This window comes from Streptomyces sp. NPDC006624 (assembly GCF_040611555.1).
Classification (GTDB): domain Bacteria; phylum Actinomycetota; class Actinomycetes; order Streptomycetales; family Streptomycetaceae; genus Streptomyces.
Window position 1 is genome coordinate 66,826 of the sequence record NZ_JBEXOM010000013.1, and the last position, 113,124, is coordinate 179,949.

The following is a 113,124-nucleotide window of genomic DNA, read 5'->3' on the forward strand; positions in this document are numbered from 1 at the left end:
TTCCATGGCTCTCGGCCCCGGAACATACACGCCAGATGCACGACAACCGCACGCCGGGCGTCTAATAAGACCCTTTTGTAACCTTTTGCACCAAGCGAGAGAAGGCTCACGATGAGACGGCGTCCAGACAGCGGAGCGGGCGGGCGGCGCACAACACGCGCCGCCCGCCCGCACCTTGAGCCAGGGCCCGGAGGACCTCCCTACGAAACCACCGCCGGATCAGCCGACTTGGGCTCGGAACCGGCGTTGTCCTCGTCACCCATGGCGATTCCGCGCCGCTTTGACACGTACACCGCTCCGACGATCACCAGGAGCGCCAGGGCCGCGATCAGGATGCGCACCCCCACGCTCTTGTCCGGGCCGTAGGAGAACTTGATCACCGCGGGCGCGATCAGCAGCGACACCAGGTTCATGACCTTCAGCAGCGGGTTGATCGCGGGACCCGCGGTGTCCTTGAAGGGGTCGCCGACCGTGTCGCCGATCACGGTCGCCGCGTGCGCCTCGCTGCCCTTGCCGCCGTGGTGGCCGTCCTCGACGAGCTTCTTGGCGTTGTCCCAGGCGCCACCGGAGTTGGCCAGGAACACCGCCATCAGCGTGCCCGCGCCGATCGCGCCCGCCAGATACGCGCCGAGCGGTCCGACCCCGAGCGTGAACCCGATGAAGATGGGCGCCATCACGGCCAGCAGACCCGGCGTGGCCAGCTCGCGCAAGGCGTCCTTGGTGCAGATGTCGACGACCTTGCCGTACTCCGGCTTCTCGCTGTAGTCCATGATCCCGGGCTTCTCGCGGAACTGCCGCCGCACCTCGAAGACCACGGCACCCGCCGACCGCGACACGGCGTTGATCGCCAGCCCCGAGAAGAGGAAGACGACCGCCGCGCCCGCGATGAGCCCCACGAGGTTGTTGGGCTGCGAGATGTCCATCATCAGGCTCATCGGGGCGCCTTCGCCGCTGAGCTTCTCGCCCACGTCCTGTGCACCGGTGATGATCGCGTCCCGGTACGACCCGAACAGCGCCGCCGCCGCGAGCACGGCCGTGGCGATCGCGATGCCCTTGGTGATGGCCTTGGTGGTGTTGCCGACCGCGTCCAGGTTGGTGAGCACCTGCGCGCCCGCGCCCTCGACGTCACCGGACATCTCGGCGATGCCCTGCGCGTTGTCCGAGACCGGCCCGAAGGTGTCCATCGCGACGATCACACCGACCGTGGTGAGCAGGCCGGTGCCGGCCAGCGCCACCGCGAACAGCGCCAGCATGATCGACGTGCCGCCGAGCAGGAACGCCCCGTACACGCCGAGACCGATCAACAGGGCCGTGTAGACGGCGGATTCGAGACCGACGGAGATACCGGCGAGGACGACCGTGGCCGGGCCGGTGAGCGAGGTCTTGCCGATGTCCCGGACGGGCCGGCGGGTGGTCTCGGTGAAGTAGCCCGTCAGTTGCTGGATCACGGCCGCGAGCACGATGCCGATGGCCACCGCGACGAGCGCGAGGATCCGCGGATCGCCGTCCTTGCCCTGGATGGCCGCGTCGGTCACACCGTCCAGCTCGGAGTACTTCCCGGGCAGGTAGACGAAGACGGCGACCGCCACCAGTGCGAGCGAGATCACCGCGGAGATGAAGAACCCGCGGTTGATGGCGCTCATGCCGCTGCGGTCGGAGCGCCTCGGCGCCACCGCGAAGATGCCGATCATCGCCGTGATCACACCGATCGCCGGCACGAGCAGCGGGAAGCCGAGCCCCGCGTCGCCGAAGGCCGCCGAGCCCAGGATCAGCGCGGCGACCAGGGTCACGGCGTACGACTCGAAGAGGTCGGCCGCCATGCCCGCGCAGTCGCCGACGTTGTCGCCCACGTTGTCGGCGATGGTCGCGGCATTGCGCGGATCGTCCTCCGGAATGCCCTGTTCGACCTTGCCGACCAGGTCGGCGCCGACGTCGGCGGCCTTGGTGAAGATGCCGCCGCCGACTCGCATGAACATCGCGATCAGCGCGGCCCCGAGACCGAAACCCTCCAGCACCTTCGGCGCGTCGGCCGCGTAGACCAGCACGACGCAGGCGGCGCCGAGCAGGCCGAGACCGACGGTGAACATACCGACCACGCCGCCCGTGCGAAATGCGATCTTCATCGCCTTGTGGGAGACGCTGGTCAGATCCTTTTCCGGCTCGCCTTCCGCCGGGGTGGCCTCGCGCGCCGCCGCGGCGACGCGCACATTGCTGCGGACGGCGAGCCACATACCGATATAACCGGTGGCCGCCGAGAACGCCGCTCCGATCAGGAAGAACACCGACCGTCCGGCACGCTGATTCCAGTCGTCCGCGGGCAGCAGCATGAGCAGGAAGAACACGACCACGGCGAATACGCCGAGCGTGCGCAGCTGTCGTGCCAGATAGGCGTTCGCGCCTTCCTGGACCGCCGCCGCGATCTTCTTCATGCTGTCGGTGCCCTCGCCGGCCGCGAGTACCTGGCGCACCAGGACGCCCGCGACCGCCAGTGCCGCCAGCGCGACGACGGCGATGACCACGACGAGGACGCGGTTGCCATCGGTCAGTACGGCGGCTGCGAGGTCTGTGGGGTGGCCCGACTCTTGTGAGATGAAAAGCCCCGCCATTCGTCCTCCTTGACGCTTGGGCTGAGCTCAAGATGTGGACGGGATTGTAGGTACCGGAACCAGATCAAAACAGAGCGCGATAAACGGAATTAGCCTTCGGACGTAATGCTCTGAAAGCATTCCGGAGCCGTTGTGGATCGCGCGAATGATCGTGAACGAATTCACGCGATGAACGGCTCAGCAACCACTGTAGAGGCGAGCACTGACACCCGCACACGCCGAAGGGCCCCACGGGTGGGGCCCTTCGGTCGGTGGCGCTGTGCGCGGTGGCCTGTTCAGACCAGGATGGTCGGCGGCGGCGTGGTGGGCCAGGTCATCTTGATCGATCCGCCGTGCTCCCCCGCGCTGACTTCGACGTCGTCGACGAGGCCGCTGATGACGGCGAGGCCCATCTCGTCCTCCTCGGCTTCCCCGTCGGCGCCGGCGCCTGACGCGCGCTCGCCCGGGACCGCGTGCGGGGCTTCGTCGCCGACCTCGATGGAGAACTGCTTCTCCTCCTCGATCAGCAGCACCTTCACCGGTGCCGAGATCCCACCCGTCTGATGCAGTCCGACGGCCCGGGTGCACGCCTCGCCGACGGCGAGCCTGACCTCGTCGAGGACGGCCTCCTCCACTCCGGCCCTGCGCGCCACCGCTGCCGCCACCAGCCGGGCGGTTCTGACGTGCTCGGGCAGCGCGCTGAAGCGGAGCTCAACGGTCGCCATGCATCCCCCTCGCAACTTAGGGCGTGCGGTCGAGGGGCTCCGGGCCGCCGAAAGCCCAGGCCCCCTCGGTCTTCGCTTCTTCCGGACATCGGCCGGCCCGGGCATGGGGCCCGGGACCGGTGTCAGTCGGTGGCCGCAACCGCTTCCTCGACCGAGGTGTGAATCGGGAACACCTTGGTGAGGCCGGTGATGCGGAAGATCTTCAGAATGCGCTCCTGGTTGCAGACCAGGCGCAGGGAGCCCTCATGGGCTCGCACGCGCTTCAGGCCGCCGACCAGTACGCCGAGTCCGGTGGAGTCGAGGAAGTCCACGCCCTCCATGTCGACGACAAGGTGGAAACTGCCGTCGTTCACCAGCTCGACCAACTGCTCGCGCAGCTTGGGCGCGGTATATACGTCGATTTCGCCACCGACCCTGACGATCGTGCGATCGCCCATGGTCTCGGTCGACAGGGACAGGTCCACGGATCCTCCAGCACCTAGCTATCGAGCGGTCGCCCTCGGGGCATCTCGGCTTCAGCCCTAGGACGCTTCGCCAGCCGCGATGGCATTCAATCACTTACCGGCAGGCGTGCACGACGCCTTGGCTCCATTGTCCGTCACGCCAGTGACACACTCGGTGCCGATGGCCAAGAATCACCGATCCGATCGACCTCCGACGGACCCTGCCTCCCGACCCGCGCCGGGCGCGGTCCTGGACCGGCTCGCGTCCGGTCCGAGCAGGGCTTCGCGCATCACTCATACGGAGCACTTGCCCCCGCGCGAGGGTCGCCATGCCGTCTGGCCGGACCGGATCCGGACCGAGGTCGTCGCGGCCGTCCAGGCCGCGGGGATCGAGCATCCCTGGGCCCACCAGGCCCGCGCCGCCGAGCACGCCCTGGACGGCGACTCGGTCGTCGTCGCCACCGGCACCGCCTCCGGCAAGTCCCTCGCCTACCTGGCGCCCGTCCTGTCCACGCTCCTGGACGGCGCCGAGGCACCGAACGGCCGGGGCGCGACCGCCCTCTACCTGGCCCCCACGAAGGCCCTTGCGGCGGACCAGTGCCGCTCCGTGAAGGAACTTTCACATCCGTTGGGCCATTCGGTGCGCGCGGCCGTGTACGACGGCGACACTCCCTTCGAGGAACGCGAGTGGATCCGCCAGTACGCCAACTACGTGCTGGCCAATCCCGACATGCTCCACCGGGGCGTCCTGCCGTCCCACGCCCGCTGGTCCTCCTTCCTGAAGGCGCTGAAGTACGTCGTCATCGACGAGTGCCACACCTACCGCGGCGTCTTCGGCTCGCACGTCGCCCAGGTGCTGCGCCGCCTCCGCCGCCTGTGCGCCCGGTACGGCGCCTCGCCCGTGTTCCTGCTGGCCTCGGCGACCGCCGCCGAGCCCGCGGTGGCCGCCCGCCGCCTCACCGGCCTGCCGGTGGTGGAGGTCGCCGACGACGCCTCGCCGCGCGGAGAGCTGGTGTTCGCCCTGTGGGAGCCGCCGCTGACCGAACTGCAGGGCGAGAAGGGCGCCCCCGTCCGCCGCACGGCCACCGCCGAGGCCGCCGACCTGCTCACCGACCTCACCGTGCAGGGCGTGCGCTCGGTCGCCTTCATCCGGTCCCGGCGCGGCGCCGAACTGATCTCCGTGATCTCCCAGGAGCGGCTGGCCGAAATCGACCGGTCGCTGTCCCGGCGTGTCGCGGCCTACCGCGGCGGCTACCTCCCGGAAGAGCGCCGCGCCCTCGAACAAGCCATCCATTCGGGTGAACTCCTGGGACTCGCGGCGACGAACGCCCTCGAACTCGGCATCGACATCTCCGGCCTCGACGCGGTCGTCATCGCCGGCTACCCGGGCACACGCGCCTCCCTCTGGCAGCAGGCCGGCCGGGCAGGACGGGCCGGGCAGGGCGCCCTGGCCGTCCTGGTGGCCCGCGACGACCCCCTGGACACCTTCCTCGTCCACCACCCCGAGGCCCTGTTCGACCAGCCCGTCGAGTCCACCGTCCTCGACCCGGACAACCCCTACGTCCTCGCCCCGCACCTGTGCGCGGCGGCCGCGGAGCTGCCTTTGACGGACGAGGACTTCGCCCTGTTCGGACCGGCCAGCGAGGGCCTGCTGCCCCAGCTGGAGGCCGCCAAGCTGCTGCGCCGCCGCACCAGGGCCTGGCACTGGACCCGCCGCGAGCGGGCCGCCGACCTGACCGACATCCGCGGTGAGGGCGGGCGCCCGGTGCAGGTCGTCGAGTCCGGCACGGGCCGGCTGCTCGGCACGGTCGACGCGGGCGCCGCGCACTCCACGGTCCACGAGGGAGCCGTCCACCTCCACCAGGGCCGCACCTACCTGGTGCGGTCACTGAGCCTGGAGGACTCCGTCGCCCTCGTCGAGGAGGCCGCCCCGCCCTACTCCACCGTCGCCCGCGACACCACGTCCATCTCCCTCCTGGAGACCGACGTCGAGATCCCCTGGGGCGACGGCCGCCTCTGCTACGGCTCCGTCGAGGTCACCAACCAGGTCGTCTCCTTCCTGCGCCGCCGGCTCATCACCGGTGAGGTCCTGGGCGAGACGAAACTCGACCTCCCTCCTCGCGTGCTGCGCACCCGGGCCGTGTGGTGGACCGTCACCGAGGACCAGCTGGACCGGGCCCGGATCACCCCGGAGATCCTCGGCGGCTCCCTGCACGCGGCCGAGCACGCCTCGATCGGCCTGCTGCCGCTCTTCGCGACCTGCGACCGCTGGGACATCGGCGGCGTGTCGATCCCGCTCCACCCCGACACGCTCCTGCCCACGGTCTTCGTCTACGACGGCCACCCCGGGGGCGCGGGCTTCGCGGAGCGCGCCTTCCACACCGCCCGCACCTGGCTGACCGCCACCCGCGAGGCCATCGCCTCCTGCGAGTGCGACGCCGGCTGTCCGTCCTGCATCCAGTCACCCAAGTGCGGCAACGGCAACGACCCGCTGCACAAGAGGGGGGCGGTCCGGCTCCTCACGGTGCTGCTGGAGGGCGCCCCGGAGGAGAAGGAGGAGCAGGAGGAGCAGGCAGACCCGGAGGTGCCGGAGGGCCGGCCGTCGGTCTGACCTCCGCGGGCGGCACCTCGCCCGGCATCGCGGCGGAGGTGGCGATCGCGGTGGCGGTGGCAGGCCCTGTCCCAGTCACGGTCGCGTGCCCCGTCACGGTCGCGGGCCCCGTCACGGTCACGCTCGTCGGCGGTCCCGCCCGTGCCCTCACCTCCGCCGTGAACGGCCCCCGTCCCGACGCCGCCGTCACGTCCGAGATCTCCCCGTCGACCTCGCACCGCACGAGCCGCACGCCCTGGGCCCGGGCCACCCGGCCCGCCCGCGCACAGGCCGCCGTGGCGCCCTCGGCCCAGTGGTCCGCCGCCGCGAGCGCGGCGAGGTCCGCACCACCCGCCGCACGGTGCCGGACCACGACGGCCTGCCCGAGGGCGAGGACGACCCCGAACACCACGCACAACACGGCGATCGCCCCGACGCTCCAGACGGTGGCGGACCCGCGGTCGGAGAGGAGGCGGCGAGGCCCCCGGCACGAGTCCAGTGAAGGACCCCGCCGGCAGCCCCGCACGCCCGATCCCCGCAGCTGATCCCCGGCCGGTCCCGGGCCTCTCATCGCCCCACCGCCTCCTCCACCGACGCCACGGCCTCCTCACGAACGTCGAAGGACAGTCCCCGCAGCAGCGGAGGCCGGGCCACGACGGTCACCCGCACGAGCTCCGCGCCGCGGCTGACGGTGATCTCCGCTCCGGGAGGTGCCGCCTCACGGGCCAGCCGTACGACCGCGCCCGGCGGGTCCTGGCGGGCCGCCGCCCGGGCGCCCGTCCGCGCCGCGTCCACGCACTGGATCTGCGCGGCCACCACCAGCAACCCCCACACCAGGGCCATGGCGAACATCACCAGCACGGGCAGCACCACGGCCGACTCCGCCGTGACGAACCCCCGGTCCGCGCCCCTGTCACATCCGCGCATTGAGGGCGTCCTTCACGATGCTCTGCAGCTCCGCGCTGACCGGACCACTCGTGACGACCTTGTAGAGCACCACCGCGAACGCCACCGCCGCCACGATCCCCATCGCGTACTCGGAGGTGACCATGCCCGCGTCCCTCCGCGCCGCCCGCACCCCGCACACCAGGGCACGCAGCCGTGCCCGCACCACCTGATACATCTCGACCCCCGTGGGAAAAGTCCGAACTTCCGTCGTCCATCGCTCACTTGCCTGCACCGCTCATCTGCTCCCGCCCGTACGCCGCCTAGCCGCCACCCCCTCCCAGCACCCCACCCGCGAGCCCGATCACCACGGGCAGCACTCCGACCGCGATGAACGCGGGCAGGAAGCACAGCCCGACCGGCGCGCTGACCGTGACGCCCGCGCGGCGAGCCTTGGCCGTCGCGGCACGACCCCAGTCGGCGCGGGCTTCGGCGGCGAGCCGTGCGACCGGTACGGCGGCGGGTGCTCCGGACACATCCGTCCGTTCGAGGAGCCTGGCCAGGCCGTCGGCTCCCGGGACGGCGGCCAGCCTCCGCCAGGCCGACCCGGGTTCACCTCCCAGCCGCACCTCCGCCGCGCCCTGGGCCAGGGCGTCGCCCACCGGTCCGCCCAGCGCTTCGCCGACCGCCTGTGCCGCGACCACCGGGCCGGCACCCGCCGCGATGCAGGCCGCCAGCAGATCGGCGGCGAGGGGCAGTTGGCGTGCCGCCTCGGCGAGGTCAGGCGCCCCGGGTCCCGTGCCGGCCGCTGCCACCCGGCGGCGCTGCCACCGCCACATCCCGGCCGCGGCCGCCACGGCCACCACCACACCGGCGAGTCCGTCGACCAGCGCCCACCCGGCACACGCCACCGCCACGGGAGCCGTCCATGTCCGCGCGGCCCCGCGCAGGGCGAGGCGCGGGACAGGAGCGGTCGCCTGGCCGACCGGCAGCTCGGCCAGGCGGCGCGCCATCCTCCGGCGCCGCCGCGCCGCCTGCAGCCACCGCACCGACCAGCCGACGGCCGGCGCGACCCCCAGGACCACCCCCAGCCTGTGGACAACTTCTCCGCTCATGCCGCCGCCTCCGCGCCCCGCACGATCCTCAGCACCCACCACAGCCCCAGGCCCTCCAGCAGACCCCCGGCGGCGAGACAGCCCAGGCCGGCCGGGGTGTGCAGCAGAACGTGGAGAGGGTCGGCGCCGAGGGCGGTACCGATGAGGAGCCCCAGGGCCGGCAGCCCGGCGAGCATCACCGCCGTGGCCCGGGCGCCCGCCAACTGGGCGCGCAGATCCGACCGTTGATCCCGCTCGGAGCGCAGGGCCGCGGCCAGCCGGTCGAGTCCGTCGGCGAGTCCGGCGCCCTGGTCCACAGCCACCCGCCAGCACGCCGCGAGTCCCCGCAGCCCCTCGGCGCCGGGTTGCCGCGCGGCGGTGGCGAGCGCGCCCGGCACGTCGCCGCCGAACCGCGCCGCGGCCAGGACCGTCGCCTGTGCGTCGGCGAGCCCGCCACAGTCCCGCGCGGCCCGCAGCAGCGCCTCACCCGGCTGGCGGCCGGCCCGCACCTCCCCGGCGAGCACCGCGCACAGCGCGATCACGGTGTCGGCCCGTCGCTCCCGGTCCCGCCGCACCCGATCGGCGAGACGGACCCGCCGCAGCAACGGCACCCCGGCCGCCCCCAGCACGACCGGCAGCACCGACGCCCCGAGCACCGCCAGCACCAGCCCGCCCAGCAGCGCCAACCACTCGGCCCGCAACCGCCCCCGCGCACGCAGCAGTTCCGCGCTCAGCCGTCCCCACCCGGGCGGCCCGCTCCCGGCGGCCCCACCCCCGGCGAACAGCGCACGCGCCCGCCGAGCCGCCGAGTTGCGCTCCCCCAGCAGCCAGACGGCCGCCCCCGCGCACGACGCCAAAGCCACACTCGTCGCCATCTCCGCCACACCCCTTGCCACTTGGTCCACTGCCGTCACCACCGAGTGCACTGCTCGCCCCTCACCCCTGGGCTTCGCCGGCACCCATCACGCCGACTGCTCACCAGCCGGCCCCGTCATCACTCGCCCCGCTGCCCTCGCCACCTCCGGTGCCATCCGGCCCGCTCCCCTCCCCCCGGGGCGGCCCGTGAAGCGGCCCGCGCAGCAATCCCCGCATCCGCTCCCACCCCCGCTCCCGCACGAACGCCCGCGCTCCCCACCGCAACGCCGGCACCGTCCGCACCAGCCCTGTCCGATCACGCTCCAGCACGTGCACCTCGTCGATCCGCCGCCGCCCGGAGCGGTCGCGTACGAGGTGCAGCACGACCGAGAGAGCGGCCGCCAGCTGGCTGTGCAGCGCGGCCCGGTCGAGCCCCGCGGCCGTGCCGAGCGCCTCCAGGCGGGCCGGCACATCGGCGGCCGCATTGGCGTGCACCGTCCCGCAGCCGCCCTCATGGCCGGTGTTCAGCGCGGCCAGCAGATGCACCACTTCGGGTCCGCGCACCTCGCCCACGACGAGCCGGTCGGGCCGCATCCGCAGCGCCTGCCGCACCAGGTCCTCGAGGGTGACGAGGCCCGCGCCCTCCTGGTTGGCGGGTCTGGTCTCCAGTCGCACCACGTGCGGATGGTCGGGACGCAGTTCCGCCGAGTCCTCGGCGAGGACGATGCGTTCGTCGGGTGCCACCAGCCCCAGCAGGGCGCTCAGCAGCGTCGTCTTCCCGGTGCCGGTGCCGCCGCTGACGAGGAACGACAACCGGGCGTCGAGCAGCGCCCGCAGCACCCGGTCACCGCCCGGCGGCACCGTGCCCGCAGCGACCAGCTCGCCGAGCGTGAAGGCCCGGGGCCGTACGACGCGCAGCGACAGACAGGCACAGCCCACGGCCACCGGCGGCAGCACCGCGTGCAGCCGGGTCCCGTCGGGCAGCCGGGCGTCGGCCCAGGGGCGGGCGTCGTCCAGTCGGCGCCCGGCCACAGCGGCGAGGCGCTGGGCCAGCCGTCGTACGGCCGCCGCGTCGGCGAACCGCACGGACGTCAGCTCCAGCCCGCCGCCCCGGTCCACCCAGACCCGGTCGGGTGCGGACACCAGCACGTCGGTCACCGACGGGTCGGCGAGCAGCGGCTCCAGGGGCCCGCTGCCGACCAGCTCGGACCGCAACCGGGCTGCGGCTCCCAGCACTTCGGCGTCCCCGAGCACCCTCCCCTGCTCGCGCAGGGCCTGCGCCACGCGCGCGGGGGTCGGCTCGGCCCCGCTCTCGGCGAGCCACCGCCGCACCCCGTCGAGGAGCTCGGCGCCCTCGAGGCCGGCCAGGGGGCTCACGCGGCACCCGCCTCGACGAGCGCCCGCTCCCAGAACCCGGTGCAGAACCGGGCGAGGGGACCGCGCGGGGCGGATCCCGGCGGTGCGGCGTCCGCGTCCGGGCGCAGCAGCCCCGGCTCGACCGGCACCTCGCCCGCCAGGGGCAGTCCGAGCAGCCGGGCCACCTCCCGGTCGTCGAGACCGGGCGGGTACGGCCTGCGGACCGCCACCCGCAGGTCCCGCAGGACCATGCCCACCGCGGACGCCACCCGCCCGGCGGCCGCCACGGCCCGCAGCTCGGCGGGCACCACCAGCAGGCCGACGTCCAGCTGGCCGAGCACCTCGGCGACGCCGTCGTCGATCCGGCGCGGCAGGTCGACCACGACCGTGCCGCCCCGGCGCCGGGCCGCCGCCAGCACCGCGCGCACCGCCTGGGGCGGAACGGCGATCCGGTCGCCGCGGTCCCAGCTGAGCACGCGCAGCGAGTGCAGTTCGGGCAGCGACTCCTCCAGGGCGCCCCCGCCGACCCGTCCCCGTGAGGAGGCGAACGCGGGCCAGCGCAGGCCCTCGGCCGTCTCGCCGCCGAGGAGGACGTCGAGACCGCCGCCCAGCGGATCGGCGTCCACCAGGAGCGTGCGCAGCCCTTCGCGCGCCGAGGTGACGGCGAGGGCGCACGCGAGCGTGGAGGCCCCGGCCCCGCCCCGGCCGCCGATGACGCCCACCGTGAGCGCGGGCCGGCCGACGCCCTCGGCGACGTCGGCGATGCGATCGATCAGCCACTGCTCGCCGTCGGGCAGCATCAGCACGTGCTCGGCGCCGATCTCCACGGCCCGCCGCCACACCCCCGAGTCGTCCTGGTCCCGTCCGACGAGGACGACGCCCCTTCTGCGCCGGGCGCCGCGGACCCGCCGCGCGGCGTCGTCGCCCACCAGGACGAGGGGTGCGGCCTCCCAGCTGCCTCTGCGCTCGGGCACCCCGTGGTGCACCTCGGGTGTGGCGCCCGCCGCGGCGCACAGGCGCAGCAGGTCGTCGAGGAGCGCGGTGTCCTCGGTGACGATCAGCGGTCCGCCCTGGCGCCCTGCGGCGGGCGGCGGCTCGTGTGTGACGGCTCCGGCCACGGTGTCCATCCCCCTTCTGCTCGACTCGCGCGGCCCCGGCGGCCCGCGATTCCTGACGCGGGAAGAACCGGCAAGGCGGCCTCCCTTTGTCCGGCCGACGAAAACCGGCCAAACGCGCCCCGGCAATCGGATCCGGCCGTGAACTCGCCGCGAGCGGGGTGCGCTGGAATCACGGTGCAGCGATCTCGGAAATCGTGTGGATCTTGGTGGATAACTGTGGACGCGCCGGTGGTTGTGAATATCGCCGTCACTCAAACCGGTGATGCCGGCAGAGCCTCTGTGCGACTGCCGCAGAGCAGCCCGACAGATACGCAGAGTGACGATTCACGGGCATGGAAAAGGGCGGCCGCAGCCGCCCCGGAGCGGCGCCAAGGCCGCGCGAAGAAGGAGAAAACCCACCCGGACATGCGACGACCCCCGCCGGGGGGGAGAGCGGGGGTCGTCCCCACGGCCGACTCGGGGGGGGAGGAGTCGGGCCGGGTTAGCACGGTCGCGAACGATCCGTGACTTCCATGGTGTACCCGAGAGCCTTCTCAGGCAAACCCACACGCCCCACCTTACGCCGAATGGGCAGCCCCTATGCTCAAGGGCGTGGAAAACCACTCCTTGCCCCGCACAGCGGCCTTCTTTGACCTGGACAAGACGGTCATTGCGAAGTCGAGCACGCTGACCTTCAGCAAGTCGTTCTACCAAGGCGGCCTGATCAACCGCAGGGCGGTCCTGCGCACCGCGTACGCGCAGTTCGTCTTCCTGGCCGGCGGCGCCGATCACGACCAGATGGAGCGCATGCGCGCCTACCTGTCCGCGCTGTGCCGCGGCTGGAACGTGCAGCAGGTCAAGGAGCTCGTCGCCGAGACGCTGCACGACCTGATCGACCCGATCATCTACGACGAGGCCGCCTCCCTCATCGAGGAGCACCACACGGCCGGCCGCGACGTCGTCATCGTGTCCACGTCGGGCGCCGAGGTGGTCGAGCCGATCGGCGAGCTGCTCGGCGCGGACCGCGTGGTCGCGACCCGCATGGTCGTGGGCGACGACGGCTGCTTCACCGGCGAGGTGGAGTACTACGCGTACGGCCCCACGAAGGCCGAGGCGATCAGGGAGCTGGCCGCGTCCGAGGGGTACGACCTGAGCCGCTGCTACGCCTACAGCGACTCGGTGACCGACGTGCCCATGCTGGAGTCCGTCGGCCATCCCCACGCCGTGAACCCGGACCGCGCCCTGCGCCGCGAGGCACTCGCGCGCGGGTGGCCGATCCTGGACTTCCACCGCCCGGTCCGGCTCAAGCAGCGCCTGCCCGCGTTCTCGGTGCCGCCGCGCCCCGCGCTCGTCGCGGTCGCCGCGATAGGCGCCGCGGCAGCCACCGCGGGGCTCGTGTGGTACGCCAACAGGCGGCGGGCCACGGTGGCTTGACCCGGGATGCCCCCAAGTTCCCGGCCCGGCCCGGACCGGTCCGTTTTGAGGCCGAAAGTAAAGAAGTGCGGTCTGGGCTTCCGCTTACTGCGGGGCAGGAGTACAAAGGACTCAACGGCCCGCGAGACCAAGGGACATCCGAGAGGATCACCTTGCATACGCATTGGCCCCACGGACCGAGCATGAACACCGGGCACCCACGCGACGTCGACCCGTCGATTACGGGCCAGCCGCACCAGGCCACGGGCCAAGTTCCCGACCTGATGGGCAATATCTCGAGGACGCTTGGTAACCCGGTGCTCATGCCAGCGGCGGTACGAGAACTCGTACCGCCGCATTTCTTCGTCCCCGCCCGGTGCCGTCAGGCCGCCCCGCGCTGCAGCGCCTCGCACACCGCCGTCGACTCGCGTGCGCCCAGCTGCACCGCCCGGCCGCAGTGCGCGATCCAGGCGGCCATGCCCTCCGGGGTGCCCGAGACGTACCCGCCGAGGGCTTCCAGGTAGGCCTCGCGGCCCAGCTCCGCGTAGCCGACCTCGGCCGGGCAGACCGACTTCGGGTCCAGGCCGCTGCCGATCAGGACGATGCGTTCGGCCGTGCGCGCGACCAGGCCGTTGTGTGAGGTGAACGGACGCAGCGCGAGCAGCTCTCCGTGTACGACGGCCGCCGTGACCAGCGCCGGGGCGGAGCCTCCCGCGATGATCAGGCCGGCCAGCCCGTCCAGCCGGCCGTGCGCCTCGGCCGCGCTCGGCAGCGGCAGCTCCACCAGCGGCTCGTCGACCGGCTCGCCCTCCTGCCGGGGCCGCCCCACCTGGTCGGCCTGGTCCGCGGCCGCCACCAGGTGCAGCCGGGCCAGTACCCGCAGGGGCGACTGCCGCCAGATCGACAGCAGCTGACCGGCCTCCGCGGTGAGCCGCAGGGCCGCGCCCACGGTGCGGGCCTCGGCGTCACCGCTGAAGTCCGTACGCCGGCGCACCTCCTCCAGGGCCCAGTCCGCGCCGGAGAGGGCGGCGGAGCCACGGGCGCCGCGCAGAGCGGCCTCGGAGGTGATCGCGTTGCTGCGCCGCCGCATGATCCGGTGCCCGTAGACCCGGTCCACGGCCTTGCGCACGGACTCGACGGACTCGGCCACTCCGGGCAGCGCACCCAGGGCCGCGAGGGGATCGGCGGCCGCGCCTGCTGTACTCATGAGTAAGACCCTACGCATCCCGGCGGCCCGTCCAGCCGCGGAGTGGCCATCTTCACTCGCGACGCCCTCGCGGCCCGGGTCCCGCCGCGCGCCCCGGGCCCGGTCCGGCGTCTCCACGCGCGCGTGGAGACGCCGCGGTCCCACGTGAGGACCACCTACCCCTTGGCCGAGGGAGCCGCCGGGGCCCCGGGCACCCCCTTCGGGGCCGGAGCGGGCCGGCCCGACAGGAAGGCCTCCCAGCCCTCCTTCGGGGCCTGGCCGACCGGCAGCGTGCGCAGCTTGTCCAGCACCTTCGGGTCCTGCGCGTCCAGCCAGTCCGCGAGCTGGCGGAACGAGACGCAGCGCACCTCCTCCTTGGTGCACACCGTCTCGATGACCTCCTCGACGGCCCGCATGTAGGTGCCGCCGTTCCAGGACTCGAAGTGGTTGCCGATGATCAGGGGCGCGCGGTTGCCGTCGTAGGCCCGCTGGAAGCCCTTGAGCAGGCCGTCGCGCATCTGGTCGCCCCAGAACTCGTGCATGGCGGGGTTGCCCTGGGTGGCGGTGCCCGACTGGTTGACCATGAAGTTGTAGTCCATGGTCAGCTGCTCGAAGGAGTGGCCCGGGAACGGCACGAGCTGCATGGACAGGTCCCACAGGCCCTGCTTCCGCTTCGGCCAGACCTGGTCGTTGACGCCGCTGGTGTCGTAGCGGAAGCCCAGCTCGCGCGCCGCCCGCATGAAATTGCGCTGGCCTTCGAGGCAGGGCGTGCGGGCGCCGATGAGCTCCTTGTCGTAGTCGAAGGGCAGCGGCGAGGCGCTCTTCAGGCCCGCGTTGGTCTTCCAGGTCTTCACGAACTGCTTGGCCTGGCCGATCTCGTCCTTCCAGTCCTCCACCGACCACTCGCCGACACCGCCGCCGCTGCCGCAGAAGTGGCCGTTGAAGTGGGTGCCGATCTCGTTGCCCTCCAGCCACGCCAGCCGCAGCTGCTTGACGGTGTCGGCGATGCCGCGGCGGTCGTTGAAGCCGATGTCGGAGCGGCCCGGGGAGTGCTGCGGCGGCCGGTACAGGTCGCGCTTGTCCTCCGGCAGCATGTACACGCCGCTCAGGAAGTACGTCATGGTCGCGTTGTTCTCCCGGGCGACCTTGCGGAAGTGGGAGAACAGCTTCTGGCTGTCCTCGCCCGCGCCGTCCCAGGAGAAGACGACGAACTGCGGGGGTTTCTGGCCGGGCCGCAGCCGCTCGGGCCTGGGCAGGTGGGGCTGGGCGCCGGTGTAGGCGGTGGAACCGTCCCCGATCAGCCGGACCGTGCTCTTCGGTGCCTGGGCGGGCTTCGCCCTGGGCGGTTCGGGAGTGCTTTGCCTGGAGGTGCCGGTCGCGCAACCGGCGAGCGATGCGGCGCAGACCGCGGCGATCACGGAGCCCGCGGCGATCCTGTGGGTGGCGGCCATGTTCCGTCCACCTTCTTCCTTCTCTCGGGTGCCGACAGCGCCGCCAAACTCGCACGAGACCGAGAAGGAATTAGTACGACAAGCCGATCAAAGAGCCACTTCACCCTTCAGAGTGATCTATTCGCCCATTTGCCCGTAAAGTCTATGCTCGCCCTTTACTCTGCATTACGATCCGTTTACCGAGCGTTGTTGATTCATCCCGCCGTATGACGCCGTGACCCACGGCCGCGACCGATCCCCGCCCCGAGCGGGACCCACGTCACGCGACCGCGCAGCCCCGGAGGAGACGGGAAACCATGTCAGCCTGCGTCCCCACCCGCGCCGCCGACCCGAACCGGACCGAGCGCATTCATCCACCCCACAGCCCGCCGACCGGCCCCCGCCGCTTCCGCATCGCGGGCGCCGACGTGTCGGCCTCGATCGCGGTCTTCCTGATCGCCCTGCCCCTGTCCCTGGGCATCGCCCTCGCCACCGGCGCCCCGCTTCAGGCCGGCCTCGTCGCCGCGGCCGTGGGCGGACTGGTCGCCGGACGGCTCGGCGGCTCCCCGCTCCAGGTGAGCGGGCCCGCCGCCGGGCTCACCGTCGTCACCGCCGACCTCATCCAGCGCTACGGATGGCGGACCACCTGCGCCATCACCGTGCTCGCCGGCCTCGCCCAACTCGGCCTGGGCTGCCTGCGCGTGGCCCGCGGCGCCCTCGCCGTGAGCCCCGCCATCGTGCACGGCATGCTCGCCGGCATCGGCGTCACCATCGCCGTCGCGCAGCTGCACATCGTGCTCGGCGGCACCCCCCAGAGTTCCGTTCCCGACAACCTCCGGGCGCTGCCCGCCCAGTTGGCGGACATGCGGCTCGCGTCGGTGTCGGTGAGCGCGCTGACGCTGGCGCTGCTGCTGCTCTGGCCGAGACTGCCCGGCCGGGCCGGGCGCCTGCTGCGCACGGTCCCGGCCGCGCTCGTCGCCGTCGCCGGAGCCACCGCTGCCGCCGCCCTCGCCGGGCTGCGCCTGCCCAAGGTCGACCTGCCGTCCTGGAGCAACCACGCGCTGGCCGGGCTCCCCGAGGGCCCCGTGCTGGGCCTCGCCGCCGCCGTGCTCACCACCACACTGGTGTGCAGCGTGCAGTCGCTGCTCGGCGCGGTCGCCGTGGACAAGCTGGCGGCCGGCCGCCCGGGCCTGTCCGGCCGCGTCGGCCGCTCCGACCTCGACCGCGAACTGCTCGGGCAGGGCGCCGCCAACATCGTCTCCGGCTCGCTCGGAGGACTGCCCATCGCGGGCGTGGCCGTGCGCAGTTCGGCGAACGTGCACGCGGGAGCGGTGAGCCGGAACTCCACGATGCTGCACGGCGTTCTCGTAGTGATCGCCACGCTGCTGATGGTCCCGATCCTGGAGCTCATCCCGCTCGCCTCGCTCGCCGCCCTGGTGATGGCCGTCGGCATCCAGATGGTGTCGCTGAACCACATCCGCACGGTGACCCGCCACCGCGAAGTGTGGGTCTACGCCGTCACCACCCTGGGCGTGGTGTCCCTCGGCGTCCTGCAGGGCGTCGCGCTGGGCATCGCCATGGCCGTCGGCGTCGCCCTGCACCGCGTCACCCGCACCCGTATCACGCACGAGAAGAGGGAAGGAGTCCATCACGTCCACGTCAGAGGGCAGTTGACGTTCCTCGCGGTGCCGCGGCTCAGCCGGGCCCTGCATCTCGTACCCCACGGCGCCGACGCCGTCGTCGAGCTCGACGGCTCCTTCATGGACCACGCCGCGTACGAGACGCTGCAGGACTGGCAGCGGACCCACACCGCGCAGGGCGGCACGGTCGAGATCACCGGCCGGCATCCCGGCACGCGTGTCTCCGAGCCCCAGACCTTCACCGACTGCCGCTGCCGGCCCTGGACCCCCTGGCGCAACCACCACTGCGACCGCCCCCGGCCCGCGTCCCGCACCGACAAGGACCCCGGCGTACCGGACCACTCCCGACCGGACCCGTCCGGCACCGCCGGAGCCGGCGGAGCCAGCAGAGCCAGCGGGCATGAACTGGCGCGCGGTATCAGCGCGTTCCAGCGCAACACGGCACCGCTGGTCCGCGGCGAGCTGGCCCGGCTGGCGCGCGAAGGGCAGCAGCCCTCGCAGCTCTTCCTTACCTGCGCCGACTCCCGGCTGGTCACGTCCATGATCACCTCCAGTGGTCCGGGCGACCTGTTCGTCGTGCGCAACGTGGGCAACCTCGTGCCGCGCGCCGGTGAGGAGAGCGGCGACGACTCGGTCGCGGCCGCGATCGAGTACGCCGTGGACGTCCTGCGGGTGCGGTCCATCACGGTGTGCGGGCACTCGGGATGCGGCGCCATGCAGGCCCTGATGAAAGCCGGGCCCGGCGGCGCCCGCACCCCGCTCGAGCGGTGGCTGCGGCACGGTCAGCCGAGCCTGGAGCGCATGACCGACGACAGCCGCCCCTGGGGCAGCGTGGGCGGCCGCCCGCCCGCCGACGCGGTGGAGCAGCTCTGCCTGACCAACGTGGTGCAGCAGTTGGAGCATCTGCGCTCGCACGAGTCGGTGAGCCGGGCCCTCGAAGAAGGCAGGCTTGAGCTGCACGGGATGTACTTCCACGTGGGCGAGGCAGAGGCGTACCTGCTCACCGACGCGGACGGCCCCGGCGTGTTCGACCGTGTCCGGGAGGCGGACCTGACGGCGTGAGCCAGCCCGGCCAGGTGTGCGCCCCGATCCACGTCGGGGCGCACACCCGTGTCGTCCACCGGGCGCCCTCATCGGGGTGACGGGCATGACATCGGGTGAACTTTCCCTGGTCGGCGTCCGTGGGTACGGGTGACTCCGGCCGCCGACACCACCGCCAGACAGGTCTAAACCAATCGGCGGCCGACCCTTGTCATCGCACCCCCGGGTCTGATGAGCTGTGGCCTGGGACACAACGGACACCTTGGGAAAGGCGGATGCCGTGAGCAACGAAAGCCTGGCCACCCTTAAGCGGGAGGAGACGGGACGATGAGTGAGAATTCCTCCCTTTCCAACCTGCTGAAGGAAGAGCGCAGGTTCGCGCCCCCCGCCGACCTGGCCGCGCACGCCAACGTCACGGCGGAGGCGTACGAACAGGCCAAGGCTGACCGGCTCGGCTTCTGGGCCGAGCAGGCCCGCAGGCTGACCTGGGCCAAGGAGCCCACCGAGACGCTCGACTGGTCGAACCCGCCGTTCGCCAAGTGGTTCAAGGACGGCGAGCTCAACGTCGCCTACAACTGCGTCGACCGGCACGTCGAGGCCGGGCACGGCGACCGCGTGGCCATCCACTTCGAGGGCGAGCCCGGCGACAGCCGCGCCCTCACCTACGCCGAGCTCAAGGACGAGGTCTCCAAGGCCGCCAACGCCCTGCTGGAGCTGGGAGTTCAGGCCGGGGACCGGGTCGCCGTCTACATGCCGATGATCCCCGAGACGGCGATCGCGATGCTGGCCTGCGCCCGGATCGGCGCCGCCCACTCGGTCGTCTTCGGCGGCTTCTCCTCGGACGCCCTCGCCACCCGCATCCAGGACGCCGACGCCCGCGTCGTCATCACCTCCGACGGCGGCTACCGGCGCGGCAAGCCGTCCGCGCTCAAGCCGGCCGTGGACGAGGCCGTCGAGAAGGCGGGCAACGTCGAGCACGTGCTGGTGGTGCGCCGCACCGGCCAGGAGGTCGCCTTCACCGAGGGCCGCGACGTGTGGTGGCACGACCTGGTCGGCCGCCAGAGCGCGGAGCACACCCCGCAGGCCTTCGGCGCCGAGCACCCGCTGTTCATCCTCTACACCTCGGGCACCACCGGTAAGCCCAAGGGCATCCTGCACACCTCCGGCGGCTACCTCACCCAGACCGCCTACACGCACCACGCCGTCTTCGACCTCAAGCCGGAGACCGACGTCTACTGGTGTACCGCCGACGTCGGCTGGGTCACCGGGCACTCGTACATCGTGTACGGCCCGCTGGCCAACGGCGCGACGCAGGTCATGTACGAGGGCACCCCCGACACCCCGCACCAGGGCCGCTTCTGGGAGATCGTCCAGAAGTACGGCGTGACGATCCTCTACACCGCGCCGACCGCGATCCGCACGTTCATGAAGTGGGGCGACGACATCCCCGCCAAGTTCGACCTGTCCAGCCTGCGCGTGCTGGGCTCGGTCGGCGAGCCGATCAACCCCGAGGCCTGGATCTGGTACCGCAAGAACATCGGCGGCGACCGCACCCCGGTCGTGGACACCTGGTGGCAGACCGAGACCGGCGCGATGATGATCACCCCGCTGCCGGGCGTGACCGCGACCAAGCCCGGCTCCGCGCAGACCCCGCTGCCCGGCATCTCCGCCACGGTCGTCGACGACGAGGCCAACGAGGTGCCGAACGGCGGTGGCGGCTACCTGGTGCTGACCGAGCCGTGGCCGTCGATGCTGCGCACCATCTGGGGCGACGACCAGCGCTTCATCGACACGTACTGGTCGCGCTTCGAGGGCAAGTACTTCGCCGGTGACGGTGCCAAGAAGGACGACGACGGCGACATCTGGCTGCTCGGCCGGGTCGACGACGTCATGCTCGTCTCGGGGCACAACATCTCCACCACCGAGGTCGAGTCCGCGCTCGTCTCCCACCCGTCGGTCGCCGAGGCGGCCGTGGTCGGAGCGGCGGACGAGACGACCGGGCAGGCGATCGTCGCCTTCGTCATCCTGCGCGGGACGGCCGCGGAAACCGAGACGCTGGTCGCCGAGCTGCGCACCCACGTCGGCAACACCCTCGGCCCGATCGCCAAGCCCAAGCGGATCCTGCCGGTGGCCGAGCTGCCCAAGACCCGCTCCGGCAAGATCATGCGCCGTCTGCTGCGGGACGTCGCGGAGAACAGGGCCCTGGGCGACGTCACCACCCTGACCGACAGCAGCGTGATGCAGCTGATCCAGTCCAAGCTGCCGGCCGCGCCGAGCGAGGACTGAACGGCGCACAACGGGACATACGGGAGGGCACCCGGCACACGCGCCGGGTGCCCTCCGCGGCGGTCGCACGGACCCCCGTGTGCGGCCCGGCGTTCGCTTAGGTAATCTAAACAAACAAGTGTTTCACAGGGGCGCCGGGAAGTCTGGTCGGCAGGTGATTCGTCCTGCCCATCCACCGGAGGTCTCCTCGTGACCGCGCCCCGCCCCAGCACTCCCCGCAAGGTCTTCGGCAGGCTGTCCCTGCCCGAGCGGACCTATGTGACGGACGCGCTGCGCACCGAGACCGTCGGCGGTGTGCTGCTGCTCGCCGCCGCCGTCGCCGCCCTGCTGTGGGCGAACATCCCCGGTCTGCGCGACAGCTACGAGAGCGTCTCCGACTTCCATCTGGGCCCCTCCTCCCTCGGCCTCGACCTGTCGGTCGCGCACTGGGCCGCCGACGGCCTGCTGGCGATCTTCTTCTTCGTCGCCGGGATCGAACTCAAGCGCGAGCTCGTCGCGGGAGACCTGCGGGACCCGAAGGCCGCCGCGCTCCCCGTCGTCGCCGCCCTGTGCGGCATGGCCGCACCGGCGCTCGTCTACACCGTCACCAGCGCCACCGGGGGCGGCTCCCTGGCCGGCTGGGCCGTGCCGACCGCCACCGACATCGCCTTCGCGCTCGCCGTGCTCGCGGTCATCGGCACGTCCCTGCCCAGCGCGCTGCGCGCCTTCCTGCTCACGCTCGCCGTCGTCGACGACCTCTTCGCGATCCTGATCATCGCGGTGTTCTTCACGGCCGACCTGAACTTCGCCGCGCTCGGCGGCGCCGCGGCGGGCCTCCTGGTCTTCTGGCTGCTGCTGCGCAAGGGCGTCCGCGGCTGGTACGTGTACGTGCCGCTCGCGCTCGTCGTCTGGGCGCTGATGTACAACAGCGGCATCCACGCCACCATCGCCGGTGTCGCCATGGGCCTGATGCTGCGCTGCCACCGCGAGGAGGGCGAGGACCACTCCCCCGGGGAGCACATCGAGCACCTCGTGCGGCCCCTGTCGGCGGGCCTGGCCGTACCGCTGTTCGCGTTGTTCAGCGCGGGGGTCTCCGTCTCGGGCGGGGCGCTGGCCGACGTGTTCACCAAGCCCGAGACCCTCGGGGTCGTCCTCGGGCTGGTCGTCGGCAAGGCGCTCGGCATCTTCGGCGGGACCTGGCTGACGGCCCGCTTCACCCGCGCCTCGCTCAGCGACGACCTGGCCTGGCCGGACGTGTTCGCGGTGGCGAGCCTCGCCGGCATCGGCTTCACCGTCTCGCTGCTCATCGGGGAACTCGCCTTCTCCGGCGACCAGACGATGACGGACGAGGTCAAAGCCGCCGTCCTGCTGGGCTCGCTCATCGCCGCGACACTCGCGACCGTCCTGCTGAAGATCCGGAACGTGAAGTACCGCCGGCTGTACGAGCAGGAGAACCGCGACGAGGACGCCGACGGCATCCCGGACGTCTACGAGGAGGACGATCCGGCCTACCACCTGCGGCTCGCGGACCTCTACGACCGCAAGGCCGCCGAGCACCGCCGCATCGCCCGGGAGAAGGCGGCGGCGCGGCACGGGCTTGCCGAAGTGCCGGGCGGGGCAGGCGATGACCGCGACGGTCCGGCATGATCTGACGAGACGGTACAAAAGACGGGACCGTACGCAGTCAGGCCGTACGCAGTCGGACGACTGCGGCGGGTCAGGCACAGAACGCGGAAATCGGACCGTACGCAGAAGAGGGAGACCGCGATGAGCGCACCCGACGGCAGCCCGGTCGGCGCCGAACGCAGCATCGGCCAACTGTTCGCCTCGGCCACGGCGGACATGTCGGCGCTGGTGCACGACGAGATCGCGCTGGCGAAGGCGCAGCTCAAGCAGGACGTGAAGCGGGGCGCGACCAGTGGCGGCGCCTTCTCGGCGGCCGGCGCGGTGCTGATCTTCTCCCTGCCGATGCTGAACTTCGCACTGGCGTACGGCATTCGCACCTGGAGCGACTGGAACCTCGCGGTCTGCTTCCTGCTGTCGTTCGCGGCGAACGTGCTGGTCGCGGTCGTGCTCGCACTGATCGGCGTGGTGTTCGCGAAGAAGGCCAAGAAGAGCAAGGCCCCGCAGAAGGTCGCCGCGTCGATGAAGGAGTCCGCGGGCGTCCTGCAGAACGCCAAACCGCACCCCCGCCCGGAGCTCGCGCAGGACCGGGTCCCCGAGGCGATCGAGGCTGTGGCACGCTCGTCGTCATGACCGACCCCGCCACTCCTCCGGCACAGCCGGCCTCGGCCGTGCTCCTGGACGGCCCCTGGACCCACCGCGACGTCGCCGCCAACGGCGCCCGCTTCCACATCGCCGAGCTGGGTGACGGGCCGCTGGTGCTGCTGCTGCACGGCTTCCCGCAGTTCTGGTGGACCTGGCGGCACCAGCTGGTGGCGCTCGCCGACGCGGGTTTCCGGGCCGTCGCCATGGACCTGCGGGGCGTCGGCGGCAGCGACCGCACGCCACGCGGCTACGACCCCGCCAACCTCGCGCTCGACGTCACCGGGGTCATCCGCTCGCTCGGTGAGCCGGACGCCGCGCTCGTCGGCCACGACCTGGGCGGATACCTCGCCTGGACCGCGGCAGCGATGCGCCCCAAGCTGGTGCGGCGCCTCGCGGTCGCGTCCATGCCACACCCGCGGCGCTGGCGCTCGGCGATGCTGACCGATGTCAAGCAGAGCCGCGCCGGTTCACACATCTGGGGGTTCCAGCGCCCCTGGATTCCCGAGCGGCAGCTCACCGCCGACGACGGGGAGCTCGTGGCCCGGCTGATCCAGGACTGGTCGGGACCGCGCCCGCCGGAGGAGGAGGCGCTGGAGAACTACCGCCGCGCCATGTGCATCCCCTCCGCGGCGCACTGCGCCGTCGAGCCGTACCGCTGGATGGTGCGCTCGCTGGCCCGCCCCGACGGCATCCAGTTCAACCGCAGGATGAAGCGGCCCGTGCGCGTGCCGACGCTCCATCTGCACGGCTCGCTCGACCCGGTGATGCGCACGCGCAGCGCGGCCGGCTCCGGCGAGTACGTCGAAGCCCCTTACCGCTGGCGGCTGTTCGACGGCCTCGGCCACTTCCCGCACGAGGAGGACCCGGCGGCGTTCTCCTCCGAACTCATCAACTGGCTGCGGGATCCCGAGCCCGATCGGTGACCGGCCGGGCGCACCCGGTGGCCGGTCCGTGAACGCTTGTCCTACGAACGGCCACTTGCCCGGCGCATAGGCCAATTGGACGCCCCGGAGGCGGTTATCGACCATGGGGCGGGGGCACACGTCGGGGTATGGGCTGGACGCACGACTACAGTGACGCAAGCCGCAATCGCCGCTCGGCGGGCGGTGCGAACCCCCACCAGCGAAGCGGTGCACCGCAGATGGTGACCACCGACCCCAGGGTCGGTATTCCGCGTATCCTCCGCCGTCGGGCCCGCTGGGTCTCGGTCCGGCTGCGCCACACACGCGACTGAGGCCTCACCCTCGCGGGTGACACACCGACAGGCCCCGCTCCGGGCACCCTCCTAGAGGGCGCAGCTGTCGCTGTCCACCTGCTGGGTGGCGCTGCGCCCCTCGGTGATGTCCGGCTGGATCTCGTCCACGGTCAGCGCGTACCCGGTCTCGGCGTCGTCGAGTGACTTCGCGAAGACCACGCCGTACACCTTGCCGTCGGGCGTGAGCAGCGGGCCGCCGGAGTTGCCCTGGCGGACGGTCGCGTACAGGGAGTAGACGTCGCGGCGGACCGTGCCGCGGTGGTAGATGTCCGGGCCGTTGGCCGTGATGCGTCCGCGCACGCGCGCGGCCCGTACGTCGTACGCCCCGTTCTCCGGGAAGCCGGCGACGATCGCGTCGTCGCCGCTGCTCGCGTCCTCGGTGGTGAACCGCAGCACCGGCGCCTTGAGGTCGGGCACGTCGAGGACGGCGATGTCGCGCCGCCAGTCGTAGAGCACGACGGTGGCGTCGTACTTCCTGCCCTCGCCTCCTATCTGCACGGTGGGCTCGTCGACGCCGCCCACCACGTGCGCGTTGGTCATGACGCGGCGGTCGGCGAAGACGAAGCCGGTGCCCTCCAGGACCTTGCCGCAGCTGGGGGCCGTGCCCATCACCTTGACGATGGAGCGCTGGGCGCGGGTCGCCACCGAGCTGTCCGCCAGCTCCGGGTCGGGCGGCTGGACGTCGGTGATCGGCTCGTTGGAGAACGGGCTGAAGACCTGCGGGAAGCCGTTCTGCGCGAGGACGGTGGAGAAGTCGGCGAACCAGGTGTCGGCCTGGTCCGGCAGCGCCTGGGAGACGCCCTGCAGCACCTTGGAGTTGCGGACCTCCTTGCCGAGCGTCGGCAGCGTCGTGCCCGCGAGGGCCGAGCCGATCAGCCAGGCCACCAGGAGCATCGCCACGACGTTGACCAGGGCGCCGCCGGTGGCGTCGAGGGCCCGGGCCGGGGACCAGGTGATGTGCCGGCGCAGCTTGTTGCCGAGGTGGGTGGTGAGCGCCTGGCCGACGGAGGCGCAGACGATGACCACGACGACCGCGATCACGGCGGCGGTCGTGCTGACCTCGGCGTTGTCCGTGAGCGCGTCCCAGATGACGGGCAGCACGTAGACCGCGACGAGGCCACCGCCCAGGAAGCCGATCACCGACAGGATGCCGACGACGAACCCCTGGCGGTATCCCACGACCGCGAACCACACGGCGGCGACCAGCAACAAGATGTCCAGCACATTCACGGAGGCCACCCTGTCATGCGCGCCAGTCGAGCGGGACCTGCTTCTCCCGGTCCCAGGGCCGCTCCCAGCCCGCGTAGTGCAGCAACCGGTCGATGATTCCGGCCGTGAAACCCCAGACCAGGGCGGATTCGACCAGAAATGCCGGGCCGCGGTGCCCGCTGGGGTGGACCGTGGTGGCCCTGTTCGCCGGGTCCGTGAGATCTACCACGGGGACGGTGAAGACCCGGGCGGTCTCGTTCGGATCGACCACGCCGACCGGGCTCGGCTCGCGCCACCAGCCCAGCACCGGGGTCACCACGAAGCCGCTGACCGGGATGTACAGCCGGGGCAGCACGCCGAACAGCTGGACGCCGGAGGGGTCGAGCCCGGTCTCCTCCTCCGCCTCGCGCAGGGCGGCCCGCAGCGGGCCGTCACCGGACGGGTCGCCGTCCTCCGGGTCGAGGGCCCCGCCGGGGAACGAGGGCTGCCCGGCGTGCGAGCGCAGGGAGCTCGCACGCTCCATGAGCAGCAGCTCAGGCCCCCGGTCGCCTTCACCGAACAGGACCAGCACGGCTGACTGGCGCCCGGCGCCGTCCTCCGGGGGCAGGAAGCGGCTCAGCTGCGTCGGCCGGACCGTCTCCACGGCGTGCACCACCGGGTCCAGCCAGCCGGGCAGGCCCTCCTTGCTCACCGTCACCGGCCCGCCCTGTGTGTCGCTCGCCCGCGTCATCGCCACCCCCGTCGTCCTGCCGCATCCAACGCCCGGCGCCCCCGAGATCGTTCCGCGAACGGCCGCGATCCGTCGTTCGTGGGGCTCGTGAGGGGGCCTGGACGGCGCGCGGGAGGTGCAGGAGGGCTCGCGGGGCGGGACGTGCGCGCCGCACGACCGTCCGGGGCCGCCGCCCCGTGGCCCGGGCCGCTCATCCGGCCCCCAGCGGAGGGGCGGGCTTGCCACCCGCGTCCAGGTACGCCTGCGGGGGCCGCAGGCGCTGGCCCGGGAAGCCGCCCTTCTCGTACTTGAGCAGCTTCTTCGCCTTCTCCGGGTCGGTCTCGCCCTCGCCGTAGGCCGGGCAGAGCGCGGTGATCGGGCAGGCACCGCAGGCGGGCTTGCGGGCGTGGCAGATGCGGCGGCCGTGCCAGATCACGTGGTGCGAGAGGTCCGTCCAGTCGCTCTTCGGGAACAGCGCGCCGATCGCGGCCTCGATCTTGTCCGGGTCGGTCTCGGCCGTCCACCGCCAGCGGCGCACCAGGCGCTGGAAGTGCGTGTCCACGGTGATACCGGGGCGCCCGAAGGCGTTGCCGAGCACGACGAACGCCGTCTTGCGGCCGACGCCCGGCAGCTTGACCAGGTCCTCCAGCCGGCCGGGCACCTCCCCGCCGAAGTCCTCGACCAGGGCCTTCGACAGCCCCATGACCGACTTCGTCTTCGCCCGGAAGAAGCCGCACGGGCGGAGGATCTCCTCCACCTCCTCCGGGTTGGCGGCGGCCAGATCCTCGGGGGTGGGGTACTTGGCGAAGAGGGCGGGTGTCGTCTGGTTGACGCGCAGGTCGGTGGTCTGGGCGGACAGCACCGTGGCGACGACGAGCTGGAAGGGGTTGTCGAAGTCCAGCTCGGGGTGGGCGTACGGATAGACCTCGGCGAGCTCGCGGTTGATGCGGCGGGCCCGGCGGACCAGGGCCGTACGCGACTCGTCGCCCGGCGGGTGCACGACGGCCGTGGCGGGGGCGGTGCCCTTGACGCGGGCAGTGGCCTTCTTCGGCGCGACGGTCACCTTCTTGGCGGCCGGGGCCTTCTTCACGGCAGCGGCCTTCGTCGCGGCGGCGGGCTTCTTCACGGCGGCGGCCTTCGTCGCGACCGCGGTCTTCTTCACAGGCGGGGCCTTCTTCACAGGCGCGGTCTTCTTCGCGGCCGTGCTCTTCTCGGCACCCGCCGTCTTCTTCGCGCCCGCCGTCCTCTTGGCACCCGCCGTCTTCTTCGCGCCCGCCGTCCTCTTGGCACCCGCCGTCTTCTTCGCGCCGGCCGTCTTCTTCGCGGCCGACGTCTTCTTCACAGTCGACGACGATTTCTTCACAGATGTCGCCTTCTTTACAGATGCGGCTTTCTTCGCAGGCGTCGCTTTCTTCGCGGACGCCTTATTGCCGTCGGCTCCCACTGTCTCCGCGGGCGCCTTCCCGGCCGGCCTCGACTTTCCGGAGGGCGTGGCCTCCTCTGCCGCTTTCGCCGTTTTCCTACCGCCATCGGGGCTCTGTTCGCCCACAGCGGAATCGCGACGTACAACCACCCGCGCAGCCCCCTCGGCCTGTGCTCTCACCGGCGATTTGGACACCCGGCCAGCCTAAGGGCAGGCACCCTCATCCGCTCCGGCCCCTGAAGATCGGCGCCCAATTGGACCCCTGCCGCGTACCCCGGGACACCTGTGCGGCATCCTTGTGACAGATCACACTGTTTGGACCGTCCGGCAAAATGGGCACCACGGTCCCCTGGTACACAGGGGAGCAAGATCCCCTGAGCAGGTCGAAAGGGAGAGAACTCGTGGACGACGTTCTGCGGCGCAATCCGCTCTTCGCGGCGCTCGATGACGAGCAGGCCGCGGAACTCCGCGCCTCCATGAGTGAGGTGACCCTCGCCCGCGGTGACTCGCTGTTCCACGAGGGCGACCCGGGTGACCGCCTGTACGTGGTCACGGAGGGCAAGGTCAAGCTCCACCGCACGTCCCCCGACGGCCGCGAGAACATGCTGGCGGTGGTCGGCCCCGGAGAGCTGATCGGCGAGCTGTCGCTGTTCGACCCGGGTCCGCGCACCGCGACCGCCACGGCGCTGACCGAGGTGAAGCTGCTCGGCCTCGGCCACGGCGACCTCCAACCCTGGCTGAACGCCCGCCCGGAGGTGGCCACCGCCCTCCTGCGGGCCGTCGCACGCCGGCTGCGCAAGACCAACGACGCGATGTCCGACCTGGTCTTCTCGGACGTCCCGGGCCGCGTGGCCCGCGCCCTGCTGGACCTGTCCCGCCGCTTCGGCGTGCAGTCCGAGGAGGGCATCCACGTCGTCCACGACCTGACGCAGGAGGAGCTCGCCCAGCTGGTCGGCGCGTCCCGCGAGACGGTCAACAAGGCCCTGGCCGACTTCGCCCAGCGCGGCTGGCTCCGTCTGGAGGCCCGCGCGGTGATCCTGCTCGACGTGGAGCGCCTCGCCAAGCGCTCGCGCTGAGCCGCACGCGCCGTACGTCATCGGGCCCCGTCTCCTCACGAGACGGGGCCCGACGTCGTGTCCGGTCAGGTCGGGCCCGGTCAGGTCGGGCCTGGTCAGGTCGGGCCCGGTCAAATCCGGTCTGGTCCGGCCCGGTCAGATGAGCCCGTGCTCGCGCAGGTAGTCCAGCTGCGCCCGCACGGACAGTTCCGCCGCCGGCCACAGGGAGCGGTCCACGTCCGCGTAGACGTGGGCGACGACCTCGACCGGGTGGCGGTGGCCGTTCTCCACGGCCGTCTCGACCTGGGCGAGGCGGTGGGCGCGGTGGGCGAGGTAGAACTCGACGGCGCCCTGGGCGTCCTCCAGGACCGGTCCGTGGCCCGGCAGGACCGTGTGGACGCCGTCGTCGACCGTGAGGGACCTGAGGCGGCGCAGCGAGTCGAGGTAGTCGCCGAGACGGCCGTCGGGGTGGGCGACGACCGTGGTGCCGCGGCCGAGGATCGTGTCGCCGGTGAGGACCGCCCGGTCGGCCGGGAGGTGGAAGCAGAGGGAGTCACCGGTGTGGCCCGGGGTCGGGACCACGCGCAGTTCGAGGCCGCCGGTGGTGATGACGTCTCCGGCGGCCAGCCCTTCGTCGCCGAGTCGCAGGGCCGGATCGAGGGCACGCACGCGCGTGCCGGTCAGTTCGGCGAACCGGGCGGCGCCCTCAGCGTGGTCGGGGTGACCGTGGGTCAGCAGGGTGAGGGCGACGCGCTTGCCGGACCGCTCGGCCGTCGCGACGACCTCGCGCAGGTGCCCCTCGTCGAGGGGGCCCGGGTCGACCACGACCGCCAGGTCCGAGTCGGGCTCGGACAGGATCCAGGTGTTCGTGCCGTCCAGGGTCATCGCCGACGGGTTGGGGGCCAGGACGTTGACGGCCCGCGCGGTGGCGGGACCCGAGAGGACCCCGCCGCGGGGCTGGCCGGGAAGGGCTGCTGCGTCCGTCATGCGGTGGCTCCGCCGGTCGGGAGGTGCGGGACGTGCTTGGTGAACTCGTCGTGGCCCGGCCAGGAGAGCACGATCTCGCCGTCCACCAGGCGCGCGGTGGCCAGCACGGGGGTCAGGTCGCGCCCCGGGGCGTCCGCGAGCGCCTGGGCGGCCGTCCCGTAGGCCGTCAGCTGGCGCAGGGTCGCGATGGTCGGCGGCATCATCAGCAGCTCGCCCTCGTCGTACCCGGCGGCGGCCTCGCGCGGGGAGATCCACACCGTGCGGTCGGCCTCCGTGGAGGCGTTGCGGGTGCGCTGCCCCTGGGGCAGGGCGGCCACGAAGAACCAGGTGTCGTAGCGGCGGGCCTCGAACTCCGGGGTGATCCAGCGGGTCCAGGCGCCGAGCAGGTCGGAGCGCAGGACGAGTCCGCGGCGGTCCAGGAACTCCGCGAAGGACGTCTCCCGTGCGACCAGGGCGGCCCGGCCCGCCTCCCAGTCGGGGCCCGTGGTGTCGCCGACGACCGAGTCGGGCGTCTCGCCGGCGAGCAGCACGCCCGCCTCCTCGTACGTCTCCCGCACGGCAGCGCAGACGATCGCCTGGGCCGCCGTCTCGTCCACGCCGAGCCGGTCCGCCCACCACGCGCGCGTGGGGCCCGCCCAGCGGACGTGGTGGTCGTCGTCGCGCGGGTCGACCCCGCCGCCCGGATACGCGTACGCGCCTCCGGCGAAGGCCATGGAGGCGCGTCGGCGCAGCATGTGGACGACCGGGCCGCGGCCGGTGTCCTTCAGGAGCATGACGGTGGCCGCGCGCTTCGGGGTCACCGGGGTGAGGGTGCCGGCCGCGAGTGCGCGGATGCGGTCCGGCCACTCCGGGGGGTACCACTGACCGTTCGCCATGGGCGCGAGGCTATCCCGTGACGGGCGGATGTTCGAGTGGCCCCCGGGGCGGATTCCGCAGATGGGACCGCCGCAAGGGGACCCGGGGCCGTCGCCCGACAACCCTCGACAACCCTCGACAACCCTCGACAGCCGTCGACAGCCGTCGACAGCTCTTAGGCGAGCTCCACCTGGATCTCGACCTCCACCGGCGCGTCCAGCGGCAGCACCGCCACGCCCACGGCGCTGCGGGCGTGCACGCCCTTGTCGCCGAGAACCTCGCCGAGCAGCTCGCTCGCTCCGTTCAGCACCGCGGGCTGGCCCGTGAAGTCCGAGGCCGACGCCACGAAGCCGACGACCTTGACCACGCGCGCGATGCGGTCCAGGTCACCGGCGACGGACTTGACGGCGGCCAGGGCGTTCAGCGCACACGTGCGTGCCAGCTCCTTGGCCTCCTCCGGGGTGACCTCGGCGCCGACCTTGCCGGTGACCGGAAGCTTGCCGTCCACCATCGGGAGCTGCCCCGCGGTGTAGACGTACGGCCCGGACTGCACGGCCGGCTGGTACGCGGCCAGCGGCGGGACCACGTCGGGCAGGCTCAGGCCGAGCTCGGCCAGCTTCGCCTCGACGGCGCCCATCACTGCTTCTCCCGCTTCAGGTAGGCCACGAGCTGCTCGGGGTTGTTCGGCCCGGGCACGACCTGGACGAGCTCCCAGCCGTCCTCGCCCCAGGTGTCCAGAATCTGCTTCGTGGCGTGGACGAGCAGCGGCACGGTTGCGTATTCCCACTTGGTCATGCGGCCGACTCTAGCCCCTGCCCGAGGGGGGTCACGCGGCCGACCACGGCCACGCCCGCCGGCCGACCCCGGCACCGGTTGTCCACAGCCTCCCGCGTGGCCCGGGCACGGACTGGTTAGGCTCGAATACGTGAGCAGGCTCCAGGTCGTCAGCGGCAAGGGCGGTACCGGTAAGACCACGGTGGCCGCGGCCCTAGCGCTGGCCCTGGCCACCGAGGGGAAGCGGACGCTTCTCGTCGAGGTCGAGGGCCGTCAGGGCATCGCGCAGCTCTTCGAAACCGAAGCGCTGCCTTATGAGGAGCGGAAGATCGCCGTCGCTCCCGGGGGCGGGGAGGTGTACGCACTGGCCATCGACCCCGAACAGGCCCTTCTGGACTACCTCCAGATGTTCTACAAACTGGGCAGCGCCGGGAGGGCACTGAAGAAGCTCGGCGCGATCGACTTCGCCACCACCATCGCGCCCGGTCTGAGGGATGTGCTCCTCACCGGCAAGGCGTGCGAGGCGGTGCGCCGCAAGGAGCGCAGCGGGCGCTTCACGTACGACTACGTCGTCATGGACGCCCCGCCGACCGGGCGCATCACCCGGTTCCTGAACGTCAACGACGAGGTGGCCGGCCTCGCCAAGATCGGCCCGATACACAATCAGGCGCAGGCCGTGATGAGGGTGCTCAAGTCGCCCCAGACGGCGGTGCACCTGGTCACGCTGCTGGAGGAGATGCCCGTCCAGGAGACCGCGGACGGCATCGCCGAGCTGCGCTCGGCCCGGCTGCCGGTGGGGCGGATCATCGTGAACATGGTGCGGCCGGAGGTGTTGGACGCCACCGACCTGGAACTCGTACGGACGGTTACGCGTTCCACTGTCGCGCGGTCCCTGTCGTCCGCCGGGCTCGGCGGGGCGCGGCGCGGCGGCCACGCCGAGCGGCTGGTGGACCCGCTGCTGACGCAGGCCGAGGAGTACGCCGAGCGGTACACGCTGGAGCACGAGCAGCGTGCGGTGCTGGCCGAGCTGGGCCTGCCGCTGCACGAACTGCCGCTGTACTCCGAGGGCATGGACCTGGCGGCGCTGTACGAGCTGGCCCGCGAGCTGCGCGAGCAGGGCGTGTCATGAGCCCGGCGGTGGGTGGCCCGCGGCAGAGCACACGGGCATGGCCCGTCATGAGTCGGAAGCAGGGGATGTCATGAGTCGTCCGGACCCGGCCCACGGCCACGACCCGGCCCGCCATCTCGCCCCCGCGCGCGTGCTCGACGTCGATCCGCTGCTGCAGGACCCGAAGACCCGGATCGTGGTCTGCTGCGGCTCGGGCGGGGTCGGCAAGACCACGACCGCGGCCGCCCTGGGGCTGCGCGCCGCGGAGGCGGGTCGCAAGGTCGTCGTCCTCACCATCGACCCGGCCCGGCGGCTCGCCCAGTCCATGGGCATCGACTCCCTCGACAACACCCCGCGCCGTGTGAAGGGCATCGACGACTCCGCGGGCGGCGAGCTGCACGCGATGATGCTCGACATGAAGCGCACCTTCGACGAGATCGTCGAGGCGCACGCGGACCGCGACCGGGCCGCCGCGATCCTGGGCAACCCCTTCTACCAGTCGCTCTCGGCGGGCTTCGCGGGCACGCAGGAGTACATGGCGATGGAGAAGCTCGGGCAGCTGCGCGCCCGGGACGAGTGGGACCTGATCGTCGTCGACACCCCGCCGTCCCGCTCGGCGCTGGACTTCCTGGACGCGCCCAAGCGGCTCGGGTCGTTCCTGGACGGCCGGCTGATCCGGCTGCTGACGGCCCCGGCGAAGCTGGGCGGCCGCGCCGGGATGAAGTTCCTGAACGTGGGGATGTCGATGATGACCGGCACCCTCGGCAAGCTGCTCGGCGGTCAGCTCCTGAAGGACGTCCAGACGTTCGTGTCGGCGATGGACACCACGTTCGGCGGCTTCCGCACGCGCGCGGACGCGACGTACAAGCTGCTCCAGGCGCCCGGGACGGCCTTCCTCGTGGTCGCGGCCCCGGAGCGGGACGCCCTGCGCGAGGCCGCCTACTTCGTGGAACGCCTGGCCGCTGAGGACATGCCGCTGGCGGGTCTGGTGCTCAACCGGGTCCACGGCAGCGGCGCCGGCGGGCTGTCGGCCGAGCGGGCGCTCGCCGCTGCGGAAAATCTTGAAGAGCCCGGCATTGTGGATCAGGAGGACGGGAAAGCAGTACTTCGTAACTCCCCCGACGCAGAAGACAGTTCAGACTCTCCCCCGTCCGGTACCCCAGCTCGTGCCTCTGCTCCGGCTTCCGACGGCGGCTCCCCCACCGCGGACGCCGAGGGCGTCGAAGACAGCGAGGACATCCCGCAGCCCGCGGGCACCGCGGACCCCGAGCGGTCCGTGGACCAGCTCACCGCGGGCCTGTTGAGGCTGCACGCCGAGCGCATGCAGCTGCTCTCCCGCGAGCAGCGCACGCGTGACCGCTTCACCGCGCTCCACCCGGAGGTGGCCGTGACGGAGGTGGCCGCGCTGCCGGGCGACGTGCACGACCTCGCGGGACTGCGCGAGATCGGCGACCGGCTGGCGGCCGACGCACGCGAGCTGCCCGACCCGGCGACCGCGCCGCCCGGGACGGACACCGCACCGGAGGCGAGTGCCTGACGCCCGAGGGCGACCCGGCGCTGACGGATGACCCCGAGCCGGGGGGCGACGTGAGCCGGGCGGCGACCCGGTGACGGTGAAGGGCCCGTCAAGGGCCCTCGGACCTGCACACCGTTACCGTCTCGATCATGCCGTCGGCATCGCGATCACGCCGTTGCCGTCTCGATCACGCCGTGGGCATGCGGATCATGCCGTTGTCGTCTCGATCACACCGTTGTCGTCCCGATCCCGGTGGGACTCAGCTCACCGCCGCGTAGTTCTCGTACACCTCGTCGTCGTCGAGGGGCACGACACCCGTACCGCGCTCGTACTCCGTGCGCGCGGTCTCCAGCAGCCGGCGCCAGGAGGTCACTGTGGGCCGCCTGCGCAGCAACGCGCGGCGCTCCCGCTCCGTCATGCCTCCCCACACGCCGAACTCGACGCGGTTGTCCAGCGCGTCGGCCAGGCACTCCGTACGCACCGGGCATCCGGTGCACACCGCCTTGGCCCTGTTCTGCGCTGCTCCTTGAACGAACAGTTCATCCGGATCGGTAGTGCGGCAGGCCGCCTGCGCACTCCAGTCGGTTACCCAGCCCATACCGGCGCCGTCCTCTCCCGAATCGAGGCTCCCCCACGGCGGCAGCGGCATATTCACCGCCGCCAGTTGAGGACGTTACGGAAGGTGGGCACAGCGCAACACCCCCAGCGGGCCCAATCTTGAATGGCCCGAACGGACTATGGGTAAGCGGCAGATCACCCGGGGGAGTGACCTGACGACATACAGAACTTTCCTGGCAAACCAGGACAGTTCAGTTGCGTCACATCGGGCGCCCTATGACACTCAAGGCGGATTCGGACACGACCCCACCGAAAAAGTTGGGGAACACCCGGAACGATTCGGGTTCGCCGGACGTATTGATACGTGGCCTCGCTGCTGTGACAGTTGAGAGCAGCTTAGGCCAATGCCTATACGCCTGTCCGGCGAATGAGAACGTAGGCTGCCCTCATGCCAAAGAAGCGTTCGGGTGGTGGTCTGTCTCCCACGCAGCAGGCCGCCAAGTTCCTCGGTGTCAGTGTCCTCGCGGGGACCGTGCTGGCCGGCATCGCGCTGCCCGCGGTCGGTGCGCTGGGTCTGGCGGCGAAGGGATCGGTCGAGAGTTTCGACGACCTCCCGGCCACCATGAAGACCCCGCCGCTGAGCCAGCGGACCAGCATCCTCGACGCCGACGGCGGCCCCATCGCCACCGTCTACTCGCGCGACCGCACGGTGGTCCCCCTCAAGGACGTCTCGCCGTACATGCAGAAGGCGATCGTCGCGATCGAGGACTCGCGCTTCTACCAGCACGGCGCGGTCGACCTGAAGGGCGTCCTGCGCGCCCTCAACAAGAACGCGCGCAGCGGTGAGGTCGCCCAGGGCGCCTCCACGCTGACCCAGCAGTACGTGAAGAACGTCTTCGTCGAGGAGGCCGGCGACGACCCGACGAAGGTCGCCCAGGCCACCCAGCAGACCATCGGCCGCAAGATCCGCGAGCTCAAGTACGCGATTCAGGTCGAGGAGGAGCTGGGGAAGAAGAAGATCCTCGAGAACTACCTGAACATCACGTTCTTCGGGCAGCAGGCCTACGGCGTCGAGGCCGCGGCCCGGCGCTACTTCTCCAAGTCCGCCAAGGACCTGGACATCCCGGAGGCGGCCCTCCTCGCCGGCATCGTCCAGTCGCCCAGCCGCTACGACCCGGTCAACGACGAGGCGGAGGCCACCAAGCGGCGCAACATCGTGCTGCAGCGGATGGCCGAGGTCGGCGACATCTCCCGGGTGCAGGCCGCCGAGGCGATGAAGGCGCCGCTGGGCCTGAAGGTCAGCAAGCCCAAGAACGGCTGCATCACCGCGGTCAAGGGCGCCGGCTTCTTCTGCGACTACGTGCGCGAGGTCTTCCTCAACGACCCGGTCTTCGGCAAGACCAGGGAGGCGCGGGCGAAGATCTGGAACCAGGGCGGCCTCACCATCCGCACCACCATGGACCCGCAGGCCCAGAACGCGGCACAGGCCTCCATCAAGGACCACGTCTACAAGAGCGACGAGGTGGCCACCGCCGCGACCATCGTGCAGCCCGGCACCGGCAAGGTCCTCGCCATGGGCCAGTCGCGTCCGTACGGCTTCAAGAAGAACGAGACACAGATCAACCTCTCCGTCGACCAGTCGATGGGCGGCGGCATGGGCTACCAGCCCGGTTCGACGTTCAAGCCGATCGTGGCGGCGGCAGCCCTCGACGACGGCATGCCGGCGAACAAGGTGTACTCCTCGCCGTACCGGATGGCCTACCCCAGCCCGGTCGCGGCCTGCAACGGCAAGCGGTGGCAGAACGACCCCGCCAACCCGGCCAAGCTGGAGAACGAGAACGAGTCGGAGGTCGGCCCGTACGACATGAAGGAGGCGACCGCCAAGTCGGTCAACACCTACTACGTGCAGATGATCAGCGACATCGGCATCTGCCCGGTGACGACCATGGCGAAGAAGATGGGCGTCGTGCGGGCCGACGGCGACAAGATGCCGCAGGTGCCCTCCATCGCCCTCGGCACCCAGGAGATGTCCCCGCTGACCATGGCGAACGCCTACGCGACCTTCGCCTCGCGCGGCATGTACTGCACGCCGGTCGCCATCGAGTCGGTCAGCCGCCGGGTCGGCGACAAGACCACGTCGATGGAGGTCCCGAAGTCGACGTGCTCGCGCGCGATGTCGGAGAAGACGGCCGACACGATCAACGCGCTGCTGAAGGGCGTCGTCGAGGACGGCACGGGTTCCAAGGCGGGCCTCGGCAGCCGTCCCAGCGCGGGCAAGACCGGTACGACGGACGAGCGCTACGCCGCCTGGTTCGTGGGCTACACGCCGAACATGGCGGGCGCGGTGTGGGTCGGCGACCCGGCGCACAAGCGGAAGATGACCGGCATCACCATCGGCGGCCGCTCGTACGGCAAGGTCTTCGGCGGTGAGGTCCCCGGCCCGATCTGGCGCGACATGATGTCCGGCGCGCTGGAGGGCAAGCCCGTCGAGAACTTCAACGACGTCGACATCCCCAGCGGCATCGACCGGGACCGCGACGAGGACGAAGGCGACGGCGGCAACCGCGACGACGGGGGCAACGGCGACAACGACGGCTTCATCGGCGGCCTGGTCGGCGGCAACAACGGCGGCGGGGGCGGCGACCCCTTCCCGACCCCCTCGTTCTCCATCCCGGAGGGCTTCTGGCGCGGCCAGGGCAACGGGGGCGGGAACGGCAACGGCGGAGGATTCCGCTGAGGCGGCGTGACCCCTGACCCCGAGGGTGTGACCCTGAGCCCGGGTGACTCTGAGCCCGGAGTGTGACCCTTGAGACTGAGCCCGGGTGACTCTGAGCCCGGGGTGTGTCCCTTGAGACTGAGCCCGGGTGACTCTGAGCCCGGGGTGTGACCCTTGAGACCGAATGTGATCCCTGAGACCGGATGTGACCCCTGAGACCGACCCGGTCAGTCACAAGCCGCGGCCCCCTCCCACCGCCCGGGTGGAAGGGGGCCGCGGCCGTGCGCGGGGACCGGCTCAGCCGGCCAGCAGCTTCTTCACCGCGGCGGCGACGCGGCCGCCCTCGGCCTGCCCGGCGACCTTCGGGTTCACGATCTTCATGACCGCGCCCATGGCCCGCGGGCCCTCCGCCCCGGCCGCCTTGGCCTCCTCGACGGCCTGGGCCACGATCTGCTGGAGTTCCTCGTCGGACAGCTGCTTCGGCAGATACGTGGCGAGCACCTCGCCCTCCGCCTTCTCCCGCTCGGCCTGCTCGGGACGACCACCCTGTGCGAAGGCCTCGGCCGCCTCACGCCGCTTCTTCGCCTCGCGGGTGATCACCTTCTGGACCTCGTCGTCGGAGAGCTCGCGCTTCTCCTTGCCCGCGACCTCCTCCTTGGTGATCGCGGCGAGCGTCAGCCGGAGCGTCGAGGAGCGCAGCTCGTCGCGCTCCTTGATCGCGGCGTTGAGGTCATCCTGCAGCTTCGACTTGAGCGTGGTCATGGCTCGATTGTCGCAGGTGCGGAGCGGAAGACGCCCCCTGATTTCGGGGGCGGCGCGACAAGGACCGGTGCGGCCAGGGCATTTCGCACACCGCCGGGCGCGGCCTGCCCGCCCGGTCTGACACGATGGCCGTATGCGCGCGCGATACGGAGTCCCCCTGGGAATCGCGGCGGCTGGTGCCGCCGGTCTGTTGTACGCCGCGGGCTTCGAGGCCCGCTCCTTCCGCCTGCGCCGGGTCACCGTCCCGGTGCTGCCCCCGGGGATGCGTCCCCTGCGCGTGCTCCAGGTCTCCGACATCCACATGGTCGGCGGCCAGTACAAGAAGCAGCGCTGGCTGCGCTCCCTGGCCGGTCTGCGCCCCGACTTCGTGATCAACACGGGCGACAACCTCTCCGACCCGGAGGGCGTCCCGGAGGTTCTCGACGCGCTCGGCCCGCTGATGGAGTTCCCGGGCGCGTACGTCTTCGGCTCCAACGACTACTACGGTCCGAAGCTGCGCAACCCCGCCCGCTACCTGCTCGAGAAGGCCCAGGGCCGCCACGGCCTCAACGGCAACGCCCCGGCCGTCGGCGTGGTGCACAACCCCTGGGAGGACCTGCGCGACGGTTTCGACGCGGCGGGCTGGCTCAACCTGACCAACACGCGCGGCACGCTCAAGATCGAGGGCGTCTCCCTGGAGCTGACCGGCCTGGACGATCCGCACATCAAGAGGGACCGCTACGAGGAGGTGGCCGGCGGCCCGTCCGGCACGGCGGACTTCTCGATGGGCGTCGTCCACGCGCCCTACCTGCGCTCACTGGACGCGTTCACGGCCGACGACTACCCCCTGATCCTGGCCGGCCACACCCACGGCGGCCAGCTGTGCATCCCCTTCTACGGCGCCCTGGTCACCAACTGCGACCTGGACACGGACCGGGTGAAGGGCCTGTCGACGCACACGGCCGAGGGCCGGACGTCGTACCTGCACGTGTCGGCGGGCTGCGGTACGAACCGCTACACACCGGTACGGTTCGCTTGCCCGCCGGAGGCGACGTTGCTGACGTTGGTGGGCCGGGAGTAGCCCGGCAACCCGGCAACCTGGCAACCCGGCAACCTGGCAACCCGGCATCTCGATACCCCTGTAACTCGGTACCCCGGTAACCCGCACAGCCGCACCCATATCGCCCCCCATGTCCGCTTCTGTCAGCGTGGGGGCATGACAGCCCCGATACCCAGGGACATCCCGGACCTCCCCGCGATCCCGCGCAAGCAGGCGCTCCGCCCCTCCCCCGTCCCCGCCACGGCCGTCGTCGCCCCGGTCCGCCGCCCCGCGGCTGCGGCGTACCGCCTGCTGATCGCCCTCGCGGCGGCCGGTGGCGTGACCCTCGAACTGCTCCTCGGCGACCCGGCGCGGGCCCTGAGCCTCTTCGCGATCCAGAGCAACATCCTGCTGGCCCTGGTGATGGCCTTCTCGGCGCGCCGGGCATGGACGGCCAGGCGCCCGATCCCGGGCTCGGTCATGGGCGCGACCCTGCTGTACGTCCTCATGACGACCTTGGTGCACCACCTGCTGCCGGCGAACGGGGCGGCCCCTCCCTCGGGCTGGCAGGACCTGGCCCACCACACCCTTTACACGGTGACGCCGATCGCGGCCGTACTGGACTGGCTGCTGCTCACCGCCCCCGGCCGCCTGCACCTGCGCAACGCCCCGGCCTGGCTCCTCTACCCCCTGGCCTACCTGGCCTTCTCCCTCATCCGAGGCGAGCTGCTCCTCCCGGGCACGCCCGACCGCTACCTCTACCCCTTCCTGGACGTCGGCCAGGACGGCTACAAGCGGGTTTTCGGCAACGCCCTGCTCCTGGGCCTCTCCTGCTACGCCCTGGCCCTGCTCCTCGTGGCGCTCGACCATACCCGCCCGAACCCCATCCGCCACCGCGGCAAAACCGGATTTCGTCTCTAGCCACCGGTGGGCTAAAGTAAACGACGTCGCCGCGACAGCAGCGACATCGGGGTGTAGCGCAGCTTGGCAGCGCGCTTCGTTCGGGACGAAGAGGTCGTGGGTTCAAATCCCGCCACCCCGACACAGGTCAGAGGCCCATTCGCTTGATCGCGAATGGGCCTCTGCGTGTGGGTGCAGAGACGGAGTGCGGCAGCCTCTCCGATCTCTTGACGGCGTGGTCTCCGCCAAAGGAACGCGCGCCCAGACCTCCATGGTCGCCGCGATCTCGGAGTGGCGGAGAATCTCAAGGCGATCGGAGGGCGGACGCCAGGTGTCCGGTCGCGGAGGCGGCGCCTCGATCTTGGCCGTGCCGGTGTGGAGCAGCCACCGGTGAACGAGTTGCCGGCGCGCCATCCCCCGCAGGGGTGGCGGGCGGTGAGTCCCTGCTCCTTGGCCACTCCGGGGCCCAATGGCATGGACCACAGCGGCGCCTTCAGACCTCGGCATGGTGGTGGCCGGGTGCCGCCGCACCAGCTACCTTAAGCGCGCCTGACCGCGGCATGGCATCGTGTCCGGCCCTCAGTGGGCCGAGATTGCCGTGGCGACCGCCAGCGGCAACCGTCCTGGCGCTGGATGCTCAGGGCCGCTTCAAGGCGTGAACGTGGTTCAGGCCCATAATCTGAGGAAGGCAGCACTCGTGGGTGGTAGTTGGACAGGCTTAGTGGTTGCAGTCGTGGGCGTGGTGGGCACGCTGGGAGCGGCACTGCTGACGCAGAACCGGGCGGATCGCACAAAACGCCTGGAATTGCAGGCTGCGGCGGAGCAGCGGCGGGAAGAACGCGAGCACGCCGAAGCGCTGCTGCAGGCGGAGCAGGCTCAAGTCCGCCAGCGCGAGAGCCTGGAGCTGAGGCGCAGGTGTTACATCGACCTGAACACAGCTTCGCGGCAATTCGTGACGGCGATGACCAACTATCTGCATGCGCTGCGGCGCGACGTGGACGTCGAAGCATCTCTGGCACAACTGGAGAACTGCCGGTCCACCTTTCGGGACGCCTATTCGGAAGCTCAAATGATCGCCCCAGACCCGGTGCTACAGGTATGCAGTGTTGCCAAGACCCGGTTGAACACCGCGTACGGGAAGTTCAAACAGGCTGGACCGTCCCTGTCCGGACTCGTGGCCGAGCTCCAGGACCTGGAGGACGAACTGCACCGTGAGGTCTGGCCATTCGTGGGGGCGCAGAAGGGTGCCATGCGATCGGACCTGGGCATCGAATCCGCCGATTAGTGCTGTGCTGATCAAGCGGCCCGGCCCGGAGCCACCCGGTGGCTCACCCTTCAGGCAGCCGGGCAGGACCACGCAGAGGGGAAGTCCGTTGCGTGAGGGCGTGATGGCCGCAACCCCCCGCGGACGGCCCAACCCGGCGCGCGGACGGTGGATGCTTCCGTAGCATGTGAGGCGTGACAGTCCGTACGCAGTGCCGCCGCGCGTGGCCGCCCCTGGGGCGGTGGCGGGTGCTGTTGCTGTTCGGGCTGCTCGCCGGGCTGCTCGGGATGCACGGGCTCGGGCCCGGCGGTGCGGTGGGTGCGCAGGGGCACGCGTCCCCCGCGCATCACTCCCACGCCGTCTCCGGGCACGCGCACGCGGGGACGACCGGCGACGAGTTCGTGTGTCACGGCGACGACGGGGGCGGCGGGCACGCGCAGCACGCCGATGCGACCTGTGCGTCCGGGGCCGTCGGCGCGGGGCCGGTTCTGCCCGTGCCCGTGCTCGGGGCCGGTGCGCCCGTGGCCGCGGTCGACAGTCCGGCCGGTGCGTTCACGGCGTCCGAGGGCGGGCGTGCCCCGCCCAGTCTGGCCGAACTGCAGCTCCTGCGGATCTAGGACAAGGCCTGAGCCGTGCCGTCCCTCGTCGAGGGCGGACGCGGCGCTCCGCCATGTCCCGCGCCGATCGGCGCGTTCACCCCACCAGTACCTCGCAGGAGTACACCCATGACCAGCAACCGTTCCCTCGTCCGTCGTGCCGCCCTGGGCGTCACGGCCGTGACCGCCGCCTTCGTCCTCGCCGCCTGCGGTGGTGACGGCGGCTCCTCCGACACCGGCTCCGGCGCGCAGACCTCCGCCGGCGCGAGCGCCGAGGACACCGCCGGTGCCCACAACGATCAGGACGTCGACTTCGCGCAGGGCATGATCCCGCACCACCAGCAGGCGCTGCAGATGGCGCGGATGGCCGAGAGCCAGGCGTCCAGCGCCGAGGTCAAGGACCTCGCCTCCCGGATCGAGAAGGCCCAGGACCCGGAGATCAAGACCATGTCCGGCTGGCTGGAGGCGTGGGGCGAGGACGTGCCCTCCGGCATGCCCGGCATGGACCACGGCGGGCACGGCGACGGCTCGTCCGGGATGCCCGGAATGATGGACGACGAGGACATGGACAAGCTCATGGAGTCGTCCGGCGGTGACTTCGACACCATGTTCCTGACCATGATGATCGAGCACCACGAGGGTGCCGTCGAGATGGCCACCACCGAGAAGGACAAGGGCCAGTACGGGCCGGCCAAGAAGCTGGCCGACGACATCATCACCGCGCAGACCGCCGAGATCGAGGAGATGAACAAGCTCCTCGGCAAGGACGGCGGTTCCGGCACGAGCTGACGGTTCTCGAAGGCGGGCGGGCGACGGCAGGGGGAGTTTTCCCTTCCCTCCGCTTCGTCGCCCGTTCGCTTCGCCGGTCACCGCCCCTCCCCCTCGTATCTCCGCACGCCTCGCGAAAGACCTCAGCATGAAGATCCGGTCCCGTGCGGCCGCCGTCGTCTCCGCGGCCGCTCTCACGGCTCTCACGGCGGTGCTCTCCGCCTGTTCCCCGACGGCCGGTCCGCCGTCCGGCCCGGCAGCGGCCGACCATCCGGACCGCCCTGCCGTCAGCCACGTCCACGGCCTGGGCATCGACCCGGCCGACCGGCGCCTGTACGTCGCCACGCACCAGGGTGTGATCGCCGTGGCCGACGACGGCACCGCCCGGCGCGTCGGCGACAAGGCCGACTACATGGGCTTCACCGTCATCGGCCCGAAGACCTTCCTGGGCAGCGGCCACCCTGACGGGGACAGCGGCGCCCACGGCAACCTCGGTCTGATCCGGTCCACCGACGCCGGCAGGTCCTGGAAGACCCTCTCGCTGGGCGGCACGACCGATTTCCACTCCCTGGAGTACGCGCACGGCACCGTCTACGGCTACGACAGCACCCGCGGCGTCCTGCGCGTCAGCACCGACCGCACCACCTGGGACGACCGTGCCGAGCTGGGCGCCCTGGACATCGCCGTCAGCCCCCGGGACCGCGATGTGGTGCTCGCGACCACGGAGGACGGTGTCGCCAGGAGCACCGACGGCGGCCGGACCTTCGGCGCCGGCTCCGGTGAGGTCCTCGCGTACCTGTCCTGGCCGACGGGCGGGGCCCTGTACGGCGTCGCCCCTGACGGCGGGCTGCGCCGCAGCGGCGACGGGGGCGCCACCTGGCAGAAGGCGGGCACCGTTCCGGGCGGGCGGCCCCAGGCCCTGACCGCCGTGGACGCGCGGCGGGTCCTGGCCGCCACGGAGGGCGGGGTGTACGAGTCCCGGGACGGCGGCCGCACGATCGCCGAGCGTCTGCCCCTGGCCCCGGCCGCGGGGCACTGAGCGCGGCCGGCCTCGACAGGCGATCAGCCGCCGGCGTCCGGCCGCCGGCCCTCAGGGTCTCCTCAGGGCCGGCGGGCGGGGCGGCGTACGGGTCGGTGGACGGGGCGGCGTGCGGCCGGTGGTCGTGGGTGTCAGACACCCACCTGTTCCTCCGCCTCCTCCCGCGGCCGGTCGGCGGGTGCGGTCTTCTCCCGGCGCATCGCCACGAGGGTGGTGACACCGCCGGCCGCCGCGATCCCGGCCGCGGCGAGGAAGGCGGCGGCGAACCCGTCCGTCAGCGCGGGCAGGTCGCCCAGCCGGTCGGCGCCCCGGGAGGTGGCCAGGGCCGTGAGGGCGGCCAGGCCGAGGGCCGAACCCACCTGGTAGGTCGTGTTGACGATGCCGGAGGCCAGGCCCGCCTGCTCCTGCGGGGCGCCCGACATGGCGGCCATCATCGCCGGGATGTACGCCAGCGACATGCCGAGCGCGGCGACGAGTGAGGCGGGCAGGACGTCGGCGGCGAAGGTGCCGGTCGGCTCCACGGCCGACAGCCACAGCAGGCCCGCCGCGAGGACCAGCAGACCTCCGCCGATCAGCGGCTTGGCGCCGAAGCGGCCCAGCAGCCGGGCCGTGATCGCGGTCATGAAGACCATGAGCAGGCCGGTCATCGGCAGCAGCGCGGCGCCGGAGGCGAACGCCCCGTAGCCGAGGACCTGCTGGAGGTAGAGGTTCAGGAAGTACCACATGGGGATCCACGCGGCGCCGAGCAGAGTCATCGCCAGGTTCGCCGAGCCGAGCCGCGGCACCCGCCAGATGCCCAGCGGCATCAGCGGCCGGCGCACGGTCTTCTGCACCACGAAGAACAGGGCCAGCAGAGCGACGGCTCCGCCCAGTTCGAGCAGGGTCTGCGCGGATCCCCACCCGGCCTCGGGCGCGCGGACGACGGCGAAGACGGCAAGCGCCAGACCGGCTGTGACGGTGGCGGCGCCGAGCACGTCGACCGCGCCCCGGCGTGGTGCCACCGCGGGGAGCAGGCCGGTGGCCGCGAGGGTGGCCAGGCCGATCGGGATGTAGATGACGAACACCCAGGGCCAGCTGAGCCACTCGGTGAAGACGCCGCCCAGGAAGACACCGGCTGTTCCGCCCGCGGGCGCGGCGGCGCCGTACAGGGCCATGGCCTTGCCGAGTTCCCTTCGGTCGTGGGCGAAGAGGACCATCAGCAGGGTCATGGCGGACGGTGCGATGAGCGCGCCGCCGACGCCCTGCACGGCTCGGCCGAGGACCTCGACCCACGCGGTCTGGGCGGCGGCCGCGACGACCGATCCGGCGATCAGCACCGCCCAGCCGGCCGTGAACACCCGGCGTGCGCCGAGCAGGTCGGACAGCCGGCCGCCGAGCAGCAGCAGGCCGCCGAAGGCGATGACGTAGGCGTTGAACACCCATTGCAGGTCGCCGGGCGAGAAGCCGAGGTCGCGCTGCATTTCGGGGAGGGCCACCCCGATGATCGAGGTGTCCATGATGACCATGAACTGTGCCGTGGCGAGGACCACCAGGGCCCACCAGCGGCGGGGATTGACGGTTGGCATGGCTGGCCTCTCTTGGAGAAGAGGTGAGTTGCGGGCACCCGGCCCAGCCGGGTGGGTCAGGCGGGCACGCGGCCCGCGAAGTCGTAGCCCGCCGCGTCGACGGTCTCGGCGACGAGTGCGTCGAACGCCTCGTCCGCCTCGGCGCCGGTCGTCACGGTGACCAGGCCGGTCCCGATCTCGACGGTCACGGCGGTGACGCCGTCGAGGGCGCTCACGGCGTCGGTGACGACGCCCTGGCAGTGCGCGCTGCCGATGCCCTCGACCTGGTAGACGGCCTGGTGGGCCGTGCTCGTGTGGCAGCTTCCGTTGGGGGTGCAGCAGCTCGACATGGGAGTCCTCCATCAGGGGGGTCGCGGGGAGGAGGTACCCCAGGGGGGTATCCGCCTCATGGTGGCAAAGTTATACCCCCCAGGGGTATGCATCGCAAGAGCGGGGGTGCATACCCCTGGGGGGTCGAGGGAATCTCGGTGCGGCCGGGCGGCCGGTGCTTCCGCTACGTCGTCATGCCCGTCACCAGGCCCAGCAGCGTGAGCGCGAGGAAGGCCGTGCCCCAGGCCAGGGCGTGGCGTATGCAGCGGTACTTGGTCCACGCGGTGCGGGACAGGGTCGCCAGCTGGCTCAGGTCCCGGGTCACGGGGTCGGTGCGGCGGACCGTCCGCTCCAGGTGCGCCGGCGACGTCGCCAGCCTCGCGTCGCCGAAGTAGTGGGTGCGGGAGCGGTGCGGGGTCCCGAGCCGCGGCGTCACGGCCAGGCCCAGCAGCACGAGCGCCGGTACGCAGGCGGCGCAGCCCAGCCACAGCAGGAGCTGCGGGACGACCGGGTACTGGCGCGGGGCGATGACGCCGCTGCCGATCGCGCCGAGCAGCGCGGTCAGGGCCGCGCCCAGGGACGCCAGCAGGAGACCGGCTTTGTTGTCGGCTCTCACCAGTTCCTCGCGCGCCTCGGACAGCAGGACCCTGGCGAGTTCCGCGCCGCAGCCGGGTGGGGTGCCGGTGCCGCCGTCCGGGCCCGGGCCCGGGCCGGCTGCGTCGCCTTCGGGTGTGGTCATGTCTCCCCCTTCTCTCCGTCTGTCGGTCAGTGACCGTCCGTCGGTCGGTCAGTGACCATCCGCCGGTCGGTCAGTGACCATCCGCCGGTCGGTCAGTGACCATCCGCCGACGGCTTTCCGTCGATGACAGGCGGCCGCCCCGGTGGATGCGGGGCGGCCGTGGTGCTGTGTCCCGGGCGCGGGCGCGCGGGTCAGACGGTCGACGAGCGGCGGATCTCGTCCTCCAGTGCGTTCACCGCCTGACGGACCCGGATGTTCATGGCCGCCGTGTGTTCCCGTGCCGCCGCCTCCGACTCGGCGCGGTGGCGCCTGACCTCCTGTTCGATGGCGTCCTGGGCGATCTCCAGGTTCGCCATGGCCCGCCGCTCGGCGAGACGGACCTCCTCGCCGTGGATCTTGACCGCGCTGTTGCTCTCGCTGCTGAGCATCCGGTCGTACGCGGTGTCGCCGCTCAGGTACTTCACCAGCACGGGGAGCATGTCGAGCAGGACGAACAGCAGGCGGACCAGCCAGATGCCGACGAACAGCACGGCGTTGCCGGTGGCGAGTTCGTCGAGCGCCCGGATCCGTTCCAGGACGCCGATCTCCTTCTGCTTGGCGCGTTCCTCGTCCAGCCGCCGGTCGATACCGTCGGCCCGGGCCTTCAGGAACGACCCGCGTGAGGAGGTCAGCTGGGTCTCGATCTTGGAGATGCGGTTGTTCATGCCGGCGAGGCGCTTCTCGTTCTCGCTGGTGCGGTGCGTGGTCCGGTAGTCCTGGGCCTTGTCGCGCAGGCGCAGGCACTCGGACGTCCGCTGGTACAGGCCGGTGGCGGCGATGCGGACCAGCCGCGCGCACTCGTCGCGCACCTCGGAGTCGATGGCCTCCAGCCGGGTGGTGTCCCGGTCCACGCGCTTCTGCAGGGCGGCGGCGTCCGAGCGCAGGGCGTCCAGTTCCTCGGCGCGTTCGCCGGGCGTCGCGTCGAAGACGAGGACGTACTTCCTGCCGCAGCCCTCCGGGGTGACGGCCTGGGTCGTGGACGGCACAGGGTTGCAGCGCACCAGGTTGGTGCGCAACCGGTCGACGGCGTCGGTGCGTTCGTCCGCGATGCGTTCCTCGATGGCCGTCTGGAAGATGCGCAGCACCAGCGGCTCGGCGATCACCACCCCGAGCATCAGGGCGATCAGCAGGCGCATGACGAGCGGGCCGACCCGCCGCCGGGCGTTGGGCTGGGGAGTGACCAGCCAGCGGTCGAGGTTGAGGACAAACAGCATCCAGATGACCGTCGGGACCAGGGCCACGAAGGAGACCCTGCCGAGCGCCTCGGTCGCGAAGTTCCACATGGAGAACGCCGCGATGACCGAGGTGCCGAGCACCACGCCGCCGAGGGCGGTGTACTTGTTCCGCTCGTACTTGACCCTGACCAGCAGCTCCTCGTCGACACCGGTGAGCGCGCGCAGCCGTCGCGCGGTGTCGAGGTGGAGGGGGTGGCGGGGTGCGCCGGGCCCGCGCGGGATGCGCGGCGTGTGCGGCGTGTGCGGCGTGCGGGCGGTGGCCCGGTGGCTCGTGGGACCGGAGTCGGGCCCGCGGCCCGTTCCCCGGCCGTCCGCCGAGCCGGTGGCCGCAGCAGGGTTCGCGGGTGCGGGGGTGGGGGTGGGGGTAGGGATGGGCGCCGCACGGTCCGCCGTAGCGGTCGTGCGGTCCGCCGTCGCCGTCGCCGCCGGGCGCTCCGCCGTCGCCGTCGTGTGGTCCGTCGCCCCGGTCGTGCGATCCGTCGCCGCCGGGCGGTCTGCCGTCGCGGAGCGGTCCGTCGCCCCGGTCATGCGGTCCGTTACCGCGGTCATGCGATCCGTCGCCGCAGTCGTGCGGCCCGTCGCCGTCGTGCGGTCCGTCGCCGCCGTGCGGTCGGTCGTCGTCAGGGAGTCAGTCAACGAGATCGTCCTCGTCCATGACGAACCCGCCCTGCGCGTCGCGTGCGCCGTCCCGGGCCGTCGTCGTGCGGGCGGGGCCCGGCTTTCCGGGGCCGACCATGCGGGCGGGGTCGGCGGACGTCCCGATGCCGGGTGCGGCCTGGCTGCCCGTCTCCCGCAGGACCTGTTCCAGGACCTGGTGGTAGTCGACGTACTCGCTGCCGCCCATCTGCCGCAGCAGCGTCAGGAGCATCTCGCGGCGCATCTGCGTCTCCGCCGTCTCCCGCTCCCGCGCGTGGGCGCGGTCCTCCGTCTCGGCGTGGTGGCGGCGGGCCGACTCCTCCTGTGTGGTGCGGTGGATGCGGGCGGCGGCCTCGGTGAGGTCGATCTCCTTGCGGGCGATGCCGAACGCGTCGACGTGGTCGGAGCCCTGGGAGAGCAGTTCCGCGATCCGCCGGGCGTCCTCGGTCTCGAAGTCGCGCTGGCCGCGCTGGAGTTCCCAGGCGCGCCGCTCGTCGCGCAGCTTCTGCTCCCAGTCGCGCAGGTCGTCCGAGGCGTGCACCTCGGCGCTGACGAACTCCACGCTCATGCCCGCGACGCGCGGCGGCACGATCGCGCTGTAGGCGGTCATGCGGTGGCTGACCTCGGTCCGTACGGCGTTGACCTCCTCCACGCGGTGCCCGGCGCTCACCCTCGGCAGGTCGGGGTCGCCCATCAGGTAGGCGCGCAGGGGGACGGCGACGTCGATGACGCCCTGCCGGGCGATGACGGTCGGGTCGGTCACCTGGCAGGTGAAGGACGCCCGCACCGTGAAGTTGTCCGCCTCGCTGACCGACGGGAGCGTGCGCTCGACCTCGACCAGGCGGGCCCGGGTGTCGACCAGGCTGACCGAGGAGGCGTCCAGCACGTCGGGGTGGGACGGGTCGAAGACCATGCCCTCGGGGTAGGGGCGGTAGTTCCCGCCGACTCTGAAGACGTACACCGCGCCGGGCGGCAGCGGCGGCACGTCCTCGCGGCGGCGGCGCCGAGACCACCAGGTGCCCTGGACGGTGGCCAGGATGTGCTCGGCGATGACCGGGTAGTTCACTTGCTTCGGCCTCCTTGAGCGGAAGTGAAGGGAGGGGTGGATATGAGGGACGCGGCGGAGCGCCGGGGGCCGGCCGGCGGTGTGCCGCGCAGCGATCCGAGGAGCACCTCCGCCAGCCGGCGGGCACCGGGGATCGCGTAGTCGGGGTGCCTCAGGGCGATGGACAGGTGGTGGCACAGCGCGGCCCACTGCCGGCCGGACATGGCACCCCGCATCGCCTCGCCGAGTTCGCGTACGGCGGTCGTGACGGACGGGTCGTCGCGCAGCTGCACCAGCGTCCGGCACAGCGCGCCGACCGCCCGGCTGCGGTTGCCGCTGTGCAGGACGTCGGCCCACAGGGAGCCGAGGTGCCGGGCACTGCCCGGGACGCCGCGCAGCAGGGCGGCGGTGAGGGGCTCGACGGTCTCCAGCCGGATGGCCTCCAGCAGCTGGACGGTCGTGCGCAGCGCGATCGACCGCTCCCGGGAGCCGGGCGCCGCCCTGGCGATGACGGTCCGGACGTACCGCAGGATGAACAGGGCGCTCTCGGGGTCGTGTTCGGCGGTCTGCAGCAGCAGGACCAGCGAACGGCGGGCCGAGAACGCGATCCGCTCCCCGCGTCCGGTCAGGAACCAGAGCCAGTTGAGCGCCTCCAGGCGGTACAGCGACCCCAGGCGGCCCGTCAGCGCCATGGCCGCGGTCAGGGCACGGCCCTGGCCGCTGTGGTCCGTCCAGCTCAGGACGATGTTCAGCGCCTGCGGTGCGAGGTGCTCGACGTCGCACATGAACTGCAGCGTCAGGGCGGCGGTGACGCGCTGGTTGGTGAGTCCCTCGGACCACACCTTCAGCAGGTTCTCGTCGACCTCGACCAGGGCGTGCCGGGCCAGGAGCGCGACCCCGCGGGCCACCTCGGTACGGGTGTCCAGATCGCCCTGCAGGGCGAGGTCGCCCAGCCACCGGCGCAGCGGGTACCACAGCTCGTAGCCGTACAGGTCGTGCAGTTCGGCGATGACGAGCTCGCGCACGCGGGCGGAGGTGAAGACCAGGCGCCGTTCGCTGCGGCCGGCGTCCCGGCCCGGGCCCGCGCGGTGCTCGGTGGTCACCAGCCCCACCGCCCGCTCCCTCCACCGGGCCCGGGACTGCCGGGCGACCGCGCCGCGCAGCGGCCTGCCCGGCTCCTCGTCCGGCGGGGCGACCGGCGTCTCCCCACTCTGCTCCCAGCTGCGCACATGCCGGTCGAGGGCGGCGCACTCCTTCTCGAACGTCCGCTCCGGGACGCCCTCCAGGAAGGCCAGGGCGGCGAGCGGCAGCAGGTCGTCCGCGGGCGGCTGCGCGCGGAACCACTCCTGGACCCGCTCCCGGTACCGGTCCCGGAGGGTGTCCAGCGCCTTCTCCGCGCCCTGACGGGACAAAACGGCGGCCGCGGTCACGACGTCTGCGGGGCGCCGCTGCTCACCGATCCGGGCCAGCAGTTCCCGCTCGGTGTCCGGGCTGAGGGGAGGGTGCGGCAGCCGGTCCCGGCAGTGCTCGAACAGCTCCACCGGGTCCGGGGCGCACCAGGGCACGCAGTGGTCCCGCAGGGCCAGCCGCCGCCGGGTGGCGTCGCCCGCCGTGAGGACCAGGTAGGACCCCTTGCGGCGCAGCTCCTCGCTCAGCCGGCCGATCTCGTACGCCTGCACCGCCTGGTCGGGCAGCTCGCCGACGTAGTCGAGGATGACGTAGCCCTGGCCCGGCTTGAGGTCCCGCGAGGCGGCCAGCTCGGCGAGGGCGTTGGCGGGCGAGAGGCTGCGCAGCCGGGCCGCGTCGCCCAGGATCTCCCGGAGCAGCGCGAGGGAACCGGCGCCCCGGCCGCAGTTGTCCTGGCCGGTCAGCACCACGAGGGCGTTCTCGCGCAGCTTGCCGAGCGCCTCGTCGAAACAGGGCTGCGGGGGCAGGTAGTGGCGCAGGGCCCGGTCCGCTGCCGCGGGTTCGATGGTGCCCGGAGCGAGCCCGGGCGACGAGGCGGTGCCGAAGCCGAACGCCGCCCCGGCGGCGTCGACCACGCCGTAGAAGTTGTTGTTGACGAGCTGGTGGACGCGGCGGAGGTCGTCGTAGCCGCGGTCGTCCTCCTCGCGCTGGTCCTGCTCCGCGCGCTGTTCGGGCGTCCGGGGTCTGTCCGTTCCGTCCTCCTCGCCGGCCGGGGCCTCCCCCGGGTCGTCCTCGCGCAGGGGCGGTTCGGCGGCCTCGGCTGGTCCGGGGGCGGGCGGCGGGTCAGGTGTGCCGTCCGGGGGTGTGCCGTCCAGGGGTGTGCTGTCCGGGGGTGTGCCGTCAGCCACCGGTGCTCCCGAAGCCGAAGACCGCTCCGCGGGCGTCGACCGGGCCGGCGATGTTGGTCACGCTGATCTGGTCGCCGCGGTAGTCGTTGCTGATCACCGCCCCGCCCGCGGCGGCCGGCCCCGACCGGTCCGCCGCGGGCTCCCCCGGCACCGGGGCCGCGTGCTTCCCCCGCCGCGCGGCCCCGGGGTTCTGTGCGGACGCGGCCGGCGTGCGGGGCGCGGGCACCCACAGCCAGGCCGTGTCCTCGTACTCCTTCACCTGGACGGCGACACGGTCGAAGTCCTCGGTGGACAGGGTGGTGTGACCGCCGGCGACCGTGGCCCGGAAGACGTCGTCGGACAGCAGCAGCGCCAGGTCGGCGTCGGGGTGCGCGGCCAGGGCCGCGTAGAGCGGGGCCGCGTTCAGCAGCCGTGCCGTGGCCACCACGGCCGTGCCCGCGAAGCCGTTGTCGGCGAGCTCCACCATCCCCTGGTGGACGGCGGCCCGCAGCCGCATACGGGCCTCGGGGACGCGCTGGGCGTTGTGGGCGCGCAGCTCGGCGACGAGGTGGCGGACGTAGTCGTCCACCAGGCGCGGCTGGCTGCCGTCGAGCGGGCGGACCGCCAGCTGCTCGTCGCCCTTGCGCTGGATGTGCCACTGCTCGCGGTCCAGCCCGGCGCGCCGGGCGGCGCGGTCGAGGAGCCGCGGCAGGTCGTGCTGGATCTCGGACTGCCTGCGGTCGTTGTTGCTTCCGTAGGACTGTGCGTCCACGGCTATGCAGGTGCAGGGATGGAAGTCAGGCCACGCAGCCACCCGTCTGTTCCTCTCTGGGGCCGGCGATGGGCAGACACTGCCCGTGAAGTGCTGCCCGAGAGGCTAGGAGAGGGCGCGCGAGGTGATCCCGTATCAGTACGGGTTGTCAGCCACGACTTTGGCGAATTCCAGCAGTTTGGGAACGTCACAGATGGTGATGTTGCGATAACTGCGTTCCACCAGTCCCTGGGCTGCCAGCGCGGCCAGGCTCTTCTCGGCCGTGTTGAGCTTCAGACCGGCCAGGGAGGCGAGCTCCTTCTGGGTGAGCGTCACACCGAGGTGGCAGCGCCTGCCGTCGCCGCCCTTCGCCGGCTGGGCGTACGCCTGGGACAGCTCGGCCAGGACCCGGGCCAGTCGGGTCAGGGAGTCGTAGGCCTGGAAGTCGACGCGGCGCCGGTTGGCCCAGCGCAGCCGGGCGCACAGCATGTGCAGGATGGCCCGCATGGCGTCCGGGTGCCTGCCGAGGAAGGTCTCCAGCGTCCGCATCTGGATGATCCGCGCGGAGACGGCGCTGCACGCCACGACCGTGCCGGACCGGGGGCGTTCCTCGAAGGCGGCCATCTCGCCGACCAGGTCGCCCGCTATGCGGACGGCGAGCAGCATGTCGTAGCCGCTCTCGGAGCTGGCGACGACCTTCACGACACCGCTCGTGAGCAGCAGGACGTGCCGGCTGTCGTCGCCCTGCTGCAGCAGGGCGCGATGCGGCGGATAGTCCATCGGGGTGCCCTGCCGCAGGAGTTCCTCACGTGTCGTGTCACGCAACCGGCCAAGAAAGGTGGACGGCGGCCAAGCGCGGTTCACCAGCACCCCCCGACGGTCTCACTCCGCGGCGCAGCGCGCCGTTCACGCGTCAGACCATGCTGCCGCCGTGCCGGGCCCCGCCGCACGGGCAGGACGGGATGTGGCCTGATTCCGTGCCGAACAGCCGGAATTGACCGAACGGGCGTTCCTCCGCGGAGGCGGGCTAGGTGAGCAGTCCGGTCAGCGTCCCCGCCAGGGTCAGGGCGAGGAAGGCCACGGCCCACGTCATGGCGTGGCGGGTGCGGCGGTGCTTGAGCCAGGTCGCGCGGGACAGGGACTCCAGCTGGTTCTCGGTCACGGAGCCGGGCCCGGGCCGGGGCCGCTGCTTGGAGGCCAGGCCGAGCAGGACCAGGGCCGGGGCGCACGCCGCGCAGCCGGACCAGACGAGGAGCTGGGGCAGGACGGCGTACTGTCCCGGGGCGATGACGCCCGCGGTGATCGCGCCGAGCAGCGCGGTCAGGGCGGCGCCCAGTGTCGCCAGGGTCAGCCCGGCCCGGCTGTCGGCCTTCGCGAGCGCCTCGCGGGCCTCGGCGAGCAGCGCCCGGTTCGGTTCCGTCGCGCGGTCGCCTTCGAGTGTGGCCATACGTCCCCCTCGGTCGTCCCCCTTGCTCATCAGTGGCTTTGCCGGGTACCCGCGGGAGGCGGTCCCAGTACGCCGAATCCCGTCACGTTTACGGCAGTTCAGTTGTTCCACGTCTCGTCGTACGGGTCGCGCGGCGTGGGGACGGGCCGTGCGGAGGTGACCTCCAGGTAGGGGACCGGGCCGCCGTTGACGGGGTCCTCGGTGCGGCGCGGGGTGTAGCGGCCGGTGACCTCCAGCCAGGTGTCCGGGCGCAGGACCGGGGGGACGTCGCCGGTGAGGGCGATCTTGACCGGCTGGGCGTCCGCCGCGCAGCAGTTGAGGCCCATGCGGACCAGGTAGGGGACGCCCGCGCGGTCCAGGGTGACGAAGCCGGTGATCCTCAGCTCGCGGTCGCGCAGGAAGCGGCCGTCGTCGTAGACGGCGCGGCCCGCGTAGTCGGCCACGCCCAGGCGGAGGGGGGCGTCGCCGGCGGGGAGGCCGGGGAAGCCGAGGGGCTTGGTGAGGGCCGTGCCGGTGTGGGCGGCGCTGTAGGAGCCGAGGGCCGGCGGGGCGACCAGGATGAGGGCGAGGACCGGGAGGGTGAGGAGCCAGGAGACGCGGGGCTCGTGCCCGTGGTGGCCCGGGCCGGGTGCGCGGCGGCGGTCGTACCAGAGCGTCGCCGCCGCCGTCGCGATCAGGACCGCCCCCGCCAGCAGGACCAGCGGGCGCAGGCCCTCCTTGACGTAGCGCAGGTAGAGGTCGGTCGTGGCGGCGTGCAGGAGGGTCGCGCCGAGCAGGAAGAGCAGGGCCGACTGGGCCAGGCGGTTCACAGCAGCACCGTTCCGGTCAGGGCCGACACGACGACGGCCACGGCGAAGGTCGCGGGGGCGAAGCGCAAGGCGAAGGCACGGCCGAAGGTGCCCGCCTGCATCGCGAAGAGCTTCAGGTCGATCATCGGGCCGACCACCAGGAACGTCAGACGGGCCGTCAGGGAGAACTGGGTGAGGGACGCCGCGACGAACGCGTCCGCCTCCGAGCAGAGGGACAGCAGCACCGCCAGGAGCGCGAGGACCAGGACGGAGAGCACGGGGTGGCCGGCCGCCAGGCTGAGCCAGTGGGCTGGTACGACCGCCTTGAGCGTCGCCGCGGCCATGGCGCCGACCACGAGGAAACCGCCCGCGTGTGTCACGTCGTGGCGCACCGAACCCCAGAACGCGTCCCCCTTGCTCCGCCCCTCGTACGACGCCCTGGCCGGGGGACGCAGCCAGTCCGCGCGGCCGAGGCGGTGCCAGAGCCAGCCCATCGCGCAGGCCACCAGCAGGCTCGCGGCGAAGCGGGCCGCCACCATCTCCGGGGCGCCGGGGAACGCCACGGCCGTCGCCGTCAGCACGATCGGGTTGATGGCGGGCGCCGACAGCAGGAACGCCAGGGCCGCCGCGGGGGTGACCCCTCTGCGGACCAGGGCGCCGGCCACCGGCACCGACGCGCACTCGCAGCCCGGCAGGACCGCGCCCGCCGCGCCCGCGACCGGGATCGCGAGGGCCGGGCGCCGGGGCAGCGCCCGGGCGAAGAAGGACGGCGGCACGAACACCGCGATCGCCGCCGAGAGCAGCACGCCCAGCACCAGGAACGGCAGCGCCTGGACCATGACCGCGACGAACACCGTCATCCAGCTCTGCATCACCGGGGCCGCCAGGGCCCCGCGGATCGGGTCCTGGAACATCACCGCGGTGAGCAGCAGCAGCGTCAGCAGGAGCGGGGAGTCGAAGTGCCGGCCGTCTTCCGGACCGTCGCCCGGCGCGGGCTTGACGACCTCGTGCTCGTCCTTCGCGTGGTCCTCGTGGTCCTCGTGCTGGGGGTGGTTCTCGTGCTCGGGGTGGTTCTCGTGTTTGTGGGCGTTCTCGTGGTTCTCGTCGGTCTCCTGCGGGGCGGGTTTCGTGGTGGCCACCGGCCCGGTACCTCCGGTCGTGCGCACGGGCATTGCCTCCCCTTCCCTACGGCCGGGTCGCGGCCGGCGTTCAGCCCCGCGGTCACCTTCTGGAACCAGCCGTCCCGGTGCTGCAGTCTTCTCCCTCGTGGGGAGCGTTCCGAACCAAGGTCAGCCAGGTGTCCCGGCCACGCACATGATCGTGTGCGGTGACGACGGGCTCGCGCACCGGCTCGCCGCCGAACTCCGAGGCGTCTACGCCGAGCAGGTCACGCTCGTCGTGCCGCCCTCGGGGCGCCGGGTGCGCCGGCCGGTGGTCGGACGCGCCCGGGCCGCCTCGGCGGCCCTGCTCGACCGGGTCAGCGCGGCCGTCGGCCGGGCGGGCGCGGGCGGCGCCGAACCGGCCCAGACGGAACAGGTCGTGGAGGCCGCCGAGGTCACCGAGGCCGTGCTCGGCGAGGCCGGCGCCGACCGGGCCGCCGCCCTGGCGCTCGTGTACGACGACGACGAGACCAACATCCGCGCCGCCCTCACCGCCCGCCGGTTCAACCCGCGTCTGCGTCTCGTGCTGCGGCTGTACAACCGGCGCCTGGGGCAGCACATCGAGGAACTGCTCGACCAGACCGCCGCCCTGGCCTCCGGGACCGGCACGGGCGGCGCGGGCTTCGACGCCTCGACGACCGTGCTGTCCGACGCCGACACGGCCGCGCCCGCCCTGGCCGCCACCGCGCTCGTCGGCACGAGCAAGGTGGTCCAGACCGAGGGACTCGTGCTGCGGGCCGTGGAACGGCAGCCGCCGCGGCCGGGCGAGGTCGCCGACCCGGGGCTGTGCACCCTCGCGTTGCTGTCCGCGACGAGCAACGACCCGGCGGGCGCCGACGGTTCCGAGGGCAGCGGGGAGCACGGGCCGCAACTGCTGCCGGACGAGGCGGCGGTGGCGGCGGCGACCGGGCGCGGGACCGTGGTCCTGGAGCAGGTGTCGTACTCCGGTCCGTCCCTGCCCGCCGGGCGGGGCGGGGTGCCGCCGTTCGCCTCCCTGTTCTCCCGGCGGTTGCGGTGGTCGCTGGCCGGGCTGGTGGGGTGTGTGCTGGCGCTCGCCGTCGCGTTCATGGTGGTGACCGGGGAGCACCCCTTGTACGCGACGTATGTGACGCTGCTCGATCTGTTCGGCATCAACGACCCCGCGTACCACGCCTCGACGGGCCGGCAGGTCCTGCAACTGCTGGCCGGGCTGGTCGGGTTGCTGCTGCTGCCGGTGCTGCTGGCCGCGGTGCTGGAGGCGCTGGGGACCTTCCGCAGCGCGTCCGCGTTGCGGAAGCCGCCGCGGGGGCTGGGCGGGCACGTGGTGCTGCTCGGGCTCGGGAAGATCGGGACACGCGTGCTGACGCGGCTGCGGGAGCTGCACATTCCCGTCGTGTGCGTGGAGTCCGACCCGGAGGCGCGCGGGCTGGCCACGGCCCGGCGGCTGCGGGTGCCGGTGGTGCTCGGGGACGTCACGCAGGAGGGCGTGCTGGAGTCCGCGAAGATCCACCGGGCGCACGCCCTGCTCGCGCTGACCAGTGCGGACACGACGAATCTGGAGGCCGCGCTGTACGCGCGTTCCGTGCGACCCGATCTGCGGGTCGTGCTGCGGCTGTACGACGACGACTTCGCGACGGCCGTGTACCGGACGCTGCGGGCCGCGCATCCGTTCGCCCTCACGCGCAGCCGGAGCGTGTCGCATCTGGCGGCGCCCGCGTTCGCCGGGGCGATGATGGGGCGGCAGATCCTGGGGGCCATCCCCGTGGAGCGGCGGGTGCTGCTCTTCGCGGAGCTGGAGGTGGGCGGGCATCCGCAGCTGGAGGGGCGGACGGTCGCGGAGGCGTTCCGGGCCGGGGCCTGGCGGGTGCTGGCGCTCAACACGGCACCTCCCGGTGGGCGGCGGGGCGACGGCGAGGCCCCGGCCGGCGAGGAACGGCAGCCGGCGGCTTCGGGGCTGGTGTGGGACCTGCCTCCCACGTATGTGCTCGGGGCCGAGGACCGGGTGGTGCTGGCGGCGACCCGGCGGGGGCTGGCGGAGTTGCTGGGACGGAGGAGGCGGGAGCGTGACCCTGCGGGGCAGGACCCCGCGAGGGCGTGACCTTGCCGGGGGGGCGTGGCCCCGGCGGGCGTGGCCCTGCGGGGGCGTGACCTCGCGGGGGCCGGACCGGACCCGGGGGCGGGACCCGGAGGCGTGACCTCGCGAGGGCGTTGACCCTGCGAGGCCGTGACCCGGAGGCGTGACCTCGCGAGGGCGTTGACCCTGCGAGGCCGTGACCCGGGGGCGTGACCTCGCGAGGGCGTTGACCCTGCGGGTCGTGACCCTGCGGAGGCAGGACCCGGGGGGCGTGCCCCTGCGAGGCCGTGACCCCTGCAGGGGGCGTGGCCCTGCGAGGGTGTTGACCCTGCGGGGGCGTGACCGGGGGACGTGACCCTGCGGGAGCGTGCCGCCGCGAGGGCGTGACCCCGGGGCGGCTGTCCCGCTGACGCGACGGGTCGGCCGGCGTCACCGCCCGGGCCGGTTGCCCGGCCCGGCCCCGCGCGGGGTGCTGCCCGGCCACCGTCCCGGCCCCGTACCCGCCTCACCCCGGCCCGGTACCCGCCTCACCCCCGGCCCCGCACCCGCCTCACCCCGGCCTCACCCCGCCGCGGGCTTCAAGTGCCGCTCCGCGAACTCCAGTTCCAGCCTGACCTGCTTGATCCGTTCGTCCACGACCAGTGACCCGTGCCCGGCGTCGTAGCGGTACACCTCGTGGACCGCGCCTCTCGCCTCCAGGCGCTTGACGTAGTTCTCGATCTGGCGGATCGGGCAGCGCGGGTCGTTGACGCCGGCCGAGATGTAGACCGGGGCCTTGACCCGGTCGACGTAGGTCAGCGGCGACGAGGCCTCGAAGCGGTCCGGGACCTCCTCGGGGGTGCCGCCCAGGAGGGTGCGGTCCATCGCCTTCAGCGCTTCCATCTCGTCGTGGTACGCCGTGACGTAGTCGGCGACCGGGACCGCCGCGATGCCCAGCGCCCACGCCTCGGGCTGGACGCCCAGGCCGAGGAGGGTGAGGTAGCCGCCCCAGGAGCCGCCGGTCAGGACGAGGCGGTCGGGGTCGGCGAGGCCGGACGAGACGGCCCACTCGCGCACCGCGGCGATGTCCTCCAGCTCGATGAGGCCCACGCGGTGCTTCAGGGCGTCCGTCCAGGCGCGGCCGTAGCCCGTCGAGCCGCGGTAGTTGACCCGCACGACCGCGTAGCCGTGGTCCACCCAGGCCGCCGGGCCAGCCGCGAACGAGTCGCTGTCGTGATAGGTCGGGCCGCCGTGGATGTCGAAGACGGTGGGCAGCGGGCCCGTGGCGTCCTTCGGCCGCTGCACGAGGGCGTGGATACGGCCGCCGGGGCCCTCCACCCACACGTCCTCCACCGGCACCGAGCCGGGCGACTTCATGCCGGGCGGGTCGAGCACCACACCGCCCGTCGTGGAGCGCACCGCCGACGGTTCGGCGGCCGAGGACCACAGGTACTCCACGCTGCCGTCGGGCCGGGCCGTCGCCCCGGAGACCGTGCCGGGCGGGGTGGGGATCTCGCTCAGGGCACGGCTCGTCAGGTCGTAGCGGAACAGCTCGCTGCGGGCCTCGAAGCTGTGCGAGATGAGCAGGCCCGAGCCGTCCGGAAACCACTCGGCGCTGACGTCGCCCGGCAGCTCCAGCGCCAGGTCCGTCTCCTCGCCGGAGGCCACGTCCCACACCAGGGGCTCCCAGCGGCCGCGGCGCTGGTGGCCGATGAGCAGGCGCGTGTCCCCGTCGACGGGGGCGAAGCCGAGGACCTCGAGACCCAGCTCGCGGGTGCCGCCCTCGGTGTCGTCCAGGTCGGCGACCGCCGTGCCGTCGGGGCGCAGCACGCGCAGGGCCGAGTGCATCGCGTCGCCGTGCTCCGTGTGCTCGATGGCGATGAGCGAGCCGTCGTGCGAGAGGTCGCCGACGCCGGCCGACTCGCGGTGGCGGTAGATCTCCACCGGGGCCTCGCCCGCGCGAACCAGGTGGATCGTGGTGCCGTCCTCGTCCGTGGAGCGGCCCACCACCGCCGTCCGCCCGTCGCGGCCGAGGGCGAGGCCCGCCGGGTAGGAGGGCTCCAGGTCCCCGGCGGCCGGCTCGTCCGCGCCGCCGGTGAAGGGCTGGCGGCGCCAGACGCCGAACTCGTCGCCGTCCTTGTCGTCGAACCACCAGATCCACGCGCCGTCCGGGGACAGCACGCCGTCCGTCGTGCCGTTCGGCCGGTCCGTCACCTGGCGCTGCTCGCCCGTCGCACGGTCCCAGGCGTACAGCTCGTACGTCCCCGTCGCGTTCGACACGAACAGGGAGCGGTCCGGCGCGTCCTCCGCCCAGTCGGGCAGGGACACCCGGGGCGCCCGGAAGCGCTTTTCCCAGTCGGGCATCTGCTCCTGCCGGCCCGCCGGTACCTCTTGCTCGTGCTGGTCCCGCTGATGCCGTGCGTCGGACCCGTTGCTCTCAGTCATGGCCCCATACTGCCCGCCCCGGCCGACAATGCGCTGCCGAGGCCCTCAGCCTGTGGACAACCTCCACCGGACCCCCTCCCGCACGGCCGCGGAAGTCCCCACGCCCGTACGCGCGGAAGTCCCCGCGCGCCGCCGGATCCGACGGGGCCGGCGACGGCCGGAAACCGCTTACCACCGCCTGCCGATCCCCGCCGTGTCGCCGACCCCGCGGGCCGGAGCCGTCCGGCGGCCCCGTACCGTGGGGGTGTGTACCGGTTTCTGCTGACGCCCCGATGGTGGGGGATCAATCTCTTCCTGCTGCTGTCGATCCCGTTCTGCATCTTCATGGGGTCCTGGCAGCTGGGCCGGTTCGAGGACCGGGTGCAGGACCACCGCACCGCCGCCGAGCAGGTCTCGGAGGCCGGGCGTGAGGCGCCGCGGCCGCTCGGGGAGCTGCTGCCGGTGAACAAGGCGACGTCCGGCAAGCCGGTCACGGCCACCGGGCGGTACGGGAAGCAACTGCTGGTGCCCGGGCGCAAGCTCGACGGCGCGCAGGGCTTCTACGTGCTGACGCTGCTGCGCACCGACTCGGGCCGGGCGCTGCCGGTCGTGCGGGGCTGGGTGGCCGGTGCCGCCGACCCGGCGAAGGCACCCGCGCCGCCCGGGGGCGAGGTCACGGTGACCGGGGCGCTGCAGGCGTCCGAGACGCCGGGGAACAACGGGGTCACCGCGCAGGGCGGGCTGCCGGCCGGGCAGACCGCGGCGATCAGCGCGGCCTCTCTGGTGAACCTGGTGCCCTACGACGTGTACGACGCGTGGGTCACGCTGGAGAAGGCGGACGCGGGGATGAAGGCCGTGCCGGCCGCGGCGCCGCCGGACACCGGGCTGGACCTGAAGGCGTTCCAGAACCTCGGCTACACCGCCGAGTGGTTCGCCTTCGTGGGGTTCGTGATCTTCATGTGGTTCCGGCTGCTGCGGCGCGAGATCGAGTTCGCGCGCGACGCGGAGCTGGGGCTGGTGCCGGACGAGGAGCCCGTCGCGGCGGACGCCGCCGCCAGGTGACCGGCGCCCGCGCGCGAGCCCTCCCGAGTGCGGCCGAGCGGTCACGGTCCTACCCGTCGTGACCGGCGGAAACAGCACCCGCCGCACACCGCAGCCGTACACCCCAGCCGCAGCGCCGCGCGACGGCGCCCCTAGGACGCCGCCAGCACTCCCGTCCAGTACACGGTGCCCGCGCAGGCGTTGGACACCGTCAGCGAGCCCGCGCCCGAGCCGGTGCTCGGGGTGTAGGTGACCGCCACGCTGCCGTCGACCGTGCCGTCCTCCCGGACCATCTGCGGGGTCGTGCCCGTGTCGCCGCCGGTGGAGCTGCCCTCCGTGGTCGTCGGGTCCTCGGACGGGGTGGGCGTCGGGCTGGGGTCGGGGCCGCCGGTGCCGCCGCCGGCCGGCGGGCAGGTCTCGGTGGGGACCCAGGCGAACTTCACGTCGTAGGCGGCGCCCGGCGCCAGGACCAGCTGGGCGGCTTCCAGGGACGGGTCCGGCAGGCCGGCCGCCGCGTCCCCGGCGGTGTGCCGGGCCGAGCCGACCTTGCTGACGTCGGCCGCGCCCTGCGGCACCGCGCTCACCGAGCCGGGGCCGGTGACCGTGCAGGGCGCGCCGGAGACGTTGGTGACGCGGAACGAGCCGTAGACCGCGCCCGTGGAGTCGGGGGCGGCGCTGCTGCCGGAGGCCGGGCCGAGCTGGGCCGCGGTGCAGGCGGGGGTGCCGACGGCGGTGCTGGCGGAGGGGTCGGCGCCCTGGGTCGCGCCGGTGCCCGCGCCGGTGCCCCTGTCCTTGCCCTTCTCCTTCTTCTCGCCCTTGTCCTTGTCCGGGGTCTTGCCGGAGGAGCCGGCCGGGCCGCTGTCCCCACCGGCGGGGCCCTTGCCCTCGCTCGCGCCGCCCTGCGCCTCGGAGGCGTGGCCGATGGCCGAGGGGTTGGCGTCGGAGCCGGTGGAGTTGGAGACGTGCACCAGGGCGGGGATGGCGGTGCCGACGAAGAGCGCGGCGGCGGCCATGCCGACGACGGCCTGCCGCTTGCGGGTGCGCCGCTGGGGTACCGCCTTCCGCAGATACTCCAGGGTGCCGTCGCGCGGCTCCACCTCCTGCACCACTTGGTGCAGCATCCTGCGCAGGTCCAGCTCGTCCGAGTCGAGCCCCTGGGGGCTCTGGTCGTCAGGGCCGTGGTTCACAGTTCCGTTCCCAGCGTGCGAGTGGTTCGGATGGTGCGTGTGCAGCCTGGTCGGCGCGGGCGGCTCGACGGGCTCGTGCCCGTCGGGCCCGTCACGGCGGGCACCGTCTCCGTCGCTCATGCCGGCGCCTCCATGGCCAGCCTGAGCGCGGCGATGCCGCGCGAGCCGTACGCCTTCACCGAGCCCAGGGATATCCCGAGGGTCTCGGCGACCTGCGCCTCGGTCATGTCCGCGAAGTAGCGCAGCACCAGCACCTCGCGCTGGCGGCGCTGCAGGCCCTTCATCGCCTTGATGAGGGAGTCGCGCTCCAGCTGGTCGTAGGCACCTTCCTCGGCGCTGGCCATGTCGGGCATGGGCTTCGACAGCAGCTTCAGGCCGAGTATGCGGCGGCGCAGCGCCGAGCGGGAGAGGTTGACGACCGTCTGGCGCAGGTACGCCAGGGTCTTCTCCGGGTCGCGGACCCGCTTGCGGGCGGAGTGGACCCGGATGAAGGCCTCCTGGACGACGTCCTCGCAGGAGGCCGTGTCGTCGAGGAGGAGGGCGGCGAGACCGAGCAGCGAGCGGTAGTGCGCGCGGTAGGTCTCGGTGAGGTGGTCGACGGTAGTGCCGGCTGCGACGCCGTCCTCGGCGCCGTCGCGCTGGTTCGGGATGCGGGCCGGCCGCGCTGCGGGCACGGGCGCGATCACCGGCATGCCACCGGGCGTACCGGCCATGCGGGGTCGGAGTGCCGCAGGGCGGGGCGGTCGCATGACCGTGCCGCGCGCCGCGCTGAAGTCGAGTACCTCTGCCACGCCTGTTGGACACGCCTCAGCCCGTGAGGGTTGTACGTGCCGGGCGTCACCTTCACGCCGACCGTCGCCGCCGACGGTCTACCTGCGTCAGGCAGCACAACCACTGGCGCATCAAATGCCCTCATGCGTCCCGCTCTTCCCCTATGTCCAGATGTGAACGGACGTCCCCACGTCCGGTTCCAGGCGTCCCCACGCCTGATGAAGCGCTCCCACGGTCGAAGGGTGACCGCAAAGACGCTCCCCGCCCTCCGCGCGGTTGCGGAGGGCGGGGAGGTAAATCCTCTGCTGCCGAAGCGCCCTGGACAAGTGGTCCGGACCATCAACCGGTCCACATGCCGCCCACAGATCCTACAAACCACCTGTGACAACGCCCCGGGGTTTTCCGGCACGGCGCGGCTTCACGACGCACCGTCAGCGTTCGGGCGGGACCGAGGGATCGGGCCCGGCGGCGCGCGAAGGGCGCCGCCGGCACCACCGGGAATCCGGTCGTTCAGGACAAGTCGGCCGCGACCAGCTCGGCGATCTGCGCGGTGTTGAGGGCGGAGCCCTTGCGCAAGTTGTCGCCGCACACGAAGAGTTCGAGCGCCGTCGGGTCGTCCAGGGCCCGGCGCACCCGCCCGACCCAGGTCGGGTCGGTGCCGACCACGTCGGCGGGGGTCGGGAACTCCCCCGCGGCCGGGTTGTCGAACAGCACGACACCGGGCGCTGTGGCGAGGATCTCGCGGGCCTTGTCGACGGTGACCTCGCCCTGGAAGCGGGCGTGCACGGTCAGGGAGTGCGTGGTGATCACCGGTACGCGCACGCAGGTGACGGCCACGGGCAGTTCCGGCAGGCCGAGGATCTTGCGGGACTCGTCCCGCACCGTCAGCTCCTCCGAGGACCAGCCGTCCTCGCGGGCCGTCCCGGCCCAGGGCACGACGTTCAGCGCGACCGGCTCCGGGAACGGCCCGGTGCGCTCGCCCACGGCCCGCCGTACGTCGCCGGGGCAGGTGCCCAGGTCCGTGCCGGCGACCAGGGACAGCTGCTCGCGCAGGGTCGCCACGCCCTCGCGCCCCGCGCCGCTGACGGCCTGGTACGAGGAGGCGACCAGCTCGCGCAGGCCGAACTCGGCGTGCAGCGCGCCCAGGGCGACGATCATGGAGAGGGTCGTGCAGCCGGGGTTGGCGACGATGCCGCGCGGGCGCGTCCGCACCGCGTGCGGATTGACCTCGGGCACGACGAGGGGCACGTCCGGGTCCATCCGGAACGTGCCGGAGTTGTCCACCACCACCGCGCCCTTGGCGGCGGCCAGGGGGGCCCACTGCCCGGCTACCTCGTCGGGGACGTCGAACAGAGCGACGTCGACCCCGTCGAGGGCCTCCTCGGTGAGGGCCACGACCTCGGTCTCCTCACCGCGCACGGCCAGCTTGCGGCCGGCCGAGCGCGGTGAGGCGATCAGCCGGATCTCGCCCCAGACGTCCGCCCGCTGGGACAGGATCCGGAGCATGACCGTGCCCACGGCTCCGGTCGCTCCCACCACGGCGAGCGTGGGCCGGCCGGACCGGCCGGTCCCGCCGCCCCGTCGGAGGTCGGCCATCAGCGGCCGGTGCCTCCGTAGACGACGGCCTCGTCGCTGTCGGAGTCGAGCCCGAACGCGGAGTGCACGGCGCGGACGGCCTCGGGGACGTCGTCGGCGCGCGTGACGACCGAGATGCGGATCTCGGAGGTCGAGATCAGCTCGATGTTCACGCCCGCGTCGGACAGGGCCGTGAAGAAGTCGGCCGTGACGCCCGGGTTGGTCTTCATTCCGGCGCCGACCAGGGAGATCTTGCCGATCTGGTCGTCGTAGCGCAGCGAGTCGAAGCCGATGCCGGCCTTGTTCTTCTCCAGCGCGTCGATGGCCTTGCGGCCCTCGGTCTTGGGCAGCGTGAAGGAGATGTCCGTCAGGCCCGTGGACGCGGCGGACACGTTCTGCACGACCATGTCGATGTTGATCTCGGCGTCGGCGATCGTGCGGAAGATCGAGGCCGCCTCGCCCGGCTTGTCCGGCACGCCGACAACCGTGACCTTGGCCTCGGAGGTGTCGTGCGCGACACCGGAGATGAGAGCCTGCTCCACCTGCTTGTCCCCTTGATCGATCGGCTCGCTGCTGACCCACGTGCCCTGCAGTCCGCTGAAGCTGGACCGGACGTGGATCGGGATGTTGTAGCGGCGGGCGTACTCCACGCAGCGGTGGAGCAGCACCTTGGACCCGGACGCCGCCAGTTCGAGCATGTCCTCGAAGGAGATCCAGTCGATCTTCTTCGCCTTCTTCACCACGCGCGGGTCGGCGGTGAACACGCCGTCGACGTCGGTGTAGATCTCGCAGACGTCGGCGTCGAGGGCGGCGGCGAGGGCCACGGCCGTGGTGTCGGAGCCGCCGCGACCGAGCGTGGTGATGTCCTTGGTGTCCTGGCTGACACCCTGGAAACCGGCCACGATCGCGATGTTGCCCTCGTCCACCGAGGTCTTGATCCGGCCCGGCGTGACGTCGATGATCCGGGCTTTGTTGTGGACCGAGTCGGTGATGACACCTGCCTGGCTGCCGGTGAACGACTGGGCCTCGTGACCCAGCTTTTTGATCGCCATGGCCAGCAGGGCCATGGAGATCCGCTCTCCGGCGGTCAGCAGCATGTCGAGCTCGCGCCCGGCAGGCATCGGGGAAACCTGCTCGGCGAGATCGATCAGCTCGTCCGTCGTGTCGCCCATCGCGGAAACCACGGCGACCACCTGGTTGCCGTTCTGCTTCGCTTCCACGATCCGCTTGGCGACGCGCTTGATGCCCTCGGCATCGGCTACGGAGGAGCCTCCGTACTTCTGCACGACAAGGCCCACGTGCGCTCCTCGCTCAATCCGTCTCTATCCGCTCATACGCATTCGTACCGCGGTCGGCTCAGTCTAACGAGCGTCCGAAAAACCCCTCCGCGATATCGCATGGTGAGATCCGGCGCCCGTCCAGAGGGGCTCATGCCCATCTGGGCACGGGCCACGCGGAAAGTGCCGGGCATCACAATCGACGAGCTGGGTACACCCTCGCGCGCGCACTTGTTACGGTCCCCCGATGGAGATCCTGCGCTACGTCGCCTTCAGCACGGACCCCGCGGGCGGCAACCCGGCGGGCGTGGTGCTGGACGCGGCCGGGGCCGGCGAGGCGGCGATGCAGGCGGCGGCCGCCGAGGTCGGCTACTCGGAGACGGCGTTCGTGGTGGACCCCGGCGACGGCTTCCTGGACGTCCGGTACTTCAGCCCGCTCGCCGAGGTGCCGTTCTGCGGCCACGCGACCATCGCCACGGCCGTCGCCCACGCGGAGCGGCACGGCACCGGGCGCCTGCGGCTGCGCACCGCGGCCGGCCCGGTCACCGTCACCACGGACCGCACGGCGGACGGCACCCTCGTGGCGACCCTGGTGAGCGTCGCCCCGCGCACGGTCCCGCTCGACGAGGCCGACCTCGCCGGGCTGCGGGCGATCCTGGGCTGGTCCGCCGCCGACCTGGACCCGGCGCTGCCGCCCCGGGTGGCCTTCGCCGGGGCCTGGCACCCGGTCCTCGCCGCCGCGACCCGGGACCGGCTGGCCCGCCTGGACTACGACATGGCCGCGCTCGGCGCCCTCATGGCCGCCCGGGACTGGACGACGATCGACCTGGTGTGGCGCGAGTCCCCCACGGTCTTCCACGCGCGCAACCCGTTCCCGCCCGGGGGCGTGACCGAGGACCCGGCGACGGGGGCGGCGGCGGCCGCGTTCGGCGGCTACCTGCGTGAACTCGGGCTGGTGCCGGTCCCGTCCACCCTGACGATCCACCAGGGCCACGACCTGGGACGCCCGAGCACCATCACGGTGACGGTACCGGCGGAGCGGGACTCGGGCATCGGCGTGACGGGCACGGCCGTACGGCTGCGCTGAGCACGGGGAGTCCCGGAATGGGGAGACCAACTCCGCCTCAGCGCACGTCACTCGCTTCCGTCCGGGGCGCCGGGCGCAGCCCCAGCGGGGCCGCGATCTCCTCCGCCATCACACGGCCCGCCTCGAACTCCAGCGTGTCGTCGCCCATGCCCTGGTCGGTGTCCAGGCCGTCGAGTTCGGCGAGGGGCTGGTTGAGGCGGACGTGGGCGAGGACCGACTGCAGGGCGCGCAGGGTCGCGGAGGCGGTGGAGCCCCAGTTGGAGAAGTAGGAGAACTGCCACCACCACAGGGCCTCCGCGGTGCGGCCCGCCTTGTAGTGGGCCATGCCGTGGCGGAGGTCGGTGATGACGTCCGTGAGGTCGTCGGAGATCCGGGCCGGGACCGGCGCCTTGCGCGGCTCGTAGGGGTCGAAGACCTCGGAGTAGACGTCGACCGGGTCCAGCAGGCGCGCCAGGTTCTCGCGGAGGTCGTCGACGTCCTGGTCCGGTCCGGAGTCCGGCTCGTAGCGCTCGTCGGGGAGGATGTCCTCGTGCGCGCCGAGACGGCCGCCGGCCAGGAGGAGCTGGGAGACCTCCAGCAGGAGGAAGGGGACGGCCGATTCCGGCTCGTCGCCCTTGGCGACCTCGGTGACGGCGACCAGGAAACTCTCGATCTGGTCCGCGATCTGGACCGCGAAGTCGTCCGGGTTCTGGTCGGTCGCGTGCAGCGTGGCGTCAGACATCTAGGAGTCTTCTCCCCTCGAAGGCGCGGCCGAGCGTGACCTCGTCCGCGTATTCCAGGTCCCCACCCACCGGGAGGCCGCTGGCCAGGCGGGTGACCTTCAGGCCCATGGGCTTGATCATGCGGGCGAGATACGTGGCTGTCGCCTCGCCCTCGAGATTCGGGTCCGTGGCGAGGATCAGCTCCGTGACCGTGCCGTCGGCGAGACGGGCCAGGAGCTCCCTGATGCGCAGGTCGTCCGGGCCCACCCCGTCGATCGGGCTGATCGCGCCGCCCAGCACGTGGTACCGGCCCCGGAACTCCCGGGTGCGCTCGATCGCCACGACGTCCTTCGGCTCCTCGACCACGCAGATGACGGCGGGGTCGCGGCGGGCGTCGCGGCAGATGTTGCACAGCTCCTCCTGCGCGACGTTGCCGCAGGTCGCGCAGAAGCGGACCTTCGCCTTGACCTCCGTCAGCGCCTGCGCGAGACGCCGTACGTCCGCCGGCTCGGCCTGCAGGATGTGGAAGGCGATCCGCTGGGCGCTCTTCGGACCGACGCCGGGCAGCCGTCCCAGCTCGTCGATCAGGTCCTGGACCACGCCTTCGTACAACGGACTGCCCTTCCTGGGTCTTCGGGGTCGGAACGCACCCTCCGGTACGTACCGTAGTTGTCGGCCGCCTGTCCGAGGAAGGCGGTGCGCGGGGTCAGAACGGCAGACCGGGGATCCCGCCGCCGCCCAGGCCCTGCGCGAGCGGGCCCAGCTTCTGCTGCTGGAGCGCCTGCGCGTTCTCGTTGGCCGCCTGGACCGCCGCCACGACCAGGTCGGCGAGGGTCTCGGTGTCCTCCGGGTCCACCGCCTTCGGGTCGATCGTCAGGGCGCGCAGCTCGCCGGAGCCGGTCACGGTGGCCTTCACCAGGCCGCCGCCGGCCTGTCCGTCGACCTCCGTCTGCGCCAGCTCCTCCTGAGCCCGCGCCAGATCCTGCTGCATCTTCTGGGCCTGCTGAAGCAACTGCTGCATGTTGGGCTGGCCACCACCGGGGATCACGATCAGCTCCTTGCTCGGTACGGGTTTTCCCGTTCGGCACGAGCCTACGTGGTCCGGCCTGCCGTCGCCCCGGCACTCTTTCGAGTGACGTACCCTCGCGCCCCATAACCGATCAAGGAATACTTCCGGGCGGAAAAGCGGCGAAAGCCACGCCTTCGCCACCCATGGGGGGTAGGAAGGGTCCGGCGCGTACGTCGGACGCTGGCCGTTCGTCGCGCAGCGTGATCGAAGCGTGCACCTCGTGGTCGATCGTGGTCAGTAGGGAGTGCCGGGTGGGTCAGCCGGAGATGCAGCCCGAGGGGCCGCCTCAGGACGGGCGGGGAGAACAGGCGGCCCGGCTGCGGGCGGGCGATCTGACCGGGCGGGTCCTTCCGCTCGGGGACTGGGGTGAGCCCGCGGCCCGGCTGGACGAGCTGTACCGGTGGGTGGAGCGGGGGGCGCTGCAGACGGCCGCCTGGTACCTGGAGGACCGGGTGTGGAAGCGGCGGTGTGCGCGGGTGCTGCGCTGCGGGGCCGCCACGGGGGCGGTGACCGGGGTCGGGCTGCCGCTGCTGGAGCTGACGGGCGTCGTGGGCCGGATCGCGTCCTGGGGGTGTCTGGCGCTGCTGCTGGGGGTGGCGTGCGTGGCCGTCGACCGGTACTTCGGCGTGACGTCGGGCTGGATGCGGGACGTGGCGACCGCGCAGGCGGTGCAGCGGCGGCTGCAGGCGTTGCAGTTCGACTGGGCGGCGGAGAGCGTGCGGGAGGTGCTCGGGCCGACGGAGGGGACGGCCGGGGAGGCCGCCGAGCGCTGTCTGGGGGTGCTGCGCAGGTTCTCCGAGGACGTCACCGAGCTGGTCCGGGTGGAGACGGCGGACTGGATGGGGGAGTTCCGGTGCGGTGCCGGGGCGCCCGCGGGGGTGCAGACGGCGGTGTTCACCGGCGGGGGGCGCGGGACCGAGGCGGGAGGCGTCAACGGGAGGTTCACCGTGCCGCCGCCGCACGGGGCCCGGCCGAACATGCCGCGGCAGCGCCCGCCCGAACCGAGGTGACCGGTCACCCGCCCGCGCCGGAGCGCCCGCCCCGGACGCCCTCGCCGTCCTGCGCGCACAGCGTCAGGCCCTCCGGCGTCCAGCACGGCACGTGCCCGTGCGTGCGGATGACGTCCTGGCCGTTGCCGCGGGCGAGGTACGTCAGGAAGCTCGACGCCAGGGAGTCGGCGGGCGGACGGCCGTAGGTGTAGGCGTACTCGATCTCGCGGTACGGGTAGGCGCTGGTGCCGTGTTCGATCGCGTCGACGGAGGCGGGGTCGCCGTCCAGGCGCAGCACGTGCAGGCCCCCGGCGCGGACGGCCAGGTTGAGTTCGCTGTAGCCGATGGCGCCGGGGAGCGCGGCGACCGTGGTCAGGACCTGCTCGGTGGAGTCGAGTTCGCAGCGGATGACGGCTGCCGTGGGGTCGTCCCGGTGGACGCAGTCGACGGAGGAGTTGGCGATCTCGCCCCGGCCCAGCACCCGGCGCTGGAAGACCTGCCGGGTACCGGAGTTGGCGTCCCTGCTGACCAGGTGGACGGGCAGGTCGGGTCCGCCGAGCTGCCGCCAGTTGCGGATCTCGCCGCGGTACAGGCGCCGTACGTCCCCGGTGGACAGGTCCGTCAGCCGCACGTCGTCGTGGACCACGAGCGCGAACACCGACACCGCCACCCGGTTCTCGCGCAGGTCGGGCAGGCCGGGCGGCTTCGGGCCGTCGGACAGGGCCACCACCGGCGGGGAGCCGTGGCCGTCCCGTCGCGCCCGGGAGCCGGCCGCCGCGAGTTCGCGGATCCCGGCCGTCGAGCCGTGGGCGTCGACCTCGATGACCGGGTCGCCGCCGCAGTCCCGTTCGTACGTGCGCGCCACCTCGCGCAGCACCGGCGCGAACGCCGTGGAGCCGGTGACGGTCAGGGTGCCGCTCGCGCAGCCGATCGGGGGCGGGGTGTCGTCCCGGGCGACGACGATCGCGGCCAGGGTGACCACGCTGGTCGTGAGCGCGATGGTGATCAGCCGCGCCGCCCGGCTGAACAGGGGCGGCTTGTCGTCGGGCGTGGCGCTGCGGTTGGGGTGCACCTCGCCGTCGCGCAGCCCGCCGACCAGCCGGATCTCGTCGCCGACGTCGCCGCCGGAGAGCAGCACGAGGAGCTTGAAGTGGTCGCCGCGGTTGAGCGGGACCCGGGGGATGCGCAGGGTGTTGCCGTCGTAGGCGAAGCCGCGTGCCGCGGTGAAGTGGTCCATGAGGTGGTCGGTGTCCGACGGCTGGGTCACCGAGACGCCGTGGACGGTGCGGCCGGTGAACACCGCGGTCAGGCCGTGCAGTTCGGGGCCGGTGTAGTCGTCGCGGTCGATGCCCTGCGAGCCGTCGTTCTCGATGCGCAGCAGGACGAGGGTCGCGTCGGCCATGCCGGGGGCCTCGTCGAACAGGCCGAGGCGGCGGTTGGCGCGGCCCGACCGCACGTCGTCGCCGATCGCGTTGTCCATCTGCACGCGGTAGCCGATCCGCTTGCGGCGCGGGACCCGGCGTTCGTACCAGACCATCACGCCCGAGGCGACGATGCCGAGGAGTGCCGTCGCCACGGCCACCAGGTTCTCCGCGCTGAGCCACTCCATCGTCGGTGCCCCCGTGCCCCCGCTGCCGCCCGGACGATTGCGATCGTCCGGTCACGGTACGGCCGGACGGGCGGGAATCCGGTGCTCGTCGGCCGGAATTCGCCGGACGTTCAACGAGGCCGCCGAGCAAGGGAGTTGGTCACTGCTTCGTGTACGTGAGCCGCTCCCCGCTGCTCGTGTTGACGCGCTCGAGCGTGCCGTCCGGCAGGAGGGTGACCTCGGTGGCGGCGCCCGGGGTGCAGGCGGTGCGCGGCTGCCCGACGGTCACGCTGGACGGGCCGATGCTCAGCGGGCCGCCGGAGCCGGGGGCGGTGGTCAGCTCGCCCTCGAACACGCAGTGGTAGGTGCCGCCGTCCTTGGTCGGGCCGTCGGCCACGAGGGACAGGACGGTGTCGCCCGGCTCGCCCTGCCGGATGGTCAGCGAGCGGCTGTGCTCGCCGTCGGCGTTGTCGATGGTGGTGGTCCAGGTGCCGAGGTACCCGGCGGGGACGGTGCCGTCCGCCGGGGAGGGGGTGGGGTCGGGCTGCGAGAGCGTCGGGGACGGGCCCGGGGTGGTGGGGGGCGCGCCGGTGCTCCGGGTGGGCGCCGGGTCGCCGACGGCACGGTTGTCGTCGCCGCCCTGCATCAGCGCGAACACCGACCCGCCCGCGGCGAGCGCGACCACCAGGGCGATCACCACGAGCAGCGCGGTGGAACGGCCGTGAGCCGGGGGCGGCTCCTGCACCAGGGTGTACGGCGGGGGCGTGCCGTAGGGCGGCGGGCCGTAGGGCGGGGTGGAGCCGAGGCCGCCGTGACCGGCGTGGTGCGGGGCGGCGCCCGGTACCCCGGGGTGGGGGTGCTGCTGGGGGTGGCCGTACGCCTGGTACGGGGGTGCGGGCGTCTGCGGCGGGAACGGGACGCCCTGTCCGGCGGCCGGGGCGGGCACCGGCGGGGGCGGGCTCGCGCCCTGGCCGGCGACCATGGTCGGCAGATGGTTCAGCGGCGCCCCCTCACCGGGCCGGCCCGGCGCGGGCGGGAGCGGCGCCGGCGCACCGGCGGGCGCCGGCCCCGGCGGCACGGGGTTCGGTGTGGCCTCGTCGGGGGCGGGGGCGTGCTCCGGGGTGGCGCCGGGGCTCCCGGAGGACGCGGGACTCCCTGGAAAGGCGGGACTCCCCGAGAAGCCGGGGCTCCCCGAGAAGGCGGGCGACGGGAGGTTCCCGGGGCTGCCGGGCGAGGCGGGAGCGCCCGGGTGGGCGGGCGGCGGGACGGTTCCGGGGGCGGCGGCGTACGGCTGGACTCCGCCGGGAGACCCGGCGGGACCGGCGCTCCCGGAGGGGACCGGCGGCCAGACGGCTGCGGGCTGCCCCGGCGCCCCGGGCTGCGGGGCGGAGCCCGGACCCGGGCCACCGGAAGGACCGGCGTTTCCGGAAGGGACCGGCGGCCGGGCGGCGTCGGCGCCGGGGCCGGGCTCCCCCACCGCCTCGGGATCCTCCGCGTCCAGCAACCGCACCGCGTGCCGCCCGAGCTGGGCCACCAGGGCGCCCGGCAGCCACGGGTCCAGCGCGCGGCCGTCGGCGACGGTGTCGTCGGCCCCGGTCCGCCGCAGGACGAGGTCGAGCGACGGCCGTGCGGCGGGGTCCTTGCGCAGGCAGTCGCGGACCAGGTCGGCGATGCCCTCCGGGACGCCCTCCAGGTCCGGGTCCTCCTGCGCGATGCGGAACATCAGGGCGTGCACACCGCTGTTGGCGGTGCCGAAGGGCAGCTTGCCGGTGGCGGCGTAGGCGAGGACCGAGCCGAGGCAGAAGACGTCGCACGCCGGGGTGATGCGGTCGCCGCGCACCTGCTCGGGCGCCATGAACCCGGGCGAGCCGACGAGCGCCCCGGTGCGGGTGAGCCCGCCGTCCGTCACGGTCTCCAGGGCGCGGGCGATGCCGAAGTCGATGACGCGCGGGCCGTCGATGGTGACCAGCACGTTGGACGGCTTGAGGTCGCGGTGGACGATGCCGGCCGCGTGGATGTCCTTGAGCGCGTGCGCGAGCCCGGCCGCGAGGATGCGCACGCTCCGCTCGGGCAGGGCCCCGTGGTCGTGCCCGACGACCTGCTGCAGGCTCGGCCCGGCGACGTACCCCGTGGCCACCCACGGCACCGCCGCCTCGGTGTCCGCGTCCAGCACCGGCGCCGTCCAGTACCCGCCGACCCGCCGCGCGGACCGCACCTCCTGACGGAACCGCTCCCGGAACTCCTCCTGCGCGGCCAGCTCCTCGCGGACCAGCTTCACGGCGACCGTGCGGCCCCGGTCGGAACGGGCCAGATACACGTGCCCCATGCCGCCCGCACCGAGCCGCGCCAGCAGCCGGTAGGCACCGATGCCCTGCGGATCCCCGCCCCCCAGCTTCTCCATCGCTCAGCCGCCTTCCCCCCACACGTGAGCAACAGACCGAGAATAGTGCGGGGCGGGGACCGGGTGGCCCGGGCGACGTCTACGGTTCCGTAACAGGCGGACCCGTCTCGTCCAGTACCTTCGACAGCCGTTCCAGGACCCGTACCGCCTCGGCCAGGTCCGCCTCCCCGAACGCCTCCGCCAGCCGGTCGGCGAAGGCCGCGTGCCCGGGGTCGATCCGGGAGACGGCCGCCCGGCCCTCCGCGGTCGGGGCGAGCAGCTTGGCCCGGCGGTGCGCCGGGTTGGGCCGGTACTCCGCGAGCCCCCGCTCCACCAGCAGGTCGGCGATGCGCTGCACGCTCTGCCGGGTGATTCCCATGGCACGGGCGATGCCGGAGACCGGCAGCGGCTCCCGGAGGACCGCGCCGAGCACCTGCCACCAGGCGGCGGTGAGCCCGGCCGGCCGGGCCAGTTCCTCCGCGACCGCGAGGAACTGGCCGTTCAGCCGGAACACCCCGAGGGCGCCGCGGCTGAGCAGGTCCTGACGCTCCCGGCTCACAGCGCCCCGGCCTCCTCCAGCACCGCGTACGCCGACGGGTCGGAGTCGTGGAACAGCCGGTACCAGGCGTCCAGCACCTCGCCCTCGTACACCCCGAGCAGCCGGAGGACCTCCCGGGCGAAGGCGACGGGCTCGGTCGGGCCGGCGGTGACCAGGTTCCCGTCGGTGACGGCGTCGGTCTCGACGTAGCGCCCGGCGCCCGCGTAGCCGGTCGCGGCCAGGTAGAAGGAGACCGCGCTGGTGTGGTCGCGGTCGTCGAGCAGGCCCTCGCGGGCCAGTCCGGCGGTGGCGCCGCAGATCGCGGCGACCGGCACGCCCGCGTCCAGGAAGGCCCGGGCCGTGCGGGCGAAGGGCGCGAGGTCGTCGCCCGTGTCCCAGAGGTCGGCGCCCGGCAGGATCAGCAGCGCGCTGTCCTCGGGGTGTACGTCCGCCAGGGCCAGGTCGGGCTGGACGCGCAGTCCGCCGATGCTCGTGACCGGGGCCGTGGACGGGCCGACGGTCCGGATCTCCCACCCGGCGCGGGCGAGGTGGGCGGTGGCGTGGCCGGGCTCCCAGTCGGCGAGGGTGTCGTAGACGGCGAGATGGACGGGCTTGCGCGATGTGCCGGCGTTCATGGTTCCTCCTCGACCCCGGTGCTTTATGACAGCATCCTGACATGACGACAGCAGGCTGTCAATAAGGGGCGGGGCGTCTGGACAACCTGTCGGAGGAAGACCGCGGACGGCAGACAGGCCGCCGATGTCACCGGCCCCTCCCCCGCGCCTACGCTCGCCCGCATGACCCCTCAGCCGAACCCCGAAGCAGGCGCCGCCGTCAAGGCCGCCGACCGTGACCACGTCTTCCACTCCTGGTCCGCCCAGGAGCTCATCGACCCGCTCGCCGTCGCCGGTGCCGAGGGGTCGTACTTCTGGGACTACGACGGCCGCCGCTACCTCGACTTCTCCAGCGGGCTCGTCTACACCAACGTCGGCTACCAGCACCCCCGGATCGTCACCGCGATCCAGGAGCAGGCGGCGCGGATGACGACCTTCGCGCCCGCGTTCGCCGTCGAGGCGCGCTCGGAGGCGGCGCGGCTGATCGCCGAGCGCACCCCGGGCGACCTGGACAAGATCTTCTTCACCAACGGCGGCGCGGACGCCGTCGAGCACGCCCTGCGGATGGCCCGGCTGCACACGGGCCGCCCCAAGGTGCTCTCGGCGTACCGCTCGTACCACGGGGGCACGCAGCAGGCCGTGAACGTCACCGGCGACCCGCGCCGCTGGGCCTCCGACAGCGGCACGGCCGGGGTCGTGCACTTCTGGGCGCCCTACCTCTACCGCTCCCGCTTCTACGCGGAGACCGAGGAGCAGGAGTGCGCGCGGGCGCTGGAGCACCTGGAGACCACGATCGCCTTCGAGGGCCCCTCGACGATCGCGGCGATCATCCTGGAGACCATCCCCGGCACCGCCGGGATCATGGTCCCGCCGCCCGGCTACCTCGCCGGGGTGCGCGAGCTGTGCGACACGTACGGGATCGTCTTCGTCCTGGACGAGGTGATGGCCGGGTTCGGGCGGACCGGCGAGTGGTTCGCGGCGGACCTGTTCGGCGTCACGCCCGACCTGCTGACCTTCGCCAAGGGCGTGAACAGCGGCTATGTGCCGCTCGGCGGAGTGGCGATCTCCGGCGCCATAGCGGAGACCTTCGGGAAGCGGCCCTACCCGGGCGGTCTGACCTACTCCGGGCACCCGCTGGCGTGCGCCGCCGCCGTCGCGACGATCGGCGTCATGGCCGAGGAGGGCGTCGTCGAGAACGCGGCCCGGCTGGGCGCGTCCGTCCTCGGGCCGGAGCTGCGGGCGCTCGCCGAGCGGCACCCGAGCGTCGGCGAGGTGCGCGGCGTCGGCATGTTCTGGGCGCTGGAGCTGGTGCGCGACCGCGAGACGCGGGAGCCGCTGGTGCCGTACAACGCGGCCGGGGAGGCGAACGCGCCGATGGCCGCCTTCGCCGCCGCCGCCAAGGCGGGCGGGCTGTGGCCCTTCGTGAACATGAACCGCACCCATGTGGTCCCGCCGTGCAACATCGGCGAGGCCGAGCTGAAGGAGGGCCTCGCGGCACTGGACGCGGCACTCTCCGTGGCGGACGAACACACCGCGTAAGTGCCGGTGAACCCGTCAGTAAGCGACATTCTCGCGTCACGTTCGAACGCGTAAGGTGGCGTGCTCGTAGAACACCTACGCGCACGCCACCCGGACGCGACGAGGAGACGCCCTGACCATGCCCGGCAGCATCGGCCACGGCGCCGTGATGCGCAGCACCCTGCGGCAGCAGATCGCCGAGGCGCTCCGTGACGAGGTACTGGCCGGGCGTCTGCAGCCGGGGCAGGAGTTCACGGTGAAGGAGATCGCCGAGCAGTACGGCGTCTCCGCGACGCCGGTGCGGGAGGCGCTGGTCGACCTGTCCGCGCAGGGGCTGCTCGACGCCGACCAGCACCGCGGCTTCCGGGTCCACGAGTACTCCGTCGAGGACTTCCGCGGCATGATCGAGGCCCGCGGCCTGGTCGTCGAGGCCATGTTCCTGGCCCTGACCACGGGGCGCCCCGACGCCGTACGGCCCGACGACCCCCGGGCCGCCGCCGTCGTCGCCGGGGTCCGCAGGCGGGGCGAGGAAGCGCAGCGGGCCGCCACCGCCGGCGACCTCACCGTCCTCATCGGCTACGACCTGCGCTTCTGGCGCGAGCTGTGCGCCTGCTTCGGCAACCCGTACCTCACCGACTTCCTGAACCGGCTGCGGGTGCAGACCTGGGTGTGCGCGGTGCAGCACCTGCGCCGGCTGACCGATCTGCGCGGCGAGCTGTGGGCCGGTCACACCGAGCTGGTCGAGGCCCTCGTCGCGGGCGACATCGACACCGCGCGGGCCCTCGTCGCCGGGTACAACACCCACTCGCTCGCGCTGATCGAGCGTCTCGCCTCCGGATGACCCGCGTCGCGTCCGCCCGGATGGGTATGGGACATGCACGGCGGGCGCCGTGACCGAGCCGCACCGCTACCCTTCTTGACCACCGTGCTACCCGACCGCCGCGCTGAGCGAGGAGCCCTCTTTGGCCTGTGACCTGTGGCTGGTACCGCTCGTCGACGTGTTGTGCCACACGCCGGACAACCCGTTCGCCGAGGAACTCGCGCAATACAACAAGGTGCTCGCCGAGGCCGGGCTGCCGCCGGTGCCGGTGTACCAGTACATGCCGGGACTCACCGGCGACGTCGCCCCCGTCGCGGGCTTCGACTACGACGCGCTGCACTTCCTGCGCCGCGCCTACCTGCTCCAGGTGTGCGGTCTGCCGGTGACGCCGGTGGACGAACTGGGCGGGGACTACGAGCAGCTGCTGGAGATGTTCGAGTCGACGGCCCAGCAGTCGCACCTGGTCTGGCACTACGACCACGCCGGGGCCTACGTCCCGGTCGACTTCCCCCACCCCCTCGCCGACGACGAACTGCTCGCCGGGGGCGGCCCGCTGGGCTCCTCGCACGCCCTGCTGCGGGAGCTGGAGGTGGTCGCCCCGGTCATCGGCATCGACCCGGCCAACCCGCCGGCACCGCCGCAGCCGCCACCGGTGCCGACGGAGCTGGAGGAACCGGCCGTCCCGGCCCCGTACGACCCGAGCCCCTTCGCCCGCGAACGGCACGTGTGGCTGGGGCTGCACGCGGCGGTGACGCGGAGTCTGGCGCAGGGGTCGATGATCGTGTTCAGCTGATCCGGTCGGGGCCGGGGCCTATCCGCCGAAGTGCAGGGGGCCGTTGATGTCCCGGGCCTGGACGACCGGCCCCTGGAACGTCCCCCCGGAGATCCGGTTGTGGGCGTCGCCCGCACCGGTCCGCGCGCCGTCCCACGCCTAGGCCCGGCGGCGCCAGGTCCCCAGGGCCTGCGCGAAGGCCGGGTCATCCCCTCCGTCACGCCGCTCCTCGACGACCCCTCACCCGTTCGGCCTCCGTCCCCATGGCACCCCCGGCCGGCAACCGGGGATGCTACGCGCTGCGGTCGGCGGGCGAACGGGCGGAGCGCACACGGATCCGGCGGCCGGCTCGCGGGGTGCGGGCCGGCCGCCGGAGCGCGGCGGGTGTCGTCCTACAGGAACGAGTTGATCTCGATCGTCTCGTCCCGGCCCGGGCCCACGCCGATCGCGGAGATCGGGGCGCCCGACATCTCCTCCAGTGCCTTCACGTACGCCTGGGCGTTCTTCGGCAGGTCGGAGAAGGACTTGGCCTTGCTGATGTCCTCGCTCCAGCCGGGCAGCATCTCGTAGACCGGCTTCGCGTGGTGGAAGTCGGTCTGGGAGTACGGGAGCTCCTCGACGCGCCTGCCGTCGATCTCGTACGCCACGCAGACCGGGATCTGCTCCCAGCCGGTGAGGACGTCGAGCTTGGTGAGGAAGAAGTCGGTCAGGCCGTTCACGCGGGTCGCGTAGCGGGCGATGACCGCGTCGAACCAGCCGCAGCGGCGGTCGCGGCCGGTGGTGACACCGCGCTCGCCGCCGATCCGGCGCAGGGCCTCGCCGTCCTCGTCGAAGAGTTCCGTCGGGAACGGGCCGGCCCCGACACGGGTCGTGTACGCCTTGAGGATGCCGATGACCCGGCTGATCTTGGTCGGGCCGACACCGGCGCCGGTGCAGGCACCGCCCGCGGTCGGGTTCGACGACGTGACGAAGGGGTACGTGCCGTGGTCGATGTCGAGCAGCGTGCCCTGGCCGCCCTCGAACAGGACGACCTTGTCCTCCTCCAGCGCCTGGTTCAGCACCAGGACGGTGTCGGCGACGTACGGCGCGAGCTTGTCCGCGTAGCCGAGCAGCTCCTCGACCACCTGCTCCACGGCGATCGCGCGCCGGTTGTAGAGCTTGGTGAGGACCTGGTTCTTGACGTCGAGGGCCGCCTCGACCTTCTGCGTCAGGATCGACTCGTCGTAGAGGTCCTGCACACGGATGCCGACGCGGTTGATCTTGTCGGCGTAGGTCGGGCCGATGCCGCGCCCGGTCGTGCCGATCTTCCGCTTGCCGAGGAAGCGCTCGGTCACCTTGTCCACCGTCACGTTGTACGGGGTGATGATGTGCGCGTTTCCGCTGATCATGAGCTTGGAGGTGTCGACACCACGCTCGTTCAGACCGCTCAGCTCGGAGAGCAGGACCGACGGGTCGACGACGACGCCGTTACCGATGACCGGCGTACAGCCGGGAGAGAGGATTCCGGAAGGGAGGAGGTGCAGGGCATACTTCTGATCGCCCACGACCACCGTGTGGCCGGCGTTGTTGCCGCCCTGGTAGCGCACCACATAATCCACCGAACCACCGAGCAGGTCGGTGGCCTTTCCCTTGCCTTCGTCACCCCACTGAGCACCGAGCAGCACAAGTGCGGGCACGCGCGTACACCCCTTCCGGGCGGGGCATGTCCATGGTCGAGGGCGAACGCGGAGGTCTCCGCCGCGTGCACCGCGACCACCGTTGGCCGCCAACCGTCGGACCGGATGCCCCGGAATAGACGAAGCCCCTGGCGCAATAGCGCAAGGGGCTCTTGCACAAAGATGCTACCCGAGGAAGCGAGGCATGGCCGAGGTGGCGACTTCCACGACGTCCGAGCAGCTGCTGGTGGTGGTCGACCCGGTCGCCCGTCGGTCGGACGGCGAGTCCGTGCGGATCGCGAAAGACGTGCTCGGAGCGGGTGCCGCGATGAAGCTGTGCCTGCCGGACGGGCCGGAGGAGTTCGCGCGGGCGCTGCGGCGGCGGGGGTCGCGGCGCCCGGTGGTGGTGGGCGACGACCGGGCCCTGATCCGCGCGGTGTCGCTGCTGCACCGGCACCGGGAGCTGGCCGGATGTGCGCTGTCGGTGGTGCCGGTCGGGGGCGCGCTGTCCCTGGCGGAGTCGCTGGGCGTGCCGACGGGGACGGTGGCGGCGGCGCGGGCGGTGCTCGACGGGGTCGAGCGGCGGATGGACCTGATGGTCGACGACAGTGACGGGGTGGTGCTGGGCGCCTTGCGGATACCGCCGCTGTCGCCCTCCCCGGGCGGGGCGGAGCAGGAGAGCGCGCCGGCCTCGCAGGGCGCGGCGGGCCGCCCGTGGCTGCGGACCTGCCAGTCCCTGGTCCGCGGCCTGGTGCCGGTCGCCCTGCCGTCCCGGCTCGCCGCCGCACCCGAGCCGGGGCCGTCCCGGCTGCGGGTCGAGGTGGACGGGCGGACCCTGGTCGACCTGGACCAGCCGGTGGAGGCGGTGTCGGTGTCCCCCGCCGCCTCGGGCATCGCGTCGGTCGAGGTCAGACCGGTGTCGGTGGGCGCCGAGGCCTCGCCCCTGCTCGCCCGGGGCCGCACGGTGACGGTGTCCGGGGCGCACTTCCGCTACCGGGCGGACGCGGTGGTGTCGGGACCGGTACGCACCCGCACGTGGGTCGTCCACGAGGACGCGTGGGGCCTGACGCTGCCGGCGGGGCTGTGAGCCGGTCCCCGGCTTCTGCTGTTCGGCGCCCGGGCGCAGGCCGCCGCCCGGGTCGCCCAGCCGGAGGGTTCCGGCTACCGGGCGCTGGTCGCCGCGCCCGGCAGCGGCGGGTCTCACCCCGGGCCGAACGTCCTCTCCCGGTGCACGCGCCAGCGCTCCATGAGGGCGGCGAGCTCGCCCTCCAGGAACTCGAAGAACGCCAGGGTCTCCGACAGGCGGCGGCCGGCCGGGGTGTCGGGTCCGAGGCTGGTGACGCCCTCGCGCAGGGCGCCCTCCCAGCGCTTGAGGACGGCGTCGCGGTTGGTCAGGGCCTCGTACCACTGGTCGCCGTGGACCCGGTAGCGCTCGCGGCGGGAGCCGGGCTCGCGTTCCCGGGAGACCATGTGCGTCTGGGCCAGGTAGCGCACCGCCCCGGACACCGCCGCGGGGCTGATCCGCAGCCGCTCGCCCAGGTCGGCGGAGGTGAGCGAGCCCTCGTCGGAGGAGAGCAGCGCGGCGAAGACCCGGGACGGCATCCGCGGCATGCCCGCCTCGACGAGCTGGGCCGCGAAGGACTCCACGAACCTCGACACGGCCTCCGTGTCCCGCGCCTTCCCGGCTGAATCCGTCATACGGCGCATCCTATCCGCGATTCATACGCTTCCTTAACTTCACAAATTTCTGAAGCGAGCGTACGTTCTGAACCATGACGAAGGCCATCACCGTCTCCGGACTGCACAAGTCCTTCGGGCGGACGCACGCACTCGACGGGCTGGATCTGGAGGTCGCCTCGGGCGAGGTCCACGGCTTCCTCGGCCCCAACGGTGCCGGCAAGTCCACCGCCATCCGGGTCCTGCTCGGCCTGCTGCGCGCCGACTCCGGCGCCGCGCAGGTGCTGGGCCGCGACCCGTGGGCGGACGCGGTGGAGGTGCACCGCCGGATCGCCTACGTCCCCGGCGACGTGACCCTGTGGCGCAACCTCTCCGGCGGCGAGGTCATCGACCTCTACGGCCGGCTGCGCGGAGGGCTCGACGCGCGGCGCCGGGCGGAGCTGGTCGAGCGGTTCGAACTCGACCCCACCAAGAAGGGCCGCACCTACTCCAAGGGCAACCGGCAGAAGGTCGCCCTGGTCGCCGCGTTCGCCTCGGACGTGGACCTGCTGATCCTGGACGAGCCGACCTCGGGACTCGACCCGCTGATGGAGGGCGTCTTCCAGCGCTGCGTCGCCGAGGAGCGCGACCGGGGCCGGACGATCCTGCTCTCCTCCCACATCCTCAGCGAGGTCGAGGAGCTGTGCGACCGGGTGAGCATCATCCGCAAGGGCCGTACGGTCGAGAGCGGCTCGCTCGCCGACCTGCGGCACCTCACCCGCACCAGCGTCGTCGCCGAACTCGCGGGCCCCCCGAACGGGCTGTCCCGGCTGCCGGGCGTCCACGACCTCGACGTGCAGGGCCTGCGCGTCCGGCTGCAGGTCGACACCGACCGGCTGGACGGCGTCCTGCGGTCGCTGAGCGAGTCGGGCGTGCGGTCGCTGACGTCGACACCGCCCACGCTGGAGGAGCTGTTCCTGCGGCACTACCAGGACGAGGCGGGCTCCCGATGACCACCGTCGCCCTGCGGCCCCGCAGCGCGCGCCAGCTGGCCGGCACGGCGACCCTGCTGCGGTTCGCCCTGCGCCGCGACCGGCTGATGATCCCGGTCTGGATCGCCGTCAACGCCGCCATGGTCCTTTCCATGCCGGGCACGCTGGAGGGCCTGTACGGCACCCCGGCCGCACGCGCCGAGCTGATCGGCCAGATGCGGGCCAACTCCTCGCTGCGCGCGATGGTCGGCCCGGTCTTCGGCGACTCGCTGGGCGCCCTGACGGCCTGGCGGGTCGGCATCTACGCGGGCGCCCTGGCCGCCGTGATGAGCCTGCTGGTCGTCGTACGGCACACCCGGGACGAGGAGGAGAGCGGCCGTCAGGAGCTGGTCGCCTCCGGGATGGTCGGCCGCCGCGCCTCCCTCACGGCGGCCCTGCTGGCGGCGGCGGTCGCCAACGCGGTCCTCGCGCTGCTGGTGACGGCGGGTCTGGCCGGCCGGGGCACGGCCGGCGCCCTGGCCCTCGGGCTCGGCATCGCCGCGGTCGGCATGGTCTTCGCCACGACGGCGGCGATCCTCGCGCAGCTCACCGAGAGCGCGCGGCTGGCCCGCGGCCTGACGGCTGCGGTGCTGGGCGCCGCGTTCGTGCTGCGCGCGGCGGGCGACTCCGCGACGGACGACGGTTCCTCCGTCCTGACGTGGCTGTCCCCGCTGGGCTGGCAGGAGAACCTGCGGCCCTACGCGGCCGAACGCTGGTGGGTGCTGGCCCTGCTCGCCGGGGCGGCGCTGCTCCAGGGCGCGCTGGCCTACGCCCTGGCCGGCCGCCGGGACATCGGCATGAGCTTCCTGCCCACCCGGCCCGGCCCGGCGTCCGGCCGCCTGGGCAGCGCCGGCGCCCTGGCCTGGCGGCTGCAGCGGGGCGGCGTACTGGGGTGGAGCATCGGCTTCTTCGTGGCCGGGGTGGTCTACGGCGGTATGACCGAGGGCGCCGCCGACCTGGTCGGCGACAACGACAACGCCCGGCGCGTCTTCGAGCGCATGGGCGGCCAGTCCGGCCTGACCGACGCGTTCCTGGCGTCGATGGCCGGCATGCTCGGGCTGGTCGCGGCGCTGTACGCGGTGGCGTCGGTGCTGCGCCTGCACTTCGAGGAGACCTCGGGCCGGGCGGAACCGGTGCTGGCGGCCGCGGTGGGCCGCGTGCGCTGGGCCGCCGGGCATCTGCTGATCGCCTTCGGCGGGAGCGCCCTGATCATGCTGCTGGCCGGCCTCGGCCTCGCCTTCGGCTACGGCCGGCAGACCGGTCCGGTCCTGGCGGCCTGCCTGGTGCAGCTTCCGGCGGTGTGGGTGATCGGCGGGGTGGCGGTGCTGCTGCACGGGCTGCTGCCCCGGGCGGCCCCGGCGGCGTGGGCCGTCGCCGGGGCGGTCCTGCTGATCGGCTGGATCGGCCCGGCGCTGGACGTGCCGCAGGCCGTCCTGGACGTCTCCCCCTACGGCCACCTCCCGAAGCTGCCGGGCGGGCGGATGGAGTGGGGGCCGGTGGGGGTGCTCACGGCGCTGGCCGTGGCGCTGGTGGCCGCAGGGCTGGCGGGGCTGCGGCGCCGCGACCTGACCACCTGACCGCCTGGCCGCCTGGCCTCCTGGCCAGCTGACGGCCTGACCGCCTGGCCTCCTGGCCTCCTGGCCTCCTGGTCTCCTGGCCAGCTGACGGCCTGACCGCCTGACCGCCTGACCGCCTGACCAGCTGACCGCCTGGCCGCCTGACCGTCTGGCCTCCTGACCGCCTGGCCTCCTGGCCTCCTGGCCAGCTGACGGCCTGGCCGCCTGGCCACTTGGCCCTCACCGGGCCGAGGGGCGGGCGCGGCGCAGCCCGGCCCGGCACGGCCCTCGCGGGGTCAGCCCACCTCCACGCGCAGCCCTTCCAGCCCCCTGATGACGAACTGGGGCTTGCGCACCGGCTCCGACACCGGCCGCAGCGTCGGCGCCCGCTGCAGCAACGCCCCCATCGACGCCGCCAGTTCGATGCGGGCGAGGGGCGCGCCGATGCAGTAGTGGATGCCGGCGCTGAAGGAGATGTGGGGGTTGTCCCGGCGGGTCAGGTCGAGCCGGGACGGGTCCTCGAAGACCGCCGGGTCGTGGTTGGCGGAGCCGAAGAGCAGGGCGACCTCCGCGCCGCGCGGGATCGTCGTGCCGGCGATCTCGATCTCGTCCAGGACCCACCGCTCGAACAGCTGCAGCGGTGTGTCGTAGCGCATCAGCTCCTCGATCGCGGAGGGGACGAGCGTGTGGTCCGCGCGCAGCAGCTCCAGTTGGGACGGGTTGTGGAACAGGGCGTTCCAGCCGTTGACGGTGGCGTTCACCGTGGCCTCGTGGCCGGCGTTCAGCAGCAGGACCGCCGTCGAGATCATCTCCTGCTCGGTGAGCCGGTCGCCCTCGTCGTGGGCCTCGATGAGACCGGAGATCAGGTCCTCGCCGGGCTCCTTGCGGCGGGCCGCGATCAGCTCGCGCAGGTAGTCGGAGAACTCCACCGACGCCCGGACCGCCTTCGCCGCCGTCTCCTCGGACGGGTTCAGCTCGTACATCCCGCAGATGTCCGCCGACCAGGGGCGCAGCGGGGCCCGGTCGGACTCCGGGATGCCCAGCATCTCGGCGATGACGGCCACGGGGAGCGGTTCGGCGACGTCCTTCAGCAGATCGCCGCCGCCCGCCGCGACCAGGGCGGAGGCCAGCTCGTCCGCCAGGCCGCGCACATACGGCTTCAGCCGCTCCACCGTGCGCGGGGTGAACGCCTTCGACACCAGGCGCCGGATCCGGGTGTGGTCCGGCGGCTCCAGGTCGAGCATCCCGTGGTCGTTGAGCGTGTGGAACGGCTCGTGCTCCGGCGGGGGCGGGGTGCGGCCGAACTCCTCGTGCGTGAAGCGGTGCTGGTACGTCCGCCCCAGCCGCCGGTCCCGCAGCAGCGCCGAGACGTCCGCGTGGTGCGGGACGAGCCACTGGTTCGTGGGCTCGAAGAAGTGCACCCGGCCGCGCTCGCGCAGCTCGGCGTAGGCGGGGTACGGGTCGGCGAGGAAGGCCGGGTCCCACGGGTCGAATGCGGCAGCCATGCCGGGACGCTAGCCGCACACCCCCCTTCCTGACCAGGGGTGTTCCCGCACCCGGTCGGCGCGCACCCGGTCAGCCGGGGGTCACCAGCCGCGCCTCGTAGGCGAACACCGCCGCCTGCGTGCGGTCCCGGAGCCCCAGCTTCACCAGGATCCGGCTGACGTGCGTCTTGATCGTCGACTCGGCGACCACCAGCCGCTGCGCGATCTCCGCGTTCGACAGGCCCTGCGCGATCAGGACCAGCACCTCCGTCTCCCGGTCGGTGAGGTCGCCGTAGGCCGCCTGCGCGGAGGGCATCAGGCGCGGGGTCTCGGAGAGCTTGGAGAACTCGGTGATCAGCCGCCGGGTCACCGAGGGCGCCAGGAGGGCCTCCCCGGACGCCACCACCCGCACCCCGTCGGCCAGCTGGCGGGCCGAGGCGTCCTTCAGCAGGAAGCCGGACGCGCCCGCGCGCAGCGCCTGGTACACGTACTCGTCGAGGTCGAAGGTGGTCAGCACGAGCACCTTCGCCGCACCGTCCGCGGCGACGATCTCCCGGGTCGCCTCGATGCCGTTCAGCTCGGGCATGCGGATGTCCATCAGGACGACGTCCGGGGCGAGTTCGCGGACCTTCGCGACGGCCTCGCGGCCGTTCACCGCCTCGCCGACGACCTCGATGTCCGGCATCGCGTTCAGCAGGACGGAGAATCCCTCGCGCACCATCATCTGGTCGTCCGCGATCAGCACGCGGATGGTCATACGGCACCCTCGTCCGGCAGGGCGACCGGCAGGAACACCGTCACCTCGTAGCCTCCGTCGTCCGTGCGGTCCGCCGTCATCTCGCCGGCGAGCATCGTCACCCGCTCCCGCATGCCCGTGATGCCGTGCCCGGCGCCGGGCGAGGGCTTGATGAGGCCGGGGTTGGGCGGCGGGCCGTTGACTATGCGCAGGCCCAGGCCGCCGAGGACGTAGCCGATCTCGACCCGGGCGGTCGCGCCCGGCGCGTGCCGCAGGGTGTTGCTCAGCGCCTCCTGCACGATCCGGTACGCCGACAGCTCCACCCCCTGCGGCAGCTCGCGCACCGCGCCGGTCACCACCTTGTCGACGCTCAGGCCGGCCTCGCGCACATTGGCCAGCAGCCCGTCCAGGTCGGCGAGGGTGGGCTGCGGGGCGTCCGGGGCCTCGTAGTCCTCGGCGCGGACCACGCCCAGCACACGGCGCAGCTCCGTCAGCGCGGCCACCGCGTTCTCCCGGATGGTGGCGAACGCCTTCTCCAGCTCCGGCGGCGGGTTCTCCACCCGGTAGGGCGCGGCCTCCGCCTGGATGGCGACCACCGACATGTGGTGGGCGACCACGTCGTGCAGCTCGCGGGCGATCGTGGTGCGCTCCTCCAGCAGGGTGCGGCGGGACCGCTCGTGCGCGGTGACCGTCTGCTGGGCGGTGACCTCCTGCACGGCGTCGCGGCGCACGTGCCAGACGGTGACGGCGAGGAGGACGAACGCGGAGACCACCAGCATCGGGCCGGTGTTGGTGCCGTACCCACCGGCGCCGAACAGCGTCTCCGCGAGCATGCCGTACGCGGCGGTCAGGGCCCACATCCAGGCGGCCGTACGCGGTCTGGTGCGGATGGCCACGATCGTCAGCACCGTCAGATGGCACGCGAAGCTGCCCGGCAGCCAGGGCCAGTCGCCCCACCGGTCGCCGAAGGGGACCGCGAGCGGGGTGCCCGCCATGGACAGCCAGAACGCCCCCACCGGCCGGACCATGGTCAGCAGGATCGGGATCACGGCGAGCAGCCCGAGCACCAGGGCCACACCCTGGTCGACCGTGGCGATGGCCAGGGTGAGCAGGGCGATCGCGCAGATCACCGCGTGCGGCCTCCAGGCCGCGTACGTCCGCAGCCGGCCCGGCAGCCTCCTGGTCAGCGGGCCGTCGACGCGCATGCGCGGCAGCGGGCGGTAGGCGAACGCGTCGTGGATCAGGTCCTGCCGCAGCCCGCGCAGGGCGTCCGCGGCCAGCCGGAACTCCGGGCTGCGGGGCTTGGCCCCGTCCCCCGGCGGCGTGGTCTGCAGGTGAGTCGTCTCGGTCACGTACAGAACGGTAAGTGCGCCCCCGGGTCCCGGTCGTCCCCTTGGAGAGGGGTCCCCGGGCCTCCCTCTCAGGTACTACGGGGAGCACCGGCCGCGGCCCGTCAGTACCCCGACGGCCGGACCAGCCCCGACTCGTAGGCGAACACCGCCGCCTGCGTCCGGTCCCTGAGGCCCAGCTTCACCAGGATCCGGCCCACGTGCGTCTTCACGGTCTGCTCGGCGACGAACAGGTGCCGGGCGATCTCCGCGTTGGACAGGCCCTGCGCGATCAGGGTGAGGACCTCCGTCTCCCGCTCGGTCAGGTCGCCGACCCGCTCCTTCAGCGGGGCGCGGGGTCTGCCGTCCAGCCGGGAGAACTCGGCGATCAGCTTGCGCGTGATGACCGGGGCGAGCAGCGCGTCCCCGGCCGCGACCACCCGTACCGCCTCGGCGAGCTGTTCCGAGGAGGCGTCCTTCAGCAGGAAGCCGGACGCACCGGCGCGCAGCGCGTCGTACACGTACTCGTCGAGGTCGAAGGTGGTCAGCACCAGCACCCTGATGTCCGGGTGCGCGGCCGTGATCCGCTCGGTGGCCTCGATGCCGCCGACGCCGGGCATCCGGATGTCCATGAGGACGACGTCGGGGAGGGTCTCGGCGGCCTTCGCTACGCCCTCCGCCCCGTCCCGCGCCTCGCCGACGACCTCTATGCCGGGCTGGGTGCCGAGCAGCACGGTGAAGCCCTGCCGGACCATCGCCTGGTCGTCGACGATGAGGACCCGGATGGGGTCGCCGGTGCCGCTCGTCATGAAGCCCTTCCCTCGCGGTCGGTGATGCGGTCGGTGGTGCGGTCGGTGATGCGGTCGGTGGTGCGTCCGGGCGGGCGGTCGGTGCCCGGTGTGTCGGCGGGCGGGGTCTCCGGCAGGAACGCCGTGACCTTGAAACCGTCCCAGTGCCACAGGTGCGCGGTCATGGTGCCGCCGAGCATCGCGACCCGCTCCCGCATGCCCAGCAGCCCGTGGCCCGCCCCCCTGGACGGCGGCGCGGGAGCGGTCGGGCGGCCGTTGACGACCTCCACCTCCAGGCCGTCCGGCCCGTAGGTGAGACGGACCGTGATCCTCGCCCCGGGGGCGTGCCGCAGGGCGTTGCTCAGCGCCTCCTGCACGATCCGGTACGCCGACAGCTCCACCCCGGGCGGCAGCGGACGCCGCTCGCCGTCGATCTTCACGAGGACCTCCCGGCCGGCGGCCCGGGTGTTCTCCACCAGCGCGTCGAGCCGGTCCAGGGTGGGCTGCGGGGCGTGCAGGACGGTCTCGCCGCCCGGCCCGGAGGGCGACTCCCCCGGCCCGGGGTGCTCCGAGCGCAGCACGCCCAGCACCCGGCGCAGTTCGGTCAGCGCCTCCAGCGCGTTCTGCCGGATGCCGGCGAGGTTCTCCTTCAGCTCGTCGGGCGGGTTCTCCACGAGGTGGGGGGCGACCTGCGCCTGGATGGAGATGACGGACATGTGGTGGGCCACCACGTCGTGCAGCTCGCGCGCGATACGGCTGCGCTCCTCCAGCAGGGTGCGCCGGGTGCGCTCCTCGGCGGTGAGCGTGGTCTGCTCGACGAGCTCCGCGCGGGCCTCGCGGCGGCCGCGCAGGGCGGTGCCCAGTGTCACGACGACGGTGAAGAGGGTGACCGCGAGCACCCCGGTGGGCTGATAGCCGGCCGCGCCCAGCAGTCCCTGGATCGCGTAGGTGAGGAGCACGGTCAGCGCGAGCGCCTCGGCCGTCACCCGGGTGCGCACCCGCAGGGCGAGCAGCAGCAGCACCGCCATGTGCCCGATGATCCCCGCCGACATCCAGGGCCAGGTGAAGTCGTGGGCGCCACCGGCCAGCAGATGGCGGCGCACCTCGAGGGCGCCCAGCACCATGGCCACCGTCGAGAGCCACCACGCCGGGATGGGCCGCCACAGCGCGAGCACCACGGCCCCGCCCTGTGCCAGTCCGAGCGGGAGGGCGATCTGCGGGCCCACCCCTCCGTTGTCGACGAGCTGCGCCACCGCGCCGAAGGTGACTCCGAAGGCGACCAGGCACAGCACGCCGTGCGGAAACCAGCGCAACCACCGGAAGGGCGGCAGCGGATCGGCCCGGAAGGTGCAGAGGTCGGCGCGCAGCTCACGCAAAACCCTTGCCGGGAGGCTGCGTTGAGGTTCTGCGGTCGTCACCCGGCCCAGCCTAGACATGCCGCGCCTTTGCCGCCGTCCCCCGGCCGGACGGACGGTGCCGGCGCACCACCCGCGATCCGCCGTCCCCGCCGCCCCGCTCGAAGGAATGGAAGGCCGCCCCGCAGACCGCGAGGGCCAGTGCGAACACGGGAAGCCACAGGAGCCGGGCCCCGACCCAGCCCAGGCCGTCGGGCACGGTGTGCAGTCCGGGGAGCCGGCCCGCGAGGAGGCCCGTGGCCGTCGTGGCCATGAGAGCCGTCTGGTGCCAGAGGAAGACGGTCATCGCCGACAGGTTGACGAGCGCCACCGCGGCCCAGGCGAGCGGCCGTCGCATCGCGTGCCGCAGCCGCTCGCGCAGCAGCAGGGCGAGACCGCACTGGGCCAGACCGAAGGTGACGACGGCCAGCGTCGGCGGATCCAGGTTGGAGACGGCCCGGCCCGGGACGCCCACCATCGACGCCGGGTAGCCCGCCCCGGCGACGAGCAGCGCGGTCGCCGCGGCCCCGCCCACGAGCAGCACCCAGCCCGCCCGGGGCCGCTCCAGTTCGCCCCGGGTCCAGGCGGCGCCCAGCGTGTACGGCACCAGCCAGCCCGCGAGCACGTTCGCCCAGCCCAGCCACGCGGGGCCGCCGAGACCGAAGCGCAGCAGGTCCACGTGCAGCACCACGGCCAGCGGCCAGAGCGGGCTGAGCCGGGTGAGCAGCGGGGTCGCCGCCGTCAGGACCGCGAAGACCACGAGGAACCACAGCGGGGACAGGGCCAGTTTCACCAGCGTCCGGACCGTCCCGAACTCGGCGCCCGACAGCAGCAGCGCCACCGCGGCGGCCGTCCACAGGGTGAGGACGGCCGCGACCGGCTTGAACAGGCGGGACAGCCGACCCGTCAGCCAGCGGTGGTAGCGGACGCCCCGGGCGCGGGCCGAGGCACGGCTCCGGGTGGCGACATGGCCGCCGACCAGGAAGAACACGGCGAGTGTCTGGAACAGCCAGGAGACCGGTGCCAGCCACGGCAGGTGCTGCAGCGGGCTCGACGCGCGCAGGGTGCCGCTGTCGGCGACCAGGGCGGTGACGAGCCAGTGCCCGAGGACGACCCCGAGGACCGCGACGGCGCGCAGGGCGTCCACGGCCCGGTCGCGGCCGTCGGGGGTGGCCGCGACGACGCGGGCGGCCCGGCGCCGCAGTCCCGTGCGGACGGCGCGGACGCCGAGGTCAGTCATGGGTCACCGCCGTGGTCTCGCCCAGGACGATCCGGGCCAGGTTCGTGAGGGAGGTCGAGCCGGGGTCGAAGTAGTCGCTGTGGCCGCCGTCGCCGGCCGGGAAGACCCGGGCGCCGTAGGCCGGGGAGAGGGGGTCGGTGCCCAGGCCGACCGTCGTGCCGAACAGGTCGACGCTGAGGTGCGGGACGTTCTCCACCCAGTCGTCGGCCCCCCGGGCCGCCCAGACGCGGGCGCGGGTGCGCAGGCCGGCGGCCGAACCGGCACCGGTGCCCGGGCTGCCGACGAGGGCGATGTCGTCGACGTCGAGTCCGGCCGCGGCACGGCCGCAGACGACCGAGCCGTAGGAGTGGCACACCAGGGAGATGCGCGCTCCGGCACCCGTGACGGCCCGCAGGCCGGCCACGAGCGCGCGCAGGGGCGGGGCGGCCTGTTCCGCCCTGCCGGTCGTCGTGACCGCCGGGCTCACCGTGGCCGGTGTCTCGTAGCCCAGCCATGCCACGACCGCCGTGCGGGTGCCCGCCGGTGCCTGCCGGGCGAGCTGCCGGTGCAGGGCGGCGGCCGCGGCGTGGAACCGGCCGTAGGTGTCCAGGCTCGTGTCGGATCCGGGGACCAGGACGGCGACGCGGTCGGCGCGGGCGAGGTCGCCCAGGACCTCCGTCACCCGGCCGGAGCCGCGGCCGTCGAAGCGGAGGAGGTGCCGGCCCGGGGCGGCCAGCGCGCGGTCCGTCGCGGCGCGGTCCCGGTCGTGGTGGGCTGCGGCCGCCCGGGCCGCCTCGGCGGCGTTGGCGCGGTTGGCCGCGTACGTCTCCTCGAGAGTCGACGCGTTGAGGGGGGCCGGCAAGGCGGGCGGCGGCGCGGGGATCTGCGGACGCCCCGCCGCGGACAGGGGGAAGACCACGGCGGCGGTGACGAGCAGGGCCGGCACGGCCCGCCGCCGACGAGGGGAGCCGGACCGGCGCCGACTGCCCCTGTCACGGCGGTACTTCGGCACAAACGGTACGGCCCGCGCCCACGATGCGAACCCCATGGTCGTCCCCCTCCAGCACGCCCGGCCATCGGGTCGGCATGGAAGGGAAGCTACGGATCGGCCCTCGTCGTCCGCGTCCCGCCGGGGAACTCACCTGCGGCGTAGCTCTCAGGTATGAGGGGTATGACGGGGGCCGCCCCCTAAGGGGACCACGGTGACGCGCTACGGCCCTTCACCGGGCAGTCGCGATACGGCCGTTCACCGGGCAGTCGCGGTAAGGCCGTTCACCAGGCGGTCGCGGTAAGGCCGTTCACCAGGCGGTCGCGTCACGGCCGTTCACCAGGCCAGCTGGGCGATCTCCTCCGCCACCACCGCGCAGGCGTCCGCCGCCGGGTCGATGAGCGGGAAGTGCCCCACGTCCTCCAGCAGCGTCACCCCCACCACCTCCCCGGCCTTCGCCGCCGCGTCCGCGTACGACTCGGCGACCTGCTGCGGCACCATGAGGTCGGTGCGCCCCTGCACGACGGTCGTGGCGATGCCGGTCGGCAGCAGCAGCGCCGGGTCGGCGCAGGGCAGGCGCTCGGCGAAATGCTCGTCGCCGCCCAGGAACTGGCGCGCGGCGCCCCCGCACACGTCCAGCTTGTCGGCGACGGAGAAGTCCGCGATCGGGGCCAGCGCGACCACACCGCGCAGTGTCGCCGAACTGCCCGAATACCAGGGCGAGTCGGCCGGCAGGACGTGCCGGGCCGCTCCCCACAGCGCGAGGTGCCCGCCCGCCGAGTGGCCGGTGAGGACGGTACGGCGCGGGTCGGCCTGCGGCAGCAACCGCCGTACCAGCGCCGGGAGGGCGTCCAGGGCGGCGGCCACGTCGTCGAAGGTGTCGGGCCAGCGGCCGGCGAGCGCGTCGTCCGCGCCGCCGCGCCGGTACTCGACGCTGGCGACGGCGAACCCGCGGCGGGCCAGGAAGTCCGCGAAGGGGCTGATGTGCCGCCGGTCGTAGGGCGCCCGCCAGGCACCGCCGTGCAGCACGGCGACGACCGGGGCGGGCCCGCCCGGCCCGGCCTGTGCGCGCGGGGCGTGGAAGTCGATCACCTGGTCGGGGTGGTCGCCGTAGGCCGCGGTGGCGTCGGGGTCGACAGGCGCGTGGGAGAACACCGACTTCTCCTCGGCGGCCGCCCGGGCCGCTGCGACGTCGTCCGTCATGCTCCACCCTCTCAGCGATGAAACGTAGGCGGCGGATCCAGTGGGGAGTTCAGCCGTTGGCCGGGACGGTACCAGGCGCGTGACATGCGCGGACACCAAGGATGTGACGCTGGGTGAGGCCCTTGGCGGGCCCCCGGGCGGGTCCGGGGCCGGACGCCGCAGGACGTCCGGCCCCGCCGGCGCTCAGGCCAGCGTCTCCGCCGCTCAGGCCAGCGTCTCCGCCAGCACGCTCGCCGCCCGCTCCACGTCGGCGAAGCCCACGTACAGCGGTGTGAAACCGAAGCGCAGCACGTCCGGCGCCCGGAAGTCGCCGACCACGCCCCGCTCGATCAGCCGCTTCATCACGTCACCGGCGTCGTCACAGCTCAGTGCGATCTGGCTGCCACGCTCCTCGTGCGCCCGCGGCGTGAGGCACGCGACCCGGCCCTCGGGCACGTACGCCGACACGCACGTCAGGAAGAAGTCCGTCAGCGCGAGGGACTTGGCCCGCACCGCGTCGACGGACACCCCGTCCCACACCTCCAGGGCCGCCTCCAGGGCGAGCATGGAGAGGATGTCCGGGGTGCCGACGCGGCCGCGCAGCGCACCCGAGGCCGGCTCGTAGCCGGTCCGCATCCCGAACGGCTCGGCGTGGGAGTTCCAGCCGGGCAGCGGGGAGTCGAAACGGTCCTGCAGCTCCCGCCGCACGTACAGGTAGGCCGGTGAACCCGGCCCGCCGTTCAGGTACTTGTAGGTGCAGCCGACCGCCAGGTCCACCCCGTGCGCGTCCAGCCCCACCGGCAGGGCGCCCGCGCTGTGGCACAGGTCCCACACGGCGTACGCCCCGGCCTCGTGCACGGCGGCCGTCAGGGACGGCAGGTCGTACAGCCGGCCGGTGCGGTAGTCGACGTGGTTGAGGAGGACCGCGGCGGTGCGCTCGCCCAGCGCGGCGGGGACATCGGCGGGCGCCACGGGGCGCAGCGTGCACCCGGTCATCCGGGCGGCGGACTCGGCGATGTAGCCGTCGGTGGGGAAGGTCGTCGCGTCGACCAGCAGCTCGTCCCGTCCGTCCCCGGCCATCCGCACGGCGGCCACCAGCGCCTTGAACACGTTGACGCTCGTGGAGTCCCCGGCGACGATCTGCCCGGGCGCCGCCCCGACCAGCGGGGCGATCCGGTCACCGATCCGCTCGGGCGCCGTCCACCAGCCGCTCTCCTCCCAGGACCGGATGCGCAGCTCGCCCCACTGGCGGCGGACGACGTCCTCGACGCGGCCAGGCACGACGGCGGGCAGCGCGCCGAGCGAGTTTCCGTCGAGGTAGACCACGTCGTCCAGGACGAACGCGTCGCGCATGCCGCGCAGTTCGTCGGCGGCGTCCAGCTTCTCCGCTTCGATGGCCAGCTCAGACATGGGACCGCGCCGTCCACAGCTCGGGGAAGACGTTCTTCTGCGCGCGCTTCTCCAGCCAGGCCACCCCGGCGGAGCCGCCCGTGCCGGTCTTGGCGCCCATCGCGCGGCGGGTGGCGACCAGGTGGTCGTTGCGCCAGCGCCACACCAGCTCGGCCACATCGCTCAGCGCCTCGCCGAGCCGGGCCAGTTCGTCGCTCTCGTCGCCCGAGTAGACGGCCGTCCAGGCGGCCTCGACCTCCGGCGAGGGCTCGTAGCGCTGCGCGACGTCACGCTGCAGCACCGCCTCCGGGATGGCGTACCCGCGGCGCGCGAGCAGCCGCACGACCTCGTCGTACAGGCTCGGCTCGTGCAGCGCCTTCTCCAGCTCGGCGTGCACGCGCGGGGCGCCCCGGTGCGGGACGAGCATGGACGCGGACTTGTCGCCGAGCAGGAACTCCATCCGCCGGTACATCGCCGACTGGAAGCCGGAGCCCTCACCGAGGGCGCCCCGGTACGAGTTGAACTGGGCCGGTGTCAGCTGCCCGAGCGGCTTCCAGGAGGCGTTGAGCGCCTCCAGCTCGCGTACGGACCGCTTCAGCGCGGCGACGGCGGTGGGCACGTCCTCGCTCCTGAGCGCGCGTGCCGCCGTCTCCCACTCGTGGACGATGACGGTGAACCACAGCTCCATCACCTGGGTCGTCACCAGGAAGACCATCTCTCCGGGGTCGTCGGAGAGGGTGTGCTGGAGGTGGGTGAGCACGTCCGCTTTGACGTAGTCCTCGTACGGCGTGGTGCCCTGGAAGTCGAGATGCGGGGTCTCGGGCTCGTGAGCCTCGTGGGACATCGCTGTCTCCTGCAGATAACTCCGGGTAGCGGTCCGCCCCTGCCGATGCCGGCACGGGGGCCCCGGTCCCCACCCGCATCCTGCGGTGTCGCCCCCGGAACCGCAAGGCCCGCCCGCTCGGCGGGACGGGCCTCACGTGCACGGACCGTCGTCAGCCGAGGACCTGCGCCGCGGTCGGCGAGGAGTCCTTCAGGAACTGGGAGCAGCGCTCGTACTCCTCCTGCTCACCGATGGCCTGCGCGGCCCGGGCGAGCGCGTGCAGGGCCCGCAGGAAGCCGCGGTTCGGCTCGTGCTCCCACGGCACCGGGCCGTGGCCCTTCCAGCCGTTGCGGCGCAGCGCGTCCAGCCCGCGGTGGTAGCCCGTCCGGGCGTAGGCGTACGACTCCACCGCCGCGCCCCGCTCGAACGCGTCGTCGGCGAGCTGCGCCCAGGCGAGCGAGGAGGTGGGGTGCGCGGCCGCGACCTCGGCGGGCGCGGCTCCCGACGCGAGCATTTCCCGGGGCCCGGGATCGTCGGGGAGATGGGTCGGGGGCGGACCCCCGAGGAGGTTCTCGTGAATGGACATGCCCCAAGTCTGCGGCATCAGCCCCGGCCGCGGGCACTCGTGCCGACGGGGCGACGCGCGACGCCCCCCGACCGGCGACGCGTGGCACGCCGACGAGCACACCCCGGACCGACCCGGAGCCGGCCGGCTCGGCTAGGGGGTGGGCGGGTCGACCAAGGGGCAGGGGTCGGCCAGCGAGTAGGCAGGTGGGCCAGCGAGTGGGCGGGTGGGTCAAGGGGTGGCGGGCGCAAGCCCAGGCCGGGCCGAGCGACGCCGCCAAGGACGTGCGGGCGGAAGCCGAAACCGGGCCGAGCGAGCGCCGGCAAGGACATGAGGGCGGAAGCCGAAGCCAGGCCGACCGACCGTCGGCACGACGACGACGGCGGTGGCCGCGCCGATCCGACCCCGGCCGCACCGGCTGAGGCTGTGGCGGCCGCCGCGCGGGGCGGCGGGTCACCGGGGCACCAGGCCACCGCTCCCCCAACAACCCCGTCCACCGACAACCCCGTCGACCAACCAGCCCGTCTACCACCCAGGCCAAACCCGCCAAACCCGTCCACCACCAGCCGCTAAGAAAGCCGCTTGCGCACCGGCTCCCCCTCCAGTGGCGGAGCCGTGACCGTGCCGAACGTGCGGCACTCCGGTCGTTTGCAGTCCGGTGGTGGTCTGCGCACCGTCGCGAGCGCGATCGCCGACCCCGCGACCAGCGCCCCCGCGCACCACACCATCGCCTCGCGGAACGCCGCGTCGAAGGCGGCCGGTTCGCGGTACGCCTCCTCGCCCATGCCCGTCAGCAGCGGCAGCGCCGCCACCGCCACCAGGCCCGCCGCCCGGGCCGCCGCGTTGTTGATGCCGCTGGCGAGCCCCGCCCGGACCACGCTCACCGACCCCAGCACGGTCGCCGTCAGCGGCGCCACCAGCATGACCATGCCCAGTCCGAGCACCAGCAGCGCCGGCAGCACATCGGCCCAGTACGACGCCCCGGGCCCGACCCGCAGCATCAGCAGCATCCCGGCGGCGCACAGCAGCGGCCCCGCCGTCAGCGGGATGCGCGGCCCGATCCGGTCGGCCAGCTCCGCGGAGCGGGCGGACAGCGCCAGCATCAGCACGGTCGTCGGCAGCAGCGCCGTACCGGCCGCGAGGGCGGAGTAGCCCACCGCGACCTGCAGCTGCAGCGCGGCGAGGAAGAAGAAGCCGCCGAGCGCCGCGTACACGCACAGCGTGACGAGGTTGACGGCCGTGAACTGCCGCGACGCGAAGATGTCGAGCGGCATCATCGGCTCGGCCCGCCACCGCTCGACCAGGACGAACGCCACCGCCGCCGCCACGCCCGCCACCGCCGAGCCCCAGACGACGGCACCGCCCTCACCGGCCTCGATCAGCGCGTACGTCAGCAGCGCCAGCGCCAGCGCCCCCAGCACCGCCCCGAGCACGTCGAACCGCCCGCGCGCCCGCCCGGCGCCGCCCGACTCGGGCACGTGCCGCAGGGCCACCGGTACGCACACCAGCGCCAGCGGCACGTTCAGCAGGAACACCCACCGCCAGCCGGGACCGTCCACCAGCCAGCCGCCCACGAACGGCCCGACCGCCGCCCCGATCCCGCCGAAGCCGGACCACAGGCCCACGGCCCGCCCCCGGTCGTCGGGGTGGAAGGACGCCTGGATCAGGGCCAGCGACCCGGGCGTGAGCAGCGCGCCGCCCACCCCCTGCAGGGCCCGCGCGGCGATCAGGACCGGCGCGTCGGGCGCGAGCCCGCACAGCAGCGACGCCACGGCGAACCACACCACGCCGACGACGAACACCCTGCGCCGCCCGAACCGGTCCCCGAGCGCCCCGCCCAGCAGGATCAGCCCGGCCAGCGTGACCATGTACGCGTTGACCGTCCACTGCAGGGCCGCCAGGTCCGCGTCGAGGTCGCGGCCGATGCGCGGCAGGGCGACGTTGACCACGGTCGAGTCCAGCAGGGCCATGCTGGAGCCGAGCACGGTGGTGAGCAGGATCCACCTGCCGCGCGACGAGGCCAGCCGGACATCGGGCATGCGGGGAGCATACGGAAGAACCCGGCACCACAGCAGGTGCCGGGCTCTCCGCGAGACGGACCGGGACTTACTTGATCTTCGTGCCGGTCGAGCGCAGGTTGCCGCAGGCCTCGACGACGCGGGCCGCCATGGACGCCTCGGCCAGCTTGCCCCAGGTGCGCGGGTCGTAGGTCTTCTTGTTGCCGACCTCGCCGTCGACCTTCAGGACACCGTCGTAGTTGCGGAACATGTGGTCCGCGACCGGACGGGTGAAGGCGTACTGGGTGTCCGTGTCGATGTTCATCTTCACCACGCCGTTCTCCAACGCCGTGCGGATCTCCTCCTCCGTGGAGCCGGAGCCGCCGTGGAAGACGAAGTCGAACGGGGAGGTCTTGCCGAACTTGGCGGCGACGCCCTCGTTCAGCTCCTTCAGCAGCTCGGGGCGCAGGACGACGTTGCCCGGCTTGTACACGCCGTGCACGTTGCCGAAGGACGCGGCCAGCAGGTAGCGGCCCTTCTCGCCCAGGCCGAGGGCCTCGGCGGTGCGGATCGCGTCGTCGACCGTGGTGTAGAGGGAGTCGTTGATCTCGTGGGAGACGCCGTCCTCCTCGCCGCCGGTGGGGGTGATCTCCACCTCGAGGATGATCTTCGCGGCGCGGGCCAGCTCCAGCAGCTCCTGGGCGATGGAGAGGTTGTCGGCCAGGGTCTCGGCCGAGCCGTCCCACATGTGCGACTGGAACAGCGGGTTCAGGCCGGCCTCGACGCGCTTCTGGGAGAGCGCGAGCAGCGGGCGTACGTACCCGTCGAGCTTGTCCTTCGGGCAGTGGTCCGTGTGCAGCGCGATGTTCACCGGGTACTTCTCGGCGACGATGTGCGCGAACTCGGCGAGGGCGACCGCGCCGGTCACCATGTCCTTGCTGTACTGCCCGCCCAGGAACTCGGCACCACCCGTGGAGATCTGGACGATGCCGTCGCTCTCCGCCTCAGCGAAACCGCGCAGGGCCGCGTGCAGGGTCTGGGTGGAGGTCACGTTGATGGCCGGGTAGGCGAACTTTCCTGCCTTCGCCCGGTCCAGCATCTCGTTGTAGACCTCGGGAGTTGCGATGGGCATGCGTCCGCTCCTTGTATCTGCGGGTTGGGGTACTGCGTTGTCTCTACGGCCCTGACCTAGACCTTGGGTGCGACGTCATCGTCGGCCCCATCTTTCCAGACTCGGCCGGAAGGTCCAGGCCCGTCCACGCCCTGGTCAGTCGAGTCCCAGCTCGTCCTTCGAGAAGGCGAACAGGTACGGCACCCCGGCGCCCTCCCGGATCTTCTCGGCGGCACCGGTGGCCCGGTCGACGATGGTCGCCACGGCCACGACCTCGGCCCCGGCCTCGCGCACGGCCTCCACGGCGGTGAGCGGGGAACCGCCGGTGGTGGAGGTGTCCTCGACGACCAGCACCCGGCGGCCGGCGATGTCCGGGCCCTCGACGCGGCGCTGCAGACCGTGGGCCTTCGCGGCCTTCCGTACGACGAACGCGTCCAGGCGCCTGCCCCGGGCGGCGGCCGCGTGCAGCATCGCGGCGGCGACGGGGTCGGCGCCCATGGTGAGCCCGCCGACCGCGTCGAACTCCAGCTCCGCGGTCAGGTCCAGCAGCACCTGACCGACCAGCGGGGCGGCCTCGCCGTCGAGGGTGATGCGCCGCAGGTCGACGTAGTAGTCGGCTTCCAGACCCGACGACAGGGTCACCTTGCCGTGCACCACGGCCTTGTCCTTGATCTGCTGCAGCAGCGCGCCGCGTGTGTCCGTCATGGCGCCCAGCTTAGAGGCGGCGCCAGCTCCAGGTCGTGGTGGCCTCCAGCGGCTCCAGGGGCGTGACCAGGCGCGGCAGTGTGTTGAGACCGTTGGGCGGCCCGGTCTGCGGCTCCACGCACACGGCCTCCCGCTGCTCGTCGTAGACGACGACCCACTCCTCCGGGCTGCTCACCTTCAGCTCCAGCTGCCCGGGCCAGGTCAGGGTCACGTCGACGCCGCCGGGCATGCCGAAGCAGTCGTCCCAGGGGCCGGGCCGCGGGTCGATCCGGTTGCCGGTGGGCAGGTGGTCCTCGCCGCGCTCCTCCTGCCAGGCGGGCTCGAAGGCGAGGCGCACGTCCTCGCCGCCGAGGTTCCGGTTGAACCACGGGTGCCAGCCGATCTGCGCCGGGAAGGACGACTCGTACGTCTCGACGGACATGGTGAGCGTCACCGCGTCCCCGGTCAGGGAGACGACCTGGGTGACGCGGCCCGGGTACGGCCAGGGGTCGACGAGGTCGTAGGTGATGACGGCCTCGTCCGTGCCGGTGCGGGCGACGCGCCAGGCGTGGTCGCGGACGGTGCCGTGGATGGCGTGCGGCGGGGCGTTGAGGGGCATCTGCCGTACGGCGGCGCCGTCCAGGAACCGGCCGTCCCTGATCCGCCCGCACCAGGGCACCATCGGGAAGCAGCCGAACCGCTCCCCCTGCCGCAGCAGCTCCACGCCCCCGACCCGCAGCCCTCCGACCCGGCCGCCGTTGCCCGGCTGCACGGTCACCTCCGCGTCACCCGCGGTCAGCGTGATGTCTTCGTCACTCACGGGACGACCCTACTGGGGTGATCAAGAGGGCCTCGGTGACCGGGGGTTCCGGCACGGCCCCCGGCGATTCACGACGGGCGCCCCCGCCGGGTGGCGAGGGCGGCTTCGCGATCGTCGCGGCCCGGCGGGGCACCCCCGGGGCCGGCGCACGCCTGTCGGGCCGGGCCGGGGCGGGCCGGGGTGGGGTGGGGCAGGCTGGGGCGGGCCTGGGCGGGCCGGGTCAGCGTCGGCGGCGCAGGGCGCGGACCGCGACGATGGCCGAGGCCACCGCCAGTGCCGCCGCGGGTGCGGCCCAGCGCAGGGGCGCCGGGGTCGTCACCGTCTGCGGCGCGGGCACGGGTGCGTAGCGGCCGCGCGGCGGGGCGTGGTCCACCTCCTCCGCACTGCGTCCGATCATCGTCCGCCGTGCATGGGCCGCCTCGGCCACCTCGTCGTCGTCGGAGGGTCCGCGGGAGGACGCCGCCGTGTCGCCCCGGGGCCCGGGGGCGGGGGAAGGGGAAGGGGCCTCCTCGGTGAGGCCGGCTCCTGGGGCGTCGCCACCCTCGGCCGGGCCGGAAGCCGCGGGCTTCCCCGCCGCGTCGGCGCCCGCCGCGTCGGCGCCCGCCGCGTCGGCGTCCGCCGCGGGCGGTGACGGCGGGGGAGGCGGGGCGGGCGCGTCGTCCGCGTCGGGCGTCGTCTCGTGGTTCGTCGTCGCGCGCGGCTCGAAGTCCTGGGTCGCCAGGGGGGTCGCCGTCTCCGGGGCGGCCTCCGCGAGGTGCTCCGCGAAACGGTTCAGCAGGCGGGTGACGGCGCCCTCCACCGCGTCCGCCGGGAGGTCCCGGATCCGGCCGTCCGCCGAGGCCGTGCCGTCGAAGACCACCGTGCAGCCGTCCTCCGCCTCGCGCAGGGCGATCCGCAGCGCGAGCGTGACCGAGCCGCTGCCGCGGGACTCCTCGGCCCCGCCCTCGACGCCGTACGCGCCGTCGTCCCGCCGGGACACCCGCACGGCTCCCCGGTACGTGACGGAGTGACTGCCCACCCGGATCTTCAGCCGCCCGGCGACGGGCTCCGCGCCCGCGTCCTGCTGGAGCCCGGGAACCGCCCGGGCGACCCGCGCGGGGTCGTCCAGCACCTCCCTGAGCCGCTCGGCCGGAACCGGAACGAACACCTCGTGCTCCATGTCGACGGACTCTACCCAGCGCGGGCCCGCTCGCACCCGTGCCTCGGCAATTCACCCCCGATCCGGCCCCGATACGGCCCCGATCCGCCCCGGCAGGCGTACCCTCCCGGCTCCCCATGCCGGCTCCCCATGCCGGCTCCTCATGCCAGCTCTCCTTGCCGGCTCCCCATGCCGACTCTCCTTGTCAGCTCCCCTTCCCGGCTCCCCGCTCCCCCACCGGCCCCCGGCTCAGTACCGCGGATGCACCAGCGTCGAGGCCGGCAGCCCCGCGATCCGGGTCGCCCGGGCCGACCGCTCCCCCGCCGCCAGGGCCGCGTCCGTGAGGACGTGCGGGCGCGGCCCCCGCGGGTCGAGCCGGGGCCGCGGCTCGGTGCGGGCGGCCAGGACGAAACCCCAGTCGCGGGGCGCGTCGGAGCGGCCGGCGGGCGTGCGGTCGGGCCCGGCGGCGTACCCGGCGTGCCGGCCGCCGGTGCGGTACGGGGCGGTGCGCAGGCCCGCCGCGCGGACGGTCGCCTCCACCGTCCAGTAGACGCGCGGCCCGGAGGCGACCGGCCCGGCGTGCACCACGAGCCGCCCGCCCGGCGCCAGCACCCGCCGGGCGAGGCCGTAGAACTCCTGCGAGTACAGCTTCGTGCTCGCCGTGATGCCCGGGTCGGGCAGGTCGGAGACGACCACGTCGTACGCCGCCGGGGGTGCCGAGCGCAGCCAGGCGAAGGCGTCGGCGGTCGTCACGCGCACCCGGGGGTCCGCGAAGGCGCGCTCGTTCAGCGCGGACAGGCCCGGGTCGGTGCGGGCCAGCCGCACCACCTCCGCGTCGAGGTCGACGACGTCGACGCGGTCCACCCCGGGATGGCGCAGCACCTCGCGCGCCGCGAGCCCGTCCCCGCCGCCGAGGATCAGCACGCGCGCGTGCGTGCCGGTCATGGCGGGGTGGACGAGGGCCTCGTGGTAGCGCGGCTCGTCCCGCCCGCTGACCCGCAGCCGCCCGTCGAGGAACAGGCCGAGGCCGCGGCCGTCCGTGCCGCCGGTGAGGACGACCTCCTGCACGTCGCTCTGCAGCGCCACCCGCACGTCCCTGCCGTAGAACGCGTGCCGCGCGGCCCGTTCGAAGTCGTCGACGAGCACGGCGGCCGAGGCGAGGATCGCGAGCACCACGGCGTTGCCGAGCAGCAGCAGCCACCGGGCGCGCCGGGTCAGATCCCGGCGGAACAGCCCGAAGACCAGCGCTGCGCCGACGACCGCGTTGACGGCTCCGGTGAGCAGCGTGCCGGTGAACTGTCCGAGGAAGGGCAGCAGCAGGAAGGGGAAGGCGAGTCCGCCGACGAGCGCGCCGACGTAGTCGGCGGCGAACAGGTCGGCCACGGCGCCGCCCGCGTCCTGGCGGCGGATGCGCTGGATCAGCTCCATCAGCAGGGGCACCTCGGCCCCGATGAGCAGTCCGGTCGCGAGGGAGAAGGCGACCAGGAGGCAACGCGGTCCGCCGGCCCACATGCCGCCCCAGTCTCCGGTCCAGGCGAAGACGGCGTAGAGGGCCATCGCGCTGCACCCGCCGACGAGGGCGAGCGTGGCCTCGACGGCGCCGAAACCGGCGGCGGCCAGTCCGCGCAGCCGCTTCGCCGCGAGGGAGCCGATGCCCATCGCGAACACCATGACGGACAGCACCACGGACGCCTGGGTGACCGAGTCACCCATCAAGTACGAGGCGAGCGCCAGGAGTTCCAGTTCGTACACGAGTCCGCAGGCCGCGCAGACGAACACGCCCGCGAGCACCAGGAACCGTGCGGTGCCCGTCCGCACGGGCAGCCGCACCGGGCCTGCGGGGCCGCCCGGCGCGCTCCAGGGCGGCGGGGAACCGGGCGGGGCGGGCGCGTGCGGCTCGATCACGCTGCGACGTTACGTCACGCCTCGACCGCGGTTCGTCACCCACACGTGTGGTGCTGGTTTACCGGGGCCCGGCCACGGTACGAGAACGGGTTTGCCGCGTTCCGGATCTGTGGCGTGCCGCCGGCGTCCGCGCGCCCACTCTCGTGCGGGTCGCGACCAGTTGCCCGTCCTGCGGGTAGGCGTGCCAGGTCCGCCAGTGCACCTGGCCCTCGTGGTGCTGGGCCAGCAGGGCGGTGAAGGCGTGCGGGCTGCCCGGGAAGACGCCGGCGAGGCCGTGCGGGTGGTCGGAGACGAGGGCCAGCAACTCCTGGGCGCGGCCCGCGAAGGAGCCGGGCGAGAGGACCTCGACCCGGGCGGCGAACTCGTACTCCCAGTCGCCCACCCGCTCGGCCACGCCGAGCGGCAGCGGGGTACTGCTGCCCGGGATGCACGCCACCGTCTCCGAGCAGACGCCCCGCTCCCCCTCCAGCAGGACCTGGTGGGACGCGCCGAGGAGGCGCAACTGGATGTACACACCCGCCAGTTCGAGGTCGAGTGCGGCCAGTGCGGGAAGCGGCTCGCGCCCCAGGGCCCAGGCGAGATCGGCAGCGCGCGTGTCGGTGTAGGAGGTGTTCAGGGTCGTGAGCATGGATCGGCTCCGCAAGCACACAAAAGGAGAGGGAGGTGGGTCCGTGGCGCCCCGGTCACACCGGGGGATGTCGGCCCGGTCAGCCCAGTCGGCCGGTTCAGGACGTGTCCGCGGGACGTCCGAGGGGCTGCGTCGGTGTTTTAGAGGGAATCATGAACTCTGCTGGCGCAACAGCGTTTTTACCCAAGTTCGTAGGGTTTCCATCCCTCAGAGGGCTCCACAGCTCAACTGTTCAACTACGGCGTGCGCCGCTGCGGGGAGGCGTGCGCCGGTGCGGCGCGACGCGCGCCGGGAGCCGGAGCCGATCACTGTCCGGCATCCCGGCCGCCCGGTCAAAAGCCCCGTGTGACACGTGCAGTTGCCGCAGTCACGCCCGGATACACCTGTGTGCGCGGCTAGTTGCCCGCCAGACACACAACCTCGCCGGAACACACGCGATTTCGCCCGACATGCGTTCGACGGATCCGCCGTACGGGAATGCCCGGCCGGCAACGGAACGCGGGGCCCGCCCAGGTGCGGACCCCGCGTTCGGTGGTTGCGGCTTCCCCGTCGGGAGGCGGCCGGTCAGCTGCCTCCGCCGCCGCATCCACCTCCACCGCCCCCGCCGCAGGACGACCCGCCTCCGCAGGAGCTTCCCCCGTGGTGGCTGTCACCGGAGGAACCGGAGTCTCCCCCGCCGGCCCACCAGCTGTTGCTGCTGCCGCCCGTGCCGGAGGACGCCGACGCCCGGCGCCGCGCACTCCCCCCGGAGCCGCGCGAACCGCCCCTGCGTGCCAGGGACACCAGCGCCCCCACGAAAAGCACTCCGATCACCGCCAGGATGATGCCGAGGAACATGGCGCCACCCTCCTTCCGTTTCCCCCGAAGCGGCCCCCCGTGGGCGCCTCGCTCTTGCGTGACCGGGAGATGCCCTTCGCCCGCGCGAGCCAAAGCAGAGTTGAGGAAGTTCAGAGGGTTCGGTCCGCAACGGGCCGCCGGCCGAGCCCGGTTCGGTGCGGGCCCACCACCCCGCACCGGTCGCCGCCCGCCCGAGTTGCGGGTCCGCGCGGCCGCATGAACGCGGGAGCGAAGGGAGGGATGTGGGGGTGTGCACGCCCGCTCGGGCGTTGAAGGAAGAGGTCTCATGTCCGTTCGAAGCATGACGTCGGCGCGGCTCACCGACGGCCGGCCACAGCTGTTCGCGGGCAGCAACCACGGGCTGTTCAGCAGGTGGAAGGTGAGTGAGCACCCGGACGCGGGCTGGACCGGCTGGGAGCAGTTCGGTTTCGACCACGGCCGGGTGATGTCGCCGGCCGCGGCCCCGCTGACCGACGACCGGCCGCAGATCTTCGCCGTGGCCGAGGGCGGTGAGCTCTGGAGCACCTGGAAGGTGACCACCGATCCGAGTGCCGCCTGGGCCGGTTGGTCGAAGTTCAACGGACTGCCGGGATCGGCCCGCAGCGTGGGTGTGGCCACCCTGACGGACGGCCGTCCGCAGATCGTGGTCGGCACCGACAGCGGTTCGGTGTCTGCCTGGAAGGTGAACACCCACCCCGACGCCGCCTGGACCGACTGGTCCTCCTTCGACGGTCCGCCCGCCTGATCCGGAACCGGGATCCGGAGCGGCGAATCCGGGGGCGCTCGGCCGGGGTCACCCGGTCGAGCGCTGCCGCCGCCCCTCCCGACCCCGGCCGCATGTTGAACAGCCCGCGGCTTCGGCGCAGGATGACCGGCATGACCTCCAGTGCGCGCCCCCTCCTGAACCGCCGGCTCGCCGAGTTCGGGACCACGATCTTCGCCGAGATGTCGGCCCTGGCCCTGAGCACCGGTGCCATCAACCTGGGGCAGGGTTTCCCCGACACCGACGGCCCCGAGGAGATCAGGGAGGCCGCCGTACGGGCCCTGCGGGACGGCCGCGGCAACCAGTACCCGCCGGGCCCCGGCGTCCCCGAGCTGCGCACCGCGATCACCGCGCACCAGCAGCGCCGCTACGGCCTGTCCTACGACCCCGACACCGAGGTCCTGGTCACCGCCGGGGCCACGGAGGCCATCGCCGCCGCGCTGCTGGCCCTGGTGGAGCCCGGTGACGAGGTAGTCGCCCTGGAGCCGTACTACGACTCGTACGCGGCGTGCATCGCCATGGCGGGCGGCCGCCGGGTCCCGGTCACCCTGCGCGCGGATCTGCAGGAGGGCCGCTTCCGCCTCGACCTCGACGAGCTGCGCGACGCCGTCACCGACCGCACCCGGCTGCTGCTGATCAACACCCCGCACAACCCGACCGGCACGGTCCTCAGCCGCGCGGAGCTGGCCGCGATCGCCGAGCTGGCGGTCGAGCGGGACCTGCTGGTGGTCACGGACGAGGTCTACGAGCACCTGGTCTTCGACGACGCCGAGCACGTGCCGCTGGCGACGTTCCCGGGGATGCGCGGGCGTACGGTGACCATCTCCAGCAGCGGCAAGACGTTCTCCTTCACCGGCTGGAAGGTCGGCTGGGTGACGGGGTCCCCGGAGCTGGTCACGGCGGTCCGCTCGGCGAAGCAGTACCTGACGTACGTCTCGGCGGGCCCGTTCCAGTACGCGGTCGCCGAGGCGCTGTCGCTGCCGGAGTCGTACTTCACGGACTTCCGCGCCGACATGCTGGCCAAGCGGAACCTGCTGGCGGCGGGCCTGGCGGAGGCCGGCTTCCGCGTCTTCCGCCCGTCGGGCACGTACTTCGTCACGACCGACATCCGCCCCCTCGGCGAGACGGACGGCTTCGCCTTCTGCCGCGGCCTGCCGGAACGCGCCGGGGTCGTCGCCATCCCGAACGCGGTCTTCTACGACCACCGCGAGGAGGGCGCGCCGTTCGTCCGCTTCGCGTTCTGCAAGCGGCCGGAGGTGCTTCAGGAGGCGGTGAAGCGGCTGGGGGCGGCCTCGTAGCGCGTCTCGGCCCGGCGATGCCTACGCCAGCCCGAGGATCACCCGCACGCGCTCTTCCACACGTCGCATCTCGCTCGGAGCGAGCAGGCCGAGACGTCGCCGAAGTCGCGGCTTGTCCACGGTGTGCAGGTCGGTGCAGTTCACGTAGGACTCGTCGTACTTGGTGACCCCACAGTCGGGACCGATCGGAACGTGGGTGGAAACGGGTCCTGGTGTACCGGTGATCACGGCGACGGTCAGCGCCGTCAGTGGCTCGGCGATCCGGTTCACGGTGAGGACCACCACGGGGTGCGGGCCGATGGGGCCGGGAAGGGCGCACCCCCACACCTCGCCCCGCAACGCGGAGCCGGTGTTCACCACTCGGCCTCGTCCGCTGCCGCCAGTTCTTCCTCCGTCGCGGGCACGACACCCTCGGGAGCCGGAGCCTGGGCGCCTCGGTAGAAGTCGCGGATGTCCTGGGAGGCGGCGACCTCGGTCGCCTCGCGGGAGAGGAGCCGCAGTCCCTCGCGCAGGGCGTCGGAGAGCGAGTGCAGCTGAAGGGTCTGCATCACCCGCTGCAGATCTTCCATCTCATCGGGGCGCAGGCGTACCTGGGCCACGCTGGTCGCGCCGCTGTCGCCCTGCTTCCGGCGCGTCTGCCGGGTCCGGGCCGCAGTCGCGGTGCGCCTTTTCGCCGGGGCCCCCGTCGTGCTGGTCGCCTGTCGGGTCTTCGAGGTCATTCCACCCTCCCCTCGCGTATGACAAATGTAGTACATCCAGTGTCGTCCTCCTGTCCGAGCTGGTCAAGCGCCTTGCTTCGTCGACTCAGGCTGCGGCACTGAGACCCTTCCCACGTCGTCGACAGTCCCGGCAGTGACCGGGCTCCGTTGCGCGGAACGCGCGCTCGCAGCCGTCGCAGGTCTGGAAGGGCAGGACGAGCGGCCGCTCGACCGTCGGTGGGGGTGGTGCGGGAAGGGGTGTCTCCCGGAGGCGGAAGGCCAGGACGCTCGCCGGGCGGGCCCGGAAGCGGTCGGGGAGCCGCAGGGTCAGCAGCTCGGTGATCTCGCGTGCCCCGACCCCGGCCGCCAGCCACTCGGCGACCGCCGGGGCCAGCCGGGCGGCCTCCTGGGCGGACAGGACGAGACGCGGGTCGACCCGGCGCAGGCCGGTCAGTACGGCGACCGCCTCCGGGTCGGCGCCGGCGAGGGCGGGCGCCGGGTTCTCGGTCTCCTCGGGGCCGCTCGTCGACGTGGCGGCAGAGGACTCGACTTCCTCGACGGCCGGCGGCTTCCGGGGGCCGGGCGGGCGGGGCGGGTCGTCCGGCCCCCGCCCGCCCGGCACGTCGTAGAAGTACGTCCGGGTGCGGATGTGCCCGGAGGGCAGCCGCTCGCGACGCCGCTCCAGGTATCCGGCCGCTTCCAGTTCCCTGAGCGCGCGCGAGATGAGGATCTCGCCCTCGCTGAAGTGCGCGCAGAGGGCGGTGATGCTCACGGGGGTGCCGTCGGGCAGGGAGGCGATGTACGCCGCGACGCCGATCGTGACCGCGCTGCCGCGCCGCTGCGCGAGGGCGTTGGAGAGCACCGTGAAGTCGGCCGTCAACCGGGTGCGGACGTGGATCACACCGGAGGTCGGAACTCCGGCGTCGGCGCGCAGGCGCGCGTTAGACTGCGGGTCAGCCATCGGGAAGTGCACATTCCTGATCGGTCAGGCCCTCGTTCGGGAAGCCACTCCCGGCCGGGGGCCGTATCTGTTTGCGGTAGTCGCCGCGAACGTAACGGCCCGTTACCCTCTGCTGCAAGCCGGTCACCCGGACGGGTGACGCCCGCCCTCCGGCGCGGGAGGGTGGGTGGGCGGGGAGTTCTGTCCCCGGTTCTTTCCGGAGGTCAGCGGCCTGCCGGACCCTCGCGGACCAGGGCCCGGTCGGCCCGGCTTCCTCAGCGACGGGGGCGCGGTCGGGCCTTCAGCTCGCCTATGAAGGCGGTCCAGGCGGTGGCCTCGAAGCACAGGGTCGGGCCGTGCGGGGCCTTGCTGTCACGGACGGGGGCGACGCCTCGGAACCCCTCGGCCAACTCCACGCAGTCGCCGCCCGCCTGATTGCTGTAACTGCTCTTGCGCCAAGCGGCGCCGTTCAGTTCGGGACGGGACACTCGAGCCACGGTAATCACCCTCCAACGTGGAGCGGATCATGTCGAGTGACATGAGCGGGGGCAGGGCTGCCGCCCGCAGTCGATCGTAAATCACCCTGTAGCGGCTGACGTTGGGCGGTTCCTCGATGAGTTGGCCATAGTCCGCGCCCTCGGTGTAGGCCGTCTCCGAGCCGTCCGGCATGGTCAGGGTCGTCAGCGAGCCGCCCATCGCCTCGTGTCCCCCTTGGTCGAACGGCAGCACCTGCACGGTGATATGCCGCTCCGCCGCAGCATCGAGGAGACGCGCCAACTGCTTGCGCATCACGGCATGACCGCCGATCGGACGCCGCAGTACGGCCTCGTCCAGGACCACGCACAGCTCTGGCCGGTCGGACGAACCCAGCCGCTCCTGTCGCCCCATACGGGCTGCGACGCGCTCCTCCAACTGGTCTTCGCTGTCCAACAGTGCGTCCAGGCTGAGCACGGCCCGCGCGTAATCCTCAGTCTGCAACAGCCCCGGCACCACATGAGCCGCGTACTGCCGGATGGCGACCGCCCGCTCCGAGTACTCCATGAACTTCCGCGACCAGTCCGGAAACGCCTCCCGGTACACGTACGGCCACAGCTCCACCAGCAGGTCGTCCGCCCCGAGGGCCGCGTCCAGCGCTCGCGCCAGTTCCAGCGTCGGTTTCGCCCCCGACGCCCGCTCGATCTGGGTGATCCGCGTGCTCACCACGTGCGTCCTGGCGCCGAGTTCGGCCTGGGTCAGTCCGGCCGCCGTACGGAGCCTGCGCACCCGCGCGCCGAACAGCGCCGCCATGGACGCGCCGGGGTCAATTCCGTTGGCCAATGCGTCACTTCCGTTTCTTACGGCCTGAGAGGTAAGGCTGCGCCCCCTGTCGAGCGTAGGGCGAACGGACGAGGCTTGAACACGAAAGGTGATGACTCGTGCACGCCGCGAGACATCGCGAGCTCGACGCAGAAGGACGGACGAAGCCGTGCTGACAGGAACCATCACCTCGGGAGACCCGAACGAGGCAGGTGAACTGCCCGCTGTGGGGGCACAGTTCGCACCCTCACCCCGCGGCGCGCAGCTCGCCCGGCGTTTCGCCGTCCGGTGCATGGAGGCGTGGGGTCACCCACCCGAGTCGGACGCGTCGTGCGCGGTCGCCCTGGTCGTCGGGGAGCTCGCGGCGAACGCCGTACGGCACGGCCGGATCCCCGGACGGGACTTCGGGCTCCGGCTCGTCCTGGACGGGCCGGCGGGCCTGGTCCGGGTGGAGGTCGCGGACGCCGCCTCCACGAAGCGGCTGCCGACGGCCGCGCCCTCGTCACCCCCGGAGGGCGAGTCGGGCCGGGGCCTGCTCCTCGTGGACGCCCTGGCCGTGCGCTGGGGCGCGACGCCTCGCCACCCGGTGGGCAAGACGGTGTGGGCGGAGGTGTCCACGACAGCCTCGCACCACCCGTGAGGGGCCGGACGACGTCCGGCCCCGAAAAGACAAACGGCGCGTACAGCGCATACCTGCCGTACGCGCCGACGCGCCGTGAGAAGCCCCGGTCGGGGGGCCTACTCCTCGTCGTCCTCGGGCTTCTCCGCCTCGTTGATCTCCTGTTCCAGACCGAGCTGCTCGACGAGCCACTTGTCGAACTCGATCGCGGCGCGCACCCAGCTGACCGTGGAGGAGACGAAGTGCTCCAGGCTCACGCCCATGCCGATCAGCATCTGGGCCTCGCCGATGAGGCGGACCGTGCCGTCGTCGTGGGTGTGGCTGTAGACCTTGGGCCAGAGGGTCCGGCGGTTCCAGTCGTCGATGGACTCCAGGAGCTGCGGCTTCAGCTCGATCCCGTGGGGCCGGTCGTAGAAGGTCCGCACGGAGAAGACCTGCTGGTCTCCCTCTCCACGGAACATGAAGTAGGTGCGGAACTGCTCCCACGGCGCCGCGAGGTCTCCCTCGTCGTCGACGACGTACTTGAGCTCCATCTGGTCGAGGAGCTGCTTCACGAGGTCCTGATCCGGGACGACGGGGCCCGCCGGTCCTTGCGGCTGCGGCTCGGGCTGGCCCCCGAAGTTCGGAATCGAGGACGGGTCGATGGTCACCGTGAATTTCCCTTCGTACGGATCCCGCCATCCTCCCCCATGCGGGGAGGGGGGTGGCAAGCCCCGACAGGCCCTGTCAGCCCTCGGCTGACACGATCCGGTCAGCCGCAACCCCCGGGTGCCCACAACCGTCCTCCTGAACAGCGAAACGGAGGGGACGATGGACATGCGGGAAACCGGCAGGGGTCGCACCCGGTGGGGGCTCATCCTGCCGTTCCTGGCCGCACCGGTGGTGGTCCTCGGTCTCCTGGTCGCGGGGTTCACCCTGTGGGCGTACTCCGAGGAGGAGGACGACGCCGCCCGCACCGGCGCGGCGGCGGCCGTGCCCTGCTCCGAGGCCCTGGCCTTCGGCGCCGCCGAGCGCCCCGCGGGCTCCGACGTGCGCGACTGCTCCGTGCAGCGGGGCATCGACACCGCCTACACGGCGGTGCTGCGGATGCCGCGCGGGGAGGTGGCCGGCTGGCTGCGCGGCACGTACCCGGACGCGCCCGAGCCGCGCCAGGGTGGCGCCTGCGGGGCGCTCTGCCTGGACGTGACCAGCGAGAACGGCCTGCCGGGCACCGCCGAGGCGCATGTGGTCCAGGTGCGGGTGGAGTACGAGAACGCCGAGACCGCGCGGGTGCGCTTCTCGGCGTTCACGATGTGATCCCCGGTCCTGCAGCCTGATGTGATCCCCGGTCCTACAGCGTCTTGCCCGGGGCCGGACCCACCAGCAGTTGGTCTCCGACGCGGTCGACCCGGACCGTGTCCCCGTCCTTGATCTCCCCGGACAGGATCTCCCGGGCGAGGCGGTCCCCGATGGCCGTCTGGACCAGGCGCCGCAGCGGCCGCGCCCCGTACGCCGGGTCGAGCCCCTCCTCGGCGAGCCAGGCCAGGGCCTCGGGCGTGACGTCCAGCGCGAGCCGCCGCTCGGCCAGGCGCCGGGCCAGGCTGCGGATCTGCAGCTCGGCGATGCGCTCCAGCTCGGGCTTGGTCAGCGCGGCGAAGACGACCAGGTCGTCCAGCCGGTTGAGGAACTCCGGCTTGAAGGAGCTGCGGACCACCTCCAGGACCTGTTCCTTCTTCTCCTCCTCGCTGGTGATCGGGTCGACCAGGAACTGGCTGCCCAGGTTCGACGTCAGCACGAGGATGGTGTTGCGGAAGTCGACCGTGCGGCCCTGGCCGTCCGTGAGGCGCCCGTCGTCGAGCACCTGCAGCAGGATGTCGAAGACCTCGGGGTGGGCCTTCTCCACCTCGTCCAGCAGGACGACGGAGTAGGGGCGCCTGCGCACGGCCTCCGTCAGCTGGCCGCCCTCCTCGTAGCCGACGTAGCCGGGCGGCGCGCCGACCAGCCGGGCCACGCTGTGCTTCTCGCTGTACTCCGACATGTCGATGCGGACCATCGCCCGCTCGTCGTCGAAGAGGAAGTCGGCCAGCGCCTTGGCCAGCTCGGTCTTGCCGACGCCGGTCGGGCCGAGGAAGAGGAAGGAGCCGGTGGGCCGGTCGGGGTCGGAGATGCCGGCCCGCGAGCGGCGGACCGCGTCCGACACCGCCCGGACCGCCTCGGTCTGGCCGATGAGCCGCTTGCCCAGCTCGTCCTCCATGCGGAGCAGCTTCTGCGTCTCGCCCTCCATGAGCCGCCCGGCGGGGATACCGGTCCAGGAGGCGACGACGTCGGCGATGTCGTCGGCGCCGACCTCCTCCTTGACCATGGTGTCCCTGGCGGCCTCCTCCTCGGCCTCGCTGGCGGCCTCCAGCTCCTTCTCCAGGGCCGGGATCTCGCCGTACAGCAGCTTGGAGGCGGTGTCGAAGTCGCCGTCGCGCTGGGCGCGCTCGGCCTGGCCGCGGATCTCGTCGAGGCGCTCCTTCAGCTCACCGACGCGGTTGAGGGACTGCTTCTCCTTCTCCCAGCGGGCGGTCAGGCCGCGCAGCTCCTCCTCCTTGTCGGCGAGGTCGCGGCGCAGCTTCTCCAGGCGCTCGCGGGAGGCCGCGTCGGTCTCCTTGACGAGGGCCAGCTCCTCCATCTTCAGCCGGTCCACGGCCCGCTGGAGCTCGTCGATCTCGACGGGCGAGGAGTCGATCTCCATGCGCAGCCGGGACGCGGCCTCGTCGACGAGGTCGATGGCCTTGTCGGGCAGGAAGCGCGAGGTGATGTACCGGTCGGAGAGCGTCGCGGCGGCGACCAGCGCGC

At 72.8% G+C, this 113,124-nt stretch carries 103 protein-coding genes, 1 tRNA gene and 1 pseudogene (2 of these 105 cut by a window edge); 33 read left to right on the plus strand and 72 right to left on the minus strand.

The window, feature by feature from the left end:
- The 4 genes from ABZY20_RS23460 to bldG form a co-directional block, all read right to left on the minus strand.
- A protein-coding gene (locus ABZY20_RS23460; RefSeq protein WP_356443481.1) for a small secreted protein crosses the window boundary here: on the minus strand, positions 1-6 show its 5' portion. The gene continues 582 nt to the left of window position 1, outside the view; the window shows 6 of its 588 coding nt (coding positions 1-6); the start codon lies at positions 4-6; its stop codon lies off the left edge, out of view.
- Between the two features lie 194 nt (positions 7-200).
- Entirely contained in the window at positions 201-2,606 is a 2,406-nt protein-coding gene (locus ABZY20_RS23465) for a sodium-translocating pyrophosphatase (RefSeq protein WP_356443482.1), read from the minus strand.
- 275 nt (positions 2,607-2,881) lie between these two features.
- Positions 2,882-3,310 carry an ATP-binding protein gene (locus tag ABZY20_RS23470; protein ID WP_356443483.1) on the minus strand — a complete coding sequence of 143 codons (429 nt, stop codon included), beginning with the start codon at positions 3,308-3,310 and terminating at the stop codon, positions 2,882-2,884.
- A gap of 122 nt (positions 3,311-3,432) precedes the next feature.
- Positions 3,433-3,774 carry an anti-sigma factor antagonist BldG gene (bldG, locus tag ABZY20_RS23475; RefSeq protein WP_003991900.1) on the minus strand — a complete coding sequence of 114 codons (342 nt, stop codon included), beginning with the start codon at positions 3,772-3,774 and terminating at the stop codon, positions 3,433-3,435.
- A gap of 79 nt (positions 3,775-3,853) precedes the next feature.
- On the opposite strand from bldG, the gene ABZY20_RS23480 reads away from it, so the two are divergent.
- The gene (locus tag ABZY20_RS23480) at positions 3,854-6,364 is read left to right on the plus strand and encodes a DEAD/DEAH box helicase (protein ID WP_356443484.1); all 2,511 of its coding nucleotides are present in this window, start codon (positions 3,854-3,856) and stop codon (positions 6,362-6,364) included.
- A gap of 127 nt (positions 6,365-6,491) precedes the next feature.
- Here the strand turns inward: ABZY20_RS23480 and ABZY20_RS23485 are convergent.
- The 7 genes and pseudogenes from ABZY20_RS23485 to ssd form a co-directional block, all read right to left on the minus strand.
- A pseudogene (locus tag ABZY20_RS23485) lies at positions 6,492-6,914 on the minus strand (Rv3654c family TadE-like protein); the annotation flags it as partial.
- On the minus strand, positions 6,911-7,270 hold the full coding sequence (locus tag ABZY20_RS23490; RefSeq protein WP_356443485.1) for a TadE family type IV pilus minor pilin: 360 nt from the start codon (positions 7,268-7,270) through the stop codon (positions 6,911-6,913). The gene ABZY20_RS23490 and the pseudogene ABZY20_RS23485, both read right to left, overlap by 4 nt.
- Complete coding sequence (locus ABZY20_RS23495; RefSeq protein ID WP_356443486.1) at positions 7,257-7,466, minus strand: DUF4244 domain-containing protein; 210 nt, start codon at positions 7,464-7,466, stop codon at positions 7,257-7,259. The genes ABZY20_RS23490 and ABZY20_RS23495 overlap by 14 nt, the downstream gene beginning before the upstream one ends.
- An 85-nt stretch (positions 7,467-7,551) precedes the next feature.
- Positions 7,552-8,343 carry a type II secretion system F family protein gene (locus ABZY20_RS23500; protein ID WP_356443487.1) on the minus strand — a complete coding sequence of 264 codons (792 nt, stop codon included), beginning with the start codon at positions 8,341-8,343 and terminating at the stop codon, positions 7,552-7,554.
- Entirely contained in the window at positions 8,340-9,197 is an 858-nt protein-coding gene (locus ABZY20_RS23505) for a type II secretion system F family protein (protein WP_356443488.1), read from the minus strand. Before ABZY20_RS23505 ends, ABZY20_RS23500 begins: the two co-directional genes overlap by 4 nt.
- Before the next feature lie 100 nt (positions 9,198-9,297).
- Entirely contained in the window at positions 9,298-10,545 is a 1,248-nt protein-coding gene (locus ABZY20_RS23510) for a TadA family conjugal transfer-associated ATPase (protein WP_356443611.1), read from the minus strand.
- Between the two features lie 5 nt (positions 10,546-10,550).
- A complete protein-coding gene (gene ssd, locus ABZY20_RS23515; RefSeq protein ID WP_356443489.1) occupies positions 10,551-11,660 on the minus strand; it encodes a septum site-determining protein Ssd in 1,110 nt (369 codons plus the stop codon).
- 570 nt (positions 11,661-12,230) lie between these two features.
- On the opposite strand from ssd, the gene ABZY20_RS23520 reads away from it, so the two are divergent.
- The gene (locus ABZY20_RS23520; protein ID WP_356443490.1) at positions 12,231-13,064 is read left to right on the plus strand and encodes an HAD-IB family hydrolase; all 834 of its coding nucleotides are present in this window, start codon (positions 12,231-12,233) and stop codon (positions 13,062-13,064) included.
- A 361-nt stretch (positions 13,065-13,425) separates the two neighbouring features.
- Here ABZY20_RS23520 and ABZY20_RS23525 read toward each other — a convergent pair whose 3' ends face one another.
- Positions 13,426-14,250 (minus strand): oxidoreductase, encoded by an 825-nt coding sequence (locus tag ABZY20_RS23525; RefSeq protein ID WP_356443491.1) that lies wholly within the window; start codon positions 14,248-14,250, stop codon positions 13,426-13,428.
- 155 nt (positions 14,251-14,405) lie between these two features.
- Entirely contained in the window at positions 14,406-15,680 is a 1,275-nt protein-coding gene (locus tag ABZY20_RS23530; RefSeq protein WP_356443492.1) for a hypothetical protein, read from the minus strand.
- Between the two features lie 296 nt (positions 15,681-15,976).
- Between ABZY20_RS23530 and ABZY20_RS23535 the strand changes: the two genes are divergently transcribed.
- The 6 genes from ABZY20_RS23535 to ABZY20_RS23560 all read left to right on the plus strand — a co-directional run bounded on the left by ABZY20_RS23535 (position 15,977) and on the right by ABZY20_RS23560 (position 24,107).
- Positions 15,977-18,361 carry a SulP family inorganic anion transporter gene (locus tag ABZY20_RS23535; protein ID WP_356443493.1) on the plus strand — a complete coding sequence of 795 codons (2,385 nt, stop codon included), beginning with the start codon at positions 15,977-15,979 and terminating at the stop codon, positions 18,359-18,361.
- 306 nt (positions 18,362-18,667) lie between these two features.
- Positions 18,668-20,626, plus strand: coding sequence for an acetate--CoA ligase (gene acs, locus ABZY20_RS23540; RefSeq protein ID WP_356443494.1), 1,959 nt, complete (start codon positions 18,668-18,670; stop codon positions 20,624-20,626).
- Positions 20,627-20,815: 189 nt separating this feature from the next.
- Entirely contained in the window at positions 20,816-22,252 is a 1,437-nt protein-coding gene (gene nhaA, locus ABZY20_RS23545) for a Na+/H+ antiporter NhaA (RefSeq protein ID WP_356443495.1), read from the plus strand.
- A 120-nt stretch (positions 22,253-22,372) separates the two neighbouring features.
- Positions 22,373-22,861, plus strand: coding sequence for a phage holin family protein (locus ABZY20_RS23550; protein ID WP_356443496.1), 489 nt, complete (start codon positions 22,373-22,375; stop codon positions 22,859-22,861).
- Entirely contained in the window at positions 22,858-23,796 is a 939-nt protein-coding gene (locus ABZY20_RS23555) for an alpha/beta hydrolase (RefSeq protein WP_356443497.1), read from the plus strand. The genes ABZY20_RS23550 and ABZY20_RS23555 overlap by 4 nt, the downstream gene beginning before the upstream one ends.
- 128 nt (positions 23,797-23,924) lie before the next feature.
- Complete coding sequence (locus ABZY20_RS23560) at positions 23,925-24,107, plus strand: hypothetical protein (protein ID WP_356443498.1); 183 nt, start codon at positions 23,925-23,927, stop codon at positions 24,105-24,107.
- 51 nt (positions 24,108-24,158) lie between these two features.
- Here ABZY20_RS23560 and ABZY20_RS23565 read toward each other — a convergent pair whose 3' ends face one another.
- From ABZY20_RS23565 to nth, 3 genes are all read right to left on the minus strand, one after another.
- Positions 24,159-25,358, minus strand: a complete 1,200-nt coding sequence (locus ABZY20_RS23565; protein ID WP_356443499.1) for a MarP family serine protease — start codon at positions 25,356-25,358, stop codon at positions 24,159-24,161.
- 13 nt (positions 25,359-25,371) lie between these two features.
- Positions 25,372-26,067 carry a CoA pyrophosphatase gene (locus ABZY20_RS23570; RefSeq protein WP_356443612.1) on the minus strand — a complete coding sequence of 232 codons (696 nt, stop codon included), beginning with the start codon at positions 26,065-26,067 and terminating at the stop codon, positions 25,372-25,374.
- Positions 26,068-26,257: 190 nt separating this feature from the next.
- Positions 26,258-27,388: an endonuclease III gene (gene nth / locus ABZY20_RS23575; RefSeq protein ID WP_356443500.1), complete on the minus strand. Its 1,131-nt coding sequence runs from the start codon at positions 27,386-27,388 to the stop codon at positions 26,258-26,260.
- 482 nt (positions 27,389-27,870) lie between these two features.
- Here nth and ABZY20_RS23580 point away from each other — a divergent pair, with 482 nt between their 5' ends.
- On the plus strand, positions 27,871-28,545 hold the full coding sequence (locus tag ABZY20_RS23580) for a Crp/Fnr family transcriptional regulator (RefSeq protein WP_010031945.1): 675 nt from the start codon (positions 27,871-27,873) through the stop codon (positions 28,543-28,545).
- A 135-nt stretch (positions 28,546-28,680) separates the two neighbouring features.
- On the opposite strand, the gene ABZY20_RS23585 is transcribed toward ABZY20_RS23580, so the two are convergent.
- From ABZY20_RS23585 to ABZY20_RS23600, 4 genes are all read right to left on the minus strand, one after another.
- The gene (locus ABZY20_RS23585) at positions 28,681-29,511 is read right to left on the minus strand and encodes an MBL fold metallo-hydrolase (RefSeq protein WP_356443501.1); all 831 of its coding nucleotides are present in this window, start codon (positions 29,509-29,511) and stop codon (positions 28,681-28,683) included.
- Positions 29,508-30,386, minus strand: coding sequence for an NUDIX hydrolase (locus tag ABZY20_RS23590; protein WP_356443502.1), 879 nt, complete (start codon positions 30,384-30,386; stop codon positions 29,508-29,510). The genes ABZY20_RS23585 and ABZY20_RS23590 overlap by 4 nt, the downstream gene beginning before the upstream one ends.
- A 155-nt stretch (positions 30,387-30,541) precedes the next feature.
- Positions 30,542-31,003, minus strand: coding sequence for a RidA family protein (locus tag ABZY20_RS23595; protein WP_031115991.1), 462 nt, complete (start codon positions 31,001-31,003; stop codon positions 30,542-30,544).
- A complete protein-coding gene (locus ABZY20_RS23600) occupies positions 31,003-31,161 on the minus strand; it encodes a DUF4177 domain-containing protein (protein WP_003991873.1) in 159 nt (52 codons plus the stop codon). The genes ABZY20_RS23595 and ABZY20_RS23600 overlap by 1 nt, the downstream gene beginning before the upstream one ends.
- Positions 31,162-31,291: 130 nt before the next feature.
- Here ABZY20_RS23600 and ABZY20_RS23605 point away from each other — a divergent pair, with 130 nt between their 5' ends.
- Together ABZY20_RS23605 and ABZY20_RS23610 are read left to right on the plus strand one after the other, a co-directional pair.
- The gene (locus tag ABZY20_RS23605) at positions 31,292-32,269 is read left to right on the plus strand and encodes an ArsA-related P-loop ATPase (RefSeq protein WP_356443503.1); all 978 of its coding nucleotides are present in this window, start codon (positions 31,292-31,294) and stop codon (positions 32,267-32,269) included.
- 70 nt (positions 32,270-32,339) lie between these two features.
- Entirely contained in the window at positions 32,340-33,785 is a 1,446-nt protein-coding gene (locus ABZY20_RS23610; RefSeq protein ID WP_356443504.1) for an ArsA family ATPase, read from the plus strand.
- Positions 33,786-34,023: 238 nt separating this feature from the next.
- Here the strand turns inward: ABZY20_RS23610 and wblA are convergent, their stop codons facing one another.
- Positions 34,024-34,362, minus strand: a complete 339-nt coding sequence (gene wblA, locus ABZY20_RS23615) for a transcriptional regulator WblA (protein ID WP_190052608.1) — start codon at positions 34,360-34,362, stop codon at positions 34,024-34,026.
- Between the two features lie 408 nt (positions 34,363-34,770).
- On the opposite strand from wblA, the gene ABZY20_RS23620 reads away from it, so the two are divergent.
- Positions 34,771-37,059 carry a transglycosylase domain-containing protein gene (locus tag ABZY20_RS23620; RefSeq protein WP_356443505.1) on the plus strand — a complete coding sequence of 763 codons (2,289 nt, stop codon included), beginning with the start codon at positions 34,771-34,773 and terminating at the stop codon, positions 37,057-37,059.
- Positions 37,060-37,335: 276 nt separating this feature from the next.
- On the opposite strand, the gene ABZY20_RS23625 is transcribed toward ABZY20_RS23620, so the two are convergent.
- Positions 37,336-37,800, minus strand: coding sequence for a GatB/YqeY domain-containing protein (locus ABZY20_RS23625; RefSeq protein ID WP_356443506.1), 465 nt, complete (start codon positions 37,798-37,800; stop codon positions 37,336-37,338).
- Positions 37,801-37,933: 133 nt separating this feature from the next.
- On the opposite strand from ABZY20_RS23625, the gene ABZY20_RS23630 reads away from it, so the two are divergent.
- From ABZY20_RS23630 to ABZY20_RS23660, 7 genes are all read left to right on the plus strand, one after another.
- Positions 37,934-38,860 (plus strand): metallophosphoesterase, encoded by a 927-nt coding sequence (locus ABZY20_RS23630; RefSeq protein WP_356443507.1) that lies wholly within the window; start codon positions 37,934-37,936, stop codon positions 38,858-38,860.
- Positions 38,861-38,995: 135 nt separating this feature from the next.
- Complete coding sequence (locus tag ABZY20_RS23635) at positions 38,996-39,739, plus strand: Pr6Pr family membrane protein (RefSeq protein ID WP_356443508.1); 744 nt, start codon at positions 38,996-38,998, stop codon at positions 39,737-39,739.
- Positions 39,740-39,786: 47 nt separating this feature from the next.
- Positions 39,787-39,860, plus strand: a tRNA-Pro gene (locus ABZY20_RS23640).
- Between the two features lie 597 nt (positions 39,861-40,457).
- On the plus strand, positions 40,458-41,003 hold the full coding sequence (locus ABZY20_RS23645; protein WP_356443509.1) for a hypothetical protein: 546 nt from the start codon (positions 40,458-40,460) through the stop codon (positions 41,001-41,003).
- Between the two features lie 173 nt (positions 41,004-41,176).
- Positions 41,177-41,599, plus strand: coding sequence for a DUF6153 family protein (locus tag ABZY20_RS23650; RefSeq protein WP_356443510.1), 423 nt, complete (start codon positions 41,177-41,179; stop codon positions 41,597-41,599).
- 108 nt (positions 41,600-41,707) lie between these two features.
- Complete coding sequence (locus tag ABZY20_RS23655) at positions 41,708-42,367, plus strand: DUF305 domain-containing protein (RefSeq protein ID WP_356443511.1); 660 nt, start codon at positions 41,708-41,710, stop codon at positions 42,365-42,367.
- A 127-nt stretch (positions 42,368-42,494) separates the two neighbouring features.
- Positions 42,495-43,385 carry a F510_1955 family glycosylhydrolase gene (locus ABZY20_RS23660; protein ID WP_356443512.1) on the plus strand — a complete coding sequence of 297 codons (891 nt, stop codon included), beginning with the start codon at positions 42,495-42,497 and terminating at the stop codon, positions 43,383-43,385.
- A 131-nt stretch (positions 43,386-43,516) separates the two neighbouring features.
- Here the strand turns inward: ABZY20_RS23660 and ABZY20_RS23665 are convergent, their stop codons facing one another.
- The 11 genes from ABZY20_RS23665 to ABZY20_RS23715 form a co-directional block, all read right to left on the minus strand.
- On the minus strand, positions 43,517-44,950 hold the full coding sequence (locus tag ABZY20_RS23665; protein ID WP_356443513.1) for an MFS transporter: 1,434 nt from the start codon (positions 44,948-44,950) through the stop codon (positions 43,517-43,519).
- Between the two features lie 56 nt (positions 44,951-45,006).
- On the minus strand, positions 45,007-45,279 hold the full coding sequence (locus ABZY20_RS23670; protein WP_356443514.1) for a heavy-metal-associated domain-containing protein: 273 nt from the start codon (positions 45,277-45,279) through the stop codon (positions 45,007-45,009).
- A gap of 164 nt (positions 45,280-45,443) precedes the next feature.
- Entirely contained in the window at positions 45,444-45,998 is a 555-nt protein-coding gene (locus ABZY20_RS23675) for a Pycsar system effector family protein (RefSeq protein WP_356443515.1), read from the minus strand.
- A 191-nt stretch (positions 45,999-46,189) separates the two neighbouring features.
- The gene (locus ABZY20_RS23680; RefSeq protein ID WP_356443516.1) at positions 46,190-47,821 is read right to left on the minus strand and encodes a DUF4407 domain-containing protein; all 1,632 of its coding nucleotides are present in this window, start codon (positions 47,819-47,821) and stop codon (positions 46,190-46,192) included.
- Between the two features lie 79 nt (positions 47,822-47,900).
- A complete protein-coding gene (locus tag ABZY20_RS23685) occupies positions 47,901-48,974 on the minus strand; it encodes a hypothetical protein (protein WP_356443517.1) in 1,074 nt (357 codons plus the stop codon).
- Positions 48,971-51,268 carry a hypothetical protein gene (locus ABZY20_RS23690; RefSeq protein WP_356443518.1) on the minus strand — a complete coding sequence of 766 codons (2,298 nt, stop codon included), beginning with the start codon at positions 51,266-51,268 and terminating at the stop codon, positions 48,971-48,973. The genes ABZY20_RS23685 and ABZY20_RS23690 overlap by 4 nt, the downstream gene beginning before the upstream one ends.
- On the minus strand, positions 51,261-52,061 hold the full coding sequence (locus ABZY20_RS23695; protein ID WP_356443519.1) for a hypothetical protein: 801 nt from the start codon (positions 52,059-52,061) through the stop codon (positions 51,261-51,263). The genes ABZY20_RS23690 and ABZY20_RS23695 overlap by 8 nt, the downstream gene beginning before the upstream one ends.
- Before the next feature lie 93 nt (positions 52,062-52,154).
- Entirely contained in the window at positions 52,155-52,823 is a 669-nt protein-coding gene (locus ABZY20_RS23700) for a Crp/Fnr family transcriptional regulator (protein ID WP_356443520.1), read from the minus strand.
- Positions 52,824-53,025: 202 nt separating this feature from the next.
- Positions 53,026-53,445, minus strand: a complete 420-nt coding sequence (locus tag ABZY20_RS23705) for a hypothetical protein (RefSeq protein ID WP_356443521.1) — start codon at positions 53,443-53,445, stop codon at positions 53,026-53,028.
- A gap of 98 nt (positions 53,446-53,543) precedes the next feature.
- Entirely contained in the window at positions 53,544-54,254 is a 711-nt protein-coding gene (locus ABZY20_RS23710; protein ID WP_356443522.1) for a TIGR03943 family protein, read from the minus strand.
- Positions 54,251-55,405 carry a permease gene (locus ABZY20_RS23715; protein WP_356443523.1) on the minus strand — a complete coding sequence of 385 codons (1,155 nt, stop codon included), beginning with the start codon at positions 55,403-55,405 and terminating at the stop codon, positions 54,251-54,253. Before ABZY20_RS23715 ends, ABZY20_RS23710 begins: the two co-directional genes overlap by 4 nt.
- A gap of 142 nt (positions 55,406-55,547) precedes the next feature.
- Between ABZY20_RS23715 and ABZY20_RS23720 the strand changes: the two genes are divergently transcribed.
- Complete coding sequence (locus ABZY20_RS23720) at positions 55,548-57,470, plus strand: NAD-binding protein (protein WP_356443524.1); 1,923 nt, start codon at positions 55,548-55,550, stop codon at positions 57,468-57,470.
- A 537-nt stretch (positions 57,471-58,007) separates the two neighbouring features.
- Here the strand turns inward: ABZY20_RS23720 and ABZY20_RS23725 are convergent.
- Complete coding sequence (locus ABZY20_RS23725; RefSeq protein WP_356443525.1) at positions 58,008-59,870, minus strand: prolyl oligopeptidase family serine peptidase; 1,863 nt, start codon at positions 59,868-59,870, stop codon at positions 58,008-58,010.
- Positions 59,871-60,116: 246 nt separating this feature from the next.
- On the opposite strand from ABZY20_RS23725, the gene ABZY20_RS23730 reads away from it, so the two are divergent.
- Positions 60,117-60,911: an SURF1 family protein gene (locus ABZY20_RS23730; protein WP_356443526.1), complete on the plus strand. Its 795-nt coding sequence runs from the start codon at positions 60,117-60,119 to the stop codon at positions 60,909-60,911.
- 131 nt (positions 60,912-61,042) lie between these two features.
- Here ABZY20_RS23730 and ABZY20_RS23735 read toward each other — a convergent pair whose 3' ends face one another.
- The 4 genes from ABZY20_RS23735 to ABZY20_RS23750 form a co-directional block, all read right to left on the minus strand.
- Positions 61,043-62,197 (minus strand): hypothetical protein, encoded by a 1,155-nt coding sequence (locus ABZY20_RS23735; RefSeq protein ID WP_356443527.1) that lies wholly within the window; start codon positions 62,195-62,197, stop codon positions 61,043-61,045.
- The gene (locus tag ABZY20_RS23740) at positions 62,194-62,769 is read right to left on the minus strand and encodes a SigE family RNA polymerase sigma factor (protein WP_010032008.1); all 576 of its coding nucleotides are present in this window, start codon (positions 62,767-62,769) and stop codon (positions 62,194-62,196) included. Before ABZY20_RS23740 ends, ABZY20_RS23735 begins: the two co-directional genes overlap by 4 nt.
- A gap of 589 nt (positions 62,770-63,358) precedes the next feature.
- On the minus strand, positions 63,359-64,444 hold the full coding sequence (locus ABZY20_RS23745; RefSeq protein ID WP_356443528.1) for an aspartate-semialdehyde dehydrogenase: 1,086 nt from the start codon (positions 64,442-64,444) through the stop codon (positions 63,359-63,361).
- Complete coding sequence (locus ABZY20_RS23750; protein ID WP_356443529.1) at positions 64,444-65,721, minus strand: aspartate kinase; 1,278 nt, start codon at positions 65,719-65,721, stop codon at positions 64,444-64,446. The genes ABZY20_RS23745 and ABZY20_RS23750 overlap by 1 nt, the downstream gene beginning before the upstream one ends.
- Positions 65,722-65,947: 226 nt before the next feature.
- On the opposite strand from ABZY20_RS23750, the gene ABZY20_RS23755 reads away from it, so the two are divergent.
- Positions 65,948-66,787, plus strand: coding sequence for a PhzF family phenazine biosynthesis isomerase (locus ABZY20_RS23755; protein ID WP_356443530.1), 840 nt, complete (start codon positions 65,948-65,950; stop codon positions 66,785-66,787).
- A 37-nt stretch (positions 66,788-66,824) separates the two neighbouring features.
- Here ABZY20_RS23755 and ABZY20_RS23760 read toward each other — a convergent pair whose 3' ends face one another.
- The 3 genes from ABZY20_RS23760 to ABZY20_RS23770 all read right to left on the minus strand — a co-directional run bounded on the left by ABZY20_RS23760 (position 66,825) and on the right by ABZY20_RS23770 (position 68,536).
- Complete coding sequence (locus ABZY20_RS23760; protein WP_356443531.1) at positions 66,825-67,508, minus strand: DUF5063 domain-containing protein; 684 nt, start codon at positions 67,506-67,508, stop codon at positions 66,825-66,827.
- Entirely contained in the window at positions 67,501-68,100 is a 600-nt protein-coding gene (recR, locus tag ABZY20_RS23765) for a recombination mediator RecR (RefSeq protein WP_356443532.1), read from the minus strand. The genes ABZY20_RS23760 and recR overlap by 8 nt, the downstream gene beginning before the upstream one ends.
- Positions 68,101-68,194: 94 nt before the next feature.
- Positions 68,195-68,536 (minus strand): YbaB/EbfC family nucleoid-associated protein, encoded by a 342-nt coding sequence (locus ABZY20_RS23770; RefSeq protein ID WP_356443533.1) that lies wholly within the window; start codon positions 68,534-68,536, stop codon positions 68,195-68,197.
- 272 nt (positions 68,537-68,808) lie between these two features.
- Here ABZY20_RS23770 and ABZY20_RS23775 point away from each other — a divergent pair, with 272 nt between their 5' ends.
- Entirely contained in the window at positions 68,809-69,567 is a 759-nt protein-coding gene (locus ABZY20_RS23775) for an SLATT domain-containing protein (RefSeq protein WP_356443534.1), read from the plus strand.
- A 4-nt stretch (positions 69,568-69,571) separates the two neighbouring features.
- Here the strand turns inward: ABZY20_RS23775 and ABZY20_RS23780 are convergent, their stop codons facing one another.
- From ABZY20_RS23780 to ABZY20_RS23795, 4 genes are all read right to left on the minus strand, one after another.
- Positions 69,572-71,155, minus strand: a complete 1,584-nt coding sequence (locus ABZY20_RS23780) for a substrate-binding domain-containing protein (RefSeq protein ID WP_356443535.1) — start codon at positions 71,153-71,155, stop codon at positions 69,572-69,574.
- A gap of 139 nt (positions 71,156-71,294) precedes the next feature.
- A complete protein-coding gene (locus ABZY20_RS23785) occupies positions 71,295-73,535 on the minus strand; it encodes a protein kinase (RefSeq protein ID WP_356443536.1) in 2,241 nt (746 codons plus the stop codon).
- A gap of 79 nt (positions 73,536-73,614) precedes the next feature.
- Complete coding sequence (locus ABZY20_RS23790; protein WP_356443537.1) at positions 73,615-74,073, minus strand: helix-turn-helix domain-containing protein; 459 nt, start codon at positions 74,071-74,073, stop codon at positions 73,615-73,617.
- Positions 74,070-74,687 (minus strand): type 1 glutamine amidotransferase family protein, encoded by a 618-nt coding sequence (locus ABZY20_RS23795; protein WP_356443538.1) that lies wholly within the window; start codon positions 74,685-74,687, stop codon positions 74,070-74,072. Before ABZY20_RS23795 ends, ABZY20_RS23790 begins: the two co-directional genes overlap by 4 nt.
- A gap of 162 nt (positions 74,688-74,849) precedes the next feature.
- Here ABZY20_RS23795 and ABZY20_RS23800 point away from each other — a divergent pair, with 162 nt between their 5' ends.
- From ABZY20_RS23800 to ABZY20_RS23810, 3 genes are all read left to right on the plus strand, one after another.
- Positions 74,850-76,205 (plus strand): aspartate aminotransferase family protein, encoded by a 1,356-nt coding sequence (locus tag ABZY20_RS23800; protein WP_356443539.1) that lies wholly within the window; start codon positions 74,850-74,852, stop codon positions 76,203-76,205.
- Positions 76,206-76,323: 118 nt separating this feature from the next.
- Positions 76,324-77,025: a GntR family transcriptional regulator gene (locus tag ABZY20_RS23805; RefSeq protein ID WP_356443540.1), complete on the plus strand. Its 702-nt coding sequence runs from the start codon at positions 76,324-76,326 to the stop codon at positions 77,023-77,025.
- A 121-nt stretch (positions 77,026-77,146) separates the two neighbouring features.
- On the plus strand, positions 77,147-77,797 hold the full coding sequence (locus tag ABZY20_RS23810; RefSeq protein WP_356443541.1) for a hypothetical protein: 651 nt from the start codon (positions 77,147-77,149) through the stop codon (positions 77,795-77,797).
- A 371-nt stretch (positions 77,798-78,168) separates the two neighbouring features.
- Here ABZY20_RS23810 and ABZY20_RS23815 read toward each other — a convergent pair whose 3' ends face one another.
- Positions 78,169-79,452 carry an adenylosuccinate synthase gene (locus ABZY20_RS23815; RefSeq protein ID WP_356443542.1) on the minus strand — a complete coding sequence of 428 codons (1,284 nt, stop codon included), beginning with the start codon at positions 79,450-79,452 and terminating at the stop codon, positions 78,169-78,171.
- Between the two features lie 184 nt (positions 79,453-79,636).
- Between ABZY20_RS23815 and ABZY20_RS23820 the strand changes: the two genes are divergently transcribed.
- Entirely contained in the window at positions 79,637-80,518 is an 882-nt protein-coding gene (locus tag ABZY20_RS23820) for a diacylglycerol kinase (RefSeq protein ID WP_356443543.1), read from the plus strand.
- Positions 80,519-80,631: 113 nt separating this feature from the next.
- Here ABZY20_RS23820 and ABZY20_RS23825 read toward each other — a convergent pair whose 3' ends face one another.
- On the minus strand, positions 80,632-81,129 hold the full coding sequence (locus ABZY20_RS23825) for a MarR family transcriptional regulator (protein WP_356443544.1): 498 nt from the start codon (positions 81,127-81,129) through the stop codon (positions 80,632-80,634).
- A gap of 74 nt (positions 81,130-81,203) precedes the next feature.
- Here ABZY20_RS23825 and ABZY20_RS23830 point away from each other — a divergent pair, with 74 nt between their 5' ends.
- Both ABZY20_RS23830 and ABZY20_RS23835 read left to right on the plus strand, forming a co-directional pair.
- Complete coding sequence (locus ABZY20_RS23830; RefSeq protein ID WP_356443545.1) at positions 81,204-82,100, plus strand: ABC transporter ATP-binding protein; 897 nt, start codon at positions 81,204-81,206, stop codon at positions 82,098-82,100.
- Positions 82,097-83,695 (plus strand): ABC transporter permease, encoded by a 1,599-nt coding sequence (locus tag ABZY20_RS23835; RefSeq protein WP_356443546.1) that lies wholly within the window; start codon positions 82,097-82,099, stop codon positions 83,693-83,695. Before ABZY20_RS23830 ends, ABZY20_RS23835 begins: the two co-directional genes overlap by 4 nt.
- A 275-nt stretch (positions 83,696-83,970) precedes the next feature.
- Here the strand turns inward: ABZY20_RS23835 and ABZY20_RS23840 are convergent, their stop codons facing one another.
- The 18 genes from ABZY20_RS23840 to ABZY20_RS23925 form a co-directional block, all read right to left on the minus strand.
- Entirely contained in the window at positions 83,971-85,179 is a 1,209-nt protein-coding gene (locus ABZY20_RS23840; RefSeq protein WP_356443547.1) for a cytochrome P450, read from the minus strand.
- Between the two features lie 70 nt (positions 85,180-85,249).
- Complete coding sequence (locus tag ABZY20_RS23845; protein ID WP_356443548.1) at positions 85,250-85,915, minus strand: response regulator transcription factor; 666 nt, start codon at positions 85,913-85,915, stop codon at positions 85,250-85,252.
- A complete protein-coding gene (locus ABZY20_RS23850) occupies positions 85,912-87,246 on the minus strand; it encodes a histidine kinase (protein ID WP_356443549.1) in 1,335 nt (444 codons plus the stop codon). Before ABZY20_RS23850 ends, ABZY20_RS23845 begins: the two co-directional genes overlap by 4 nt.
- A gap of 101 nt (positions 87,247-87,347) precedes the next feature.
- Positions 87,348-88,031: a response regulator transcription factor gene (locus ABZY20_RS23855; protein WP_356443550.1), complete on the minus strand. Its 684-nt coding sequence runs from the start codon at positions 88,029-88,031 to the stop codon at positions 87,348-87,350.
- Positions 88,028-89,446, minus strand: coding sequence for a sensor histidine kinase (locus ABZY20_RS23860; protein ID WP_356443551.1), 1,419 nt, complete (start codon positions 89,444-89,446; stop codon positions 88,028-88,030). The genes ABZY20_RS23855 and ABZY20_RS23860 overlap by 4 nt, the downstream gene beginning before the upstream one ends.
- Positions 89,439-90,644, minus strand: a complete 1,206-nt coding sequence (locus ABZY20_RS23865) for an acyltransferase (RefSeq protein WP_356443552.1) — start codon at positions 90,642-90,644, stop codon at positions 89,439-89,441. Before ABZY20_RS23865 ends, ABZY20_RS23860 begins: the two co-directional genes overlap by 8 nt.
- Positions 90,637-91,671: an alpha/beta hydrolase gene (locus tag ABZY20_RS23870; protein WP_356443553.1), complete on the minus strand. Its 1,035-nt coding sequence runs from the start codon at positions 91,669-91,671 to the stop codon at positions 90,637-90,639. The genes ABZY20_RS23865 and ABZY20_RS23870 overlap by 8 nt, the downstream gene beginning before the upstream one ends.
- 276 nt (positions 91,672-91,947) lie before the next feature.
- The gene (locus ABZY20_RS23875; protein WP_356443554.1) at positions 91,948-92,814 is read right to left on the minus strand and encodes an alpha/beta hydrolase; all 867 of its coding nucleotides are present in this window, start codon (positions 92,812-92,814) and stop codon (positions 91,948-91,950) included.
- Between the two features lie 204 nt (positions 92,815-93,018).
- Entirely contained in the window at positions 93,019-94,203 is a 1,185-nt protein-coding gene (kynU, locus tag ABZY20_RS23880; protein WP_356443555.1) for a kynureninase, read from the minus strand.
- The gene (locus ABZY20_RS23885; protein ID WP_356443556.1) at positions 94,196-95,026 is read right to left on the minus strand and encodes a tryptophan 2,3-dioxygenase family protein; all 831 of its coding nucleotides are present in this window, start codon (positions 95,024-95,026) and stop codon (positions 94,196-94,198) included. Before ABZY20_RS23885 ends, kynU begins: the two co-directional genes overlap by 8 nt.
- Before the next feature lie 151 nt (positions 95,027-95,177).
- Positions 95,178-95,591, minus strand: coding sequence for a DUF3151 domain-containing protein (locus ABZY20_RS23890; protein ID WP_356443557.1), 414 nt, complete (start codon positions 95,589-95,591; stop codon positions 95,178-95,180).
- A 548-nt stretch (positions 95,592-96,139) separates the two neighbouring features.
- Complete coding sequence (locus ABZY20_RS23895) at positions 96,140-97,609, minus strand: MFS transporter (RefSeq protein ID WP_356443558.1); 1,470 nt, start codon at positions 97,607-97,609, stop codon at positions 96,140-96,142.
- A 67-nt stretch (positions 97,610-97,676) separates the two neighbouring features.
- Positions 97,677-98,699 carry a class II fructose-bisphosphate aldolase gene (fbaA, locus tag ABZY20_RS23900; RefSeq protein WP_356443559.1) on the minus strand — a complete coding sequence of 341 codons (1,023 nt, stop codon included), beginning with the start codon at positions 98,697-98,699 and terminating at the stop codon, positions 97,677-97,679.
- A gap of 135 nt (positions 98,700-98,834) precedes the next feature.
- Complete coding sequence (pyrE, locus tag ABZY20_RS23905; protein WP_356443560.1) at positions 98,835-99,383, minus strand: orotate phosphoribosyltransferase; 549 nt, start codon at positions 99,381-99,383, stop codon at positions 98,835-98,837.
- A 10-nt stretch (positions 99,384-99,393) separates the two neighbouring features.
- On the minus strand, positions 99,394-100,182 hold the full coding sequence (locus ABZY20_RS23910) for an aldose 1-epimerase (RefSeq protein ID WP_356443561.1): 789 nt from the start codon (positions 100,180-100,182) through the stop codon (positions 99,394-99,396).
- Positions 100,183-100,402: 220 nt separating this feature from the next.
- Positions 100,403-101,341 (minus strand): SRPBCC domain-containing protein, encoded by a 939-nt coding sequence (locus ABZY20_RS23915; RefSeq protein ID WP_356443562.1) that lies wholly within the window; start codon positions 101,339-101,341, stop codon positions 100,403-100,405.
- Between the two features lie 228 nt (positions 101,342-101,569).
- Positions 101,570-103,225, minus strand: coding sequence for a polyamine aminopropyltransferase (locus ABZY20_RS23920; protein WP_356443563.1), 1,656 nt, complete (start codon positions 103,223-103,225; stop codon positions 101,570-101,572).
- A 58-nt stretch (positions 103,226-103,283) separates the two neighbouring features.
- Positions 103,284-103,853, minus strand: coding sequence for a DUF2617 family protein (locus ABZY20_RS23925; RefSeq protein WP_356443564.1), 570 nt, complete (start codon positions 103,851-103,853; stop codon positions 103,284-103,286).
- Positions 103,854-104,976: 1,123 nt separating this feature from the next.
- Here ABZY20_RS23925 and ABZY20_RS23930 point away from each other — a divergent pair.
- On the plus strand, positions 104,977-105,435 hold the full coding sequence (locus tag ABZY20_RS23930; protein ID WP_356443565.1) for a hypothetical protein: 459 nt from the start codon (positions 104,977-104,979) through the stop codon (positions 105,433-105,435).
- Positions 105,436-105,557: 122 nt separating this feature from the next.
- Positions 105,558-106,751, plus strand: coding sequence for a pyridoxal phosphate-dependent aminotransferase (locus ABZY20_RS23935; protein ID WP_356443613.1), 1,194 nt, complete (start codon positions 105,558-105,560; stop codon positions 106,749-106,751).
- 21 nt (positions 106,752-106,772) lie between these two features.
- Here ABZY20_RS23935 and ABZY20_RS23940 read toward each other — a convergent pair whose 3' ends face one another.
- From ABZY20_RS23940 to ABZY20_RS23960, 5 genes are all read right to left on the minus strand, one after another.
- Positions 106,773-107,108: a type II toxin-antitoxin system PemK/MazF family toxin gene (locus ABZY20_RS23940; protein WP_356443566.1), complete on the minus strand. Its 336-nt coding sequence runs from the start codon at positions 107,106-107,108 to the stop codon at positions 106,773-106,775.
- Positions 107,105-107,470, minus strand: coding sequence for a hypothetical protein (locus ABZY20_RS23945; protein WP_356443567.1), 366 nt, complete (start codon positions 107,468-107,470; stop codon positions 107,105-107,107). Before ABZY20_RS23945 ends, ABZY20_RS23940 begins: the two co-directional genes overlap by 4 nt.
- Positions 107,471-107,555: 85 nt before the next feature.
- Positions 107,556-108,410 carry a hypothetical protein gene (locus ABZY20_RS23950; protein ID WP_356443568.1) on the minus strand — a complete coding sequence of 285 codons (855 nt, stop codon included), beginning with the start codon at positions 108,408-108,410 and terminating at the stop codon, positions 107,556-107,558.
- Between the two features lie 254 nt (positions 108,411-108,664).
- Positions 108,665-108,805, minus strand: coding sequence for a DUF397 domain-containing protein (locus ABZY20_RS23955; RefSeq protein WP_356443569.1), 141 nt, complete (start codon positions 108,803-108,805; stop codon positions 108,665-108,667).
- On the minus strand, positions 108,762-109,676 hold the full coding sequence (locus ABZY20_RS23960) for a helix-turn-helix transcriptional regulator (RefSeq protein WP_356443614.1): 915 nt from the start codon (positions 109,674-109,676) through the stop codon (positions 108,762-108,764). The genes ABZY20_RS23955 and ABZY20_RS23960 overlap by 44 nt, the downstream gene beginning before the upstream one ends.
- A 178-nt stretch (positions 109,677-109,854) precedes the next feature.
- Here ABZY20_RS23960 and ABZY20_RS23965 point away from each other — a divergent pair, with 178 nt between their 5' ends.
- Positions 109,855-110,325, plus strand: a complete 471-nt coding sequence (locus ABZY20_RS23965) for an ATP-binding protein (RefSeq protein WP_356443570.1) — start codon at positions 109,855-109,857, stop codon at positions 110,323-110,325.
- Positions 110,326-110,423: 98 nt separating this feature from the next.
- On the opposite strand, the gene ABZY20_RS23970 is transcribed toward ABZY20_RS23965, so the two are convergent.
- Positions 110,424-110,954: a YbjN domain-containing protein gene (locus ABZY20_RS23970; RefSeq protein WP_356443571.1), complete on the minus strand. Its 531-nt coding sequence runs from the start codon at positions 110,952-110,954 to the stop codon at positions 110,424-110,426.
- Positions 110,955-111,114: 160 nt separating this feature from the next.
- Between ABZY20_RS23970 and ABZY20_RS23975 the strand changes: the two genes are divergently transcribed.
- A complete protein-coding gene (locus ABZY20_RS23975; protein WP_356443572.1) occupies positions 111,115-111,600 on the plus strand; it encodes a hypothetical protein in 486 nt (161 codons plus the stop codon).
- Positions 111,601-111,634: 34 nt separating this feature from the next.
- Here ABZY20_RS23975 and clpB read toward each other — a convergent pair whose 3' ends face one another.
- On the minus strand, positions 111,635-113,124 hold the 3' portion of the coding sequence (clpB, locus tag ABZY20_RS23980) for an ATP-dependent chaperone ClpB (RefSeq protein ID WP_356443573.1). It continues 1,108 nt past the right edge of the window; the window shows 1,490 of its 2,598 coding nt (coding positions 1,109-2,598); its start codon lies off the right edge, out of view — the gene reads right to left on this strand; it ends in the stop codon at positions 111,635-111,637.

Excerpts from the sequence above, each read along its gene's own strand:
- ABZY20_RS23740 (WP_010032008.1), bottom strand. The coding sequence starts at position 62,769 with ATGCCGGTGATCGCGCCCGTGCCCGCAGCGCGGCCGGCCCGCATCCCG.
- ABZY20_RS23960 (WP_356443614.1), bottom strand. The coding sequence starts at position 109,676 with ATGGCGGCGCTGTTCGGCGCGCGGGTGCGCAGGCTCCGTACGGCGGCC.
- pyrE (WP_356443560.1), bottom strand. The coding sequence starts at position 99,383 with ATGACGGACACACGCGGCGCGCTGCTGCAGCAGATCAAGGACAAGGCC.
- ABZY20_RS23745 (WP_356443528.1), bottom strand. The coding sequence starts at position 64,444 with ATGGCCGACCTCCGACGGGGCGGCGGGACCGGCCGGTCCGGCCGGCCC.
- ABZY20_RS23925 (WP_356443564.1), bottom strand. The coding sequence starts at position 103,853 with ATGCTCACGACCCTGAACACCTCCTACACCGACACGCGCGCTGCCGAT.
- ABZY20_RS23840 (WP_356443547.1), bottom strand. The coding sequence starts at position 85,179 with ATGGCTGCCGCATTCGACCCGTGGGACCCGGCCTTCCTCGCCGACCCG.
- kynU (WP_356443555.1), bottom strand. The coding sequence starts at position 94,203 with ATGTCTGAGCTGGCCATCGAAGCGGAGAAGCTGGACGCCGCCGACGAA.
- ABZY20_RS23795 (WP_356443538.1), bottom strand. The coding sequence starts at position 74,687 with ATGAACGCCGGCACATCGCGCAAGCCCGTCCATCTCGCCGTCTACGAC.
- ABZY20_RS23715 (WP_356443523.1), bottom strand. The coding sequence starts at position 55,405 with ATGCCCGTGCGCACGACCGGAGGTACCGGGCCGGTGGCCACCACGAAA.
- ABZY20_RS23680 (WP_356443516.1), bottom strand. The coding sequence starts at position 47,821 with ATGACCGCGGTAACGGACCGCATGACCGGGGCGACGGACCGCTCCGCG.
- ABZY20_RS23670 (WP_356443514.1), bottom strand. The coding sequence starts at position 45,279 with ATGTCGAGCTGCTGCACCCCCAACGGAAGCTGCCACACGAGCACGGCC.
- ABZY20_RS23625 (WP_356443506.1), bottom strand. The coding sequence starts at position 37,800 with ATGACCACGCTCAAGTCGAAGCTGCAGGATGACCTCAACGCCGCGATC.
- ABZY20_RS23800 (WP_356443539.1), top strand. The coding sequence starts at position 74,850 with ATGACCCCTCAGCCGAACCCCGAAGCAGGCGCCGCCGTCAAGGCCGCC.
- ABZY20_RS23890 (WP_356443557.1), bottom strand. The coding sequence starts at position 95,591 with ATGTCCATTCACGAGAACCTCCTCGGGGGTCCGCCCCCGACCCATCTC.
- ABZY20_RS23465 (WP_356443482.1), bottom strand. The coding sequence starts at position 2,606 with ATGGCGGGGCTTTTCATCTCACAAGAGTCGGGCCACCCCACAGACCTC.
- ABZY20_RS23785 (WP_356443536.1), bottom strand. The coding sequence starts at position 73,535 with ATGGAGAAGCTGGGGGGCGGGGATCCGCAGGGCATCGGTGCCTACCGG.
- ABZY20_RS23885 (WP_356443556.1), bottom strand. The coding sequence starts at position 95,026 with ATGTCCCACGAGGCTCACGAGCCCGAGACCCCGCATCTCGACTTCCAG.
- ABZY20_RS23895 (WP_356443558.1), bottom strand. The coding sequence starts at position 97,609 with ATGCCCGATGTCCGGCTGGCCTCGTCGCGCGGCAGGTGGATCCTGCTC.
- ABZY20_RS23705 (WP_356443521.1), bottom strand. The coding sequence starts at position 53,445 with ATGGCCACACTCGAAGGCGACCGCGCGACGGAACCGAACCGGGCGCTG.
- ABZY20_RS23735 (WP_356443527.1), bottom strand. The coding sequence starts at position 62,197 with ATGAGCGACGGAGACGGTGCCCGCCGTGACGGGCCCGACGGGCACGAG.
- ABZY20_RS23830 (WP_356443545.1), top strand. The coding sequence starts at position 81,204 with ATGACGAAGGCCATCACCGTCTCCGGACTGCACAAGTCCTTCGGGCGG.
- ABZY20_RS23725 (WP_356443525.1), bottom strand. The coding sequence starts at position 59,870 with ATGACTGAGAGCAACGGGTCCGACGCACGGCATCAGCGGGACCAGCAC.
- ABZY20_RS23620 (WP_356443505.1), top strand. The coding sequence starts at position 34,771 with ATGCCAAAGAAGCGTTCGGGTGGTGGTCTGTCTCCCACGCAGCAGGCC.
- ABZY20_RS23755 (WP_356443530.1), top strand. The coding sequence starts at position 65,948 with ATGGAGATCCTGCGCTACGTCGCCTTCAGCACGGACCCCGCGGGCGGC.
- ABZY20_RS23600 (WP_003991873.1), bottom strand. The coding sequence starts at position 31,161 with ATGACCAAGTGGGAATACGCAACCGTGCCGCTGCTCGTCCACGCCACG.
- ABZY20_RS23495 (WP_356443486.1), bottom strand. The coding sequence starts at position 7,466 with ATGTATCAGGTGGTGCGGGCACGGCTGCGTGCCCTGGTGTGCGGGGTG.
- ABZY20_RS23590 (WP_356443502.1), bottom strand. The coding sequence starts at position 30,386 with ATGGCGAACGGTCAGTGGTACCCCCCGGAGTGGCCGGACCGCATCCGC.
- ABZY20_RS23935 (WP_356443613.1), top strand. The coding sequence starts at position 105,558 with ATGACCGGCATGACCTCCAGTGCGCGCCCCCTCCTGAACCGCCGGCTC.
- ABZY20_RS23805 (WP_356443540.1), top strand. The coding sequence starts at position 76,324 with ATGCCCGGCAGCATCGGCCACGGCGCCGTGATGCGCAGCACCCTGCGG.
- ABZY20_RS23760 (WP_356443531.1), bottom strand. The coding sequence starts at position 67,508 with ATGTCTGACGCCACGCTGCACGCGACCGACCAGAACCCGGACGACTTC.
- ABZY20_RS23665 (WP_356443513.1), bottom strand. The coding sequence starts at position 44,950 with ATGCCAACCGTCAATCCCCGCCGCTGGTGGGCCCTGGTGGTCCTCGCC.
- ABZY20_RS23780 (WP_356443535.1), bottom strand. The coding sequence starts at position 71,155 with ATGGAGTGGCTCAGCGCGGAGAACCTGGTGGCCGTGGCGACGGCACTC.
- ABZY20_RS23635 (WP_356443508.1), top strand. The coding sequence starts at position 38,996 with ATGACAGCCCCGATACCCAGGGACATCCCGGACCTCCCCGCGATCCCG.
- wblA (WP_190052608.1), bottom strand. The coding sequence starts at position 34,362 with ATGGGCTGGGTAACCGACTGGAGTGCGCAGGCGGCCTGCCGCACTACC.
- ABZY20_RS23595 (WP_031115991.1), bottom strand. The coding sequence starts at position 31,003 with ATGGGCGCCGTCGAGGCGAAGCTGGCCGAGCTCGGCCTGAGCCTGCCC.
- ABZY20_RS23630 (WP_356443507.1), top strand. The coding sequence starts at position 37,934 with ATGCGCGCGCGATACGGAGTCCCCCTGGGAATCGCGGCGGCTGGTGCC.
- ABZY20_RS23870 (WP_356443553.1), bottom strand. The coding sequence starts at position 91,671 with ATGGGGTTCGCATCGTGGGCGCGGGCCGTACCGTTTGTGCCGAAGTAC.
- ABZY20_RS23570 (WP_356443612.1), bottom strand. The coding sequence starts at position 26,067 with ATGACGCGGGCGAGCGACACACAGGGCGGGCCGGTGACGGTGAGCAAG.
- ABZY20_RS23555 (WP_356443497.1), top strand. The coding sequence starts at position 22,858 with ATGACCGACCCCGCCACTCCTCCGGCACAGCCGGCCTCGGCCGTGCTC.
- ABZY20_RS23950 (WP_356443568.1), bottom strand. The coding sequence starts at position 108,410 with ATGGCTGACCCGCAGTCTAACGCGCGCCTGCGCGCCGACGCCGGAGTT.
- ABZY20_RS23825 (WP_356443544.1), bottom strand. The coding sequence starts at position 81,129 with ATGACGGATTCAGCCGGGAAGGCGCGGGACACGGAGGCCGTGTCGAGG.
- ABZY20_RS23915 (WP_356443562.1), bottom strand. The coding sequence starts at position 101,341 with ATGGAGCACGAGGTGTTCGTTCCGGTTCCGGCCGAGCGGCTCAGGGAG.
- ABZY20_RS23470 (WP_356443483.1), bottom strand. The coding sequence starts at position 3,310 with ATGGCGACCGTTGAGCTCCGCTTCAGCGCGCTGCCCGAGCACGTCAGA.
- ABZY20_RS23835 (WP_356443546.1), top strand. The coding sequence starts at position 82,097 with ATGACCACCGTCGCCCTGCGGCCCCGCAGCGCGCGCCAGCTGGCCGGC.
- ABZY20_RS23865 (WP_356443552.1), bottom strand. The coding sequence starts at position 90,644 with ATGACTGACCTCGGCGTCCGCGCCGTCCGCACGGGACTGCGGCGCCGG.
- ABZY20_RS23675 (WP_356443515.1), bottom strand. The coding sequence starts at position 45,998 with ATGACCACACCCGAAGGCGACGCAGCCGGCCCGGGCCCGGGCCCGGAC.
- ssd (WP_356443489.1), bottom strand. The coding sequence starts at position 11,660 with ATGGACACCGTGGCCGGAGCCGTCACACACGAGCCGCCGCCCGCCGCA.
- ABZY20_RS23860 (WP_356443551.1), bottom strand. The coding sequence starts at position 89,446 with ATGTCTAGGCTGGGCCGGGTGACGACCGCAGAACCTCAACGCAGCCTC.
- ABZY20_RS23525 (WP_356443491.1), bottom strand. The coding sequence starts at position 14,250 with ATGAGTACAGCAGGCGCGGCCGCCGATCCCCTCGCGGCCCTGGGTGCG.
- ABZY20_RS23975 (WP_356443572.1), top strand. The coding sequence starts at position 111,115 with ATGGACATGCGGGAAACCGGCAGGGGTCGCACCCGGTGGGGGCTCATC.
- ABZY20_RS23505 (WP_356443488.1), bottom strand. The coding sequence starts at position 9,197 with ATGGCGACGAGTGTGGCTTTGGCGTCGTGCGCGGGGGCGGCCGTCTGG.
- ABZY20_RS23820 (WP_356443543.1), top strand. The coding sequence starts at position 79,637 with ATGGCCGAGGTGGCGACTTCCACGACGTCCGAGCAGCTGCTGGTGGTG.
- ABZY20_RS23560 (WP_356443498.1), top strand. The coding sequence starts at position 23,925 with ATGGGCTGGACGCACGACTACAGTGACGCAAGCCGCAATCGCCGCTCG.
- ABZY20_RS23535 (WP_356443493.1), top strand. The coding sequence starts at position 15,977 with ATGTCAGCCTGCGTCCCCACCCGCGCCGCCGACCCGAACCGGACCGAG.
- ABZY20_RS23520 (WP_356443490.1), top strand. The coding sequence starts at position 12,231 with ATGCTCAAGGGCGTGGAAAACCACTCCTTGCCCCGCACAGCGGCCTTC.
- fbaA (WP_356443559.1), bottom strand. The coding sequence starts at position 98,699 with ATGCCCATCGCAACTCCCGAGGTCTACAACGAGATGCTGGACCGGGCG.
- ABZY20_RS23655 (WP_356443511.1), top strand. The coding sequence starts at position 41,708 with ATGACCAGCAACCGTTCCCTCGTCCGTCGTGCCGCCCTGGGCGTCACG.
- ABZY20_RS23480 (WP_356443484.1), top strand. The coding sequence starts at position 3,854 with ATGGCATTCAATCACTTACCGGCAGGCGTGCACGACGCCTTGGCTCCA.
- ABZY20_RS23930 (WP_356443565.1), top strand. The coding sequence starts at position 104,977 with ATGTCCGTTCGAAGCATGACGTCGGCGCGGCTCACCGACGGCCGGCCA.
- ABZY20_RS23610 (WP_356443504.1), top strand. The coding sequence starts at position 32,340 with ATGAGTCGTCCGGACCCGGCCCACGGCCACGACCCGGCCCGCCATCTC.
- ABZY20_RS23855 (WP_356443550.1), bottom strand. The coding sequence starts at position 88,031 with ATGACGAGCGGCACCGGCGACCCCATCCGGGTCCTCATCGTCGACGAC.
- ABZY20_RS23500 (WP_356443487.1), bottom strand. The coding sequence starts at position 8,343 with ATGAGCGGAGAAGTTGTCCACAGGCTGGGGGTGGTCCTGGGGGTCGCG.
- ABZY20_RS23585 (WP_356443501.1), bottom strand. The coding sequence starts at position 29,511 with ATGACGGACGCAGCAGCCCTTCCCGGCCAGCCCCGCGGCGGGGTCCTC.
- ABZY20_RS23720 (WP_356443524.1), top strand. The coding sequence starts at position 55,548 with ATGATCGTGTGCGGTGACGACGGGCTCGCGCACCGGCTCGCCGCCGAA.
- ABZY20_RS23490 (WP_356443485.1), bottom strand. The coding sequence starts at position 7,270 with ATGCGCGGATGTGACAGGGGCGCGGACCGGGGGTTCGTCACGGCGGAG.
- ABZY20_RS23945 (WP_356443567.1), bottom strand. The coding sequence starts at position 107,470 with ATGACCTCGAAGACCCGACAGGCGACCAGCACGACGGGGGCCCCGGCG.
- ABZY20_RS23845 (WP_356443548.1), bottom strand. The coding sequence starts at position 85,915 with ATGACCATCCGCGTGCTGATCGCGGACGACCAGATGATGGTGCGCGAG.
- ABZY20_RS23660 (WP_356443512.1), top strand. The coding sequence starts at position 42,495 with ATGAAGATCCGGTCCCGTGCGGCCGCCGTCGTCTCCGCGGCCGCTCTC.
- ABZY20_RS23530 (WP_356443492.1), bottom strand. The coding sequence starts at position 15,680 with ATGGCCGCCACCCACAGGATCGCCGCGGGCTCCGTGATCGCCGCGGTC.
- ABZY20_RS23875 (WP_356443554.1), bottom strand. The coding sequence starts at position 92,814 with ATGACGGACGACGTCGCAGCGGCCCGGGCGGCCGCCGAGGAGAAGTCG.
- acs (WP_356443494.1), top strand. The coding sequence starts at position 18,668 with ATGAGTGAGAATTCCTCCCTTTCCAACCTGCTGAAGGAAGAGCGCAGG.
- ABZY20_RS23550 (WP_356443496.1), top strand. The coding sequence starts at position 22,373 with ATGAGCGCACCCGACGGCAGCCCGGTCGGCGCCGAACGCAGCATCGGC.